At 64.7% G+C, this 107,440-nt stretch carries 122 protein-coding genes and 1 other RNA gene (2 of these 123 cut by a window edge); 56 read left to right on the top strand and 67 right to left on the bottom strand.

Features of this window, described 5'->3' with window-relative positions; genetic code table 11:
* The 5 genes in view from FCT00_RS16580 to FCT00_RS16560 are tightly spaced (at most 54 nt apart) and all read left to right on the top strand, a layout consistent with a single transcriptional unit that may run on beyond the window.
* On the top strand, positions 1 to 754 hold the 3' portion of the coding sequence (locus FCT00_RS16580; RefSeq protein WP_235889125.1) for an HlyD family type I secretion periplasmic adaptor subunit. The gene continues 632 nt to the left of window position 1, outside the view; 754 of the gene's 1,386 nt are visible here — the last part of the coding sequence; its start codon lies off the left edge, out of view; it ends in the stop codon at positions 752 to 754.
* Positions 755 to 808: 54 nt separating this feature from the next.
* The gene (locus FCT00_RS16575) at positions 809 to 1,270 is read left to right on the top strand and encodes a RidA family protein (protein ID WP_008331353.1); all 462 of its coding nucleotides are present in this window, start codon (positions 809 to 811) and stop codon (positions 1,268 to 1,270) included.
* Entirely contained in the window at positions 1,267 to 2,034 is a 768-nt protein-coding gene (locus tag FCT00_RS16570) for a glycerophosphodiester phosphodiesterase family protein (RefSeq protein WP_138423895.1), read from the top strand. Before FCT00_RS16575 ends, FCT00_RS16570 begins: the two co-directional genes overlap by 4 nt.
* A 31-nt stretch (positions 2,035 to 2,065) precedes the next feature.
* The gene (locus tag FCT00_RS16565; protein WP_138423894.1) at positions 2,066 to 3,229 is read left to right on the top strand and encodes a GNAT family N-acetyltransferase; all 1,164 of its coding nucleotides are present in this window, start codon (positions 2,066 to 2,068) and stop codon (positions 3,227 to 3,229) included.
* A 50-nt stretch (positions 3,230 to 3,279) separates the two neighbouring features.
* Positions 3,280 to 3,666: a DUF302 domain-containing protein gene (locus FCT00_RS16560; protein ID WP_138423893.1), complete on the top strand. Its 387-nt coding sequence runs from the start codon at positions 3,280 to 3,282 to the stop codon at positions 3,664 to 3,666.
* A 123-nt stretch (positions 3,667 to 3,789) separates the two neighbouring features.
* On the opposite strand, the gene FCT00_RS16555 is transcribed toward FCT00_RS16560, so the two are convergent.
* Positions 3,790 to 4,278 (bottom strand): peroxiredoxin, encoded by a 489-nt coding sequence (locus FCT00_RS16555; protein ID WP_040884726.1) that lies wholly within the window; start codon positions 4,276 to 4,278, stop codon positions 3,790 to 3,792.
* Positions 4,279 to 4,355: 77 nt separating this feature from the next.
* Between FCT00_RS16555 and FCT00_RS16550 the strand changes: the two genes are divergently transcribed.
* The 3 genes from FCT00_RS16550 to FCT00_RS16540 are packed head-to-tail and all read left to right on the top strand — an operon-like array spanning position 4,356 to position 6,786.
* Entirely contained in the window at positions 4,356 to 5,579 is a 1,224-nt protein-coding gene (locus FCT00_RS16550; RefSeq protein ID WP_138423892.1) for an NAD(P)/FAD-dependent oxidoreductase, read from the top strand.
* Positions 5,576 to 6,139: a 16S rRNA (guanine(966)-N(2))-methyltransferase RsmD gene (gene rsmD, locus FCT00_RS16545; RefSeq protein ID WP_138423891.1), complete on the top strand. Its 564-nt coding sequence runs from the start codon at positions 5,576 to 5,578 to the stop codon at positions 6,137 to 6,139. The genes FCT00_RS16550 and rsmD overlap by 4 nt, the downstream gene beginning before the upstream one ends.
* A complete protein-coding gene (locus FCT00_RS16540; protein WP_138423890.1) occupies positions 6,136 to 6,786 on the top strand; it encodes an HAD family hydrolase in 651 nt (216 codons plus the stop codon). The genes rsmD and FCT00_RS16540 overlap by 4 nt, the downstream gene beginning before the upstream one ends.
* 1 nt (position 6,787) lies before the next feature.
* On the opposite strand, the gene FCT00_RS16535 is transcribed toward FCT00_RS16540, so the two are convergent.
* A complete protein-coding gene (locus tag FCT00_RS16535) occupies positions 6,788 to 7,702 on the bottom strand; it encodes an oxygenase MpaB family protein (RefSeq protein WP_138423889.1) in 915 nt (304 codons plus the stop codon).
* A 131-nt stretch (positions 7,703 to 7,833) separates the two neighbouring features.
* On the opposite strand from FCT00_RS16535, the gene FCT00_RS16530 reads away from it, so the two are divergent.
* Both FCT00_RS16530 and FCT00_RS16525 read left to right on the top strand, forming a co-directional pair.
* A complete protein-coding gene (locus tag FCT00_RS16530) occupies positions 7,834 to 8,166 on the top strand; it encodes an ADP-ribosylglycohydrolase (protein ID WP_138423888.1) in 333 nt (110 codons plus the stop codon).
* A gap of 135 nt (positions 8,167 to 8,301) precedes the next feature.
* Positions 8,302 to 9,177: a DUF2189 domain-containing protein gene (locus tag FCT00_RS16525; protein ID WP_138423887.1), complete on the top strand. Its 876-nt coding sequence runs from the start codon at positions 8,302 to 8,304 to the stop codon at positions 9,175 to 9,177.
* Here the strand turns inward: FCT00_RS16525 and map are convergent.
* Complete coding sequence (map, locus tag FCT00_RS16520; RefSeq protein ID WP_008331338.1) at positions 9,168 to 9,986, bottom strand: type I methionyl aminopeptidase; 819 nt, start codon at positions 9,984 to 9,986, stop codon at positions 9,168 to 9,170. The genes FCT00_RS16525 and map overlap by 10 nt on opposite strands.
* A gap of 123 nt (positions 9,987 to 10,109) precedes the next feature.
* On the opposite strand from map, the gene FCT00_RS16515 reads away from it, so the two are divergent.
* Positions 10,110 to 10,745: a hypothetical protein gene (locus FCT00_RS16515; RefSeq protein WP_138423886.1), complete on the top strand. Its 636-nt coding sequence runs from the start codon at positions 10,110 to 10,112 to the stop codon at positions 10,743 to 10,745.
* A 6-nt stretch (positions 10,746 to 10,751) separates the two neighbouring features.
* On the opposite strand, the gene sfsA is transcribed toward FCT00_RS16515, so the two are convergent.
* The 4 genes from sfsA to FCT00_RS16495 form a co-directional block, all read right to left on the bottom strand.
* Positions 10,752 to 11,459: a DNA/RNA nuclease SfsA gene (gene sfsA, locus FCT00_RS16510; RefSeq protein WP_138423885.1), complete on the bottom strand. Its 708-nt coding sequence runs from the start codon at positions 11,457 to 11,459 to the stop codon at positions 10,752 to 10,754.
* A gap of 179 nt (positions 11,460 to 11,638) precedes the next feature.
* Positions 11,639 to 11,998 (bottom strand): hypothetical protein, encoded by a 360-nt coding sequence (locus tag FCT00_RS16505; RefSeq protein WP_138423884.1) that lies wholly within the window; start codon positions 11,996 to 11,998, stop codon positions 11,639 to 11,641.
* Positions 11,976 to 12,575 carry a thymidine kinase gene (locus FCT00_RS16500; protein ID WP_138423883.1) on the bottom strand — a complete coding sequence of 200 codons (600 nt, stop codon included), beginning with the start codon at positions 12,573 to 12,575 and terminating at the stop codon, positions 11,976 to 11,978. Before FCT00_RS16500 ends, FCT00_RS16505 begins: the two co-directional genes overlap by 23 nt.
* A gap of 41 nt (positions 12,576 to 12,616) precedes the next feature.
* Entirely contained in the window at positions 12,617 to 12,877 is a 261-nt protein-coding gene (locus FCT00_RS16495; protein WP_040884722.1) for a DUF6455 family protein, read from the bottom strand.
* A 102-nt stretch (positions 12,878 to 12,979) separates the two neighbouring features.
* Between FCT00_RS16495 and FCT00_RS16490 the strand changes: the two genes are divergently transcribed.
* Positions 12,980 to 13,237, top strand: coding sequence for a hypothetical protein (locus FCT00_RS16490; RefSeq protein ID WP_008331330.1), 258 nt, complete (start codon positions 12,980 to 12,982; stop codon positions 13,235 to 13,237).
* Between the two features lie 15 nt (positions 13,238 to 13,252).
* Here FCT00_RS16490 and FCT00_RS16485 read toward each other — a convergent pair whose 3' ends face one another.
* Positions 13,253 to 13,510 carry a DUF167 domain-containing protein gene (locus tag FCT00_RS16485; RefSeq protein ID WP_138423882.1) on the bottom strand — a complete coding sequence of 86 codons (258 nt, stop codon included), beginning with the start codon at positions 13,508 to 13,510 and terminating at the stop codon, positions 13,253 to 13,255.
* Between the two features lie 109 nt (positions 13,511 to 13,619).
* Between FCT00_RS16485 and FCT00_RS16480 the strand changes: the two genes are divergently transcribed.
* The 3 genes from FCT00_RS16480 to FCT00_RS16470 are packed head-to-tail and all read left to right on the top strand — an operon-like array spanning position 13,620 to position 15,648.
* On the top strand, positions 13,620 to 14,198 hold the full coding sequence (locus FCT00_RS16480) for a nitroreductase family protein (protein WP_138423881.1): 579 nt from the start codon (positions 13,620 to 13,622) through the stop codon (positions 14,196 to 14,198).
* The gene (locus FCT00_RS16475; RefSeq protein ID WP_008331324.1) at positions 14,195 to 14,893 is read left to right on the top strand and encodes an EI24 domain-containing protein; all 699 of its coding nucleotides are present in this window, start codon (positions 14,195 to 14,197) and stop codon (positions 14,891 to 14,893) included. Before FCT00_RS16480 ends, FCT00_RS16475 begins: the two co-directional genes overlap by 4 nt.
* A gap of 53 nt (positions 14,894 to 14,946) precedes the next feature.
* The gene (locus FCT00_RS16470; protein WP_138423880.1) at positions 14,947 to 15,648 is read left to right on the top strand and encodes a heme-dependent oxidative N-demethylase family protein; all 702 of its coding nucleotides are present in this window, start codon (positions 14,947 to 14,949) and stop codon (positions 15,646 to 15,648) included.
* Here FCT00_RS16470 and FCT00_RS16465 read toward each other — a convergent pair.
* Both FCT00_RS16465 and mce read right to left on the bottom strand, forming a co-directional pair.
* On the bottom strand, positions 15,645 to 15,926 hold the full coding sequence (locus tag FCT00_RS16465; RefSeq protein ID WP_138423879.1) for a DUF1467 family protein: 282 nt from the start codon (positions 15,924 to 15,926) through the stop codon (positions 15,645 to 15,647). The two genes, FCT00_RS16470 and FCT00_RS16465, sit on opposite strands and share 4 nt — an antisense overlap.
* Positions 15,926 to 16,330 (bottom strand): methylmalonyl-CoA epimerase, encoded by a 405-nt coding sequence (mce, locus tag FCT00_RS16460; protein WP_008331319.1) that lies wholly within the window; start codon positions 16,328 to 16,330, stop codon positions 15,926 to 15,928. The genes FCT00_RS16465 and mce overlap by 1 nt, the downstream gene beginning before the upstream one ends.
* A gap of 146 nt (positions 16,331 to 16,476) precedes the next feature.
* On the opposite strand from mce, the gene FCT00_RS16455 reads away from it, so the two are divergent.
* Entirely contained in the window at positions 16,477 to 17,160 is a 684-nt protein-coding gene (locus FCT00_RS16455; protein ID WP_138423878.1) for a response regulator, read from the top strand.
* On the opposite strand, the gene FCT00_RS16450 is transcribed toward FCT00_RS16455, so the two are convergent.
* Positions 17,161 to 17,880, bottom strand: a complete 720-nt coding sequence (locus FCT00_RS16450) for a GNAT family N-acetyltransferase (RefSeq protein WP_138423877.1) — start codon at positions 17,878 to 17,880, stop codon at positions 17,161 to 17,163.
* Positions 17,881 to 18,066: 186 nt separating this feature from the next.
* Here FCT00_RS16450 and FCT00_RS16445 point away from each other — a divergent pair, with 186 nt between their 5' ends.
* Together FCT00_RS16445 and FCT00_RS16440 are read left to right on the top strand one after the other, a co-directional pair.
* Positions 18,067 to 18,249 (top strand): hypothetical protein, encoded by a 183-nt coding sequence (locus FCT00_RS16445; RefSeq protein ID WP_138423876.1) that lies wholly within the window; start codon positions 18,067 to 18,069, stop codon positions 18,247 to 18,249.
* 140 nt (positions 18,250 to 18,389) lie between these two features.
* Positions 18,390 to 18,866, top strand: coding sequence for a hemerythrin domain-containing protein (locus FCT00_RS16440; protein WP_008331311.1), 477 nt, complete (start codon positions 18,390 to 18,392; stop codon positions 18,864 to 18,866).
* A 58-nt stretch (positions 18,867 to 18,924) separates the two neighbouring features.
* Here the strand turns inward: FCT00_RS16440 and FCT00_RS16435 are convergent, their stop codons facing one another.
* A complete protein-coding gene (locus FCT00_RS16435) occupies positions 18,925 to 19,434 on the bottom strand; it encodes a DUF1993 family protein (protein ID WP_008331310.1) in 510 nt (169 codons plus the stop codon).
* Position 19,435: 1 nt separating this feature from the next.
* A complete protein-coding gene (gene aspS / locus FCT00_RS16430) occupies positions 19,436 to 21,214 on the bottom strand; it encodes an aspartate--tRNA ligase (protein WP_138423875.1) in 1,779 nt (592 codons plus the stop codon).
* A 263-nt stretch (positions 21,215 to 21,477) separates the two neighbouring features.
* On the opposite strand from aspS, the gene FCT00_RS16425 reads away from it, so the two are divergent.
* The 6 genes from FCT00_RS16425 to lfb1 all read left to right on the top strand — a co-directional run bounded on the left by FCT00_RS16425 (position 21,478) and on the right by lfb1 (position 30,698).
* Complete coding sequence (locus FCT00_RS16425) at positions 21,478 to 22,713, top strand: SAM-dependent methyltransferase (protein ID WP_138423874.1); 1,236 nt, start codon at positions 21,478 to 21,480, stop codon at positions 22,711 to 22,713.
* A 102-nt stretch (positions 22,714 to 22,815) separates the two neighbouring features.
* Positions 22,816 to 23,988, top strand: a complete 1,173-nt coding sequence (locus FCT00_RS16420; protein WP_138423873.1) for an SAM-dependent methyltransferase — start codon at positions 22,816 to 22,818, stop codon at positions 23,986 to 23,988.
* Entirely contained in the window at positions 23,985 to 25,226 is a 1,242-nt protein-coding gene (locus FCT00_RS16415; RefSeq protein WP_138423872.1) for a glycosyltransferase family 87 protein, read from the top strand. Before FCT00_RS16420 ends, FCT00_RS16415 begins: the two co-directional genes overlap by 4 nt.
* 109 nt (positions 25,227 to 25,335) lie before the next feature.
* Positions 25,336 to 28,605 (top strand): carbamoyl-phosphate synthase large subunit, encoded by a 3,270-nt coding sequence (carB, locus tag FCT00_RS16410; RefSeq protein ID WP_138423871.1) that lies wholly within the window; start codon positions 25,336 to 25,338, stop codon positions 28,603 to 28,605.
* A 300-nt stretch (positions 28,606 to 28,905) separates the two neighbouring features.
* Entirely contained in the window at positions 28,906 to 30,309 is a 1,404-nt protein-coding gene (locus FCT00_RS16405) for an L-serine ammonia-lyase (RefSeq protein WP_138423870.1), read from the top strand.
* Positions 30,310 to 30,368: 59 nt separating this feature from the next.
* On the top strand, positions 30,369 to 30,698 hold the full coding sequence (gene lfb1, locus FCT00_RS16400; protein WP_138423869.1) for an LIC10280 family protein: 330 nt from the start codon (positions 30,369 to 30,371) through the stop codon (positions 30,696 to 30,698).
* Here the strand turns inward: lfb1 and FCT00_RS16395 are convergent, their stop codons facing one another.
* The 9 genes from FCT00_RS16395 to FCT00_RS16355 form a co-directional block, all read right to left on the bottom strand.
* Positions 30,699 to 31,337: a sulfotransferase family 2 domain-containing protein gene (locus FCT00_RS16395; RefSeq protein ID WP_138423868.1), complete on the bottom strand. Its 639-nt coding sequence runs from the start codon at positions 31,335 to 31,337 to the stop codon at positions 30,699 to 30,701.
* A 109-nt stretch (positions 31,338 to 31,446) separates the two neighbouring features.
* Positions 31,447 to 32,814: a 30S ribosomal protein S12 methylthiotransferase RimO gene (rimO, locus tag FCT00_RS16390; protein ID WP_008331295.1), complete on the bottom strand. Its 1,368-nt coding sequence runs from the start codon at positions 32,812 to 32,814 to the stop codon at positions 31,447 to 31,449.
* A gap of 88 nt (positions 32,815 to 32,902) precedes the next feature.
* On the bottom strand, positions 32,903 to 33,247 hold the full coding sequence (locus FCT00_RS16385) for a hypothetical protein (RefSeq protein WP_138423867.1): 345 nt from the start codon (positions 33,245 to 33,247) through the stop codon (positions 32,903 to 32,905).
* A gap of 49 nt (positions 33,248 to 33,296) precedes the next feature.
* The gene (locus tag FCT00_RS16380; RefSeq protein WP_138423866.1) at positions 33,297 to 33,554 is read right to left on the bottom strand and encodes a hypothetical protein; all 258 of its coding nucleotides are present in this window, start codon (positions 33,552 to 33,554) and stop codon (positions 33,297 to 33,299) included.
* 78 nt (positions 33,555 to 33,632) lie between these two features.
* The gene (locus FCT00_RS16375) at positions 33,633 to 33,920 is read right to left on the bottom strand and encodes a hypothetical protein (RefSeq protein ID WP_138423865.1); all 288 of its coding nucleotides are present in this window, start codon (positions 33,918 to 33,920) and stop codon (positions 33,633 to 33,635) included.
* A 153-nt stretch (positions 33,921 to 34,073) separates the two neighbouring features.
* Entirely contained in the window at positions 34,074 to 34,430 is a 357-nt protein-coding gene (locus FCT00_RS16370) for a hypothetical protein (protein WP_008331291.1), read from the bottom strand.
* 91 nt (positions 34,431 to 34,521) lie between these two features.
* Positions 34,522 to 34,905 carry a glyoxalase superfamily protein gene (locus tag FCT00_RS16365; RefSeq protein ID WP_235889123.1) on the bottom strand — a complete coding sequence of 128 codons (384 nt, stop codon included), beginning with the start codon at positions 34,903 to 34,905 and terminating at the stop codon, positions 34,522 to 34,524.
* Complete coding sequence (locus FCT00_RS16360) at positions 34,889 to 35,473, bottom strand: GcrA family cell cycle regulator (protein ID WP_008331288.1); 585 nt, start codon at positions 35,471 to 35,473, stop codon at positions 34,889 to 34,891. The genes FCT00_RS16365 and FCT00_RS16360 overlap by 17 nt, the downstream gene beginning before the upstream one ends.
* 96 nt (positions 35,474 to 35,569) lie before the next feature.
* Positions 35,570 to 36,451 (bottom strand): DMT family transporter, encoded by an 882-nt coding sequence (locus tag FCT00_RS16355; RefSeq protein WP_138423864.1) that lies wholly within the window; start codon positions 36,449 to 36,451, stop codon positions 35,570 to 35,572.
* Positions 36,452 to 36,701: 250 nt separating this feature from the next.
* Between FCT00_RS16355 and FCT00_RS16350 the strand changes: the two genes are divergently transcribed.
* From FCT00_RS16350 to FCT00_RS16335, 4 genes are all read left to right on the top strand, one after another.
* Positions 36,702 to 37,880 carry an aspartate aminotransferase family protein gene (locus tag FCT00_RS16350; protein ID WP_138423863.1) on the top strand — a complete coding sequence of 393 codons (1,179 nt, stop codon included), beginning with the start codon at positions 36,702 to 36,704 and terminating at the stop codon, positions 37,878 to 37,880.
* On the top strand, positions 37,877 to 38,803 hold the full coding sequence (gene argF, locus FCT00_RS16345; RefSeq protein ID WP_138423862.1) for an ornithine carbamoyltransferase: 927 nt from the start codon (positions 37,877 to 37,879) through the stop codon (positions 38,801 to 38,803). Before FCT00_RS16350 ends, argF begins: the two co-directional genes overlap by 4 nt.
* 63 nt (positions 38,804 to 38,866) lie before the next feature.
* Positions 38,867 to 39,103 carry an Lrp/AsnC ligand binding domain-containing protein gene (locus FCT00_RS16340; protein ID WP_008331284.1) on the top strand — a complete coding sequence of 79 codons (237 nt, stop codon included), beginning with the start codon at positions 38,867 to 38,869 and terminating at the stop codon, positions 39,101 to 39,103.
* Between the two features lie 184 nt (positions 39,104 to 39,287).
* Positions 39,288 to 39,785 carry an isochorismatase family protein gene (locus tag FCT00_RS16335; protein WP_138423861.1) on the top strand — a complete coding sequence of 166 codons (498 nt, stop codon included), beginning with the start codon at positions 39,288 to 39,290 and terminating at the stop codon, positions 39,783 to 39,785.
* Here the strand turns inward: FCT00_RS16335 and FCT00_RS16330 are convergent.
* Positions 39,782 to 40,600 (bottom strand): sulfotransferase family protein, encoded by an 819-nt coding sequence (locus tag FCT00_RS16330; RefSeq protein WP_138423860.1) that lies wholly within the window; start codon positions 40,598 to 40,600, stop codon positions 39,782 to 39,784. The two genes, FCT00_RS16335 and FCT00_RS16330, sit on opposite strands and share 4 nt — an antisense overlap.
* 143 nt (positions 40,601 to 40,743) lie before the next feature.
* Here FCT00_RS16330 and FCT00_RS16325 point away from each other — a divergent pair, with 143 nt between their 5' ends.
* Genes FCT00_RS16325 through polA form a run of 5 tightly spaced genes read left to right on the top strand, consistent with a single transcriptional unit; the run spans position 40,744 to position 46,160 of the window.
* Positions 40,744 to 42,321, top strand: coding sequence for a DUF5928 domain-containing protein (locus tag FCT00_RS16325; RefSeq protein WP_138423859.1), 1,578 nt, complete (start codon positions 40,744 to 40,746; stop codon positions 42,319 to 42,321).
* A gap of 10 nt (positions 42,322 to 42,331) precedes the next feature.
* A complete protein-coding gene (locus tag FCT00_RS16320; RefSeq protein WP_138423858.1) occupies positions 42,332 to 42,709 on the top strand; it encodes an HIT domain-containing protein in 378 nt (125 codons plus the stop codon).
* A 56-nt stretch (positions 42,710 to 42,765) separates the two neighbouring features.
* Positions 42,766 to 42,945 carry a zinc-finger domain-containing protein gene (locus FCT00_RS16315; protein ID WP_008331272.1) on the top strand — a complete coding sequence of 60 codons (180 nt, stop codon included), beginning with the start codon at positions 42,766 to 42,768 and terminating at the stop codon, positions 42,943 to 42,945.
* A gap of 15 nt (positions 42,946 to 42,960) precedes the next feature.
* Positions 42,961 to 43,341: a VOC family protein gene (locus tag FCT00_RS16310; RefSeq protein WP_138423857.1), complete on the top strand. Its 381-nt coding sequence runs from the start codon at positions 42,961 to 42,963 to the stop codon at positions 43,339 to 43,341.
* A 20-nt stretch (positions 43,342 to 43,361) separates the two neighbouring features.
* Positions 43,362 to 46,160: a DNA polymerase I gene (polA, locus tag FCT00_RS16305; protein WP_138423856.1), complete on the top strand. Its 2,799-nt coding sequence runs from the start codon at positions 43,362 to 43,364 to the stop codon at positions 46,158 to 46,160.
* Here polA and FCT00_RS16300 read toward each other — a convergent pair.
* On the bottom strand, positions 46,157 to 46,465 hold the full coding sequence (locus FCT00_RS16300; RefSeq protein ID WP_138423855.1) for an ArsR/SmtB family transcription factor: 309 nt from the start codon (positions 46,463 to 46,465) through the stop codon (positions 46,157 to 46,159). The genes polA and FCT00_RS16300 overlap by 4 nt on opposite strands.
* A 390-nt stretch (positions 46,466 to 46,855) precedes the next feature.
* On the opposite strand from FCT00_RS16300, the gene deoC reads away from it, so the two are divergent.
* Entirely contained in the window at positions 46,856 to 47,767 is a 912-nt protein-coding gene (gene deoC, locus FCT00_RS16295) for a deoxyribose-phosphate aldolase (protein WP_407943659.1), read from the top strand.
* Between the two features lie 73 nt (positions 47,768 to 47,840).
* Positions 47,841 to 50,192: an aldehyde dehydrogenase family protein gene (locus tag FCT00_RS16290; protein ID WP_138423853.1), complete on the top strand. Its 2,352-nt coding sequence runs from the start codon at positions 47,841 to 47,843 to the stop codon at positions 50,190 to 50,192.
* 242 nt (positions 50,193 to 50,434) lie between these two features.
* Here the strand turns inward: FCT00_RS16290 and FCT00_RS16285 are convergent, their stop codons facing one another.
* Positions 50,435 to 51,424 carry an adenosine kinase gene (locus FCT00_RS16285; RefSeq protein WP_138423852.1) on the bottom strand — a complete coding sequence of 330 codons (990 nt, stop codon included), beginning with the start codon at positions 51,422 to 51,424 and terminating at the stop codon, positions 50,435 to 50,437.
* Positions 51,421 to 52,065 (bottom strand): endonuclease III, encoded by a 645-nt coding sequence (nth, locus tag FCT00_RS16280; protein ID WP_138423851.1) that lies wholly within the window; start codon positions 52,063 to 52,065, stop codon positions 51,421 to 51,423. Before nth ends, FCT00_RS16285 begins: the two co-directional genes overlap by 4 nt.
* Positions 52,066 to 52,175: 110 nt before the next feature.
* Between nth and FCT00_RS16275 the strand changes: the two genes are divergently transcribed.
* From FCT00_RS16275 to FCT00_RS16250, 6 genes are all read left to right on the top strand, one after another.
* Complete coding sequence (locus FCT00_RS16275; RefSeq protein WP_138423850.1) at positions 52,176 to 52,823, top strand: Hint domain-containing protein; 648 nt, start codon at positions 52,176 to 52,178, stop codon at positions 52,821 to 52,823.
* Positions 52,824 to 52,907: 84 nt separating this feature from the next.
* Positions 52,908 to 53,777, top strand: coding sequence for a methylated-DNA--[protein]-cysteine S-methyltransferase (locus tag FCT00_RS16270; RefSeq protein WP_138423849.1), 870 nt, complete (start codon positions 52,908 to 52,910; stop codon positions 53,775 to 53,777).
* 109 nt (positions 53,778 to 53,886) lie between these two features.
* The gene (locus FCT00_RS16265; RefSeq protein ID WP_040884705.1) at positions 53,887 to 54,522 is read left to right on the top strand and encodes an OmpA family protein; all 636 of its coding nucleotides are present in this window, start codon (positions 53,887 to 53,889) and stop codon (positions 54,520 to 54,522) included.
* 109 nt (positions 54,523 to 54,631) lie between these two features.
* A complete protein-coding gene (locus tag FCT00_RS16260; RefSeq protein WP_138423848.1) occupies positions 54,632 to 55,396 on the top strand; it encodes a hydroxypyruvate isomerase family protein in 765 nt (254 codons plus the stop codon).
* 61 nt (positions 55,397 to 55,457) lie between these two features.
* Positions 55,458 to 55,820, top strand: a complete 363-nt coding sequence (locus tag FCT00_RS16255) for a VOC family protein (RefSeq protein WP_138423847.1) — start codon at positions 55,458 to 55,460, stop codon at positions 55,818 to 55,820.
* A complete protein-coding gene (locus tag FCT00_RS16250) occupies positions 55,820 to 56,509 on the top strand; it encodes a helix-turn-helix transcriptional regulator (RefSeq protein ID WP_138423846.1) in 690 nt (229 codons plus the stop codon). The genes FCT00_RS16255 and FCT00_RS16250 overlap by 1 nt, the downstream gene beginning before the upstream one ends.
* Here the strand turns inward: FCT00_RS16250 and FCT00_RS16245 are convergent.
* Positions 56,506 to 57,423 (bottom strand): cation diffusion facilitator family transporter, encoded by a 918-nt coding sequence (locus FCT00_RS16245; RefSeq protein ID WP_138423845.1) that lies wholly within the window; start codon positions 57,421 to 57,423, stop codon positions 56,506 to 56,508. The genes FCT00_RS16250 and FCT00_RS16245 overlap by 4 nt on opposite strands.
* A gap of 65 nt (positions 57,424 to 57,488) precedes the next feature.
* Between FCT00_RS16245 and FCT00_RS16240 the strand changes: the two genes are divergently transcribed.
* Positions 57,489 to 57,893: a MerR family transcriptional regulator gene (locus tag FCT00_RS16240; protein WP_008331241.1), complete on the top strand. Its 405-nt coding sequence runs from the start codon at positions 57,489 to 57,491 to the stop codon at positions 57,891 to 57,893.
* 153 nt (positions 57,894 to 58,046) lie between these two features.
* On the opposite strand, the gene FCT00_RS16235 is transcribed toward FCT00_RS16240, so the two are convergent.
* Together FCT00_RS16235 and FCT00_RS16230 are read right to left on the bottom strand one after the other, a co-directional pair.
* Complete coding sequence (locus tag FCT00_RS16235) at positions 58,047 to 58,820, bottom strand: SDR family NAD(P)-dependent oxidoreductase (protein WP_138423844.1); 774 nt, start codon at positions 58,818 to 58,820, stop codon at positions 58,047 to 58,049.
* Positions 58,820 to 59,857, bottom strand: a complete 1,038-nt coding sequence (locus FCT00_RS16230) for an NADP-dependent oxidoreductase (protein WP_138423843.1) — start codon at positions 59,855 to 59,857, stop codon at positions 58,820 to 58,822. Before FCT00_RS16230 ends, FCT00_RS16235 begins: the two co-directional genes overlap by 1 nt.
* Positions 59,858 to 59,984: 127 nt before the next feature.
* Between FCT00_RS16230 and FCT00_RS16225 the strand changes: the two genes are divergently transcribed.
* Positions 59,985 to 61,616 carry a long-chain fatty acid--CoA ligase gene (locus tag FCT00_RS16225; RefSeq protein ID WP_138423842.1) on the top strand — a complete coding sequence of 544 codons (1,632 nt, stop codon included), beginning with the start codon at positions 59,985 to 59,987 and terminating at the stop codon, positions 61,614 to 61,616.
* A 350-nt stretch (positions 61,617 to 61,966) separates the two neighbouring features.
* Here FCT00_RS16225 and FCT00_RS16220 read toward each other — a convergent pair whose 3' ends face one another.
* On the bottom strand, positions 61,967 to 62,317 hold the full coding sequence (locus FCT00_RS16220; protein WP_138423841.1) for a hypothetical protein: 351 nt from the start codon (positions 62,315 to 62,317) through the stop codon (positions 61,967 to 61,969).
* Positions 62,318 to 62,879: 562 nt separating this feature from the next.
* Between FCT00_RS16220 and FCT00_RS16215 the strand changes: the two genes are divergently transcribed.
* On the top strand, positions 62,880 to 63,347 hold the full coding sequence (locus FCT00_RS16215) for a GNAT family N-acetyltransferase (RefSeq protein WP_138423840.1): 468 nt from the start codon (positions 62,880 to 62,882) through the stop codon (positions 63,345 to 63,347).
* On the opposite strand, the gene FCT00_RS16210 is transcribed toward FCT00_RS16215, so the two are convergent.
* Entirely contained in the window at positions 63,344 to 63,823 is a 480-nt protein-coding gene (locus tag FCT00_RS16210; protein ID WP_138423839.1) for a MarR family winged helix-turn-helix transcriptional regulator, read from the bottom strand. The genes FCT00_RS16215 and FCT00_RS16210 overlap by 4 nt on opposite strands.
* Positions 63,824 to 63,896: 73 nt before the next feature.
* Here FCT00_RS16210 and FCT00_RS16205 point away from each other — a divergent pair, with 73 nt between their 5' ends.
* The gene (locus FCT00_RS16205) at positions 63,897 to 64,391 is read left to right on the top strand and encodes a PaaI family thioesterase (protein ID WP_008331217.1); all 495 of its coding nucleotides are present in this window, start codon (positions 63,897 to 63,899) and stop codon (positions 64,389 to 64,391) included.
* A 105-nt stretch (positions 64,392 to 64,496) separates the two neighbouring features.
* On the top strand, positions 64,497 to 65,234 hold the full coding sequence (locus FCT00_RS16200; protein ID WP_138423838.1) for a CPBP family glutamic-type intramembrane protease: 738 nt from the start codon (positions 64,497 to 64,499) through the stop codon (positions 65,232 to 65,234).
* Here the strand turns inward: FCT00_RS16200 and FCT00_RS16195 are convergent.
* The 4 genes from FCT00_RS16195 to FCT00_RS16180 are packed head-to-tail and all read right to left on the bottom strand — an operon-like array spanning position 65,231 to position 68,728.
* Positions 65,231 to 66,601, bottom strand: coding sequence for a glutamate--cysteine ligase (locus FCT00_RS16195; protein ID WP_138423837.1), 1,371 nt, complete (start codon positions 66,599 to 66,601; stop codon positions 65,231 to 65,233). The two genes, FCT00_RS16200 and FCT00_RS16195, sit on opposite strands and share 4 nt — an antisense overlap.
* A gap of 29 nt (positions 66,602 to 66,630) precedes the next feature.
* Positions 66,631 to 67,167 carry a hypothetical protein gene (locus FCT00_RS16190; RefSeq protein WP_138423836.1) on the bottom strand — a complete coding sequence of 179 codons (537 nt, stop codon included), beginning with the start codon at positions 67,165 to 67,167 and terminating at the stop codon, positions 66,631 to 66,633.
* Complete coding sequence (locus tag FCT00_RS16185) at positions 67,164 to 68,003, bottom strand: GNAT family N-acetyltransferase (protein WP_138423835.1); 840 nt, start codon at positions 68,001 to 68,003, stop codon at positions 67,164 to 67,166. The genes FCT00_RS16190 and FCT00_RS16185 overlap by 4 nt, the downstream gene beginning before the upstream one ends.
* On the bottom strand, positions 68,003 to 68,728 hold the full coding sequence (locus FCT00_RS16180) for a 16S rRNA (uracil(1498)-N(3))-methyltransferase (RefSeq protein ID WP_138423834.1): 726 nt from the start codon (positions 68,726 to 68,728) through the stop codon (positions 68,003 to 68,005). Before FCT00_RS16180 ends, FCT00_RS16185 begins: the two co-directional genes overlap by 1 nt.
* 11 nt (positions 68,729 to 68,739) lie before the next feature.
* On the opposite strand from FCT00_RS16180, the gene ubiA reads away from it, so the two are divergent.
* The 4 genes from ubiA (at position 68,740) to FCT00_RS21520 (ending at position 72,652) form a co-directional block, all read left to right on the top strand.
* Positions 68,740 to 69,717, top strand: a complete 978-nt coding sequence (gene ubiA / locus FCT00_RS16175; RefSeq protein ID WP_138423833.1) for a 4-hydroxybenzoate octaprenyltransferase — start codon at positions 68,740 to 68,742, stop codon at positions 69,715 to 69,717.
* A 65-nt stretch (positions 69,718 to 69,782) separates the two neighbouring features.
* The gene (locus FCT00_RS16170) at positions 69,783 to 72,176 is read left to right on the top strand and encodes an OmpA family protein (protein ID WP_138423832.1); all 2,394 of its coding nucleotides are present in this window, start codon (positions 69,783 to 69,785) and stop codon (positions 72,174 to 72,176) included.
* Between the two features lie 6 nt (positions 72,177 to 72,182).
* Positions 72,183 to 72,509, top strand: a complete 327-nt coding sequence (locus FCT00_RS16165) for a hypothetical protein (protein ID WP_008331196.1) — start codon at positions 72,183 to 72,185, stop codon at positions 72,507 to 72,509.
* On the top strand, positions 72,506 to 72,652 hold the full coding sequence (locus tag FCT00_RS21520) for a diacylglycerol kinase (protein WP_171043022.1): 147 nt from the start codon (positions 72,506 to 72,508) through the stop codon (positions 72,650 to 72,652). Before FCT00_RS16165 ends, FCT00_RS21520 begins: the two co-directional genes overlap by 4 nt.
* Here FCT00_RS21520 and FCT00_RS21855 read toward each other — a convergent pair.
* The 11 genes from FCT00_RS21855 to FCT00_RS16110 all read right to left on the bottom strand — a co-directional run bounded on the left by FCT00_RS21855 (position 72,635) and on the right by FCT00_RS16110 (position 81,974).
* Positions 72,635 to 73,576, bottom strand: a complete 942-nt coding sequence (locus FCT00_RS21855) for a hypothetical protein (protein WP_235889121.1) — start codon at positions 73,574 to 73,576, stop codon at positions 72,635 to 72,637. The genes FCT00_RS21520 and FCT00_RS21855 overlap by 18 nt on opposite strands.
* 42 nt (positions 73,577 to 73,618) lie before the next feature.
* Positions 73,619 to 74,059, bottom strand: a complete 441-nt coding sequence (locus FCT00_RS16150) for a molybdenum cofactor biosynthesis protein MoaE (protein WP_138423829.1) — start codon at positions 74,057 to 74,059, stop codon at positions 73,619 to 73,621.
* Between the two features lies 1 nt (position 74,060).
* Positions 74,061 to 74,309, bottom strand: a complete 249-nt coding sequence (gene moaD, locus FCT00_RS16145; RefSeq protein ID WP_138423828.1) for a molybdopterin converting factor subunit 1 — start codon at positions 74,307 to 74,309, stop codon at positions 74,061 to 74,063.
* Positions 74,302 to 74,973, bottom strand: coding sequence for a CDP-diacylglycerol--glycerol-3-phosphate 3-phosphatidyltransferase (gene pgsA / locus FCT00_RS16140; RefSeq protein WP_138423827.1), 672 nt, complete (start codon positions 74,971 to 74,973; stop codon positions 74,302 to 74,304). Before pgsA ends, moaD begins: the two co-directional genes overlap by 8 nt.
* Before the next feature lie 295 nt (positions 74,974 to 75,268).
* Positions 75,269 to 77,125 (bottom strand): excinuclease ABC subunit UvrC, encoded by a 1,857-nt coding sequence (gene uvrC / locus FCT00_RS16135; RefSeq protein ID WP_138423926.1) that lies wholly within the window; start codon positions 77,123 to 77,125, stop codon positions 75,269 to 75,271.
* A gap of 334 nt (positions 77,126 to 77,459) precedes the next feature.
* Entirely contained in the window at positions 77,460 to 78,236 is a 777-nt protein-coding gene (locus FCT00_RS16130) for an SDR family oxidoreductase (protein ID WP_138423826.1), read from the bottom strand.
* Complete coding sequence (locus tag FCT00_RS16125; protein WP_138423825.1) at positions 78,233 to 79,228, bottom strand: calcium/sodium antiporter; 996 nt, start codon at positions 79,226 to 79,228, stop codon at positions 78,233 to 78,235. Before FCT00_RS16125 ends, FCT00_RS16130 begins: the two co-directional genes overlap by 4 nt.
* Positions 79,225 to 79,383: a hypothetical protein gene (locus FCT00_RS21510; protein ID WP_008331187.1), complete on the bottom strand. Its 159-nt coding sequence runs from the start codon at positions 79,381 to 79,383 to the stop codon at positions 79,225 to 79,227. Before FCT00_RS21510 ends, FCT00_RS16125 begins: the two co-directional genes overlap by 4 nt.
* 1 nt (position 79,384) lies before the next feature.
* On the bottom strand, positions 79,385 to 80,179 hold the full coding sequence (locus FCT00_RS16120) for a S49 family peptidase (RefSeq protein ID WP_138423824.1): 795 nt from the start codon (positions 80,177 to 80,179) through the stop codon (positions 79,385 to 79,387).
* 86 nt (positions 80,180 to 80,265) lie between these two features.
* Positions 80,266 to 81,027, bottom strand: coding sequence for an ABC transporter permease (locus tag FCT00_RS16115; RefSeq protein WP_138423823.1), 762 nt, complete (start codon positions 81,025 to 81,027; stop codon positions 80,266 to 80,268).
* Positions 81,024 to 81,974 (bottom strand): ABC transporter ATP-binding protein, encoded by a 951-nt coding sequence (locus FCT00_RS16110; RefSeq protein ID WP_138423822.1) that lies wholly within the window; start codon positions 81,972 to 81,974, stop codon positions 81,024 to 81,026. The genes FCT00_RS16115 and FCT00_RS16110 overlap by 4 nt, the downstream gene beginning before the upstream one ends.
* Positions 81,975 to 82,111: 137 nt before the next feature.
* On the opposite strand from FCT00_RS16110, the gene FCT00_RS16105 reads away from it, so the two are divergent.
* The gene (locus tag FCT00_RS16105; protein WP_138423821.1) at positions 82,112 to 82,480 is read left to right on the top strand and encodes a nuclear transport factor 2 family protein; all 369 of its coding nucleotides are present in this window, start codon (positions 82,112 to 82,114) and stop codon (positions 82,478 to 82,480) included.
* Here FCT00_RS16105 and recR read toward each other — a convergent pair.
* The 9 genes from recR to clpS form a co-directional block, all read right to left on the bottom strand.
* Positions 82,477 to 83,073, bottom strand: a complete 597-nt coding sequence (gene recR, locus FCT00_RS16100) for a recombination mediator RecR (RefSeq protein WP_138423820.1) — start codon at positions 83,071 to 83,073, stop codon at positions 82,477 to 82,479. The two genes, FCT00_RS16105 and recR, sit on opposite strands and share 4 nt — an antisense overlap.
* Positions 83,074 to 83,080: 7 nt before the next feature.
* Positions 83,081 to 83,380: a YbaB/EbfC family nucleoid-associated protein gene (locus tag FCT00_RS16095; protein ID WP_407943660.1), complete on the bottom strand. Its 300-nt coding sequence runs from the start codon at positions 83,378 to 83,380 to the stop codon at positions 83,081 to 83,083.
* 164 nt (positions 83,381 to 83,544) lie between these two features.
* Positions 83,545 to 85,275, bottom strand: coding sequence for a DNA polymerase III subunit gamma/tau (locus tag FCT00_RS16090; protein WP_138423818.1), 1,731 nt, complete (start codon positions 85,273 to 85,275; stop codon positions 83,545 to 83,547).
* Positions 85,276 to 85,539: 264 nt separating this feature from the next.
* The gene (gene hemF / locus FCT00_RS16085; RefSeq protein ID WP_138423817.1) at positions 85,540 to 86,430 is read right to left on the bottom strand and encodes an oxygen-dependent coproporphyrinogen oxidase; all 891 of its coding nucleotides are present in this window, start codon (positions 86,428 to 86,430) and stop codon (positions 85,540 to 85,542) included.
* A gap of 57 nt (positions 86,431 to 86,487) precedes the next feature.
* Positions 86,488 to 87,135, bottom strand: coding sequence for a hypothetical protein (locus FCT00_RS16080; protein ID WP_138423816.1), 648 nt, complete (start codon positions 87,133 to 87,135; stop codon positions 86,488 to 86,490).
* 139 nt (positions 87,136 to 87,274) lie between these two features.
* Positions 87,275 to 87,985 carry a hypothetical protein gene (locus FCT00_RS16075; RefSeq protein WP_138423815.1) on the bottom strand — a complete coding sequence of 237 codons (711 nt, stop codon included), beginning with the start codon at positions 87,983 to 87,985 and terminating at the stop codon, positions 87,275 to 87,277.
* Between the two features lie 187 nt (positions 87,986 to 88,172).
* Positions 88,173 to 89,030: an SDR family NAD(P)-dependent oxidoreductase gene (locus FCT00_RS16070; protein WP_138423814.1), complete on the bottom strand. Its 858-nt coding sequence runs from the start codon at positions 89,028 to 89,030 to the stop codon at positions 88,173 to 88,175.
* Positions 89,031 to 89,069: 39 nt separating this feature from the next.
* Positions 89,070 to 90,041, bottom strand: a complete 972-nt coding sequence (locus FCT00_RS16065) for a methyltransferase (RefSeq protein WP_138423813.1) — start codon at positions 90,039 to 90,041, stop codon at positions 89,070 to 89,072.
* A gap of 6 nt (positions 90,042 to 90,047) precedes the next feature.
* A complete protein-coding gene (gene clpS, locus FCT00_RS16060) occupies positions 90,048 to 90,371 on the bottom strand; it encodes an ATP-dependent Clp protease adapter ClpS (protein ID WP_138423812.1) in 324 nt (107 codons plus the stop codon).
* A 118-nt stretch (positions 90,372 to 90,489) separates the two neighbouring features.
* Between clpS and FCT00_RS16055 the strand changes: the two genes are divergently transcribed.
* Positions 90,490 to 91,191 carry an HAD family hydrolase gene (locus FCT00_RS16055; protein WP_138423811.1) on the top strand — a complete coding sequence of 234 codons (702 nt, stop codon included), beginning with the start codon at positions 90,490 to 90,492 and terminating at the stop codon, positions 91,189 to 91,191.
* A gap of 333 nt (positions 91,192 to 91,524) precedes the next feature.
* The gene (locus FCT00_RS16050; RefSeq protein WP_235889117.1) at positions 91,525 to 93,192 is read left to right on the top strand and encodes a D-alanyl-D-alanine carboxypeptidase family protein; all 1,668 of its coding nucleotides are present in this window, start codon (positions 91,525 to 91,527) and stop codon (positions 93,190 to 93,192) included.
* Positions 93,193 to 93,219: 27 nt separating this feature from the next.
* Here the strand turns inward: FCT00_RS16050 and FCT00_RS16045 are convergent, their stop codons facing one another.
* The 5 genes from FCT00_RS16045 to FCT00_RS16025 form a co-directional block, all read right to left on the bottom strand.
* Complete coding sequence (locus FCT00_RS16045; RefSeq protein WP_138423810.1) at positions 93,220 to 94,827, bottom strand: ABC transporter ATP-binding protein; 1,608 nt, start codon at positions 94,825 to 94,827, stop codon at positions 93,220 to 93,222.
* Entirely contained in the window at positions 94,824 to 95,981 is a 1,158-nt protein-coding gene (locus FCT00_RS16040) for an ABC transporter permease (protein WP_235889138.1), read from the bottom strand. Before FCT00_RS16040 ends, FCT00_RS16045 begins: the two co-directional genes overlap by 4 nt.
* A gap of 17 nt (positions 95,982 to 95,998) precedes the next feature.
* Complete coding sequence (locus tag FCT00_RS16035) at positions 95,999 to 97,096, bottom strand: microcin C ABC transporter permease YejB (protein WP_008331147.1); 1,098 nt, start codon at positions 97,094 to 97,096, stop codon at positions 95,999 to 96,001.
* A 21-nt stretch (positions 97,097 to 97,117) separates the two neighbouring features.
* Positions 97,118 to 99,031, bottom strand: a complete 1,914-nt coding sequence (locus FCT00_RS16030) for an extracellular solute-binding protein (protein ID WP_138423809.1) — start codon at positions 99,029 to 99,031, stop codon at positions 97,118 to 97,120.
* Positions 99,032 to 99,205: 174 nt separating this feature from the next.
* Positions 99,206 to 99,733, bottom strand: coding sequence for a c-type cytochrome (locus FCT00_RS16025; protein ID WP_040885615.1), 528 nt, complete (start codon positions 99,731 to 99,733; stop codon positions 99,206 to 99,208).
* 130 nt (positions 99,734 to 99,863) lie between these two features.
* On the opposite strand from FCT00_RS16025, the gene FCT00_RS16020 reads away from it, so the two are divergent.
* Positions 99,864 to 100,697 (top strand): prephenate dehydratase, encoded by an 834-nt coding sequence (locus tag FCT00_RS16020; protein ID WP_040884694.1) that lies wholly within the window; start codon positions 99,864 to 99,866, stop codon positions 100,695 to 100,697.
* Positions 100,698 to 100,703: 6 nt separating this feature from the next.
* On the opposite strand, the gene FCT00_RS16015 is transcribed toward FCT00_RS16020, so the two are convergent.
* The 3 genes from FCT00_RS16015 to nudC all read right to left on the bottom strand — a co-directional run bounded on the left by FCT00_RS16015 (position 100,704) and on the right by nudC (position 103,119).
* Positions 100,704 to 101,438 carry an FkbM family methyltransferase gene (locus tag FCT00_RS16015; RefSeq protein ID WP_138423808.1) on the bottom strand — a complete coding sequence of 245 codons (735 nt, stop codon included), beginning with the start codon at positions 101,436 to 101,438 and terminating at the stop codon, positions 100,704 to 100,706.
* Positions 101,439 to 101,602: 164 nt separating this feature from the next.
* Positions 101,603 to 102,073: an SRPBCC family protein gene (locus FCT00_RS16010; protein ID WP_138423807.1), complete on the bottom strand. Its 471-nt coding sequence runs from the start codon at positions 102,071 to 102,073 to the stop codon at positions 101,603 to 101,605.
* A gap of 74 nt (positions 102,074 to 102,147) precedes the next feature.
* Entirely contained in the window at positions 102,148 to 103,119 is a 972-nt protein-coding gene (nudC, locus tag FCT00_RS16005; protein WP_138423806.1) for an NAD(+) diphosphatase, read from the bottom strand.
* Positions 103,120 to 103,229: 110 nt separating this feature from the next.
* Between nudC and ffs the strand changes: the two genes are divergently transcribed.
* Positions 103,230 to 103,328, top strand: an RNA gene (ffs, locus tag FCT00_RS16000) — signal recognition particle sRNA small type.
* A gap of 14 nt (positions 103,329 to 103,342) precedes the next feature.
* Here ffs and FCT00_RS15995 read toward each other — a convergent pair.
* Positions 103,343 to 104,107 carry a class I SAM-dependent methyltransferase gene (locus tag FCT00_RS15995; protein ID WP_138423805.1) on the bottom strand — a complete coding sequence of 255 codons (765 nt, stop codon included), beginning with the start codon at positions 104,105 to 104,107 and terminating at the stop codon, positions 103,343 to 103,345.
* A gap of 44 nt (positions 104,108 to 104,151) precedes the next feature.
* Entirely contained in the window at positions 104,152 to 105,180 is a 1,029-nt protein-coding gene (hemE, locus tag FCT00_RS15990; protein ID WP_138423804.1) for a uroporphyrinogen decarboxylase, read from the bottom strand.
* A 102-nt stretch (positions 105,181 to 105,282) separates the two neighbouring features.
* Here hemE and hemC point away from each other — a divergent pair, with 102 nt between their 5' ends.
* The gene (hemC, locus tag FCT00_RS15985) at positions 105,283 to 106,242 is read left to right on the top strand and encodes a hydroxymethylbilane synthase (RefSeq protein WP_138423803.1); all 960 of its coding nucleotides are present in this window, start codon (positions 105,283 to 105,285) and stop codon (positions 106,240 to 106,242) included.
* A 5-nt stretch (positions 106,243 to 106,247) separates the two neighbouring features.
* On the opposite strand, the gene FCT00_RS15980 is transcribed toward hemC, so the two are convergent.
* Entirely contained in the window at positions 106,248 to 106,745 is a 498-nt protein-coding gene (locus tag FCT00_RS15980) for a hypothetical protein (protein WP_138423802.1), read from the bottom strand.
* Between the two features lie 75 nt (positions 106,746 to 106,820).
* Positions 106,821 to 107,440: the end of an FAD-binding oxidoreductase gene (locus FCT00_RS15975; RefSeq protein ID WP_138423801.1), read on the bottom strand. The gene runs 754 nt beyond the window's last position; 620 of the gene's 1,374 nt are visible here — the last part of the coding sequence; the start codon falls outside the window, past its right edge; the stop codon is at positions 106,821 to 106,823.

The following is a 107,440-nucleotide window of genomic DNA, read 5'->3' as shown; positions in this document are numbered from 1 at the left end:
ACTCCGGCTGATTTCCGAAGAACTGGTCAACAAACGCTCGCTGCTCGAACGGAACCTCGTCCAGTCTTCGGTCGTGCTTGCGCTGGAACGCGACAAGGCCGCGCTCGAAGGGCAGAGCGGCGAACTTACCGCCGCCATCGCCCAGAACGAAGGGCGCATCACCGAGATCGAGATCGAGATTCTGAAACTGGGTCAGGCCCGGCGCGAACAGGCGATCGAGAACCTGCGCGACCTCGGTTATCAGGAGCTGGAACTGGCCGAACGACGCCGCGCCCTGATTGCCCAACTCGGTCGCCTCGACATTCGCGCACCGCTTTCGGGGGCCATCCATGCGATGCAGGTCTTCGCCGAACGCGAGGTGATCCGCTCGGCCCAGCCGCTGCTGTACATCGTGCCGCAGGATCAGGCGCTCGTCATCGGGGCGCAGGTCGACCCGATCCACATCGACGAAATCCACGTCGGGCAGGAGGTGACCCTGCGATTGGCCGCGCTTGACCGCCGCAACACGCCGGAACTGATCGGGCGGGTGATGACGATCTCGGCCGACGCGCTGACCGACGAGAACACCGGGCGCAGCTTCTACCGGGTGCGCATCGCGCTGGAGGATGGCGAGGTCGAGAAGCTGCCGGAGGGGACCGTGCTGGTGCCCGGTATGCCGGTCGAAAGTTACTTGCGGACGGCGGACCGCAGCCCGCTCGCCTATCTCGTCAAACCGCTGGCGGATTACTTCAACAAGGCGTTCCGCGAAAGCTGACCCTTCCACCCGGTCCCACCCCGCGCTAGCGTGCCGCCAACCAAGGAGGCCCGCATGAGCACTTACGAATCCCGACTGTCCGATCTCGGCGTCACCCTGCCCGACGCCCCGGCGCCCGCGGCGAATTACGTTCCGTGGCACGTCGTGGGCGACATCGTCTATGTCTCGGGCCAGGTTTCGATGCAGGACGGCACGCTCGTCACAGGCAAGCTGGGCGCGGACATGGCGACCGAAGACGGCGCGGCGGCGGCGCGCCTGTGTGCGATCAGCCTGCTCGCGCAGGTCAAGGCGGCCTGCGGCGGCGATCTCGACCGGCTTGTGCAGGTCGTGAAACTGACCGGGTTCGTCAATTCGACGCCGGATTTCGGCGACCAGCCCAAGGTCGTGAACGGCGCGTCCGACTTCCTTGTCGAGGCTCTGGGCGACGCCGGTCGTCACACCCGTTCGGCGGTTTCGGCGGCCTCCCTCCCGTTCGGCTGCGCGGTCGAGATCGAAGGCATCTTCCGCATCAAATGACCGCGCTTCCCGACGTCTTCCTGCGCGCACCACTGGCCCACCGCGCCTATCATGACGTATCGGCGGGCCGCCCCGAAAACTCCCGCGCCGCGATCCGTGCCGCCGTCGCGGCGGGCTACGGCATCGAATGCGATGTGCAACTCAGCAGCGATGGCGTCGCGATGGTGTTTCACGACTACGACCTCGGTCGGCTGACGGCGCAAAAAGGCCCCGTGGCGCAACAGACGGCGCGCGCGCTGGGCGCGATCCCGTTGCTCGGCGCGGACGACGGCATCCCGACCCTTGCCGAGGTACTGGGCATCGTGGCCGGTCAGGTGCCGCTCCTCATCGAGATCAAGGATCAGGACGGCGCGATGGGGGCCAACATCGGCCCACTGGAGGCTGCGGTGGCCGGTGCGCTCGCAGGATACACGGGGCCGGTCGCCGTGATGTCGTTCAATCCCCATTCCGTCAGCGAAATGGCCCGGCTGGCGCCGGAGACCCCGCGCGGCCTGACCACCTGCGCCTATGACGCCGACGATTGGCCGCTTCTGAACGCGACGACGCGCACGCTTCTTGCCCGTATCCCGGATTACGACCGCGTCGGGGCGTCGTTCATCAGCCATGATGCCCGCGATCTGACCTCGGGTGTGGTGGCCGATTTGAAAGCGAAAGGCACGCCCGTCCTGTGCTGGACGATCCGCTCGCCCGAGGCCGAGACAAAAGCGCGTGAGGTCGCCGATAACGTGACCTTCGAGGGCTACGCCGCCGCGCTCCCCGCTTGACCCTTACCGCACCGCCGCGTCACATCGGCCCATGGATCAACGCGCTATCGAAATCCGCACGCATGACAGTATCGACGGGATCGACCCGACCGACTGGGATGCCTGCGCCTGCCCCGAAGGTAGCCTGCGGCCCGACGACCCGTTCACGACCCACCGCTTCCTCGCCGCGCTGGAACGCTCGGGGTCTGTCGGACCCGGCACCGGCTGGCAACCGCTCTACCTGACCGCCCATGACGAGGCGGGAATGATCGGTGCCGCGCCGATGTATGCCAAGTCGCACAGCCAGGGCGAATACGTGTTCGATCACAGCTGGGCTCATGCCTATGAGCGGGCGGGGGGCCGCTATTACCCCAAGCTTCAGATCGCGGTGCCGTTCACGCCCGCGACCGGGCGGCGCTTTCTGGTCAAGCCGGGGGCCGAAACCGAAGCCACGGCGGCGCTGGTTCAGGGCGGGGTGCAGGTCGCGGCGGACAACGAGATATCCTCGCTCAACGTCACCTTCTGCACCGAGGCCGAGGCCATCGCGGGCAAAGCGATGGGGCTGATCCACAGGACGCACAGCCAGTATCATTGGTTTAACGACGATTTCACCGACTTCGACGCGTTCCTCGAAACGCTGTCATCGCGCAAGCGCAAGGCGATCCGAAAGGACCGGCGCACGGCGCAGGAGTTCGGGGGCGAGATCGTGGCGCTGACCGGCGACGATCTGACACCCGAGCACTGGGATGCGTTCTGGGTGTTCTATCAGGACACCGGGATGCGGAAATGGGGCTCGCCCTACCTGACGCGGGCCTTCTTCGACGACGTGCAGGCGACCATGCGCGACGACGTGTTGCTGGTGTTCGCCATGCGCGACGGGCACCCCGTCGCGGGCGCATTGAATTTCATCGGGCGCGACGTGCTTTATGGCCGCTACTGGGGCTGCACCGAGCACCATCCGAGCCTGCATTTCGAGCTCTGTTACTATCAGGCCATCGACTATGCCATCGCACACGGGCTGGGCCGGGTCGAAGCGGGCGCGCAGGGCGACCACAAGCTCGCCCGCGGCTACCTGCCGGTGACGACCCATTCGCTGCACTGGATCGGTGACCCCGGGTTCCGGCGCGCGGTCGCGGAGTTCTGCGAGCAGGAAGCGCGCGCGGTGGACGAGGATATCGAGATCCTGACCTCGATGGGACCGTTCAAGCGCGGTTGACGCGGCGCGGTCCGGCCCCCACATTCGAAATAACGAATATGGAGGACCGAATGGCCTATACCCTCGACCGCACCATCACCGACGCCGATTTCGAAACCGTCGATGCCCGCACCCGCAAGGCGCTGGGTGACGCGGGCTTCGGCGTGCTGACCGAAATCGACGTGAAAGCGACGATGAAGAAGAAGATCGACAAGGATATGGACGGCTACCGCATCCTCGGCGCCTGCAACCCGAACATGGCTTGGGAGGCGATCGGGATGGAGCCGAAAGTGGGCGCGATGCTGCCCTGCAACGTGATCCTGCGCGAGGTGGGCGGCGGCGTCGAAGTGTCGGCGGTCGATCCCGTGGCCTCGATGTCCGGCATCGACAACGCGGACCTCAAGGGCGTCGCAGGTCAGGTGCGCGACATGCTTCAGGGCGTGATCGCGGCGATCTGAGCAAAAGGTGCGGCGCAAGCGCCGCGCGTGATTTGCGCCGTCCCACCTTGCGGTGGGACAGCGCGGTGTGCGAGAGGGCCAGCCCTCTCGCGCTCTCCCGGGATATTTGCGACCGGAAAGAGGTCAGATGGCCTCGACCATCGCTTCGCCGCCCGACATATCGCAGACGCCGGGGTTTTCTTCGGCTTGAAAGACCTTCACGACCCCGTTGTCCGCCATCAGCGCGTAGCGTTTGGAGCGGGCGATGAGACCCACGGGCGGGGCGTCGAACCTGAGGCCCATCGCTTCGGTCAATTTGCACTCCGCGTCGCCCAGCATGGTGATGCCGGCGTCGTTGGCGCCGGTCGATGCACCCCAGGCCCCCATCACGAAGGGATCGTTGACGGAGACGCAGACAACCTCGTCCACGCCCTTGTTCTTGAGCGCGTCCATGTTGCGGATGAAGCTGGGCACATGCGCCGTGGTGCATGTGCCGGTAAAGGCGCCGGGCAGGCCGAAGATCACCACCTTGCGTCCCGAGGTCAGGGCGGAAAGCTCGACCGGTTCCGGTCCCTTTTCCCCGAGTTTCATCAAAGTGGCCTCGGGTAGCGTGTCACCCACTGCAATCGTCATAACGTCCTCCTGTTCGCGTTGCCATTTGATTACGGCTGGCGATATGGTCCGGACCAAAGTGGGAGAGGCAAGTAAAAATGTCGGATATCGTCGTAATAGGGGCCGGGCAGGCCGGGGCAGCACTGGTGGCCAAGCTGCGGCACCTGAAATTCGAGGGCAGCATCACCTTGATCGGGGAAGAGCCTGTGCCGCCCTACCAGCGTCCGCCCCTGTCCAAGGCATATCTTCTGGGCGAGATGGAGCTGTCGCGGCTCTACCTCCGCCCCGAAAGCTTCTACCCCGAGCACGACATCGACCTGAAGACCGGCACGCGGGTCGAGCGGATCGATCCGGCCGCCAAGACGGTGACCTTTGAGAATGGCGAAACGCTGGATTACGGCCAGCTTGCGTTGACCACCGGATCGCTGCCCAACCGGCTGCCGGCGGCCATCGGTGGCGATCTGGGCGGTGTCTATACCGTGCGCACGCTCGCCGATGTTGATGCCATGTCGCATGAATTCGCCGAGGGGCGTCGCGTGCTGGTGATCGGCGGCGGCTACATCGGGCTCGAGGCCGCCGCGGTCGCCGCCAAGAAAGGGATGCAGGTGACCATCGTCGAAATGGCGCAACGCATTCTGCAACGTGTGGCGGCCCCCGAGACCTCGGACTATTTCCGCGCGTTGCACAAGGCGCACGGCGCGACCATTCTGGAAGAGGTCGGCTTGTCGAAACTGACGGGCGAGGGGCATGTCTCTGGCGCCGAACTCACCGACGGGTCGACCATCGACGTCGATTTCGTCGTGGTCGGCGTGGGGATCAAGCCGGACGTGGCCCTGGCAGAGGCCGCCGGGCTTGCCATCGACAACGGGATCAAGACCGACGCGCAAGGCCGCACCTCGGACCCGTCGATCTTTGCCGCGGGCGATTGCGCGTCGTTTCCCTACAAGGGCAAGCGTATCCGGCTGGAAAGCGTGGGCAATGCCATCGATCAGGCGGAAGTGGTGGCCCAGAACATGCTTGGCGCGGGCAAGGATTACATCGCGAAGCCGTGGTTCTGGTCGGACCAGTACGACACGAAGCTTCAGATCGCCGGGCTGAACACCGGCTATGACCGGGTCGTCACCCGCGATGACGGGACCGAGGACGGCAAGACTTCGGTCAGTTACTGGTATTACGCGGGCGACACGCTGGTCGCGGTCGATGCGATGAACGACCCGCGCGCCTATATGGTCGGCAAACGGCTGATCGAAGGCGGCAAGAGCCCGGACCCGGAGGCCGTGGGCAACCCCGAGACCGACCTCAAGGCTCTGCTCAAGGCGTGAGGATCATTGCGGGGCAGCATCGCGGGCTGGCGCTGGCCAGTGTCGGCAAGGGCGATGCCGCCGCGCATCTGCGCCCCACGACCGACCGCGTGCGCGAGAGCCTGTTTTCGATGCTGACGGGCGGGCGCTTTGGCGATCCGGTGACGGATGCGGTGGTGCTCGACCTGTTCGCGGGCACCGGCGCGCTGGGGTTGGAGGCGCTGTCGCGTGGCGCCGCGCAGGTCACCTTCGTCGATGACGGGCGCGTGGCGCAGAAGCTGATCCGCGAGAATATCGTCAAGTGCCGGGCCGAGGGTCAGGCGAGGCTGGTCGCGCGCAACGCCACTCGGCTCGGCCCCGCGACCGAGACGCCCGCCACGCTGGTGTTCCTAGACCCGCCCTATGGCAAGGGGCTGGGGGATAAGGCGCTTTCCGCCGCGATGGAGGGCGGCTGGATCGCGCCGGGTGCCTGCGTGGTGTGGGAGGAAAGCGTGCCGGTCACGCCGCCCGCCGGCATGCAACTCATCGACAGCCGCCGGTATGGCGACACGACCATCAGCATCTGCACGGTGGCGGAATGACACGCCCGGCTGCCGTCCTCTTCGACTGCGATGGGGTGCTGGTCGACAGTGAGCCAGCGGGATTCGACCTGTTGGAGGCTGAATTCGCCGCCCACGGCCTGCCGCTCGACCGCGATGAGATGGAGCGGCTGTTCGTCGGCTCCACCATCGCGGCGCTGGCGGATGAGGCGCGGCGGATGGGCGCGGGGTTTCCGCCCGATTGGGTCGATGGGTTCTACGAGAAACTCTATGCCCGGCTGGCCGAAGGCACGGAGCTGTTTCCCGGCGTCGAAGATCTGCTCGACCGGCTGGATGCGGCGGGCATTCCCTATGCGGTCGGCTCGAACGGGACCACGCGCAAGATGCGCACCACGCTGGGCCAGCATCCGGGCGTCTGGACGCGGCTGAAGGATCATCTGTATTCGGGGCAGGAGATCGGTGCGCCCAAACCCGCGCCCGACCTTTACCTCATGGCCGCCGAGGCTCTGGGCGTCGCGCCCGAGGGCTGCGTCGTGATCGACGACAGCGCCACGGGGTGCCGGGGCGGGCTGGCCGCAGGAATGCGCGTGATCGGTTTCGCGCCGGGCCATATCCCCGACACGCTCGCCGCACTCGGGGTCGAAATCGCGACGAACATGGAAGATGTTGCGCGGCGTCTGGGCCTTTGACCTACTGGGCCGACACCGGGGCCTGACCGCGTTCCGCGAGAATACGCGCCTTGGCCGCCGGGCTTTTCCACGCGTAATTATCCGGCAGGCCCAGACGCCGCGCGGCGCCCACGGCGGGGCTGTTCTTGGCGGGCACGGTGTTGGCCAGTTTGGCCGCCAGCCGCAGCGACACCCGTTGGGGGAGCGTCAGATCGAACTCGGCCCCCAACGCCAGCCGCTGCCGAACCTCGCCCGGCAACAGCCCGACCGCCGCGTTGGCGATGGCCACGTGAAGCCCCTTGGGCACACCGCGTGCGGCCTTGCCGGACTTGATGATCTCCAGAAAGTCGCGGTTGATCTGGTGCGGCTCGAACCGGGGGAGGAGCGACCGGCACATCGCCTCGAAATCCTCGGGCGTGCGGATCGGCGACCTGACGCCGTAGAGCGTCACGACCGGCACGCTTTCCTCGTAGAACCGGCACTTGTCGGCGTAGCTCAGGGGCGTCACGTAGCGGTCATAGGCCATCATGAACCCATAGGCGGCGGTGGCGCTGACCCAGTCGAGAAGCTCCACATCGGTCGCCGCATAGGCCTCGCCCGTCGGCGTCTTGCCCGACACGCGGGCATGCATGTTGTTCACGCCCTTGATGACCCGGCGCGCGGCGCTTTCGGGGCCGTAGATCCCGACCATCGCGGCAAGGCCGGTGCGGCGCGAGCGGCCCAGCGGGTCGATGGGGTAGACGGAATGATCCCAGACGCCGGACCTGATCCGGGCGTCCGCGAATTCAAGCAGAACGGCCGCCACCCCGCCAATGGCGAGCGAAATGGGGTTCTTGTAGACGGTCCAAGATATCGAGTCCGGCGCGCACAGCGCGGGCTCGCCCTTGGGTTCGGTGAAATCGAGATTCCAGCCGAGGTATGACTTCACAGGTTCCATAGGCCGCGTCCTCCGTTGTCGGCCATCGGTCCTTCCTCACCCGCCAGCATCGGGGCAAGCGCCCCCACCGATCAAGGGTGACCCGAGGGCAGGCGCTGGACAGGCGCGGATTTGCAGCGTTGGATGATGCCATGACGATGCCCGATCATTTCTGTCCCGGCTGCGGCGCGCGGCTCAGGGCCTTCGCACGATACCCTTGGCATTTCTGTAACGAATGCCGGGCGCGCGCGGTGGACGGACGGGGGCAACCGCTTGAATTCGCGAACGAAAGCCTGTCGGGCGGGTTCATGTTCCGACGCGCGGGCGAAGAGGATTGGACCGTTTGCGGCAGCGTGATCGCCCGCATCGACGGGCGCCGTGTGAAGGTGCACGAAGCGCGGTTCGGCGGCGTGGTCGCGGAGCCTTCGACCGAGGATATCCCGGGCCTCGCCCCCTATCGACAGATCGACCTGACCCGCCCTTAACCTGTTTCCCCTAATCGTGAGAGCGGCCGCGACCGCCGCGTGCTATCATGGTGGCATGGACCGGAGCCCGACGCGGGACGGTCATACCATCGCGCCGCCTTCGGTCCGCTCGTGCACGGACTTGAGGAGGAAGCCATGCCAAAGACCATCGGAAATCCACTGTCCTTCGGGATCGGGGCACTTGGGCAGGGGGCGCGCAGCGTCGAACACGGGATCGAGACCATCGGCAGTCACGATCTGACCATGCCCGTGGTCCGCAAGATCACGCTCGCCGACCTGCGCATCGCGCTCAGGCGTGGGGTGGCCGACTTCGCGGCGTTTCGTACCGACGTCATGTTCCTCGTCATCGCCTATCCCATCGTCGGTCTGCTGATCGCCGGGTTCGCCTTCAACGCCGCGCTCGCCCCGCTTCTGTTCCCCATGGCCGCCGGGTTCGCGATCCTCGGCCCCGTGGCCTGTGTCGGGCTTTACGAGATGTCGAAGCGGCGCGAGATGGGGTTGGCCGTGACATGGGGTGATGCCTTCTATGCCGCGCGCAGCCATGTGGTCGGGCCGATGCTGACACTGGCGCTTTACCTCGTGCTGCTGTTCACCGTCTGGGTGTTCTTCGCGGACATGATCCACGAGGCGACGATGGGGGCGGCGGTTCCGGCGAGCCTGACCGCCTTCGCGACCGATGTGTTCACCACCTCCGGTGGCTGGCAGATGATCGTGATCGGTATGGCGGTAGGCTTCGTCTTCGCGCTCGTCACGCTGGTCACGACCTTCGTCGCCGCGCCCATGCTGGCCGACCGCCCGGTCGGAATGCCTGTGGCCATCGCTACCTCGATCCGTGCGGCCCGTGAAAACCCGGTGCCCGTGCTGGTCTGGGGTCTGATCGTCGCCGTGCTACTGGCGCTGGGGTCGATCCCGCTGTTTCTGGGTCTCGTCGTCGTGCTGCCGATCCTGGGCCACGCGACATGGCACCTTTACCAGCGGCTCGTCTTCTGGCCGGGTGAGGCTCAGGCGTAAGTCGGGTGGAATTTCCCTGCGGGCGAGAGCGTGAAGATCTCGCACCCGTCCGCGGTGATCCCGATGGAATGCTCGAACTGCGCCGACAGGCTCTTGTCGCGCGTCACCGCCGTCCAATCGTCGGCGAGCACCTTGGTTTCGGGGCGGCCCAGATTCACCATCGGCTCGATGGTGAAGAACATGCCTTCCTGAAGGATCGGCCCGGTGCCGGGGCGACCGTAATGCAGCACGTTGGGCGGCGCATGGAACACCTGACCCAGCCCGTGACCGCAGAAATCGCGCACCACCGACATGCGGTTCTTCTCGACGAAACTCTGAATGGCGAAGCCGATGTCACCGAAGGTATTGCCCGGCTTGGCCGCTTCGATGCCCAGCATCAGCGCCTCATGCGTCACGTCCACGAGCCGCTCGGCCTTGCGCGGCATCTTGCCCGCGACGAACATGCGCGAGGTGTCCCCGAACCAACCGTCCACGATCACGGTGACGTCGATGTTCAGGATGTCGCCATCCTTGAGCTTCTTGTCCGACGGAATACCGTGGCAGACCACATGGTTGATCGAAATGCAGGAGGCGTGTTCATAGCCCTTGTACCCGATCGTGGCCGAGGTCGCGCCGGCTTCGTTCACCATCGCCTCGATCGCCGCGTCCAACTCGCCCGTCGTCACACCCGGCTCCACCAGCGGAATGACCCGGTCGAGGATCTCCGCCGCCAGTTTTCCCGCCTTGTGCATCCCCGCGAAATCCTCGGGTTCGTACAGGCGGATGCCCTCTCGGGTGATGCGGGTCTTGGTATCCAAAGGATGCTCCATGCGTGGTTTGGCCTCTAAATAGGCAGAAACGGCGCGGGACACAACGGATGCGGCGCCTTGCGCGACGCCGGGCCGCCACTTAGGCTCGTTGTATTCGTATCCACGGCATTTCAGAGGACTCCCATGCGCATTTTCCTGCTTTCGCCCGTCTTGCTGGCCGCGACGCCGCTTTTGGCCGATGCCTGTCTGCACGAGGTAAAGGCGATGTATCTCGACGATGGCGGGGTTTTCGACCCGGCCTTCGACATCCAGCATCAGGAAGTGACGTTCAACCGGATGCCGGACGGCACCGAACAGATCGTCGTCACCGCGCGGTGGCAGGCCCCCGATCAGGTGATTTCCGCGTTTCCGGATGGCCGGTTCATGCTGCTCTGGGGGCAGGATTTCTACGACGGCTCGTCGTGGGACGGGCCGTGGACCGATACAGGGTCGGACAATCCCTATGACGCGATGGAATTCGCCCGCGACATGAACGCATCCTCCGCCGCCAGCATCACCGAGGCGACATGCGACGGTGAGGTCGACGTCGAGGGACGAACACTCCTGCGCTATGCCTATCGCGTGCGCACCGAAACGGCGGGCGGTCAGTCGTGGTGGGAAAGCGATCAGGTGCTTTATATCGACCCGGAAACCGGGCGAATGGCCATCACCGAAGAACACAACCTCATGGAAAGCTGGGCGCCGGAGCCGAAGGACTATGTCAGGGTGACGACTGCGGACTACGGCGCCGACTTCGCCATCGCCGCGCCGGAGGGCTGATCGGCGCTAGGCCCAAGGCGGCGTGAACGGGAGCCGTTTTCCAAGCGCGACACCGTCGGGCGTGATCCGACAGGCATAGGCGAGCGGCTCGACCCCGGCCTCCAGCGCGGACCGCACGGCGTCGGCATAGGTCGGGTCGATGTCCCCCGCGATCGTCACCGCACGCGCGTCGGTGCGCTGGACGAGGTAAAAGATCACCGCCCGGTGCCCGGAGCGCGCCATCTCGGCCAGATCCGCCATGTGTCTGGCGCCACGCGCCGTCACGCTGTCGGGAAACTCCGCGATCCCCGGTTCCCGCGACAGGGTGACGGATTTGACCTCGACATAAGTATCGGGCCCCGCGCCGGTCAGCAGGAAATCGACCCGGCTGTTCTGCCCGTATTTCACCTCGGCCCGCACCATCGGCGCGACCAGTTCCGGCACGTCCCCCGCCATCAGCGCGGCCTTCAGCATCCGGTTGGGGAGCGACGTATCGACCCCGGTGAAATCGCCCGTATCGTGCTCCACCAGCCGCCAGCCGTATTTCAGCTTCTTCTTCGGGTCGTCGTTGGGTTCCAGCCAGATCCGGCTGCCCGGCGTGGCCAGCCCCATCATCGAGCCGGGATTGGCGCAATGGGCCGTTACCTCGGTCCCGTCCGCGAGTTGGCAATCCGCGAGAAACCGTTTGTAGCGTCTGACGAGCGTGGCGGGGATCAGGGGCGTCGGAAAATCCATGCGGTCTTTCTCTACGGATGAGGGCACCTAGACAAGGTTGGGGGAATAGAACTGACTTCTAATCTTCTCTGGTCCGCAATTACCTTGGGGGTCGCCATTGTTGCGCCATTGGTCCGAGCGACAATGGCGACGGGGCAGAGCCCCCAACCGGATCGCCGGGCCCAGCCCGGCGAAACCCCTCAACCGCCGCAATCCACCGCGATCTGACAGCCGTTCCCGTCGAACCCGACAAGAAACCCCGGCGCACCCCGCCGCCACGGCGTTGCGGCATCGGGGATCAGGCGCAGGCCGTCGACGGCGCCGCACGCGCCGTTCGCCTCGCGCACCTGCCAGCCCTGTGCCATAGCGATGTCGATGACCGCATCGCGCCGGGTGCAGCCGCCCAGCGTCGCCGCCGCGTGGTATTCGGACAATTCCCGGTAATACTCCAACCGCAACTCGGCGCGTTCCTTGTCGAGCCAGGATTTTGCGCCGATCAGCCCGACGACGCCCATCGCGCCGAGACCGACGAGGCGCCTAACGAGGGCGAGAGGGTTCACGGTCGCCCACCGCCTCGCGCCAGTGCTTGCGACACAGGCTGACGTAGCTTTCATTGCCGCCGATCTGCACCTGTGCGCCCGCGGTCAGCACATTGCCCTCGCCATCCTGACGTATGACCATCGTCGCCTTCTTCCCGCAGTGGCAAATCGTGCGCACTTCGCGCATCTCGTCGGCAAGGGCGAGAAGGGCGGCGGAGCCGGGAAAGAGGTTGCCCTGAAAATCGACGCGCAGGCCGTAGCACATGATGGGCACGCGCAGATCATCGACCACGCGGGCCAGTTGCCAGACCTGATCTTCCGACAGGAACTGCGCTTCATCGATGAACACGCAGGCAACGTGGCCCTGCGCCAGTCGTGCCTCGATCTTGGCGAACAGATCCTCGCCCGTCTCGAACGTGTCCGCCTCGGAGCCGATCCCGATGCGCGACCCGATCTGGCCTTCGCCCGCCCGATTGTCGAAACGCGCGGTGATAAGGTAGGTGTCCATCCCCCGTTCGCGGTAATTGTGCGACGCCTGCAAGAGCAGCGTCGATTTCCCCGCGTTCATCGTGGAGTAGTGGAAGTAAAGCTTCGCCATGGGACCGGATTAGCCCGCAGGCCACCGGCGTTCAAGCGCGCTTACCAGCCCCCGCGCATATGGTCGAAGAGCGGCTTGTTCGGGCACAGGTTCGGAGCTTCGCGGGCACCGCCGGAATGGTCGTCCAGCCACATCGCGCAGCCGTCCGGATCGTTGCAGGACTTGCACCGCTCGACCGCACGGTCAAGCTGGCGGCGGGTCACGATATGCGCGTCGTATTCGACCCCAAGGTCGAGGCTCAGAGTTTCGGCCATGCGGGCCATTGCGCTGGGTGTGCGGGGGCGGTCCAGATAATCTCTCATAACAATGTCCTCCACCGCCGATCATGCGGATTCGCCACTCACTAACCTTGATCCATGACAAATCGGGCTGGCAAATCCCGGCAAGGGGCGTAGGCTGAAGCCATGTTTACAATCGAACACGACTTCGACGCGACCGTCATCACCCTCGTGGACGAGGGCGAAGAGGGCGTCTCGCATCTGAAAGAAGACGTCACGATCAACGCCTTCGAGGATTGCGTCACGATCGAACAGCTCGAACCGACGACGGACCGGGTGCAGGTCGTCACGCTGTCCATGGCGCAGTTGCAGGATCTCGCGGCCGCGCTCGACCTGCCCGAAGGCGTCTATCGGCTGGCCCGGACCGAGGACGTTCAACGCTAGGTGTGCGCCCGACGTTCAGTCGATCCGAAACGCCTTGTCGCGTGACGTGGCGCCGCGCACCAGCGTCAGATCCGACTTGGCCACGCCGAGCGCATGGGCCAGCAGCTTCACCACCGCCGCCGTCGCCTTGCCGTCCTCCGGCACCGTTGTCACGCTGACCTTCAGGTGCCCGTCCTCATCCACCGACACGGCGTTGCGCGACGCTTTCGGTGTCACGCGCACGGCCAGTTCGGACCCCGGCACCGCCAGATAAGCCAGTTCACCCTTCTTCATGCCGTCTCATCCCCGATCCGAGGATGCGGGACAACAGCCCATTTTCGCCCCTGCTGTTGACGTGGACGTGAAAAGTGCCGACATGCACCGGGACGGACAGGAGACCTTCATGCCAGACAAGAACCCGGCGGCGCTCGATTTTCTGCTGACGCGCCGCTCCCGCCCGGCCAAAACGCTGACCGGCCCCGTGCCGGATCGCGAAGAGCTCATGCCGATTCTGACCGCCGCCGCCCGGACGCCCGATCACGGCAAGCTGGAGCCTTGGCGTTTCATCGTGCTGGGCAAGCCCGCGCTGACCCGTCTTGCCGATGCGGTCGGCCCGCGCGGGGCGGCGCTGGGCATCGAGCCCGAGAAGATCGAGAAATCCTATCGCCAGTTCGCCGATGCCGATCTGGCCGTCGCCGTCGTCTTTTCCCCGGTCGAAAGCCCCAAGGTGCCCGAGGTCGAGCAACGCTATTCCGCGGGCGCCGTCTGCCTGTCGCTGCTGAACGCCGCTTTGGCCGCCGGTTGGGGCGCCAACTGGCTTTCCGGCTGGCCCAGCCACGATGCCGCGTTCGTTCAATCTGGCCTCGGCCTCGCCGCGCATGAAAGCATCGCGGGCTTCATCCATATCGGCACGGAGACCAGCGCGCCGCCGGATCGCCCGCGCCCGGACCTGTCCAACATCGTGGCTTGGGTGGACGCATGATCCTAGACGATTTCTTCAAGGCGCTGGGCCAGCTTGGCGACCGCCGTTTCCGTAAAGTCCTGCTGCTGGGTATCGGCCTGACCATCGCGCTCCTCGCGGTCATCACCGTCGCGCTCGTCTGGGTGGCGGGGCTTTTCCTGCCCGAAGTCGTCACACTTCCCTTCGTGGGCGAGGTCGCTTGGCTCGACTCGGTGGCAAGCTGGGCCATCGTGGGCCTTATGGTGATCCTGTCGCCCTTCCTGATGACGCCCGTGTCCATCGCGTTCATGGGCATCTTCCTCGACGAGGTGGCGGATGCGGTCGAACAGCGACACTATCCGAACCTGCCGCCCGCCCATGACGTGACCATCCTCGACGGGTTGCGCGATGCGGCGAGCCTGATCCTCGTCACCATTCTGCTCGGCATCCTCGCCTTCGGGCTGTCGTTCTTCATCGGCCCGCTCGCGCCGGTTCTGTTCTGGGTGGTGAACGGCTATCTGCTCGGTCGCGAATATTTCCAACTCGCCGCCATGCGGCGTGAGGGCCGGGCCGGGGCCAACCAGTTGCGCCGCAAGTTCAACGGTCAGGTCTGGCTCGCCGGTATCCTCATGGCGATCCCACTCACCGTGCCGATCCTGAACCTTCTGATCCCGGTCATGGGGGCCGCGACCTTCACGCACCTGTATCACCGTGTGACGGGCCGCGCGGCTGGCTGAATTTTGGCTTTACGCCCCGTTGCATCCGGTTCCGAAGCGCCCAAACTGCCGGTATGAGCGAAATCCTCCACGACTCGATGCCCGCAGACGCGGTATCGCACCCGTTGCCCGGAACCCGGCCCCTTGCCGCGGGCGACTGGCTGCGCCGCGACGAACGCTTCGCCGAGCAGATGGCCTTACGCGATGACTTGGTCCTGCACCGGCGGGAGGACGTGATCGCCCTGCGCCCGGAAGGGGAGGCGCCAGCGCGCGAGGTGCTGGAGGTCGTGTGCCGTGAACTCGGGATCAATGCCGACACCTACGACCGTCCCGATGGCGTGACCGTCGCCATCGACAAGACCGACCCGCTCGCCACCCTCGGGCGGCTCTGTCAGGAGGATTTCGCGATCATGGTCGCGGGCGAGGTCGAACACTGGCTCGCAGGCGGGGTGATCTGCTTTCCCTCACGCTGGACGCTGGCCCAAAAGATCGGGCGACCCCTCACCGCCATTCACACGCCGGTCGAAGCCTATGATGACGGAATGGCGAAACGGGTCCAGCGGCTGTTCGACTGCGTGCGGGTGGGTCAGCCGCTCGTGCGCTGGAACAACCTGTCCTACCTTTTCGGTGACCTGCACAACCCCAAGCCGGAGTTCACGCCGGAACCTCCCGGCGAGCCGCGCCTATTCCGTCGCCGCGAACGACAGGTCCTCGTGCGTCTGCCCGAAACCGATGCGGTGGTGTTTTCGATTCACACCTATCTGGTGCGGGCCTAGTTCGGCACCCGCTCGCCCAGGTAGTTGTTCCAGTCGAGCATATCGACGGTCACGATTCCCGACAGGATGATCGCCACGACGCCGATCCAGATCGGAACGGCGAAAAGCGTGGTCATCAGCATCGTGCGTCCGAGGCGGAAGTTCGACGGCGCACCCTCATGCGTGCCGGGCACCACGTCGCCATCCTCGGCCTGCGTGCGCATGATGATCGGCAGGACGATGAACAGGGTCATGAACCAGATCACGACGAGAAGGACGGCACCGCCGGTGATGGACATCAGACCTGCTCCAGCTCGATCAGGCAGCCGTTGAAGTCTTTGGGATGCAGGAACAGCACCGGCTTGCCGTGGGCGCCGATCTTGGGTTCGCCGCTGCCAAGCACGCGCGCGCCGTCGGCTTTCAGCTTGTCGCGGGCGGCAAGGATATCGTCCACCTCGTAGCACATGTGATGGATGCCGCCCGACGGGTTCTTTTCCAAAAACCCCTTGATCGGGCTGTCTTCGCCCAACGGGTAGAGCAATTCGATCTTGGTGTTCGGCAGTTCGATGAACACGACCGTCACGCCGTGGTCCGGCTCGTCCTGCGGATCGCGCACGGTCGCGCCCAGCGTGCCGCGATACTGCGCCGCGGCGGCGTCCAGATCCGGCACGGCGATGGCCACGTGATTCAGGCGTCCGATCATGTCTCTCTCCCTCGTAAGCGTCGTTTCCGCTTATGCCCAAGGGCCGCAGGGCACGCAAGGCTCCGGCGAAAACGTCGCATCAGACCTTCGTGTTAACCGCCTGTTCACCGAATCAATGCGTGACTGTCGGGTGTAAGGAGGGCGCCATGCTCGATGATCTGTTTCCCGTTCAGCCGAAACCCACGGCCGCCAAACCGTTGTCGGGAATGACCGTGCTCGTGGTCGAGGACAGCCGTTTCGCGTCCGAGGCTTTGCGCCTGCTCTGCGTTCATTCCGGGGCGCGGGTGCGCCGGGCCGATTGCCTGACCTCGGCACGTCGCCACCTCAAGGTCTACCGCCCGAGTGTCGTGATCGTGGACCTCGGCCTGCCCGATGGGTCGGGCGAAGATCTGATCCGCGAACTCGACACCGCCCTGCCGCGTGTTCCGGTGATCCTCGGCCTGTCCGGCGAACCGGATGGCGAAGACACGGCCCGTGCCGCCGGTGCCGACGGATTTCTTGCCAAGCCGGTCGAGGGTCTCGGGGCGTTCCAGATCGCCGTTGTGAACGCGCTGCCCGAGGCGGACCGCCCGACGGGCTTGCGCATGGTGCCGTCGGGCGAGGTGCACCCGGACCATGCCGTGCTAGACGAGGACATTCTGAACGCCTGTGACCTGCTCGCGGCCGCGCGGTCGCGCGAAGACTACGACTATCTCGCGCATTTCCTGCATGGGCTGGCCCTGTCGGCCCATGACGGGGAACTGACCGCAGCGGTCGAAGCGATCCGAGAGGACCGGATCGACGAGGTCGAGGCGCTGCTGCGCAGACGTCTTGGCGTGGCCGAGGGCTGATCAGCGCCTGAGGGCCGGGTCGGAGGCAACCCGAACCAGCGCGGTCAGATCGGCCAGACGTTCCTTCTGCCGCCCGTCGCGGTCGAAATTGGCCGGGTTCAACCAGACACCGAACGCCTCTTTCAAGGCGGGCCATTCGCTGTCGATCACCGCGAACCACGCCGTGTCGCGATTGCGCCCCTTCACCACCATGTGCTGCCGGAACACGCCCTCGTAGCTGAACCCGAGCCGCTGGGCGGCACGGCGCGAGGCGAGGTTCAGCGCGTTGCACTTCCATTCATAGCGCCGATAACCGGCCTCGAACGCCCATTGCATCAGCAGGAACATGGTTTCGGTCGCGGCGGGCGTGCGTTGAAGCTCCGGCGAGAAGGTGATGAACCCGACTTCGATCGACCCGGCCTCGGGCGATATTCGCAAGAGTGAGCAGAACCCGACCCACTTGCCGCGCTGAACGTCGCGGATCGCGAAGAAATACGGATCGTTCTGCGCGGTCGCGTCGCGCATCCACCGATGGAAGGACGACGACGAGGCGAAGGGGCCGACGGGCATGTAGTCCCACAACTCATCATGGCCGTCGAAGACCCGAAACAGGTCGGCGGCGTGTTTGGCCGCGTCCAGAGGTTCGAGCGACACGAACCGCCCGTTCAGTGTCAGCCCGTCCGGGCGGGGCGGTGCGGTCCATCCGGTGACCTCGCGCCCCAAGTTCTTTTCGTCAGCCATGAAACCCTTGGAATATTAACCATTTTCTAAGGGGTATTGTGGAATGACTGCCCCTGTAAATCCCCCAAAGCGTGCCAATTGCGGCACCGGGGTTGCGCATTTCTGCCCCAATCGGGCGGCAGGTTGACGATACAGACGGACAAGGTGGTTCACAGGCACCTCGTCCGCCATGGTCAGGAGAGAATGATGCAAAACGTGTTCGAACGCTTCACCAACCAGAAAGACGGCAACGCCCTTGTGGACTGGGCCGTTCTGTTCACGGGTCTGGCGCTGATGGTCACGTCGATTGCACTGACGCTGTCGCATGGCCCCGACACGGTTTCGTCCGAAGCGGACGTCCCGGTGATCGTGGACCAGATGGCCGGCTGACAGCACGAAAATTCGAGGGACGGCGGCGCGGCTTGAAAAAGGTCGCGCCGTTTTTCGTTTCGTAACGTCGCAATCGGGAACCCGCCTGCGCGCCATCGCGTTATCCGCCCAACGACGATCAGCCACGTAAAGGACGAGCCATGCCCTCGATCTACGACGCCATCATCGCGGACCATGAAAAGCACCGCGACCTGCTGGATAAAATCGCCAATACCGAAGGCGACAGCCCGGAACGCCGCAAGGCGTGGAATGCGTTCTACTGCGACATCAAAAGCCACTCCGCTGCCGAAGAGGAAGAGTTCTACTCCAAGCTCATGGCCGAGACCTGGGGGCAGGACGCCGCCCGCCACTCGGTCGCGGAACATCACGAGATGGACGAAATCGTGGAAGAGCTGAACGAGATGGACATGTCGTCGCCCGGCTGGCTGACCCGCTTCAAGACGCTCAAGCACGACTACGAACATCACATGGAAGAGGAAGAAGACGAGGTCTTCACCCGCGCGAAAAAGGTCGTCGGCGAAGAAGATAACGACGCCTACGGCCAGCGTTTCCTTGATCGCAAGGAAAAGGAACTCGGGCTGGTCCAGAAGAAAAAAGAGGACCACCTCGAGGATTGAGGTCTAAAGGTGCACTTCAATCGGAAACGCCCGCGCATTGCCGCGGGCGTTTCTCGTTTCAGAACCGGAACCCCGGCGGATAGTCGTGCAGCCCGTCGAAATCGGCCTTGCCGATGTCCATGCCGCCCTGCCTGAGCACCGCGAACCCGATCGACAGGTGGAACATGAAATTGGGTATCGCGAACAGGTTCAGGTAATCCGCCCCGCGCTGGTCGAGATCCGCGAACCCTGCAAGGTGCCTGATGCGCCGCGCTTCGGCCCCCTCGAACGCGGCCGGGTCCATCGTCACCAGCCGTTCATGCGCGAAATCGATCCGGGTCAGAATGCCCTCACGATCCATTGCCGCGCTCGGGAACTCCGGCACCGGCTCACCGATCAGCGGAAAGGTCCCGCGCAGCGAAAAGCCAGCCGCCGTCGCGAATTGCTGGGCCGCCGAAAACATATCCGGGGCGAGCTTGCCCTCAAGCAGCTCCGGTCGCCCGCGACAGGCGGACACCAGCCCGCGCGCCTGTTCGAGGTAGTGCAGGAAAACCGGCACCGAAGCCTGATAAAGCGCCGGTGCCGCCATGTCAGTCTTTCGGCTGCTCGATGACGCGCAGCGACAATTCGCGAAGCTGCTCGTTCGTCGGCTCCGACGGCGCGTCCATCATCAGGTCTTCGGCGCGCTGGTTCATCGGGAACATCATGACCTCACGGATGTTCGCCTCGTCGGCGAGCAGCATGACGATCCGGTCGATCCCGGCGGCACAACCCCCGTGCGGCGGAGCGCCGTACTGGAACGCGGTGGCGAGACCGCCGAAGCGTTTCAGCACCTCGTCCTGCCCGTAACCCGCTTTCTCGAACACGCGGAACATGACCTCGCGCTTGTGGTTGCGGATCGCACCCGAAATCAGCTCATAGCCGTTGCAGGCGAGGTCGTATTGATAGCCGAGCACCGCCAGCGGATCGCCGTCGAGATCGTCGAGGTTCTGCGGCATCGAGAACGGGTTGTGCGAGAAGTCGATATCGCCGGTTTCCTCGTCCTTCTCATACATCGGGAAGTCGACGATCCACGCAAAGGCGAAACGGTCCATGTCGGTGAGGCCAAGCTCTTCACCGATCACGGTCCGCGCCTTGCCCGCCACACGCTCAAAGCTTTCCGGCTTGCCGCCGAGGAAGAACGCCGCATCGCCGACGCCGAGGCCAAGCTGCTCGCGGATCGCCTCGGTGCGCTCCGGGCCGATGTTCTTGGCGAGGGGGCCTGCGGCTTCCATGCCGTTGTCGCCGTCACGCCAGAAGATATAGCCCATCCCCGGCAGGCCCTCTTTCTGGGCGAACGCGTTCATCCGGTCGCAGAATTTGCGGCTGCCGCCACCGGGCGCCGGGATCGCGCGGATTTCGGTGCCGTCTTGTTCAAGCAGTTTCGCGAAGATCGCGAAACCCGACCCTGCGAAATGTTCGCTGACGACCTGCATCTTGATCGGGTTGCGAAGGTCCGGCTTGTCGGTGCCATACCACAGCGCCGAGTCGGCGTAGCTGATCTGTTCCCACGTCGTATCGACCTTGCGGCCACCGCCGAACTCTTCGAACACGCCCTGAATGACCGGCTGGATTGTGTCGAAAATGTCCTGCTGCTCGACGAAGCTCATTTCGAGGTCGAGCTGGTAGAAATCGGTGGGCGAGCGGTCGGCGCGCGGGTCTTCGTCGCGGAAGCACGGCGCGATCTGGAAATACTTGTCGAAGCCCGACACCATAATGAGCTGCTTGAACAGCTGCGGGGCCTGCGGCAGGGCATAGAACTTGCCGGGGTGCAGGCGCGAGGGCACGAGGAAGTCGCGCGCGCCTTCGGGCGAAGAGGCCGTGATGATCGGCGTCTGATATTCGCGGAACCCCTGATCCCACATCCGCTTGCGCATCGACGCGATCACGTCCGAGCGCAGCGTGATATTGCGCTGCATCTCTTCGCGGCGCAGGTCGAGGTAGCGATAACGCAGGCGGGTTTCTTCGGGATATTCCTGATCGCCGAACACCATGAGCGGCAGTTCCTGCGCGGCCCCCAGCACTTCCATGTCCTGAATGAACACTTCGATCTCGCCGGTGGGCAGCTTCGGGTTCACCAGGCTCTCGTCACGCGCCAGAACCTTGCCGTCGATGCGGATGCAGTATTCCGAGCGGAGTTTCTCGACCTCGGCAAACACCGGGCTGTCCTCGTCCGCCAGAATCTGCGTCACGCCGTAATGGTCGCGCAGGTCGATGAACAGGACGCCGCCGTGGTCGCGCACGCGATGCACCCAGCCTGACAGGCGGATGGTATCGCCCACGTTGGCCTTGGTCAGATCGGCACAGGTGTGGCTGCGATAGGCGTGCATGATGGTCCCTCGGGGTCGATTTCAGTCCGGGCCGATACACCTTGCGGCGGGGGTGAAGTCAAGCCCGACAGGGGGAAATGCACCGGAGTGGGAACCTTTGTGCGCAAAGGAACCTTTACAGAACAGACATTTTTGCCAAACATTAACGTGTGAGGCGGCGTTTCGGGTGGGATCTTTCCCGACGACGGAACCGTTGCGGGAAAGAGCAGACACGCGATTTGGGAAGCCGGCGGGAAAGGCGCCGGCCAATCAGGGAGCCTGCTATGTGGACTGCTTTGCTTGACGTCATGCTGAAACATTTTTTCCGGCATGGCACACTTCACGTCACCATGCCCGACGGCACGTCGCACCGATACGGGTCGGGTTCGCCGGAAACGCATGTGCGGGTCCGCGACAAAGGCATCATCAAGGACTTGGTGTTGAACCCCGAGCTTGCCATTGGCGAAGGCTATATGGATGGCCGGATCGAAATCGACGATCTGCGCGGGTTCTTCGCCGTTGCGATCCCAGCGATCTACAAGGCCGAGCGGCCTTGGTTCCAGAAGCCTCTCGATCTCACCAAACAGACGTTCCGCAAACTCGCGCAGTCCAACAGCCTGCTCAAGTCGCGCTCGAACGTGTCGCATCACTATGACCTGTCGGGTGAGCTTTACGATCTCTTCCTCGATGCCGACCGGCAATATAGCTGCGCCTATTTCGCCCGACCCGACATGACGCTGGACGAGGCGCAGGAGGCGAAGAAGCATCACATCGCGCACAAGCTGCGGATCGAACCGGGCATGAAGGTGCTCGACATCGGCTGCGGCTGGGGCGGCATGGCGCTGACGCTCGCGCGCGACTATGGCGCGCACGTGGTCGGTGTGACGCTGTCGAAGGAACAGCACGCCATCGCGGTGAAACGCGCCCAAGACGCGGGGCTGTCCGACCGGATCGATATCCGGCTTCAGGATTACCGCGACGTGACCGAGTCGTTCGACCGGATCGTGTCGGTCGGCATGTTCGAGCATGTGGGCGTCCCCTATTACGACCAGTATTTCGGCAAGGTGAAGGACCTGCTCAAGGATGACGGCCTCGCGCTGATCCACACCATCGGGCATGTGGGGCCGCCGAATTACTCCGACCCGTGGATGGTGAAATACATCTTCCCCGGCGGCTATTCTCCGGCCCTGTCCGAAATGGTCGCGCCCATCGACAAGCACTACCTCGTCCTTCAGGATATCGAGGTGCTGCGCACGCATTATTCCAAGACGCTCGGTCACTGGCACGACCGTTTCATGGAAAAAGCCGACAAGGCCCGCGCGCTATACGACGACCGCTTCGTGCGGATGTGGCGTTACTACCTGCTGGCGATGGAGGCGGCGTTCCGCGACGGATCGCTCCTCGTCTATCAGGTGCAGATCGGGAAGACCTTCACCGCGGCCCCGGTCACGCGCGATTATCTGTATCCTTACGAGGGCGAGGTGTCGGACAAGGACGCTTACGCGAAGGCGGCTGAATAACCGTCCGTTAACCGCTTTTACCTGTGCCCACTCGCGTCTAAGGTGCACGCCGACAGACAGACGCGAGCGGGACAATCAATGTTTGCAGGTATGCTCAGGCGCATGGTTCAGCGCCTCGTCACCGACGGTGACCTGACGATTTCATGGCCCGATGGGGTGCGCGAACGCTACGGCGACGCCATCGGCACGCCCGTCCATCTGCGCATCACCGATGCCGGGCTCATGAAGCGCCTGATGCAGAACCCAGAACTCGCGCTGGGCGAGGGGTATATGGAAGGTGGGCTGACCGTCGACGACGACGATCTCACCGGCTTTCTGCGCCTCATTTCGCGCAACGTCCGCAAGAACGGGTCGGGCCGGTTCTCGGCCGCGGCGGCGGGCGCGCGCACCGGGTTGCGCCGGATCGCCCAGCACAACCCGCTTTCGGTCGCCCGGCGCAACGTCGAGGTGCATTACGACCTGCCGACCGAACTTTACAAACTCTTCCTCGATCAGAACCTGCAATATACCTGCGGCTATTTCCGCGAACCCGATATGGATATCGACGCGGCCCAGATCGCCAAGATGGATCACATCGGGAAGAAGCTGCTGATCGAGCCGGGGATGCGCGTGCTGGACATAGGGTCCGGCTGGGGCGGGCTGTCGATCCACTTGGCCAAGACCTTCGGCGCGCAGGTCACGGGGGTGACGCTGTCGAAAGAGCAGCTAGCCGAAGCCGAAAGGCGGGCCGAGGCCGCAGGGGTCGCGGACAAGACCGATTTCCGCCTGATGGATTACCGTCATCTCGACGAGACCTTCGACCGCGTCGTGGTGGTCGGCATGATGGAGCATGTGGGCCAGCCGCAATACCCCGTCTTCATGAATCAGATTTCCAACGTGCTCGCCCCCGATGGCGTCGCGCTGGTTCACACCATCGGGCGCACCACGCCGCCCGGCCAAACCTCGCCCTTCATTCACAAGTATATTTTCCCCGGCGGCTATATACCGGCCATGTCCGAAGTCATGTCGGTCGTCGAGAAAACCGACCTGCTGCCCACGGATATCGAGGTATGGCGCGACCACTACATCCGCACCATGCAGGCGTGGAAGGCACTGTTCGAGGAACACGTGGACACGGTGCGCGAGATGTTCGACGACAGGTTCGTCCGCATGTGGCGCTATTACCTGACGGCCTCCGAGATGAGTTTCTCGGAGCTTGGGCTTGTCATCTTCCAGTTCCAACTGGCACATAATCAGCACGCCGTTCCGACCAATCGCGAGTATCTTTATCCATGACCCGTGACGCCCTGATTGCCGCGCTGATCGCCGGGGTCTGGGCCGTCGCCATCGTCATGCTGAACTGGGGGTCGTGGAAGATCGACCTGTCCGCGATCTACTATGCCGCGCGCTCGTTCGGAGAAGGCCTACCCGCGCTGGTCTATGACGCGGGGCCGCGCCCCTTCCTGACCGACCCGCCGGTCGAGTGGATAAACTGGGCGCAGGGGGAGGGGTTCTCGGCCCCGCAGTTCACCCCCTATCTCTACCCTCCGCTCTGGGCCGCCGCACTTGCGCCTGCCGCCACCTCGGTCGGCGCTCAGGTCTTTTTCGACGTTTCTCTGGTGCTGAACGCCGCCGCCACCGTCTGGATGGTGTGGCTCGCTTGGCGGCTGATGCGCCCGATCCAGATCGGCCCGGTGGGCTGGGCGCTCCTGTCCTTCGCGCTGATGATCGCGACCGCACCGGGATACATGGCGTTCTGGTTCGGTCAGCCGCAGGTGATCGTCTCGGCCTTCATCCTCGCCTCGTTCGTGGCGCTGGCCGAGAAACGCGACATCCTTGCAGGTGGGTTCCTCGCGCTGGCGGCGATGGCCAAAATCTCGCCCGTGCTGCTGGCGCTCATCTTCATCATGGAGAAGCGGTGGACGGCGCTCGCCAGCTTCGCTGTTTTCATGGCCGTCCTGTTCCTCGCCTCCATCGGCACCGCCGGATGGGCGCTGCACCCCGAACTCGTCGCCAAACTGGCCGCAATCGAGGCGCAGATTCTCATCAGCCCGCTCAACGTGTCGCTCGAACAGGCGTTTTACTATGCCCGCTACATGCTGACGGGCGAGGGCGACCTGACCGTGCGGCCCCACATGGTGCCGGAAACCGCGTGGATCGCCTGGCTGACCCGTGGCTTTCTGATCGCGGCCACGGCGGCGCTCTGGTGGGGCACCCGCAATCTCGCCCTTCGGCTCAGGCTCTGGACCCGGCTCATGGGCCTCGTCCTCATTACGTTGCTCGCCAATCCGCTGGGCTGGGTCCACTACCTGATCCTGCCGCTGATCCTGTTGCCGGGCCTGATCGAAGTCCTCCCGCGGCGCATCGCGATCCTCGGAATCGCCCTGATCGCGCTGCCCCTCAGCCTGCCGGTGTTCATCTATTTCGGCGATACGCGCGGCATTGGACTGCTCCCCGTCCTGCTCAACACCGGCGCGACGCTCGTCATGCTGGGCTTCGTGGTGCTTGCGGCCCGGCGCGAAGCGAACCCATAGGGGATTTTCAAGAAACCCCCCTTGCCCCCGAACGCCTCGTGTCTATAACCCACGACAATTTGCGGACCGGGCCACCCGGGCGCCGCTGGCCCTTTGCCGAGGTGACGTCATGCCGAAAAGAACCGACATCCAGTCCATCATGATTATCGGCGCGGGCCCCATCATTATCGGGCAAGCCTGCGAATTCGATTACTCCGGGGCGCAAGCCTGCAAGGCGCTGCGCGAAGAGGGTTATCGCGTCATCCTCGTGAATTCGAACCCGGCGACGATCATGACCGATCCGGGTCTGGCCGACGCCACCTACATCGAACCGATCACGCCCGAGATCGTCGCCAAGATCATCGCCAAGGAAAAGCCCGACGCGCTTCTGCCGACGATGGGCGGGCAGACCGGGCTGAACACCGCACTGGCGCTTGCCGACATGGGCGTGCTCGAAGAACACGGCGTCGAACTGATCGGCGCCAAACGCGAAGCCATTGAAATGGCGGAAGATCGCAAGCTCTTCCGCGAGGCGATGGATCGTCTGGGCATCGAGAACCCGCGCGCCACCATCGTCACCGCGCCCAAGAAAGCCGACGGCAAGGCCGACCTCGAAAAGGGCGTTCAGATCGCGCTCGAAACGCTCGAGGAAATCGGCCTGCCCGCGATCATCCGCCCTGCCTTTACCTTGGGCGGCACCGGGGGCGGCATCGCCTATAACCGCGAGGAATACATCTATTACTGCCGCTCGGGGATGGATGCCTCGCCGGTGAACCAGATCCTCGTCGACGAGTCGCTCCTCGGCTGGAAAGAGTTCGAGATGGAGGTCGTGCGCGACAAGGCCGACAATGCCATCATCGTCTGCGCCATCGAAAACGTGGACCCGATGGGCGTTCACACCGGCGATTCCATCACCGTCGCGCCCGCGCTGACGCTGACCGACAAGGAATACCAGATCATGCGCACGCACTCGATCAACGTGCTGCGCGAGATCGGGGTGGAAACCGGCGGCTCCAACGTCCAATGGGCGGTGAACCCCGAAAACGGCCGGATGGTCGTGATCGAGATGAACCCGCGCGTGTCGCGCTCGTCCGCGCTGGCGTCGAAGGCCACGGGCTTTCCTATCGCCAAGATCGCCGCGAAACTGGCCGTCGGCTATACGCTGGACGAGTTGGACAACGACATCACCAAGGTCACGCCGGCCTCGTTCGAGCCGACCATCGACTATGTCGTCACCAAGATCCCGAAATTCGCCTTCGAGAAATTCCCCGGCTCCGAGCCGGCGCTGACCACCGCGATGAAATCGGTGGGCGAGGCGATGGCGATCGGCCGCACGATCCACGAATCGCTGCAAAAGGCGCTCGCTTCGATGGAATCGGGCCTCACCGGTTTCGACGAGGTCGCAATCGAGGGCGCGCCGGACAAGGCCGCCGTCATCGCGGCGCTGTCGAAAAAGACCCCGGACCGGATGCGCACCATCGCGCAGGCGATGCGCCACGGGCTGTCGGATGACGAGATTTTCGGCGTCACCCAGTTCGACCCGTGGTTCCTGGCCCGTATCCGCGAAATCGTCGAGGCCGAGGATCGTGTGCGGCACGACGGCCTCCCGGTGACGGAAGAGGGGCTGCGCGAGCTCAAGATGATGGGCTTCTCCGACGCCCGCCTCGCGATCCTCACGGGCCGCGACGAAGGTCAGGTGCGCCGCGCGCGCCAGAACCTTGGCGTGAACGCCGTGTTCAAGCGGATTGACACCTGCGCCGCCGAATTCGAAGCGCAGACGCCCTATATGTATTCCACCTACGAAGTCCCGATGATGGGCGAGGTGGAATGCGAGGCCCGACCCTCGGACCGCAAGAAGGTCGTCATCCTCGGCGGTGGTCCGAACCGGATCGGGCAGGGGATCGAGTTCGATTACTGCTGCTGTCACGCCTGTTTCAGCCTGACCGACGCGGGATACGAGACCATCATGGTCAACTGTAACCCCGAGACGGTTTCGACCGACTACGACACGTCGGACCGCCTGTATTTCGAGCCGCTCACCTTCGAGCACGTCATGGAAATCCTGCGCGTCGAGCAGGAGGCGGGCACGCTTCACGGTGTCATCGTTCAGTTCGGCGGCCAGACCCCGCTGAAACTCGCGAACGACCTGTCGGCGGCGGGTATCCCGATCCTCGGCACCTCGCCCGACGCCATCGACCGCGCCGAAGACCGCGAGCGGTTCCAGGACCTCGTGAACAAGCTGGACCTGAAGCAGCCGAAGAACGGCATCGCCCATTCGGACGAGGAAGCCCTTGAGATCGCCGAAAGCATCGGCTTCCCGCTGGTGATCCGCCCGTCCTACGTTCTGGGTGGTCGCGCCATGGAAATCGTGCGCGATATGGACGGGCTCAAGCGGTATATCCGTGACGCCGTGGTCGTGTCCGGTGACAGCCCCGTGCTGCTCGACAGCTACCTGTCCGGCGCGGTGGAGATCGACGTAGATGCGCTTTGCGACGGCAAGACCGTGCATGTCGCGGGCATCATGCAGCATATCGAAGAGGCGGGCGTCCACTCCGGCGACAGCGCCTGTTCGCTACCGCCCTATTCGCTGTCCGACGGGATCATCGACGGCCTCAAGGCTCAGTCCGAGGCGCTCGCGCTGGAGCTTGGCGTCGTCGGCCTGATGAACGTCCAGTTCGCGGTGAAGGATGGCGAGATCTACCTGATCGAAGTGAACCCCCGCGCCTCGCGGACCGTGCCTTTCGTGGCGAAAGCCGTGAATTCGCCCATCGCCTCGATCGCGGCACGCGTGATGGCGGGTGAGACGCTGGACACCTTCGATCTGATCGACCCGCTGATCGACAAATACGCGGTGAAAGAAGCGGTCCTGCCCTTCGCCCGGTTCCCCGGCGTCGACACGCTGCTCGGGCCCGAAATGCGCTCGACCGGCGAGGTCATGGGGTCTGACAAGAGCTTTGCGCGGGCTTTCCTCAAGGCGCAGCTTGGCGCGGGCACGATGCTGCCCACCGAGGGCACCGTGTTCTTTTCGATCAAGGACGCCGACAAGACCGACGAAATGGTCGAGACCGCCCAAATCCTGCGCGACATGGGCTTCACCATCATGGCCACCTCCGGCACCGCCAAGTTCCTGAACGACGCGGGTATCGAAACCGAAGTCGTGCGCAAGCAATACGAAGGTGGGCGCACCATCGTCGACATCATGAAGGATGGCCTCGTCCAGCTTGTGATGAACACCACCGAGGGCGCGCAGGCGGTCGAGGACAGCCGCACGATGCGCTCGGTCGCGCTTTACGACAAGATCCCCTACTTCACCACGGCGGCTGCCAGCCACGCGGCAGCCCGCGCGATGCAATCACGGCTCGAGGGCGAGTTGGAGGTGGAGGCGCTGCAAAGCGCCTGACGCCGATCAAGTCGGGAAAACGCAAAAGGGGCGGCCTTGAACGGGCTGCCCTTTTTTCGTGCCTGAATGCGCGGCGTTAACGAATTCGCGGTCGGAGAGTGACTCAAGTCATTGAAAGAAAAAGGTTTCATTTGCACTAGGATACTAGAATCCTAGTATTCTGGTATCCTGAACCAAACCATCCGCACCCCCACGCCGGGCCACCGCGCCCCCCACGCCGCCAGCCTATTATGTCGGTTTATCCTGAGCGGATGTCGCGCCGCTCCTGTCACGCCGCGCCCGTCCCGTTATGCTTGCCCCATGTTCATTTCGGTATTCGACATCTTCAAACGCGGCATCGGCCCCTCGTCTTCTCACACGATGGGCCCGATGGTGGCCGCTGTCCGCTTTCTCGACGCCCTGCGAAGCGACGAACGCATCCCGGGCGCGGGTGACATGGCCGGTCTTCGTGTCAGCCTGCACGGCTCGCTCGCCTGGACGGGCAAGGGGCACCATACGGACCGGGCGGTGATCCTGGGCCTGCTCGGCGAGCGGCCCGAGACGATGGACCCGGACCGGGGCGAGGCACTGATTGCGCAACTCGCCAAGTCGCGCAGCCTCACGCCCGAGGGCCTGCCGCCGCTCAGGTTCGACCCTGAAACCGACGTCGAATTCGACTTCGGCCCGCCGCTCGAACACCACGCCAACGGCATGATCTTCCGAGCCTTCGACGGGGCGGGAAACCCTTACATGACCACCGCCTATTTCTCGGTCGGCGGCGGTTTCGTCATGACCGAGGCCGAGCTCACCGCCGAACACTCCACCTCGCTGTCCGATCAGAAACGTGCGCTGGGCTATCCCTATCCCTTCGGTTCCGCCGCCCAGATGCTCGCCATGGGCAAGCGCGCGGGGCTGACGATCGCCCAGATGAAGCGCGCCAACGAAGAGGCGAACGGGATCGCCGATCTCGATGCGGGCCTCGACGCGCTGGCGGACGCTATGATGGACTGCATCGACCGGGGCTTCGCGAACGAGGGCATTCTGCCGGGCGGTCTGAACGTAAAACGCCGGGCGAAGAAGCTTCACGACGAACTGACCGCGACGAGATTCTCCAACCGCAACGCCCCGCATGTGGTGAACGACTGGATTTCGGCCTACGCCATGGCGGTGAACGAGGAAAACGCCGCCGGGGGCCGGGTCGTGACCTCGCCCACCAACGGCGCTGCGGGCACGCTCCCGGCCGTTCTGCGCTACTGGCGCGATCACATGGCGGACGAGGTGACGGAGGAAAAGCGGCGTGACTTCCTGCTGACCGCCGCCGCCATCGGGGGGCTTATCAAGGCCAACGCTTCGATTTCAGGGGCCGAGGTCGGCTGTCAGGGTGAGGTCGGGTCGGCCTCCGCCATGGCCGCCGCCGGTCTGTGTGCGGCCCTTGGTGGCACGAACGAACAGATTGAAAACGCGGCTGAAATCGCGCTGGAACATCACCTCGGCATGACCTGCGACCCGGCCAAGGGCCTTGTTCAGGTGCCGTGCATCGAACGCAATGCGATGGGCGCGATCAAAGCGGTGTCCGCGGCTTCCCTCGCCCTGCGCTCGGACGGCGAACACATCCTGCCGCTCGACAATTGCATCCGCGTGATGATGGAGACGGGCCGCGACATGGATGTGCGCTACAAGGAAACCTCGCAGGGCGGTATCGCGGTCAACCTGCCGGAGTGCTGAGGCTTGCCAGACTCCGGTGCGCTGCTACCCTTGGGCACGTATTTCCAAGGAGCCACGCCATGATCCCCCGACTTGTTCTCGCCGCGCCCTTCGCGCTGATCGCCAGCCTCGCTGCCGCCGACGTCACTGGCACTTACACCGCCCAAGGGCGCAACCCGGATGGCAGCGCCTATTCCGGTGCGGCCGAACTGGTGCAGGAGGATGGGTTCGTTTCGATCCGCTGGACCATCGGGGGGCAGACCTACACCGGGCAGGGGCCGTTGAACGGCGATGTCGTGACGATCGACTGGGGCAGTTCGGCCCCGCTCGTCTACGTGATCATGCCTGATGGCGAGTTGCACGGGACATGGGCGGACGGCACCGCGCTCGACAAGCTCATCCCGCGCTGACTACGCGGCGACGAGAAACCCCGAGAACGCCTCGTAATCCGCCGCCGCCTCGGCCCGGATGATGGCGCGCGTCTCGGGCTTGAGATCGCGCATCTTGAGCGGCTCGTGCGACACGACCTGCGCGGGCGGCGGGAGCGTGATGCGCCGCCCGGTCATGCAGGACAGATCGGACACGACCTCGCCCAGCCGGCCTGCATCGTAGATGTGGTCATAGGCACCAAGGTCGGGTCCGGTGAAGACCATCTGTTTCATCGCGTGATGCTTGATCGCGAAGGAGGCCGCGCGATAGCGGTCGAGGTTCTGGAAGAAAAAGTCCGGTTCGGGCCGCGTCGGCATGTCGATCCGGCCCCGCCGCACATCGGCGGCATAGGCGAGCACGTCACGCCCGAGGATCAGGTCCGTATAGACGGCAAGCAGGCGCTCGATCGGGTCGCGGATGACTGTGAACCGCCAGAAGTCGGCCGAGCGGGCGAAGGTCTCGGAATTGAACCGCCGGGTCGGCATGTGATTGTGGACCCAGGCCGGATCGTCGGCCTCGGGCAGGGTCTTGCCAAGCGTCGCCAGAGCGGTCTTGACCACTGTGCTGCCCGCTTTCGGCACCGGCGCATAGGCCAGCTCGAACTCCTCGAAATCCACCATCGGATGATCCTCGTCTTTCCCTTGGCAAACAGGGTTAAGCGGGGATTAAGGCGCGTTCTGGACTAAATCGGACAGAAATCGGGGTATTGTTTCAGGACGTGGGGCTGGCTCAGGCCAGCCGTCCCCACAGATCGTATTCGCCCGCCTCGTCCACGACGACCGAAACGATCTGACCCGGTTTCAGGTCCTCGTGGCCTTCGTCGATGAACAGGCAGCCGTCGATCTCCGGCGCGTCGGCCTTGGTGCGGCAGGTGGCGGCGTCTTCCTCGACCTCGTCCACGATGACCTCGATGGTCTTGCCCACCTTGGCGGCGAGCTTCGCCTCGGAAATCGCCTGCGCCTTCTCCATGAACCGATGCCAACGCTCTTCCTTCACCTCGTCCGGCACATGGTCCGGCAGGGCGTTCGACCTCGCGCCATCGACGTTTTCGTACTGGAAACACCCGACCCGGTCGAGTTGCGCCTCGTCCATCCAGTCGAGCAGCACCTGAAACTCGTCCTCGGTTTCGCCGGGATAACCGACGATGAAGGTGGAGCGGAGCGAAATGTCGGGGCAGATCTCGCGCCACGCCGCGATCTCGTCCAGCGTGCGCGCCGCCGCCGCAGGCCGTGCCATGCGTTTCAAGACGCCCGTGTCGGCATGTTGGAACGGAATGTCGAGATAGGGCAGGATCAGCCCTTCGGCCATCAGCGGGATCAGCTCGCGCACATGCGGGTAGGGGTAGACATAGTGCAGCCGCACCCAAGCTCCGAGCGACCCCAGATCGCGGGCAAGGTCGGTGATATGGGCGCGGTGTCCCCGCTCTTCGGCGTATTTCAGGTCGAGCCCGTAGGCCGATGTATCCTGCGATATGACGAGGAGTTCCTTGACCCCCGCCTCGACCAGCTTTTCGGCCTCGCGCACGATCGCATGGGCCGGGCGCGATTGGAGTTTGCCGCGCATGTCCGGGATGATGCAGAACTTGCAGGCGTGGTTGCAGCCCTCGGAAATCTTCAGATAGCTGTAGTGGCGCGGGGTCAGTGTCACCCCGGTCGCGGGCAGCAGATCGACGAAAGGGTCAGGCTGGGGCGGGACGGCCTTGTGCACCGCATCCAGAACCTGCTCGTACTGATGCGGGCCGGTGACCGCCAGAACGCTCGGGTGCGCGCCGGTGATATACTCCGGGTCCGCGCCCAGACAGCCGGTGACCAGCACCCGCCCGTTCCGGTTCAGCGCCTCGCCAATCGCCTCGAGGCTTTCGGCCTTGGCGCTGTCGAGAAATCCGCAGGTGTTCACGATGACCGCATCCGCGCCCGCGTAATCCGGGCTGATCGCATAGCCCTCGGCCCGCAGGCGGGTCAGGATGCGTTCGCTGTCCACCAGCGCCTTGGGGCAGCCAAGGCTGACCATGCCGATTTTGGGCTGGCCGGGGCGCGAGTCTTCGCGCAGCACGGCACGGGCGAGGTCGGGGCGAAGATCGGGCGGGTTCGTGGACATCAGCGGGATATACGCGCTGCCGTGGCTTGTGGAAAGGGGCACGATCCCGCGCCGCGTCGGCCTCGGCGCCGGGCCGCTGGCAAGGTGTCTATTCCGAAACGTCCTCGAGCCGGGGCGAGGTCGCCGCCGCGCTTTCGACCACCTGACCGGCACGTGCCGTGGCATTGGCCAGATACCGTTGCACCGTCTGGGGGCATCCGCCTTCGCACGGCACGAACTCGCTGCCGATCTTCACTTCCTGACCGGCCGGCACCCAGCTTTCCACGACATTTCCCGACACCCGGACAAGCTCCACTCTCTGCATTTCCCAGATGTCGAATTTCTGGCCGTTCACGGTGACGGTGTTGCCGGTCCGATAGGTCCGCGTTTCGCCGAGGTCGCAGGCCGCGAGGGCCATGAGTGCGCCGAGGGCAAGAATGGAAATTGGCTTCAATATCGCCTCCTGAAATGAACAGTGCCCGAACATGGGCCGAAGAAACCGATCACTTCACCAGTTCGCGAAAGACCGCTTTTCCGCAGTCCGGTTCGCATTGCAGGAACTTGTCGCCGACCCGAACGACCTCGGCCGTAGTGACCTTGGGCAAGCCGCCATAGGTGTTGGTCACTTCGGCCTTCAACGCGTAGATGTTGTAGGGGACACCATCGTGGATGACGGCGCGGCCAGTCTTTTCATAGGTCCAGCTGTCGGTGCAGCCGACCAGTGTCACGGCGAATGCGGCGAGCGCGGCCAGTCGTATCATGCGCGATCCTCCCCCGGTGCAGGTGAACCTTAAACGGCGAAGAGATTCGGCGCAAACTTGGGGCCGGGTCGGGGCCGCCTAGGGTTGGCGCGTATAGGGACCGGCGAACCGGATGAGCAGGTCGGGGTCCGGCTTCGCCGCATAGCGTAGGATGGCCGCACCGCATGACGGGGCGCAGGCCACATACCCGCCGTCGACGCGCACGACGATCTCCGCTGCCTCCTGCCCCGCAGCGCGGGCGTCCTGTGCGATGGCGACCGGATAGGCGTTGCCGCCCTGCACCACGACATGACCCGTCGGAATGATCGCGCGAGGGGTGTCGCAACCGATCAGGAAGAAGCAGGGGATGAGGGCCAGACGACGCATGTGGTCGAGCAAGGCAGATGGTTACGACTTCGTAAACGGGGGATCGTGTGCCGTGGTAAACGACGGCGCCTAATTGTTTCCGATGTGGAAGCAAATGCCATCAGCCGGGCGCCTCGCCCGGCAAATGTCGCGCAATTGATCGGTCTGTCCGACCTAGCGGACGATGTAGGTATCCTCGGACGACGGCAGACCCGGCACGCCGTAGTGGCGTGCGACGGTGCCCTGACAATCGGATTGCGGGCAATCCATCATCTCGCCCTCGATCATCACGTAATGGCGCGTGTCGATCACGGTGCCGGTGTCGGTATCGACCTGATGTTCGGTATAGGTTTCGTAATCGCTACCGTCGAATGTGGTGGCGCCACCGACGACCATCATGCCGCCCTTGGTGCTCGCCACAGCGATCTGATTGCCGCCGGTCTCGTGCAAGGTGATGGCGTGATCCTTGGGCGCGAACAGTGCGCAGCCGCCCAATACGAAGGCGACGGGTAATGCCAGAATGACTTTCATGAACCTGCTCCCTGAAATGGATGGTTAATGAAAGGATACGGTCGGGATCGGATTCGAAGCAACGCCGGATTTGGAAACAATCGGCGCGGGCCTAGTCCTTGGACTCCCAGAAGATGATGCGATTTCCGAACGGGTCGTTCAGCATGACTTCGCTGGCCCCCCAGCTTTGGTGCTGGATTCCGGGGCGCAGACGCTTGTGGCCGCGTTCCGTGATCTCGGCATGGAACGCTTCGATGTCGGCGACCTCGATCCGAACCGCGCTGCCGGGTGCGGCGTCGCCGTGATGCTCGGACAGGTGCAACTCGCAGTCGCCGCGCTTGACGCTCATGTAAAGCGGCAGATCGGGGGCGAAGCGGTGCTCGAACACCACCTCGAAACCCAGGTAACGCAGGTAGAAATCCCGCGCCTCGGCCTCGGAGAACGAGCGCAGGATCGGAACCGCCGCGCCCGCCTTCATATCAGCGTTTCCGGTCACGACGCGAGGACATGGGCTGGAACGCCACGCCCACATGCGCCTCGCAATAAGGCTTGCCCTGCTGGACCGGCAGGCCGCAGAACCAGAAATCCTCGGTCGCGGGGTCGCCAACGGGCCATTTGCAGGTCCGCTCGGTCAGTTCCAGAAGCGACAGCTTCTTGGCCGACTTCTCGATCTCGGACACCTTTTTCAGCGCCTCCGGGCTGATCTCGTTCGCGCTGGGCTGCGGCGGCAGCGGCTGACCGGCGGGGATGATCTGCTTGCGCGCAGGCGTCACCGGCTTGGCGGCGGGTGCGGCCTCGGCGGCGGCAGGCTCGGCCTTCGGCTCCGCCGCTTTCGCGGTCGCGGGCTTTTTCGCGGCGGGCTTGGCTGCCGGTTTTTCCTTGGCCGGGGCCTTGGCGGTCGTCGCCGGGCTGCCGCCCGCGCGGTTGGACAGACCAAGCCGATGCACCTTGCCGATCACGGCATTGCGGGTCACGCCGCCCAGTTCCTTGGCGATCTGGCTGGCCGACTGGCCCTCGGACCACATCTTTTTCAGGGTTTCGACTCGTTCGTCTGTCCAGGACATCGCGTTTCCTCGTGGGCCTGATCGGGCCGTATCTAGCGTCAGGCGCGTATTCTAGCCACCGGGGCCGGGGTTACAAGGTGAAGGCCGCTATATGGATCAACCGGGCGCACGTTTCAACCGTCCCTCGCGCCACGCCAGCAGTGCGCCGCCCGCCACGATGACGCCCGCGCCAAGCGCGCTGGTCGCGGTGGGCCATGTGCCGAAAACGATCCCGTCGTAAAGCGCGGCGAATACGAGCGTCGCGTAGAAGAACGGCGAGGCGAAGCTGGCATCCGCCCGGCGCATCGCCTGAATGAAACAGGTCTGGGCCAGCGCCATGACGAACCCGATCCCGGCTAGCACCGCCCAGACCCGCGCATCGGGCATCTGCCACACCCACAGGGCCGAGGCGGCGATGGTCGCGATGGTCAGACCCATGCCGTTGTTGATGAGCAGGATCTGAAGCGGTCGCTCGCGGTCGCTGAGAAACTTGATGAGCGTGATCTCGAACGCCATGAACCCCGCCGCCGCCAGTGCCAAGAGCGCACCGGGCTCGATCGTGCCTGTGCCGGGACGAAGCAGGATTGCGCCGCCGGTGAGGGTGATCGCCGCCGCCGTCCAGCGCCACGGCCCGATCCGCTCGCCCAAGATCGGGATGGCGAGGAACATGGCGAAGACCGGATTTAGGAACGAGATCGCCGTCGCATCGCCCAATGGGATGATCTGCACCGCTGCGAAGGTCAGCGAAATCCCGGCCCAGCCCGAGAACGAGCGCCCGGCATGAACCGCCCACTTGGGGCGGGTGTAGCGCGGGCGCAGGATCAGGTTGGCCGCCGCGATCCCCAGAAAGGCGAACAGGAACCGCCCGTGACTGACCTGAAGCGGATGCAGCCCGGCCTCGCCCGCGACCTTGGCCAAAAGCGTCGTTCCCGCCACCAGCGCGGCGGCGAGCAGCATGAAGCCCACGGCGGCGAGCGGTTGTTGCGGGGTCGGGGTCATGCGGGGCCACATCGAAATCGTAAAGGGTCATCGCCCCATACGCCCGGTTCGTGGCCGAGGAAAGAGATGGACTTTCGCCCCGGACCGAAGTATCGCCGCACCCATGAACGCACGGACCCATACCGCTGATTGCCGACGCCGCCGCACCCGCGCCTGACGTCCGCTTCCGTTCGCCCCTAAAACCCTCTTAAATCGTTGACACCGGCCCGCCCTTGCGGCACCCAAAGGCCTCTTTTTGAAGGATGACGCCATGATCCCGTCCGTTCTGCCGACCTATGCGCGCGCGAAACTGAACTTCGTCAAAGGCGAAGGCAGCTGGCTGATCGAGGAAGGGGGGGACCGATACCTCGATCTGGGCGCGGGCATCGCGGTGAACGCGCTGGGCCACGCGAACCCCGACCTGATCGGCGCGTTGACCGCGCAGGCCCACAAGCTCTGGCACGTCTCGAACCTTTACGAGATTCCGGGGCAGAAGGTGCTGGCCGACAAGCTGGTCGAAGCCTCTTTCGCGGACACGGTGTTCTTCACCAACTCTGGCACCGAGGCCGCCGAACTCGCCATCAAGATGGCGCGCAAGTACCACTATGACCGCGGAGACACCGACCGGGTCGAGATCATCACCTTCTCCGGCTGCTTCCACGGCCGCTCCACCGGCGCCATCGCGGCCTCGGGGGCCGAGAAGATGGTGAAGGGCTTCGGGCCGCTCATGCCCGGCTTCGTCCATCTCGAATTCGGTGACCACGATGCCCTGCGCGCCGCCGTGACCGAGAAGACCGCCGCGATCCTGATCGAGCCGGTGCAGGGCGAGGGCGGCATCCGCCCGGTGCCCGATCAGTGCCTCAAGGGTCTGCGCGACCTGTGCGACGAGACCGGGACGCTCCTGATCTTCGACGAGGTGCAGTGCGGCGTCGGCCGGACCGGCAAGTTCTTTGCCCACGAATGGGCCGGCGTCACGCCCGACATCTGCATGTCCGCCAAGGGCATCGGCGGGGGCTTCCCGCTGGGTGCGGTTCTTGCGACCGAAGATGCGGCCTCGGGCATGGTCGTCGGCACGCATGGCTCGACCTACGGCGGCAACCCGCTGGCCATGGCCGTGGGGATCAAGATGGTCGATGTCGTGACCGGCAACGGCTTTCTCGACGACGTGAACCGCAAGGCCGGGCTCCTGCGTCAAAAGCTCGAAGGGTTGATCGACGCGCATCCCGACATCTTCGACAGCGTGCGCGGCGTGGGCCTGATGCTTGGCCTCAAGTGCAAGGTCGCGCCTGCCGATCTGGTGGCCGCTGGCTATGACGCCCAAGTCATCACCGTGCCCGCCGCCGACAACGTGGTGCGCCTCCTGCCGCCGCTCAACATCACCGACGAAGACATCGCCGAGGGCGTGGCGCGGCTCGACGCCGCTGCAACGGCGCAGGAGGCCAAGGCATGAGACATTTCCTCGACATCAACGCCACCGACCCGGCGGACCTGCGCACCATGCTCGACGAAGCCCACCGGATCAAAGCCGGGCGCGCCGATGCGGCCAAGGGTGTGCCGGACGACGAACAGGCATTGGCCGGAAAGGTCGTCGCGCTGATCTTTGAAAAACCCTCGACCCGGACGCGGGTTTCCTTCGACGTGGGCGTGCGCCAGATGGGCGGTGAAACGCTGGTCCTGTCGGGGTCGGAAATGCAGCTTGGTCACGGCGAGTCGATCCCCGACACCGCCCGCGTTCTGTCGCGTTACGTCGACCTCATCATGATCCGCACGTTCGAGGAATCCGCGCTGCAAGAGCTGGCCGAGTTCGCGACCGTCCCGGTCATCAATGGCCTGACGAACCGCACCCATCCCTGTCAGATCATGGCCGACATCCTGACGTATGAGGAACATCGCGGCCCGATCGCCGGGAAAAAGGTGGTCTGGACCGGCGACGGCAACAACGTCTGCGCGTCCTTCATCCACGCCGCCGGGCAGCTTGGCTTCGATTTGACCTACACCGGCCCCGAGCGGCTCGACCCCGACCGCGAGTTCGTCGAGGAAGCGCGCGCCAAGGGCGTGAAGATCGAGATCGAGCGCGACCCACATGCCGCCGTCAAGGGGGCTGACCTCGTGGTGACGGACACGTGGGTTTCGATGCACGACGCGCCCTCGACCCGCGAACGCCGGCATAACCTCCTGCGGGCCTATCAGGTGGACGACCGGCTCATGGCGGGCGCCAACCCCGACGCGCTGTTCATGCACTGCCTGCCCGCCCACCGGAACGAAGAGGTCACCGACGCCGTCATGGACGGCCCGCAATCGGTGGTGTTCGACGAGGCCGAGAACCGCTTGCACGCCCAGAAAGCGATCATGCGCTGGTGCCTGGGCGTCTGAGTTGCCAACCGGGCGGCTTTGACCCAAGGTGCCCGCAAGGCCGCCTGACCGAAGGATACGAGAATGAGCGCCATCTTCATCCAGATCCGCTGCAAGCCGGGGTCGACCTATCGCGTGGCCGAGGAAATCGTGCTGCGCGAACTGCACTCCGAGCTTTACTCGACCAGCGGCGACTATGACCTTCTGCTCAAGCTCTACGTGCCGGACGGGCAGGACGTGGGCCGATACGTGAACGAGCAACTGCTCGACGTGCCGGGGATCGAGCGATCCCATACGATCATGACGTTCAACGCGTTCTGAGCCGAACCCGCCCTTTTCAGTCCTGCCTTCGGATTGCGCGCCCCGCCCGGAAAATGATCGGGTTCATGGGGATCGCCCCGCGACCTGCAAGGGTCACGTATCCCGTAGTGTCTGGCGCCCCCGGAATATGGGAGTGTTACGCTCAACTGTCAGAGCCGTTTCACGGCGTATCTAGGGGTGGGGTATGACCGCAGCACTGGTGGTCATCGATATGCAGGTCAGCCTGATCGAGGACGAAACGCCGAACACCGATGAAATCATGTCGGCGGTGTTTCGTCTGGTCGAGCGGGCACGGGGCGATGGCGTGCCCGTGGTCTGGGTGCTCGACACCGGCGTCACGCCGGACCCGTCGCTGCACCCCGTATTCAAGCCCAAACCCGGAGAGGCGGTGGTGCGCAAGGACGTGTGCAACGCTTTTGTCGGCACGACGCTCGCGGGCGAGTTGGGCGGGCGCGGGGTCGACCGGATCGTGGTCTGCGGGATGCAATCGGACGCCTGCATCGACGAAACCGTCCACGCCGCCCCGAACTACGGTTTTGCCGTGACACTGGTCGGCGATGCGCACACGACCCACGATTTCCACAAGCGCGACTTTCGCGACGTGATCGCGACGGTGAACGCGAACCTCGCCAAGCTGAAGGATGTCGAGGTCGTGGGTCTGACGGAGGTCAAGCTGGTCTAGCTGCCCAGCTTCTTGTGCACTTCGTGCAGGTCGATGTCCCCGATGGGCAGCTTGTTCCCCGGATTGTCGAAGTCGTATTTGAACAACTCGAAATCCTTGCGGTAGATCTCCCACATCAGATGCATCGACAGGTCGTCGAAATAATCCTCGACCGGGTGCGCGCGTTCCGGCCCGTGGCCCGCGCTTTCGTTGAAGCGGGGAATGGTCTTGAGGTTCACCTTCTGCGGCGTCTTCACGTTGTCGAGCACCTTCTTCATCCCGACATTGAAGTTCTCGGTCCAGAAGATGTGGTCGTAGGTGCCGCCGTTGTGGATGAAGGTCGAGACATGGCCGGACATGGCCGACCAGTGAATGTCAGGGTCCATCGGGCGGCGGAACTTGATGGTGTCGCGGGTGAACAGCAGGAACCGTCGGAACGACTTGATCTGGTCGAAGTCGAAATTGTCCTCGGGGCTTCCCACCTCGATCCCGTATTTCTGGATCAGAAGCGGGACGAGGTTACCGCGATAGCGTTTGCCGTTGCGCTGGATGCCGCAGATCTTGTCGAAGAACGATGACAGGATCCGCGTGTAGGGATTGCGCACGCAGGTGAAGGCGAAACTCTTGTGCGTCTTCACGTTGCGTTCGATCTTTTTCTGGTTCTCTTCCTGCGCCCATTTGATGATGCCGTCCTGCGCATCGTGAATGTCGCCGTCGAAGAATTCGCCGTGATCGGAGTAATACATGATCTGACCGATGGTCGAGCAGGCGCATTTCGGAACGACCCGATACACCATGCTTTCCGTTTCGGTCATCCAGGTTCCGGGGAAACCCATGCTTGCTGCCCGCCTTATTGTGACCCGCTCGCCCGAGGTCGGATTGTTTTGACAGAAAAAAGCAAACAAACACTGTCATTTCAATGCTTCGTTACGTTAAGCCTGTCAACAATCCGCCCCGAACCGCCCCTCTTGGAGCCTGAATGGCCAAGATTGCCTTCATCCTTCTGTGCCACAAAGACCCCAAGGCCATCATCGATCAGGCACAGCGCCTGACGGCGGCGGGCGACTATATCTCGATCCATTTCGACGCCCGCAGCCCGCGCTCGGATTACGAGATGATACAGGCCGCACTGGCCGAAAACGGCTCGGTCACCTTCGCCAAGAAGCGGGTGAAATGCGGCTGGGGGGAATGGTCGCTGGTCCAAGGCACGCTTCACGCGGTCGAGGCGGCGGTGGAGGCGTTTCCGCGCGCCACCCATTTCTACATGGTCTCCGGCGACTGCATGGCGATCAAGTCGGCGGAATATGCCCACGAGTTCCTCGATGACGACGACAAGGACCATATCGAAAGCTTCGATTTCTTCGAAAGCGACTGGATCAAGACGGGGATCAAGGAAGACCGTCTGATCTGGCGGCACTACTTCAACGAACGCACCCAGAAGGGGCTGTTCTACGCCGCGATGAACCTGCAAAAGCGGCTGGGCCTCAAACGCGATGTCCCGGCCGACATCCAGATCATGATCGGGTCGCAGTGGTGGTGCCTCCGGCGCCGCACGATCGAATGGATACTGGACTTCACCCGCAAACGCCGCGACGTGATGCGGTTCTTTTCGACAACGTGGATTCCGGACGAGACGTTCTTTCAGACCCTCGTGCGCCACCTCGTCCCGCATGAAGAGATCGAGACGCGCACGCTGACCTTTTTGATGTTCACCGACTATGGGATGCCGGTGACCTTCTACAACGACCACTACGACATGCTCCTGTCGCAGGACTACCTGTTCGCCCGCAAGATCAGCCCGGACGCGCATGAGTTGAAGCGGCGGCTGGGTGCGCTTTATGCCTCGGACACGACCGATTTCAAAATCTCGAACGAAGGGCGCAGCCTGTTCAAATTCCTCACGGGCCGGGGCCGGATCGGGCAACGCTTCGGAGAACGGTTCTGGGAAAGCGAAACGACGCTGGGGCGCGACCGCGAATTGCTCATCATCGTCTCGAAGAAGTGGCACATCGGCAAACGGATGCTTCAGCTGCTGCGCGACAAGACCAACATCCCGGCCATCGACTATCTCTTCGACGAAGAAGAGACGGTGCTGCCCGATCTTGGCGGCATTCAGGCGACCATCGAAAAGCGCACGCGCCATCGCCGCGCCCTGATGCGGATGCTGTTCGATTACTATAAAACCGACAGGCTCGCCATCGGGATGGACCCGGGCGATATCGAATTGATGAAAGATTTCTATACGGATCGCTCGAAAACCCGGCTGTTGGAGATCGAAACGGACTATTCCGACGAGTGGATTCTCGGCCACGCCATGCGCGTCGGGCTGGCGGGCGAACGCACCCCGCAAGAGGCGCTCGACCGCCTGATCCCCACGATCCGGCAGGATTTCTTCTATGAATCCGACCGTATCCGCGACGAGGGGTTCCTCGACATGCACATCCTTCGCGAAAACGGCACCTCCGAGGAAAACGCCGAGGCCCTTGCCAAGTTCCTGACGATCCCGGAAGAAAGGGCCCTGGAACTTGCGCAAACCGACGGCTTCTTCAGCGACTGAGACGGGACATATGGCCTACGACTACGATACCCAGAACATCTTTGCGAAAATCCTGCGCGGTGAGATTCCGAACGACACGGTGCTGGAGACCGAGCACAGCCTCGCCTTCAACGACATCCAGCCGCAGGCCCCTGTGCACGTGCTGGTGATCCCGAAAGGCGCCTATGTGACATGGGACCATTTCGCGGCCGAGGCGTCGGATGCGGAACTGGCGGATTATTCTCGCGCCATTCAGGCGGTGATCGACAAGCTCGCCATCGCGCCCGGCGCGGGCGGTGAGGGCTATCGCCTGATCGTGAACGGCGGCAAGGCGGGCATTCAGGAAGTGCCGCATCTGCACACCCACATTCTGTCCGGCAAAGTGCTGGGCCGGATGCTGCCGGGCTGACTTGTGACCGGCCGCGTGGCTGGTATTCTGAGACAAAGCGACAAACGAGGCGCGAAATGACGATGGACGCACCGGAAACCAAGGTGGTGGACAAGAAAAAGGTCGCCTGTGACGGCGGCGGGCCGGCCACGGGCCACCCGCGTGTCTGGCTGACCATCCCCGACGACACGGGCTATGTGGAATGCGGGTATTGCGACGCGAAATACGTCTACAAGGATTTCGCCGACAAGGCGTGATCCTGCGGGGGCGGCATGAAAATCGACCGGCTGGATCACCTCGTCCTGACTGTGACCTCGCTCGACGCGACCTGCGACTTCTACACCCGCGTTCTTGGCATGACGGTCGTGACCTTCGGATCGGGGCGCCGGGCATTGCAGTTCGGCCGGCAGAAGATCAACCTTCACGAAGCGGGCCATGAATTCGAGCCGAAAGCGCACCGGCCGACACCCGGTAGCGCCGATCTGTGTTTCATCGCGGCGGGCAGCATGGCAGAAGTGGTGGACCATATCCGGGCCTGCGGCGTTTCTATCGTCGAAGGCCCGGTTGCACGCACCGGAGCGGTCGGGCCGATCAATTCGGTCTATCTGCGCGACCCGGACGAAAACCTGATCGAAGTGTCGGTCTACGAGTGACGACCTAGCGGGAGACGAGCATGACATTCGGCAAAGGGTGCCATCTGCACCTCATCGACGGCTCGGCCTATATCTTCCGCGCCTACCACGCTCTGCCGCCGCTGACGCGCAAGTCCGACGGGCTGCCCATCGGGGCGGTCAGCGGATTCTGCAACATGCTCCAACGGTATGTCGAGGATAACACCGGGCCGGACGCGCCGACGCATGTGGCGGTGGTGTTCGACAAGGGCAGCCACACGTTCCGCAACGATATGTACGACCAGTACAAGGCGAACCGGGACGAGATGCCCGAAGATCTGCGCCCACAGATCCCGCTGACGCGCGAAGCGACCATCGCCTTCAACATCGCCTGCAAGGAGATGGAAGGCTACGAGGCCGACGACATCATCGCGACGCTGGCCTGCATGGGGCGCGAAGCCGGGGGGCGGGTCACCATCCTGTCCTCGGACAAAGACCTGATGCAGCTTGTGGGCGACGGTGTCGAAATGCTCGACCCGATGAAGAATAAGCGGATCGACCGCGAGGGTGTGATCGAGAAATTCGGCGTCGGGCCGGAACGGGTGGTGGACGTGCAGGCGCTCGCGGGCGACAGCGTCGACAATGTGCCGGGCGCGCCGGGGATCGGGATCAAGACCGCCGCGCTTCTTATCAACGAATACGGCGATCTGGAAACGCTGCTCGACCGGGCCGAAGAGATCAAGCAGCCGAAGCGGCGCGAGACCCTGACCCAGAAACGCGAACAGATCGAATTGTCGAAGCGGCTCGTCCAACTCGACTGCGAAACGCCTATCGACTTCACCCTCGACGACCTCGAAGTGCAGGACCCCGATCCCGACAAGCTGATGCCGTTCCTCGCCAAGATGGAATTCCGCACGCTGACCCGCCGGATCGCGGACAAGCTGGGGGTGGAGCCGCTGGCGATCCCCGAGCCGGAAGTGAAGGACGCGCCCGAAGGCGATGCGCCGGACGCGCCCGAAATCGACCCTGAAAAATACGAGTGGGTCAAGGACATCGAGGCGCTCGATCGTTGGATCGCGTTGATCCGCGATCATGGCTATGTGGCGGTCGATACCGAGACCACGTCGCTGAACGAAATGCAGGCGGAGTTCGCGGGCATCTGCCTTGCCGTCGTGCCGGGGGAGGCGTGCTATATCCCGGTCGGTCACAAGACGGGCGACGGAGAGGGGCTCTTTGCCGACGACAAGCTGGCGGAGGGACAACTGCCGCTCGACGACGTGCTCGACGCACTGAAGCCGGTGCTGGAAGATCCCGCGATCCTCAAGATTTTCCAGAACGCCAAATACGACACCAAGATTTTCAGCCGCCACGGGCTGAACGTCGCGCCCATCGACGACACGATGCTGATGTCCTACGCGATGTTCTCGGGTCTCCACAATCACGGCATGGACACGCTGTCCGAACACTACCTCGGCCACACCCCGATCTCGATCAAGACCCTGCTCGGGACAGGCAAGAGCGCGATCACCTTCGACAAGGTGAAGATCGAAGATGCGGTAAAATACGCAGCCGAAGACGCCGATGTGACCCTCAGATTGTGGCAATTGTTCAAGCCGCGCCTGCACCGCGAAAAGGTGACGACGGTGTATGAGACGCTCGAACGCCCGCTGGTGCCGGTGCTCGCCCAGATGGAAATGCACGGCGTTCAGGTCGACCGCGATACCCTGTCGCGCATGTCCAACGCCTTCGCGCAGAAAATGGCGGGGCTGGAGGCCGAGATTCACGAGCTTGCGGGCCAGTCGTTCAATGTCGGCTCGCCCAAGCAGCTTGGTGAAATCCTGTTCGACAAGCTGGGACTGGAAGGCGGGAAGAAGGGCAAGACCGGGGCCTATGCCACCGGCGCCGACGTTCTCGAGGACCTCGCGGCCCAGCACGACCTGCCTGCCCGCGTGCTCGACTGGCGGCAGCTGTCCAAGCTCAAATCGACCTACACGGATGCGCTTCAGACCCACATCGACCCGGACACGGGCCGGGTGCATACGTCCTACCTGCAAACGGGCGCGTCGACGGGCCGGCTGGCCTCGACCGACCCGAACCTTCAGAACATACCGATCCGCACGGAAGAAGGGCGGCGCATCCGCGAAGCCTTCGTCGCGCCGGAGGGCAAGGTTCTGGTCTCGCTCGACTACAGTCAGATCGAATTGCGTATTCTGGCCCATGTCGCCGGGATCGAGTCGATGAAACAGGCGTTCCGCGACGGCGAAGACATCCACGCCGCGACGGCATCGGAAATGTTCGACGTCCCGTTGGACGAGATGACGCCGGACGTGCGGCGCCAAGCCAAGGCGATCAATTTCGGCGTGATCTACGGCATTTCCGGTTTCGGCCTTGCCCGCAACCTGCGGATCGCGCGGGGCGAGGCGCAGGGGTTCATCGACCGCTATTTCGAGAAATATCCCGGCATCAAGGAATACATGGACGACACCGTGGCCTTCGCCAAGGAACACGGCCATGTGGCGACCCTGTTCGGCCGCAAGATCCACACGCCCGATATCAACGCCAAGGGCCCGCACGCCGGTTTCGCCCGCCGCGCCGCGATCAACGCCCCGATCCAGGGGTCGGCGGCGGACATCATCCGCCGCGCCATGATCCGCATGCCGGACGCGATCTCCGGCCTGCCTGTGAAGATGCTGCTACAGGTGCACGATGAACTGATCTTCGAGGTCGAAGAGGGCGGCGTGGACAAGGCCGTGTCGGTCATCCGCGACGTGATGGAGGGCGCGGCCGATCCGGCGGTGAAGCTCGACATCCCGCTGGTGGTCGATGCCGGGCAGGGCGCGAACTGGGCCGAGGCGCACTAAGCCGCCTTCGGGTGCAGCCGCGCATCCACCGCCATCGTGTGAGCGAGGGCGATCGTGCGGCAGAATTCCGTGCTTTCGAGCAGATAGCTGACCTCGGGCCCGCGCCGCTTGCGCCGGATGAGGCCCGAAGCCTCCATCACCCGGACATGGTGGATGAGCACGGCGTTGCTCAACCCCGTTGCGGCACGCAGCGCGGCGTAGGTCTGCCCGTTGCGCGAGTCGTCCACGAGCAAGCGAAAGATCTTTGCGCGTCTGGGATGGGCGAGGGCGTTGAACATCAGGGCGATTGTGTCGTCAGCGGTCATGGGTCGGTTCCTTCGGTGGTGGGGTTCGGTCCACACAGAATGACGAGAGAGTGTTGAAGGCCCGTTAACGAAAGTCTTAATTTCCTCCAAGAAAGCTGTTCAATGCCAGTGGCTTGCCGATACCAGAATACTAGGATCCTAGTATTCTATCCTTCCGGCCCGCCCAAAACCGCCCCCGCCAACCAGCGAAACGCCGCCCGCCACCCACTCTCCCGACCTCTTAATTTGACCAAAAGGAAAAATATTGCCATGTGCGTGCGCAGGTGCGAGGCTCGCAGCAACACATCGGAGTTCAACGTGCAGACCGAAACACACACAGCGAAGGCCCAACTAGGGGCGGCGCAGCTTCCCGACGTTGTCGACCAACGCAATCCGGGCCTCCCGCTCGACATGGATTGGGTGCGTGCGGTGCAGGTCAACACCTCCGCCGTCGAACGCCGCGCGGGCACCATCGGCGCGCGCCGGTCGGTCAAGAAGGACTATCAGGCCGCGTGGCTCCTCAAGGCGATCACCCTCATCGACCTGACCACGCTCGCCGGGGACGACACCGAAAACCGCGTCCGCCGCCTCTGCGCCAAGGCCCGTCAGCCGGTGCGCCAGGACCTGCTCGACGCGCTGGGTGTCGACGGCCTCACCACCGGCGCGGTCTGCGTCTACCACGACATGATCGAAGCCGCCGTCGACGCGCTCCATGGCACCAACATCCCGGTCGCGGCCGTCTCCACCGGCTTCCCGGCGGGCCTCTCACCCTTCCACCTGCGCGTCGCCGAGATCGGCGAGAGCGTCAACGCCGGCGCGCAGGAGATCGATATCGTCATCTCCCGCCGCAAGGTCCTGACCGGCGACTGGCAGGGTCTCTACGACGAGATGCGCACATTCCGTGAGGCCTGCGGCGATGCCCATGTCAAAGCGATCCTCGCGACCGGCGAACTCGGCACCCTGCGCAACGTCGCGCGGGCCTCGCTCGTCTGCATGATGGCGGGCGCCGACTTCATCAAGACTTCGACCGGTAAGGAGGGCGTCAACGCGACCCTGCCCGTGAGCCTCGTGATGATGCGCGCGATCCGTGACTACTACGACCGGACCGGCATCAAGGTCGGCTACAAACCGGCGGGCGGCATCTCGAAAGCCAAGGATTCGCTCACCTACTTGGCGCTGGTGAAAGAGGAACTGGGCGACGACTGGCTCGACCCTCACCTGTTCCGCTTCGGGGCTTCGTCTCTCTTGGGCGACATCGAACGGCAGCTCGAACATCACGTGACCGGGCATTATTCGGCGGGTTACCGCCATGCGATGGGGTGATGTGCCCTGACTTCGCTCCGGGCGGAGCGAAGTCGGCATCCAACGGGCACAGCCCCGGAAAGAGGATCAGAAAGTGACCATCAAGGAAATCTTCGACAGCATGGATTACGGCACCGCTCCCGAAAGCGCGTCCGAGGCGATGGCCTGGATCGGCGACCACGGCGCGCGTTTCGGCCTGTTCATCGACGGCGCCTGGACAAAGCCGGGCGACACGTTCGAAACGAAGAACCCGGCCACGGGCGAGGTGCTGGCCAAGATCACCCAGGCCGGGGCCGATGACGTCGACGCCGCCGTGCGCGCGGCGCGAAAGGCGCAGCCGGGCTGGGCGAAACTCTCGGGCCACCAGCGCGCGCGCAAACTCTATGCGCTGGCCCGCCTCGTCCAGAAACACGCCCGCCTCTTCGCGGTGCTGGAAACCCTCGACAACGGCAAGCCGATCCGCGAAAGCCGCGACATCGACATTCCGCTCGTCGCCCGCCATTTCTACTACCACGCAGGGATGGCACAACTGCAGGACGCGGAACTCCCCGACCGCGAGGCGCTGGGCGTCGCCGGTCAGATCATCCCGTGGAACTTCCCGCTCCTGATGCTCGCGTGGAAGATCGCGCCCGCCATCGCGATGGGCAACACCGTGGTGCTGAAACCCGCCGAATACACCTCCCTCACCGCGCTCCTTTTCGCGCAGATCTGCGACGAGGCGGGGTTGCCAAAGGGCGTCGTGAACATCGTCACCGGCGACGGCGCGGTGGGCGAGGCGATCACGGCCCACGAAGGCGTCGACAAGATCGCCTTCACCGGCTCGACCGATGTGGGCCGGATCATCCGCAAGGCGACGGCAGGTACGGGCAAATCGCTCACGCTCGAACTCGGCGGCAAGTCGCCCTACATTGTCTTCGACGACGCCGATCTCGACAGCGCGGTCGAGGGGCTGGTGGATGCGATCTGGTTCAACCAGGGGCAGGTCTGCTGCGCTGGCTCGCGTCTCCTGGTCCACGAACCCGTGGCCGAGCGGTTCTATACCAAACTCAAGGCGCGCATGGCGAAACTGCGTGTGGGCGATCCGCTCGACAAATCCATCGACGTGGGCGCGCTGGTCGATCCCGTCCAGCACGACCGCGTGTCCAAACTGGTCGAAGCGGGCGCGGCAGAAGGCGACGTTTTCCAGGCCCCGGCCGAGATGCCCGCGACGGGGTGCTATTACCCGCCCACCCTCATCACCGGCATGTCGCCCGCAGCCTCGCTGATGCAGGAGGAAATCTTTGGCCCCGTTCTGGTCGCCACCACCTTCCGCACACCGGACGAGGCGGTCGCCATCGCCAACAACACCCGCTACGGCCTCGCCGCGACGCTCTGGTCCGAGAACGTGAACCTCGCCCTCGACATCGCCCCCAAGATGGCCGCGGGCGTGGTCTGGGTGAACGGCACCAATATGTTCGACGCAGCGGCGGGCTTCGGCGGCGTGCGTGAAAGCGGTTTCGGGCGCGAAGGCGGATGGGAAGGGCTTCTGGCCTATACCAAGCCCAAACGGAAACCCGCGACCCTGAAGCCGATCCCGGCCGTGGCCGCCCCCAAGGGAGCCAAGGTCGACGAACTCGACCGCACGGCCAAACTCTACATCGGCGGCAAACAAGCGCGGCCCGATGGCGGCTATTCCAAACCGGTCTGGTCCAAGTCCGGCGCGCTTCTGGGCCACGTGAGCCTCGCCAACGGCAAGGATGTGCGCAACGCCGTCGAAGCCGCCACGGGTGCTGCGGGCTGGGCCAGGACGACGGGCCACGCGCGCGCGCAGATCCTTTATTACATCGGCGAAAACCTCTCGGCCCGGGCCGATGAATTCGCCAGCCGGATCAATGCCCTGACCGGTGGTCGCAGCGGCAGGGCCGAGGTCGAGCGGTCCATCGATCGGCTTTTCACCTATGCCGCCTGGGCCGACAAGTACGACGGCGCGGCCAAACCCGTGCCGCTGCGCGGCGTCGCGCTCGCCATGAACGAGCCGGTTGGGGTGATCGGCCAGTTCTGCCCCGACGACCACCCGCTTCTGGGCCTGGTCAGCCTCGTCGTGCCCGCCATTGCGATGGGCAACCGGGTCGTGGCGGTCGCCTCCGAACCCTTCCCGCTCGCCGCGACGGATTTCTATCAGGTGCTCGAGACCTCGGATCTGCCGGGTGGGGTCGTCAACATCCTCACCGGATCGCACGCCGAACTCGCCAAACCGCTCGCCGGTCACCTCGGCGTCGATGCGGTCTGGAGCGCCTCCGGCGCCGACCTGTCGAGCCTGATCGAATATGAGAGCGCCGGGAACCTGAAGCGAACCTGGGTGAACAACGCGCGCGACCGTGACTGGACGGGCGCGGACGGCGAGGGGCGTGAATTCCTCGCTCAAGCGACGGAGGTCAAAACCGTCTGGGTGCCCTACGGCGAATAAGAGGTTGCGCCGGGCTTCGCCCGTCGCGGTGGCCGCCTATTATCGGCCTTTGATCTCATTGGAAAACGAAGCAGGGGGGCCTCGGCCCCCCTCGCGCTGCGCGCTCACCCCCTGAAGGTTTCTGGAAACAGAGAAGGAGGAAGCGTGTGTTTCCTCTTCTTCGTTTCAGAAAACCTCGGGGAGGTCTGGAGGGGCTGGCCCCTCCAGCGGATCGTGGCGGGCGCAAGCCCGCCGCAAAACTCCTAAAGCGCGATGCCGTTTTTGCGGAACAGGTCTTTCAGGTCGGCTTCTGGGCGCGGACCGATGTGGCTGATGACCTCGCCCGCCGCGATGACGCCCATGCGACCGCAGGTCTCGAGGTCATGGCCCTGCGCGTAGCCCGCGAGGAAGCCCGCGGCGAACTGGTCGCCTGCGCCGGTTGTGTCCACTGGATCGACGCGGTTCACCGGGACGACCGCCTCTTTCTCGCCCTGCATCAGCACGACGTCGGCGCCGGACCGGGTGCAGACGGCCAGACCACATTCGGCGGCGGCCAGTTCCAGCGCCGCCGACAGGTCGGTCTGGTAGAGCGACTGCCATTCGTGCTCGTTCCCGATCACGAAATCCATTTCTTTCACGAAGCGGCGGAAATCGTCGCGGTGGCGTTCCACGCAGAACGGGTCGGAGAGCGAAATGCCCACCTTGCCGCCGGCCTTGTGCGTGATCTCGGCGGCGCGGTTGAAGGCCGCTTTGCCCTTGTCCTTGTCGTAGAGATAGCCCTCGAGGAACATGACCTCGGTATCGCGCGCGGCTTCTTCCGGCACGTCGGCTTCGGAGATTTCCGACGAGATGCCGAGATAGGTGTTCATCGACCGCTCGCCATCGGGCGTGACGAAGATCATACAGCGCGAGGTCGGCAGTTCCCCGTCTTTAACCGGCGCGTTGACGAACACGGTCCCGTCCTCGGCCATCTCATGCGCGTAGAAACGCCCCAGCGAATCGTCGCGCACGCGTCCGAGGAAGCCGGTCGACAGGCCCAGATTCCCGAGCCCGGCGAGCGTGTTGGCGACCGACCCGCCCGGCGCCTGCACCCTGTTCTCCATCGCGCCGTAGAGCGTTTCGCCGCGTTCCTTTTCGACGAGCTGCATGATGCCCTTTTCGATCCCCATGTGTTCGAGGAAGTCGTCGGTGTTCTGGGTGATGACGTCGACGATGGCGTTGCCGATGCCGACGACCTGGAAGCGTTTGGTCAAAGGTTCTTCTCCTCGAATTGGCAGAGATCGCGGATCAGGCAGGTGCCGCACAGGGGCTTGCGTGCCTTGCAAGTGTAGCGCCCGTGCAGGATCAGCCAGTGATGGGCGTGCTGCTGGTAATCCGCCGGGACATTGTCTTCGATGGCGCGTTCGACGGCGACGACGTCTTTGCCCGGGCAGATGCCCGTCCGGTTGCCGACGCGAAAGATGTGGGTGTCCACCGCCTGCGCCGGATAATGCCACCACATGTTCAGGACCACGTTCGCGGTCTTGCGGCCCACACCGGGCAGCGATTGCAGGGCGGCGCGGCTGTTGGGCACCTCGCCGCCGTAGTGATCGACGAGGATCTGCGAGAGCTTGATGACGTTCTTGGCCTTCTGGCGAAAGAGGCCAATGGTCTTGATATGCTCGGTCAGGCCTGCTTCGCCCAGCGCCAGCATCTTGGCGGGCGTATCCGCGATCTTGAACAGCTCGCGCGTGGCCTTGTTCACGCCAGCGTCCGTCGCCTGCGCCGACAGCGCCACGGCGACGACGAGCGTATAGGCGTTGACGTGCTCCAGCTCGCCCTTCGGCTCCGGCTCGGCCTCGTGGAACCGGCGGAACACCTCGCGGATCGTCATATAGTCCATTTGTTTGGCCATCGGTCCCCGTATCGGGGGTTTCGGCGGGGGGCGCAAGTTGGTGTGCGGGTCTTAACCTCGTGTTTCGCTTTTTCTGGTCTGGTGATGCGCAAAGGTCCAAGGATCGGGGCATGACAGCCAGAATGCACAGCCAGATCGCGACGATGCCGGGGTTCGGTCCCGGAACGCATGTGATGACGACCGACGGCGAATTGCCCGTCGAATGGCTGGCGACCGGCGACCGTGTGCTCACGCGCGACCACGGGGTTCAGCCCGTTCTTTGGGTCGGGCGCATTCGCGTATTTCCGGGTGATGCCGCCCTGCAACCGGACCTCGCCCTGGTCGAGATCGCCGAGGGTGCATTGGGGGATGGCGGCCCGACCCACCCGACCTGGCTCGCGCCCGCGCACCGGGTTCTTTTGTCGGGCGCGGCGGTGGAGTTGCATCTGGGGGTGGATGAAGCCCTTGCGCCAATCGCGCACCTTGCCGATGAGGTGCGCGTGCGCAGCGCCCCGATGGGGGCGAGCTGTCTGACCCAACTCCTCCTCCCCGTGCATGACCTTGTGCAGGCCAACGGGTTGTGGGCGGAATCGCTCCTGCTCGATCCGGCGACGCTGGGTGTCATCGGGCGTGACCTGCCCGCGCACCTGCTGGCGACACCATCGCTCAGGCTCAGTCATGCCCGCGCGGCCCGGCTCTGCCTGACGGAGTGGGAGGTGCGGGCGTTGCGCGGCACGGATCGGGATCAGATCCCGCGGATGATCCGACAGGTGGCGTGATGCGCGGCGTCCCACGCTAAACCGCAGGAAACGGGTCGCCCGACGGGCGCGCCCCGCCTAAATTGGGTGTCGAAGGAGACGCCCATGACCGCGCTTGATCTGAAAACGCCCGAGACCGAGGCCGAAGGAGCCTATCACTACCATGTCATGCGTCGGGCCATCGACGCCATCGACGCGGCGGGCGGCACGCCCCTGACGCTCGATGCGCTGGCGGGCGAGGTGAACATGAGCCCCGCGCATTTTCAGCGGGTTTTCTCGAAATGGGTTGGCGTCAGCCCCAAACGGTATCAGCAATACCTGACCATCGACCACGCCCGCGCGCTGCTGCGCGACAAGTTCACCATGTTGGAGGCAGCCAATTCGCTGGGTCTGTCCGGGACCGGGCGGCTTCACGACCTGTTCCTGACGTGGGAGGCGATGAGCCCCGGCGACTACGCCAAGGGCGGCGAGGGACTGACGATCCTCTGGGGCTGGTTCGATTCGCCCTTCGACCTCGCCCTCGTCATGGCGACGGACCGGGGTATCTGCGGACTGGCCTTCGCCGCCGAAACCGGGGCCGAAGCGGCGATGGCCGATATGCTGTCGCGCTGGCCCAAGGCGACGTTCGTCGAAGACCCCATGGCGATCCGGCCCGATGTCACGGCGGCTTTCGATCAGACCGGCGAGGCGCGGCTTCACATGATCGGCGCGCCCTTCCAGATCAAGGTGTGGGAGGCTCTGATCGCGATCCCCTCGGGCCACGTCACCACCTATTCCGAAATCGCGGGCGCGGTCGGCCACCCCAAAGCGGTCCGCGCCGTCGGCACCGCCGTGGGGCGAAACCCGGTAAGCTGGATCATCCCGTGCCACCGGGCGCTGCGCAAATCGGGGGGCCTTGGCGGCTATCACTGGGGATTGCCGGTCAAACGCGCGCTTCTCGCGTGGGAGTCCGCGCGCGACGAGGCCATCGGGTAGGCGGCGGTTTGCTGCCCGCCGCGAAACCCGGGCCGAACGGGCCTTTCCCCTTGCGGGGCCGGGGCTTATGCTGCCCGCGAAGATCGGATTCCCACTGAAAGGTCCACGAATGACTACCCTGAAACCCCTGTTCGTCCTGCCGCTGGTGTCGGTTCTGGCGCTGACCGGCTGCTCGACCGTGGGTCAGCGCGAAGGCGCGGGCATCGCGACCGGCGCGGCTGTCGGCGGCCTTGTCGGCGCGGCGATCCCCGGCAACCGTGCAGCCACCGCGGCGGCCGGCGCCATCGGCGGTGCCATCGTCGGCGGTCTGGTCGGCAACCAGCTCGACAAACAGGCGGGCGACCTGCGCTCGAGCCTGTCGAACTCGTCGATCCAGGTCATCAACACCGGCAGCTATCTGAAGGTCGTGATGCCGCAGGGCATCCTGTTCCCGACCGACAGCGCCGATGTTTCGCCCGCCCTTTACCCCGATCTGCGCGCGCTGGCCGAAAACCTGCGCGAGTATCCGAATTCGTCGGTTCAGGTCGTGGGCCATACCGACAACACCGGGCAGGCGAGCTACAACCTCACCCTGTCGCAGCGCCGCGCGCAGGCCGTGCTCGGCGTGATTCAGTCGAACGGCGTCGGCGCCGCGCGGCTTCAGGCGGTGGGCAAGGGCGACAGCGAGCCGGTCGCGACCAACCTGACGCCCGAGGGGCGGGCCCAGAACCGTCGCGTCGAGGTGCTCATCATCCCGCGGGGCTGAGACCGCGCCAAAGGTTAACGAAGGGGCCGGACCAGCGTCCGGCCCTTTTTCGTGTCCGATGCACCGTTGCGGCTAGTCGAAACATGGATTGACCGCTAGGGAAGACGACATGCCGAAGTTCGCCGCCAATATCTCGCTCCTGTTCAAAGAGCTTCCGTTCCTCGACCGTTTTGCCGCTGCCGCCGACCACGGCTTCACCGGGGTCGAGGCGTTGTTTCCCTATGACGACGCGGTGACCCAAATGACCCGGCGGCTCGCCATGAATGGCCTCCAGATGGTGCTCATCAATTGCCCGCCGCCCAACTGGGCCGGGGGCGAGCGCGGGTTTGCGGCCGTGCCGGGCCTGACCGAACGCTTCCGTCACGATTTCAAACGCGCGGTCCGCTTCGCCGAGGCGCTGGGCGCGCAGCACATGCACGTCATGGCGGGCAAGGCGAACGGTCTGGTCGCTCGAACCACATTCGTCGAAAACCTGCGCTGGGCCTCGTCTGAGGCGCCTAGGATGAGCCTGACCATCGAGCCGCTCAACGGCACCGATATGCCGGGGTATTTCCTAAACGACTTCGATCAGGCGGCCGAGATACTGGACGAGGTGAAGGCGAAGAACGTGAACCTTCAGTTCGATATGTATCACGCACAGATGCTCACCGGCGACGGCATGGCGGTGTGGGAGGCGCATGGACACCGCGCGGCTCACGTCCAGATCGCAAGTGCGCCGGGCCGGCGGGCACCCGAGAAGGGCGAGGTCGACTTTCCCGCCTTCTTCGCCGCGCTGGATGACAGCGGCTACAAGGGCTGGGTCTCGGCCGAATACATGCCCGAGGGCGACACGCGAAAAACGCTCGGCTGGCTGGACGCGGTGAAAGGCTCCTGACAGGATGCTGTCAGTTGGGGAGTGTTAATCAGGGTCCGTCAGAACACGAAGGAGACCTGATATGACCACGCAACCCATTGTCGTCTGGGCGGAAATTCCAGTGAAAGACCTGAAGACCTCGATCTCGTTCTACGATTCCGTCTTCGGTTATCGGACGGAAATTGACAGCAGTGCCCCTTTCGCGGTGCTCAACGGCTCGACCGCCGGCGTCGGCGCGAACCTGTTTCAGTCCGACGACACCGGCACCCGCGGCAACGTCATCCACTTCGCCGTCGATGGCAGCTGCGAGGCGGCTGCCGACCGCGTGCGCTCCGCCGGGGGGCAGGTGCTGGGCGAGGCTGTCGAGATTCCGGCGGGCCGCTTCATCATGGCGCTCGACCTCGACGGCAACCAGATCGGCCTGTTCCAGCCGCACGCCGCCTGATGCGACGGGCCGACCGCCTGTTCCAGATCGTTCAGTATCTGCGCGGCGGTCGGCTGACCACGGCCCGCAGCCTCGCCGAACGGCTGGAGGTGAGCGAGCGGACGATCTACCGCGACATCGCCGATCTCATCGGCTCCGGCGTCCCCATCGAAGGCGAAGCCGGGGTCGGCTACATCATGCGCGCGGGCTACGACGTTCCGCCGCTCATGTTCACGCAGGCGGAGGTGACGGCGCTCGTCGCAGGTGCGCGCATGGCCCGTGCCTGGGGCGGTCTGGAAATGGCCCGCGCCGCCGAAGAGGCGCTGGTCAAGATCGAAGCGGTGCTGCCGCAGAGCCTTAAGGATCGCGCCGCGCGGGTGCCGATCGAAGCGATGGACTTCCTCTCCGCCGACCCCGTCGACCGCGCCCGGCTCGACCAGTTGGAACATGCCGCTCATGCCCGCCTGCGCGTGCGTTTTCCCTATGAGGACGAGGGCGGGCGGGCGACGACCCGCACGGTGCGCCCGCTTGCGCTGCTCTACTGGGGCAAGGTCTGGACACTGGCGAGCTGGTGCGAGCTTCGTCAGGATTTCCGCATGTTCCGCGTCGACCGTATGGGCGAGGTGAGCGAGGGCGATGTGTTGCCGCTGGAGGCCGACAAGAACCTGAAGGCGTTCTACGACTGCCACCGGGGCCGGCCGCTCGCCTAACTCCCGATCCGCGCCGGATGGGCACAGGCCAGTTCCGGCGTTTCGGCGTCCAGCGTCACATGGGTGATCTCGAACCGGGTGTGGAGCATATCCCGTAGGCGGCCCTTCACACGCGCGATCTGCGGCAACGTCTCGGCGTCGGTCACCAGATGCGCCTCCAGCGACACGACCCGTTCGCTGATCTGCCAGATGTGCAGGTGATGAACACTTGCGACACCTTCGACGGTTTCCATTGCTGCCAAGACCTCATCCGGTTCGATGCCCGGCGGGGTGCCCAGCATGAGGGTGCGGATCACGCCCCGGATTTCGCCGACCGCCATCCACAGGATGTAGCCCGCGATCAGAAGCGTGGCGAGCGGGTCTGCCCAGCTCCACCCGAACGACACGATGAGCAGCCCCGTGACGATGACCCCGACCGAACCCAACGCGTCCGCCACGTTGTGCAGGAACGCCGCGCGGATGTTCACGCTTTCCTTGGACAGCCGATAGGTCAGCCAGGCTGTCACCGCATCGACGATCAGCGCGAAGACCGACACCCAGATCATCAGCCAGCCGCTCACCTCGACGGGTGCGAAGAACCGCTGCACCGCTTCGTAGATCAGGTAAAGGCCGATCACGATCAGGGTCGTCAGGTTGATGAGCGCGGCGACGAGTTCCGCCCGTTTGTAGCCGAAGGTCATGGTCGCGTCGGTCGGTCGCCGCCCGATCCGCCGCGCGAACCACGCGATGCCAAGGCTCGCCGCATCGGACAGGTTGTGCACCGCATCCGCGATCAGCGCGACCGAACCGGACAGGAGCCCCCCGACGATCTCGGCCACGGTCAGCGCGACGTTGACGCCGACCGCCGCCGCGACGGCGCGGTCGCCCGCGTCGGGGTCTACGTGATGGTGGCCGTGGGCGTGATCGTGGGGCATGGCATTCTCCGTTTGCCCACCCTAAATAATTCCTCTAGCGACTAGAGGTTCAAGAGGTAATTTTCATGTATTCGATTGGTGAACTCAGCCATGCCACCGGGGTCAAGGTGCCGACGATCCGGTATTACGAGGGCGTCGGGCTGATCGAGGCCGACGAGCGGACCGAGGGGAACCAGCGCAGGTATTCCCGCGCCGGGCTGGAGCGTCTGGGGTTCATCCGCCACGCGCGCGACCTGGGCCTGTCGCTCGATGCGATCCGGGCCTTGGTCGCGCTGGACCCTGCCAATCATGCCGAGACTCACGACATTGCCGAGACCCACCTGTCGGACATCCGCGCCCGGATCGCGCGTCTCAGGCGGCTGGAGGCGGAACTTCTGCGGATCGTCGAGGCCTGCGACGGAGGGCCGGGGCACGACTGCAATATCCTCGAAGCGTTCGGGGATCATCGGCAGTGCGATCACGAGCATTGAAAGGTTAACGGTCGGGTGCGCCGGCGGATTGGTATCGGGTTAAGGTGCGGAAATCGCGGCAAAAATTGACGCGCTAAGGATACTAGAATCCTAGTATTCTAGTATCCTGACGCCACGCGAAACCCGGGCGACCACAACGCCACCCGCGCCCTCTCAGCTTTCCTCGATCGACCAGCCCCCGTCGATGATAAGCGTTTGCCCCGTCGTCCACGCCCCCGCGCGGGAGGAAAAGAACAGCGCCGCCCCCGCGATATCGTCCGGCTCGCCCAGCCGTTTCAGCGCATAGGAGGCCGACACCTGTTTCTCGCGCTCCGGGTCCTCGTAAAGCGCGCGGGCAAAGTCGGTCTTCACCACCGCCGGTGCGATCCCGTTCACCCGGATGTTGTCGGGGCCGTATGCGCTCGCCAGATTGCGCACGATCTGGGTGTCGGCGGCCTTGGTCACCGCGTAGATACCCAGCATCTTCGACCCCTTGAAGGCCGCGATGGACGACACGATCACGATCGCGCCGCCGCCCTTGGCCTGCATCCCCGGCACCACGCGCTTGGCAAGCTGCATGTTCGCCCGGATATTCACCGCGATGGTCTTGTCGAACGCATCGTCGGGCGTGTCGAGGAACGGGCCCATATAGGGGTTCACCGCCGCGTTCAGCACCAGAATATCCGCCGGTCCCAACTGCGCTTCGGTCTCGGCCACCAGCCTGTCGAGGTCTTCGTCCTTCGACACGTTGGCCGGGATCGCCACCGCTTTCCCGCCGCCCCGCGCGTTCACCTCAGCCGCGACCGCGTCGCAAACATCGGCCTTGCGGGACGAGATCACTACGTTCGCCCCGGCCTCGGCCAGGGCGAAGGCGATGGCCTTGCCGATCCCCTTGGTCGACCCCGTGACGATGGCGGTCTGGCCCGTCAGATCGAACAGCGAATGCATCACGCGATCTTCACGATCTGCTTGCCGAAATTGCCGCCCTTCAGCATCGACATGAACGCCTCCGGCGCGTTCTCCAGCCCCTCGGCCACGTCCTCGGTGAATTTGATGGTGCCGTTCGCGACAAGTGGCGCAACCTCGCCCAGAAACTCGTTCAGCCGGTGCCAGCCGTCGGTGATGATGAAGCCCTCGACCTTCAGCCGGTTCACCAGAATGGTGCGCCACGCGCGCGGCAACTGGTCCTTGCCGGGACCATCGCCCATCCCCAGACCGCCCAGATCGTACCACGCGATCATGCCGCAGACGGGGATGCGCCCGAAGGTGTTCATGTTGGGCAGCACGCCCTCGAGCACCTTGCCGCCCACGTTCTCGAAATAGATGTCGACCCCGTCCGGGCAGGCCTCTGCAATCGCCTTGCGCATCTCTTTCCCGTCGGCATAGGCGCGGTGATCCAGACACTCGTCGAACCCGAAATGCTCGACGGCATGGCGGCATTTGTCCGGGCCGCCCGCGACGCCCACGGCGCGCAGACCCAGATGCTTGGCGTATTGCCCGACCATCGACCCCACGGGTCCGGTGGCGGCGGCGACCACGACCGTTTCGCCCGCCTTGGGTTTGCCGATATCGGTCAGCCCGTGCCAGCCGGTGAACCCCGGCATCCCCAGAACGCCCAGCGCGGCGGTCGGCGGCACACCCTGCGGCACTTTGGTCAAAGCCTTGGCGCTCATCACCGCGTGGTCGCACCATCCGGTCATGCCGAAGACCACGTCGCCCTCGGCGAACCCGTCGGCGTTCGAGGCGATGACCTCGCCCACCGTGCCGCCCTCCATGACCGCGTCGACCTCGACCGGGGCGGCATAGCTTTTCGCATCGTCCATCCGTCCCCGCATGTAGGGGTCGAGCGACAGGGCGGTCACCCGCACCACCACCTCGCCCGCCTTGGGGTCGGGGACTTCGTAATCTTCGAGCCGGAAGTTCTCCGGCGTGACTTCGCCCTTCGGCCTTTTGGCCAGAACGATCCGTTTTGCGGTGACAGACATTTGTGCTTTCCTTCCTCCCGAGTCTTGCGGATACTTGGCTTTGAAACAGAGTTTCGCAAGGTAAAACGCCACGTAAACCAAGGTGCCGCACGAGCGCCGGGCGTGGCAACCGAAAGGGAGGAGCCTCATGCAAGGCATGATGATGAATCGGCCGTTGTCGATCATTTCTATTCTGGATTACGCCGCCGAAGCGCATCCCGACGCCGGAATGGTGTCGGTGCGGACCGAAGGCGACACGCACCGCGCCACATACCGGGAAACCTACAAAAGGGTCGGCCAGCTTGCCCACGCCCTTCATGCGCTGGGAATCGAACAGGGCGACCGCGTCGCGACGCTCGCATGGAACGGCCACCGTCATTTCGAACTTTACTATGCGATCTCGGGCATGGGGGCGGTCTGCCACACGATCAACCCGCGCCTCTCGGCCGAGCAGATGATCTACATCGTGAATCATGCCGAGGATAAGGTGATCTTCGTCGATACCACCTTCCTCCCGATCATCGCGGCGTTGCGCGACCAGCTTCCGAAGGATCTGCGCGTCGTGGTGATGACCGACCACGATCACATGCCCGACACGCCGCTCGACGTTCTGATCTACGAGAACCTGATCGACGGACAGAAAACCACCTACGACTGGCCGGAGCTTGATGAGAACACCGCCGCCGCGCTCTGTTACACCTCCGGGACGACCGGCAACCCCAAGGGCGCGCTCTATTCACATCGCTCGACCGTGCTGCACGCGCTAATGGTCGCCGCCGTCATGGGCGGTGCGCTGGGGCAGGGGACGAATGTCCTGCCCGTGGTGCCGCTTTTCCACGTCAACGCTTGGGGTCTGCCCTATGCCGGGCCGATCCTCGGCATCAACCTTATCATGCCCGGCCCCGGTCTGGACGGGCCGAGCGTGTTCAAGCTGATGGATCAGGAAAAGGTCTACTCCGCCTGGGGTGTGCCGACGGTCTGGATGGGCCTGCTGGGCGAGATCGAGAAGCTAGGCCGCGCGCCCGAAGGGTTCGGCGACGTGGTGATCGGCGGGTCCGCCGCCCCGCGCCCGATGATCGAGAAATTCGAAAAGCTGGGGATCAACGTCAACCACGCTTGGGGCATGACCGAAATGTCGCCCATCGGCACGCATGGGGTCCAGCCGCCCAAGGTCCGCGACCTGCCATTCGACGAGATGATCGACGTGAAATCCCGGCAGGGCCGCCGGGTCTATGGCGTGGAACTCAAGATCGTGGACGAGGACGGCAACCGTCAGCCCCACGACGGCAAGGCCATCGGCGAGCTTTACGTGCGCGGCAATGCCATCGTCGCGGGCTACTTCAAGAACGAGGAAGCCAGCGCCAAGGCCATCGACGCCGAGGGTTGGTTCGGCACCGGCGACGTGGCCAGCATCGACGACAACGGCTACCTGACCATTCAGGACCGCGCCAAGGACCTCATCAAATCGGGCGGCGAGTGGATTTCCTCCATCGACCTCGAAAGCGCCGCGCTTTCCCACCCCGGCATCGCCAACTGCGCAGCCATCGGCGTGGCCCACCCGAAATGGGACGAACGCCCGGTGCTGGTCGCCGTGGCGGCACGGGATGAGCGCCCGTCGCTGGACGAGATCCGGGATACGATGGAGCCGCACTTCGCCAAATGGCAACTCCCCGACGACGTGATCTGGGTCGAAGAACTCCCGCTCACCGCGACCGGCAAAGTGTCGAAGCTGAACCTGCGCAAGCAGCTGGCGGATTATAAGCACCCCGAGGTGGCCTGAGGGGCGGCGGACGCCCTCGCGGGGGACTGCGGGGGCGGGGTTTTGGTTTCTGATGTCGGAAGTGCTTGAATCATTTGCCCTTCGACGCACCTGCTCATTCATCGCTGAGACTGCGAGAACGCTTCGCAGAAGAACGCGGAGCGGACGTTCGCAGCGGCTTCAACGTACGTCCGCTCTTGGCCGGGACAGGTCATGCTTGGCGCTAAGTTCGAGTTGTGGCCATTAGCCGGGAGTGTCGAGTGACTGTCGATCGGACTCTGCTAATAAAAGAGATCACCGTCTGCGCAATTCTTGCGTATTTCGCAAAAAACATAGGCCAGCAAGGGAGGTGCCATTGCGCCCCCCTCTTTTCAGGCTGCACTCATGACCTGATCTTCGACGCGAACCTCGATCAAGCCATTTGCGCACTCAGCGTCAATAGCTTGAATGAACGCATGGACCCGTTTGCTTTTTACCGGGAAGGCTAGGGTGTGCCATACGCCGCAACGCATCTTCGCTTTGGTGAAGCCAGAGGCCAAAGAAAACCCACCCATTTCGTCTATGAAGGCCCGTGTCACTGCGTAAACCCGGGTTTCGGTCTCTTGGCGGCCCCGGGTTAGCGGCGGAAAGCGTATTGCGATTGTGTAATGTGATTGGCGGGGGACTTGTAGTTTTCCACCCGGCTTGCGGCGATAGGTTCTAAATTGAACTACTTTGGCCATAGATCGGCTCCGTTAAGAAGAGCCACATCACCCGCCGGAACTTAAAAAATAGGCCGACACTCCACCAAGGTGGGTAATGCGGCCCGGGTTGCATCCGAGGTTCCTGTTCGAGGCATCAAACACGGTTTGGTACCAAGGGGAATTATGATGGTGGAGTTTGCCACCGCCCATTGGTCGACCATATCAAAACACACGGGGCACCACAAGCCGCGGCTTGAGCGCTCGGTTTTAGGGTTTTAAGACTTCCAAGCATGTGGGTAACCGGGGTAGCGGACTGCCGGCTCTACGTGTTGCCGGCGTTGCTCCAGTAGGCATTGCTGGCCCGTTCGCCAGCGACCGGTTTGAAGAAGCCGTGCCAATGCTAAAGTGATCCTCTCGAGGTCAGCTTCGGGCCGATCGCGACGACCGCAACAATGCTGAAACTGCTCAGCTTCGTAGGACCATTGCAGCCACTTTTGGCCCCCCAAACGCCCCCCGGTTGACCCACCCCACCGCCCTATGCCACCCACACCCCTTTCACCAAGCCCCCGGCCCGCGCCGGGCCAAGCCGAAGGAAGGACACATGCCTCTCACCCTGCGCCGCAACCGCGCCCGCGATCTCGCCCCTCTGGAACAGATGCTGCCCGACGCGGATATCCCGCTCCTCAATCCCAATGCGAAAGTCCCGTTCGACGAGATGGAGTGGCAGCGCAAATGGCTGGGCGAGGGGCAGGACGTGTCGTTCTATCTCGAGGATGACGCGGGCCGGGACGTCGGCTTTTTCGCCCTGCGCGAAGGGATCGGGCCTGAAGTGCGCCACCTCACTTACGTCTATCTGGTGGAAGAGGCGCGCGGCGGGGCGGCGGCGGAACTGAACGAACGGGTCGAACAGGCGGCGCTGGACCTTGGCGCGCTGACCCTGACGCTGAAGGTCGAGTTGGACAACGCGCCCGCGCTCAACGCCTATCTGTCCGCCGGGTACGAGGAACTGTCGCGCCGTCACGGCATGGCGACCATGCGGCTCGACCTCGAAGGGCGCCACCCCACCTAGCCCGGCGTTTCGTCCGCCTTCTGCGCCAGCGCGTTCACCTCACCGATGAACGACGCAAGCCCGCCCATCGGCGTCATCTCGGCCTCCACCTGCCGTTGCGCCGTGGCCCAAGCGGCGGCACCCGCGGCCAGCCGCGCCTCGCCGTCCTCCGTCAGTGCCAGCACCGACTTGCGCTTGTCGCGCGGGTGGGGCGCGCTGGCGATCAGACCGTCGCGCTCCAGCGGTTTGATCCCGCGTGACGCGGCGGACTGGTCCATCTCCATGTAATCCGCGATCTTCTGCACGGTCGGGGTCCGCAGCCCTTTGACCCATGCGAGCATGGCGAGTTGCGAGATCGTCAGACCCCGCTCGGCCAGCGCCGCATCGTACAGCCGGACCATCCGGCGCGAGGCGCGGCGCACGGCAAGGCAATAGCAGTTCCCGGTCAAAAGCTCCGCCAGTTCCGGCGTCATGTCCTCGGACAGGTCTGTGCTCATGCCGTTACGTCCTCATTGACTCGATGCATATGCATGTGATCCGATGCATATGCATCTATTTGGAGATTAGGCCATGTTCGACGAAGTGCCAAGACCCGACATCAACGCTGGCCCCGCCGACATGGGCAAGCTCATCGGTATGTCCGGGCTCGACATCATGCGCGCCACGATGGCGGGCGAGATCGCCGCGCCGACCATCGCGGAGACGATGAATTTCTGGATCCATCAGGCGGACGAAGGCATGGCCGAGTTCCGGGGCGAACCCACGACCGCCCATATGAACCCGCTCGGCACCGTGCACGGCGGCTGGGCGATGGCGCTGCTCGACAGTGTTCTGGGCTGCGCCGTCCACACGACCTGCGCGCCGGGCGAGGGGTTCGTGTCGATGGACACCTGCGTCAAATTCGTGCGGCCCATGATGCCCGGCACCGGGCAGGTCCGCGCCATCGCCACCGTGCAGACGCGCGGCAAACGGGTCGCGAATGTCGAGGGGCGGGTGGAAAGCCGCGACGGCAAGGTCATCGCGCTCGGCACCTCCACCTGTTTCATCCAACCGATCGGCGGCTAGGCCCCCTTCTCCTTCCCTTGAGGGGAGCCTGTCCACCGGAGGGCGGCGCTCGTGCGCGCCGCCCTTTCGGTTGCGCCCCCGCGCGTGGCGGGGCAGGGTCGCGCCATGTGGTTTCAGAAGCCCTTTTTTGCGTGGATCGCCATTGGCGCGATGGGTCTGCTGGCACTCGCCGCCAGTGTCGACCTGAGCTTCATCAAGGCTTTGCCTGAGGCCCCGGCGCTCCCCGACTCGATCCTGCGCCTTCTGATGGTCACGCAACCCTTCGTGCTCATGGCCGCAGGCACCGCTTTGGGCGTGCTCCTGTCGGACAAGGTGGGCCTGACCTCATGGCTGACCGCCCGGTTGCGCGGCGAACCCGCGCGCTTTCCGTCGCGGGTCCTGCCTGTCGTGTCGGGCCTCGTCGGCGGCATCCTGATCGCGCTGGCGGATCGGTGGTTCTACCATGTCTACAGCGGCGGCGAGACGCCGGGCACGGCTCTGCCGACCCTGATGCAAGGGCTGGCGGCGATCACCTATGGCGGGATCGTCGAGGAACTGATGCTGCGATACGGGCTGCTGACGCTCATGTTCTGGGCCGCGTGGAAACTGTCGGGCCGTGTGCCCGGTTCGGTCCTTGGCACCATGCTCGTCATCGTCGTGGCCCTGCTCTTCGGCCTCGGCCATCTGCCCGCGATGGCCGCGACGGCCCCGCTGGATGCCGCCATCGCGATCCGCACCATCCTGCTCAACGCCGTGCTCGGTGTGCTTTACGGCCTGTTCTACTGGAAACGCGGGCTCGAGGCCGGGATGATGGCGCACATGGCCTCCCACCCCGGTCTGTGGACCGGTCTCAGCCTGTTCTAATAGGAATAGGCGCCGTAGATCTTCGACAAATCGCCATTCCAGTCGCCATGGTAATGCGCCAGCAACTCGTCCGCCGGCGTGCGCCCATCCTCGACACTGTCTTCGAGCGTATTGAGGAAATGCCGCTCGTCGGGGATCATCCCGCCCGACGCGGGCCGCGCGCGTGCTTTCAGGCCCGCGCGTGAAATCTCCAGCGCCTGCGCCGCAAGATCCTTCATCCTGATCGACCCGACGACGGCATCCAGCGCGTCCTCCGATGCGGCCACCCTAAGCGCCTCACGGGTCTCCGCATCCCAGCCCTTGACCAGATCCCACGCCGCATCCAGCGCCGACTGGTCGTACATCAGCCCGGTCCAGAACGCGGGCAGTGCACAGATCCGCCGCCACGGGCCACCGTCGGCCCCGCGCATCTCCATGAACTTCTTGATCCGCGCCTCGGGGAAAATCGTCGTCAGATGATCGGCCCAGTCCGAAAGCGTCGGTACTTCGCCCGGCAGGGCAGGCAGCTCACCCTTCAGGAAATCGCGGAACGACTGACCTAGGGCGTCGATATACTTTCCATCGCGGTAGACGAAATACATCGGCACATCGAGCGCATAGTCCACGTAGCGTTCGAACCCCATGCCGTCCTCGAACACGAAAGGCAGCATCCCGGTGCGCGCATCGTCCAGCCCGCGCCAGACCCGCGAGCGCCAGCTTTTGTGACCGTTGGGCTTGCCGTCGAAGAAGGGCGAATTGGCGAACAGCGCCGTCGCGACCGGCTGCAACGCCAGCGCCACCCGGAACTTCTGCACCATGTCGGCCTCGGACGCGAAGTCGAGGTTCACCTGAACCGTGCAGGTCCGGTACATCATCTGCGTGCCGTGGGTGCCGACGCGGCCCATGTAGTCGGTCATCAGCCGGTAACGCCCCTTGGGCATCATCGGCATGTCTTCGTGCGACCATTCGGGCGCGGCGCCCAGACCGATGAATCCGGCCCCGATGCGGTCGGCAATGTCCTGAACCTCGCGCAGGTGCTCGTTCACCTCGTCGCAGGTCTGGTGGATCGTCTCAAGCGGCGCGCCGGAAAGCTCCAACTGCCCGCCCGGCTCCAGCGACACGTTCGCGCCGTCCTTCTCCAGCCCGATCAGGTTGCCGCCCTCTTCGACCGGCGCCCAGCCATAGGTGTCGCGCAGACCCTCCAGCATCGCACGGATCGACCGTTCCCCGTCGTAGGGAAGGGGTTTGAGCGTGTCCTTGCAATAGCCGAACTTCTCGTGCTCGGTGCCGATCCGCCAGTCGTCCTTGGGCTTGCACCCCGCCTCGAGATAGCCCGCGAGCTGGGATTGGTCGGTGATCGGCCCGCCGCCGGACTGGGGAATGGACATGAAACGCTGCCTCTGAACTGTCTCGGAGTTTACGAGTGTTCGATTGCGCGGGGGGTGTCAACGCCCGCCGGGCCCTTTCGCCAGATCGTGACGGGGGTCTCGGGCGGTTGGTTCAGCGCGCGGATGGCGGTTTCGATCCGGGCGCCGGGCAGCGCGGTGAGCACGTCGAACACCGCGCGCGCCCCTTCTGCGGCGGCGGGAACGGACAGCCGTTCGCCGGCCATGTCGAAGCGCCAGAACGCGCCGCCCGCACGGCTCGCCACCACCGACACCTGTGTCAGCGCGTCGAGCGCCGCGATGCCCCCGCCGACCGGGGCGAGGTAGGTGATCTGGCGCTCGTCCACCTCGACCACGCCAAGCCCGCCCGATCCCGTGCGAAACCGGGCGCGCTGAAAGCCGGTCCACAGAAACACGGCCCCCAGCAGCATGACGGCGCCGCCGATCCACGGCATCAGCCCGACGCCCGCCAGCACCCAGCGCAGCCCGGCCAGCGCCACCGCCGCACCGATCAGAACATCACGCCAGCGCGCCAATCCGTTCAGGGCTTCGGGCCGCAGGAAACTCATGCCGCCACCTTCAGCGCGGTGCGCAGGATGACGAGCGTATAGACCCCGATGCGCTGAAACCCGATGGCCTCGTAGGCGCGGCAGGCCGCCTCGCCCGAGGCGAACAGGATCGCCTCGCGCACGCCCGCTTGGCGCACCTCGATCAGATGCCGCCCGACGGCGGTCCGGGCATATCCCCGTCCGCGCAACTCGGGCGGTGTATAGACCCCGCCGATCTGCACCATGTCCGGCAGTTCCGCGTTGAAGGCGGTCATCGCGACGGGCCTGTCGCCCTCCATCAGGATGCGGCCATAACCCTCGGCGATCATGCGTTCCGTCCGCGCCACCGCTTCGGCGGCATTGTCCGGCCCGTCGTCAGCGCCCAGCGTTTCGATGGTATAGGCCGCTTTCCAGCGGGTCAGGAGCGACAGGTCCGCCGACACCGTCGGGCGAAGGGTCTGGGGGCCGAGGGCGCCCTCGTCCAGCCTGTCCAGCGACAGCCGAAAATGCGGCTCGTCCCGGTCGAGCGCGAAATCCGCGCCCGCGAAATCGAACACCGCCCGCGCGGCCTCGACCTGATCCTTGGCACCATTCAGCCCGATCACCTCGCGCCCCGCGATAGCGCGGGCGAATCCCCGCCAGTCGCGGCCTTGCCCCATCACGAACCCGGCGTTCGAAATGCCGAACACCCCGGTCACCGCCTCCTCGCCTTCGACGTAATAGGCGGTGCCGTGCGGATGCGTCCGGTTCATCAGGCCGTGGCGCGCAAGATTCGCGCGCAGGAACATCGTCGTCGCCGCGTGATCGGACAGGAACGCCTCGATTGCGGGAATATCGGTGGCGAGGGCGGGCCGCATCACCAGTCCCCCAACGCGCTTTGCCAAAGGGTCATCGCCGCCACCGCCGCCGTATCGGCACGCAGGATGCGCGGGCCGAGGCTGACGGGCACCGCACTTTCCATGCCGTGCAGGCGTTTGCGCTCGGCATCCGAAAACCCGCCTTCCGGCCCGATCAGGATCGCCCAGGGCGCGCCGGCCTCGCCGCTCAGGGGCTTGTTCTCACCCACAAGCGCCTCGTCACAAAACATCAGGCGCCGCGCCCCGTCCCAGTCGGCCAGCAAGCGGTCCAGCTTTTCCGGCTCCGCCACTTCCGGCACGAACGTCCCGCCGCATTGCTCGGCGGCCTCGACCGCATGGGCCTGCAACCGATCCACCCGCACCCGCTCGGAGTTCGTGAAGTCCGTCAGCACCGGCACGATCCGCGAGGCCCCCATCTCGGCGGCCTTTTCCACGATGAAATCCGTGCGCGCCTTCTTGATCGGCGCGAACATCAGCCAAAGGTCGGGCGGGTCCAGCTGCAGCGCGGCCTGACCCAGACAGGTCAGCACCCCGTTTCGCTTGCCCGCGTGGCTGACCTCGGCGGTCCACTCGCCATCGCGCCCGTTGAACAGCGCCACGCGGTCGCCCACCGCCTGCCGCATCACGCCGAACAGGTAATGCGCCTTGTCGCGTTCGAGGGGAATGGTTTGCCCTTCGCGCAGGGGCTCGTCTACAAAGAGCCGGATTTTGGCACGCTCGATCATGGGGGCACGTTATGGCGACAGGCAACGGGACGCCAGAGGCAGCGAACGGCAGCGGCACGGTCGCCGACGCCTATACCGGCAACTGGGTCGACAGGTATGCGCCCGCACCCCTGCGCCCCTATTTCCGCCTCAGCCGTCTGGACCGACCGATCGGCACATGGCTCTTGCTGCTGCCGTGCTGGTGGGGGCTGCTCTTGGGCATGGGCTTCGACGGGCGTGTGAGCTGGCATGACCTCTGGATCGCCGTGGGCTGCGCCATCGGGGCCACGCTCATGCGCGGCGCGGGCTGCACCTGGAACGACATCACCGACCGCCACATCGACGGCTCGGTCGCGCGCACCCGGTCCCGCCCGATTCCCTCGGGCGCGGTGAGCGTGCCTCAGGCGCTGGCGTGGCTCGTGGTGCAGGCGCTGATCGCCTTCTTCATCCTCATCACCTTCGACACGGCGGCCATCATCCTCGGCATCGTCGCGCTCGCCCCGGTGGCGATCTACCCCTTCGCCAAACGGTTTACGTGGTGGCCGCAGATCTTCTTGGGCATCGCCTTCAATTGGGGCGCCCTCCTTGCGTTCGCCGCACACACCGGCACGCTCGCCTGGCCCGCCGTCGCGCTCTATCTCGCCGGCATGGCATGGACGCTGTTTTACGACACGATCTATGCCCATCAGGACAAAGAGGACGACGCGCTGATCGGGGTGAAATCCACCGCACGGCTCTTCGGCGACAATACGCCGCGCTGGCTGCTTGCCTTTCTGGTGGGCTGCGTCGCGCTGATGACGCTGGCCATCATCACCGCTTATCTGCCCGGTCAAAGCCCGCTGGCGCTGGTCGTGGCGCTTGCCGCGCCCTGGGCGATGGGTTGGCACCTGTCCTGGCAGATGCGCAAACTCGAGATGGACGACCCCGACACCTGCCTCATGCTTTTCCGCTCGAATAGGAATGCCGGGCTGATCCCTGTGCCGTTTCTTGCCGTCGCACTTTTCCTTTGATTGCACCTCGCGGGAAACAGCCCTAATGAAGCCTGCAACGTCATAACGGATACCATCCTGCCGGCATGAAATTCTCCAAAGTCCTGATCATTCCCGGGGTTTTCCTTTTCGCGGCCCTGCTTGCGCTGGTGGCGGCGTTCAGTTCCGTGAACGTGATCGAGCGGGTGTCCAAGGCTGCGGTCGAACAGGCCCTGATCCTCGGCGGGCAGGACTGGGCGAATGTCCATACCGACGGTCTGCAACTCGTGCTGTCGGGCATGGCCCCCACCGAATCCGACCGGTTCCGCGCGATCTCCATCGCCGGGGGTGAGGTCGATTCCAGCCGCGTTATCGACCAGATGGAGGTGCCGAACGCCGCCGGGATCGAACCGCCGCGCTTTTCGGTCGAGATCCTGCGCAACGATGGCGGCATTTCGATGATCGGGCTCATTCCGAACGCCACCGACCGCGAGGCGCTGAATGCCCGCGTGCGCCGGATCGCGCCGGAAAAGAACGTGGCCGACCTTCTCGAAACCGCCGATTACGACGTGCCCGAGAACTGGTCCTCGGCGCTCGACTTCGCGCTCGTCGCGCTCGAACGTCTGCCGCGCGCCAAGATTTCGATGGATGCCTCGCGCGTGACGATCGAGGCGATTGCCGACAGCGCCGAACAGCGCACGACATGGGAACGCGATCTTGCACGCGCCGCACCGGGCGGTCTGCGGGTGGCGATGAACATCTCGGCCCCTCGGCCCGTCATCACGCCCTTCACGACCCGGTTCGTCATCGACGATCAGGGCGCGCGCTTCGATGCCTGCACGGCCGGGACCGAGGCGGGGCGGGTCAAGATCGTCGCCGCCGGGATCGCATCGGGCGTCAAGGGGCGCCCGACCTGCACCATCGGCCTTGGCGTGCCCTCGCCCGACTGGCCGGACGCGGTGTCGCGCGGCGTGCGCGCCGTGCGTGAACTGGGCGCGGGAACGATCACCTTCTCGGACGCCGACGTGACCCTGGTCGCGCCCGCGAGTGTCGAGCAGCAGAATTTCGACCGCGTGGTGGGAGAGCTCGAAGCCGATCTGCCCGATGTCTTTTCGCTCCACTCCACCAAGACACAGGCCGAATCCACCGAAGGTGAGGGGCGGCCCGAATTTTCCGCAACCCTCAGCCCGGAAGGGCAGGTCCAGCTTCGCGGTCGTCTTGGCGACGAACAGCAACGCACGATCACCGAAAGCGTCGCCCGCGCGCGCTTCGGGATGGACAAGGTCTATATGGCGGCGCGTCTGGACGAGAACCTGCCGCGCGGCTGGTCCGTGCGCGTCCTCGCCGCGGTCGAGGCGCTGTCTTACCTCGACAACGGGGTGGCCATCGTCCAGCCCGAACTGGTGGAACTGCGCGGCAAGACCGGCGACCCGAATGCCAACGCCGAGATTTCGCGCCTGCTCTCGGAAAAGCTGGGCGAGGCGCAGGATTACCGCGTGAACGTCAGCTATGACGAGGCGCTCGACCCCATCGCATCGCTGCCTTCGCCCGAGGAATGCGTCGCCATGATTAACGAGACCATCGCGGGCTCCAAGATCACCTTCGCGCCCGGGTCGGTCGAGATCGAAGCTTCGGCGGCTGCGACCATCGACAAGATCGCCGATGTTCTGCGCGACTGTGCCGAGGTGCCGATGGAGATCGGCGGTCACACCGACAGCCAAGGCTCGGAAGAACTCAACAAGGCCCTGTCGCAGCAGCGCGCGAATTCGGTTCTGAACGCGCTGCTCGCCCGTCGCATCCTCACCTCCAACATCGTCGCCCACGGCTATGGCGAAGAGGTGCCGATTGCCGACAACGACACCGAAGCGGGGCGCGAGGCCAACCGCCGCATCGAATTCCGGCTCATCTCACAGCGCGAGCTCGATGGCGAACCGCTGATCGAAGGCACGCCCTATGACGGGCCGCTGGGCGACATTCGCCCCCGCCCGCGCCCGACCGCCGCCGACGCGGAGGACACCGCAGAGGCCGACGAGACCGGCGACGAAGGCGTGCCGCCGGAGGACGAGGAATACGTCGCCGGCGACGACGGGCCGCCCGAAGGCATGGATGCCGAAACGGCGGCCGCCCTTGCGCCCGAGGACGACGTCGAAGACGCGGCAGCCGAGGGAGCGGCGGAGCCGACGGGCGACGAGGAACCCGCCCCCGAAACCGCCGAAACCGAGCCGGGCACGGATGAAACGGACGACGGCGCGACGCAGGCGGAAGAAGTGGCCGAGACCACCGAGGGCGAAGACCCTGACGCGGCGGACGAGGCCGCATCGGCGGACGAAGAAACCACGAACGAGACCGCGGCCAACGCGGCGGACGAGACTCCCGGGGAAGGGGTTGACGAAACCACAGAGACTGAGACAGTCAGCGAAGAAGCGTTGTCGCCACCGACCGTGGTGCACCCGGAGCTGGAAGGGGTCCGCGCCCCGCCCAGACCGGAGCGCGAGGGATAGGGACACATGAACAGAGCCGAGTTCATCATCGTCACGGCGATCATTCTTTTCATAGCATTTGCGCTCGGGTGGTTCGCCCATTGGCTCATCCACAGATTCACGCGGGTCTCCGGCGCCGAGATGGGCGAACTCGACCGCATGGCACAGGCGCTTCATGACGCCGAAGAGACGCGGGATCAGGCGATCACCTACCTCCAGCAACGCGAAGCGGAACTGTCGAACCAGCAGCACCAGACCGAGGCCGAGCTGCGCGCGGCGATGGACGGTCTGCGCGCCGCCCGGCAGGAGGCCGAGGAGCTGCGCGCCTATATCGAGCGGATGAACGCGGGATGAGATCCCGCCTCGCGAGCTTTGCACATGCGCTCGCGGGTCTGGCTCACATCATGATGCGCGAACCCAACGCGCGGATTCACCTGCTGGCCACCGCCATTGCCCTGGGGGCGGCGATTTGGCTGGGCCTAGACGGCGACGACTGACGCTGGATCGTCGCCATGATCGCGCTGGTCTGGATCGCCGGGATTCTGAACACCGCGCTCGAAACCCTTGCCGACACCCTGCACCCCGCGCAGGCCGAAGGGATCCGCATTGCGAAAGATCTGGCGGCGGGGGCGGTCCTCGTGGCTGCGATCACGGCGGTCTTTGTCGGCCTCCTCACCTTTTGGCCGTATCTGTTCCAATAGCGCCTTCGTTGGGTCGCGCCTGAAACGCGCGAAAGCTTGGGTCACGAAATGCTCTGCGATGCCCGGCGCACAGGCCGCCCGCGCGACGGTGCCGAACGCCCGCGTCGGCGGCAGCGCATCGGTGACCGGGTGGCCCGCGCCCGGCATCGGCACCAGTCGCGGCGCGACGAAGCCCCGGGCGACCTCGGCAGCATGGCGCGCGTCGAACGGCAGGGTCGGGTCGAACAGAACCACGCAGGCCGCATCCGACGGCGGGGTGTGGCGGATGACATGATCCGCCTCGCAGGCGAAGACCGGGTCGGCCAGATCCTGCGGGAACCGACGATCCCCGATGGCATGATCCAGCGGCAGGTCGGGGCGGCAGGTGGTTTGCGGAGACACGAACAAAGCCTGCGTCAGCGGCACCGCCCGCGATACGGCGAAAAGCCCGAAGCCGCCCATCGAAAACCCAAGCCCGGCCCGCACCGGAAAATGCGCGGCGACCCCCGCGAGCGTCGTCAGAAGCGGGGCTAGGTCGGGCGCGAGGAACCAATCGTTCCGGGCCGTCGAGACGTGGATGTGCGTGAACCCCCGCGTGGTGAACGGCGCGCCGGAGGGCGGCGGGGCCATGCCGCGCCGATCACGCCGCCAATGGTCGAAGGTGAACATGACGCGCTCGGACGATTGCCCGGTCATCGTGGCACGCAATGCCCCGGAGGAATAAACTATTCGCGTCGACATGGGCGCCATGATTGCGCCACAGAGCTTGAGATTCGGTGAACGTCACCAGCGCGACAGCGCGTCCTCGTCCTCGTCCTTGGCGGCGACCCATTCGGCGCCGTCAGGCCCGAACTCTTTTTTCCAGAACGGCGCGCGGGACTTGAGGTAATCCATCAGGAACTCCGCCGCCTCAAACGCCGCGACCCGGTGGCGGCTGGCCGTGGCGACCATCATGATCCGTTCGCCGGGGGCGAGGCTGCCGTAGCGGTGGATCACCAGCGCATCGTCCAGCGACCAGCGCTCCATCGCCTGATTTACGATGCCCGAAATCGCCTTCTCGGTCATGCCGGGATAATGCTCGATCTCCATCCGGGTCATGCCGCCGGTGTCGCGCACGATGCCGGTGAAGGTCACGACCGCGCCCGTGTCGGTGCGCCCCTTGGCGAAACGCTCGGCCTCGTCACCCAGTGAGAACGGCTCGGACTGCACCCGGATCATCGGCATGTCAGCCGCCCGTCATCGGAGGGAAAAACGCCACCTCGCGCACGCCCGCAAGCGGCGCGTCGAAATCGGAGAGCTCCTGATCCAGTGCCACGCGCAGGGCGGACAGGTCGGCGAAGGCCGCCTCGTATCGCGGTTCGCGGGCCTTCAATTCCTCGACCAGCTCGGCCACGGTCGCGGCCTCGGTCGCCACTGTTTCGCGCGGCTCGCCGATCCGCTCACGGACCCAAGCGAAATACATCACGTCAAGCATCGTCAGCCTCCTTCAGGAACGGCCAGGCCTTGCGGAAGTAGTCCCAGCCGGAAATCGCGGTGAGCAGCGCGGCGATCCACAAGAGAATGACGCCCGCGTTGCCCGACCAGATCATCCCGGTCGTCTTCCAGCCAAGGCCAAGGTGATCGGTCACCTCGCCGTCGAGGATCTGATCGAACAACTCGTCATCCATGCCGAAGCTCTGCATCCCCACGTAATGCTCGAACACGCCTTTGGCGAAGAGGAGCGTGAGCGCGACCATCTGAACCGTTGTCTTCCACTTGCCGATCTGCGTGACCTTGAGCGCGCGGGCCTTGTCCCCCAGCGCCTCGCGAAGGCCCGAGACGAAGACCTCGCGGAAGATGATGATGCCCGAGGGCAGCACGATCCAGACGGCGAGGCCGGAGTAGGCGGCGATGACGAGTAGCGCGGTAAGGACGAGCGCCTTGTCCGCGATCGGGTCCATCGTCGCACCGAACTTCGATTCCTGGCTCCACGCGCGGGCGAGGTAGCCGTCGACGTAATCCGTGACGGCGGCCACGATGAACACGATCAGCGCGTACCAGTCCGCCCAGGGGCGGGCGAAGAACAGGAACATGATCGGCAGGAGCGGAACCGCGATCAGGCGTCCGATGGTGAGGATATTGGGGATCGTCCATCTCATGATGGAAGGTGTATCGCGGGGCAGGGCCGGGGGGAAGGAGGCTTTCGTCCCGGGCTTGCGCCCGGGCCGACCCGTGCGAGGGGCGCTGCCCCTCGCGCTCCCCGAAGTATTTTTGAAACAGAGAAGGGGAAAGGGCACCCGAAGGGGCGGACAAATGACGCAGCAGTGGCGACCTCCACGGATGTATGTTCGGCCAGATGGGGCCAATGTGATCGCGGGCCGCGCGGCGCCGGAACGCGCGACGCATTAAGTCGTTGTTAATATGGAAAAAACCTTACCCATGGGGAAGGTTCCGTCATCCATTCTCATGAAAATGCCCGTAGATCGTTTCCGCCAGCGAGGCGGAGATTCCCTTGACGGCCCTAAGGTCCGAAAGCGACGCGGTCGTGACGGCCTTGGCCGAGCCGAAATGTGCGAGCAGCGCCTTTTTCCGGCCCGCGCCGACGCCGGGCACGTCGTCCAGCGGGTTGGCGCTGATCGCCTTGGTCCGTTTGGCGCGGTGGGTGCCGATGGCGAAGCGGTGCGCCTCGTCCCGCATCCGTTGCACGAAATAGAGCACGGGGTCGTTGCGTTTGAGCGCGAAGGGGCGCTGTTTGGGCCTGTGGAATTCCTCTTTCCCGTGGTCGCGGTCCACACCTTTGGCGACGCCGATCATCGCGATGTCCTCGACCCCCAGATCCTCCATGATCTCGTTCACCGCCGAGACCTGCCCCGCACCGCCGTCGATCAGCAGCAGATCGGGCCAGGCGTCGCTTTCGCGGTCCGGGTCTTCCTTGAGCAGGCGCTTGAAGCGGCGGGTCAGAACCTCTTTCATCATGCCGAAGTCGTCGCCGGGCGTCAGGTCTTCGCCCTTGATGTTGAACTTGCGGTACTGGCTTTTCATGAAGCCCTCGGGCCCGGCGACGATCATCCCGCCGACCGCGTGCGCGCCTTGAATGTGGGAGTTGTCGTAGACCTCGATCCGTTTCGGCGCTTCGTCCAGATCGAACGCTTCGGCGAGGCCCGCGAGCAGTTTCGCCTGCGTCGCCGTTTCCGCCATCTTGCGCCCGAGCGACTCGCGGGCGTTGCGGGCGGCATTGGACACCAGTTCCATCTTTTCGCCCCGCTGCGGCACTTCGATCGCGACCTTGCGGCCCAGCTTCTCGGCCAGCGCCTCGGACATCAGCTCGCGCTCTTCGATGTCGTGCGAGAGCAGGAGAAGGCGCGCGGGCTCCTTCTGATCGTAGAACTGGCCGATGAAGCCGCGCAGCACCTCGGCCTCGTCCGCGCCCGCGCCGGTGCGGGGGTAAAAGTCGCGGTTGCCCCAGTTCTGGTTCGCGCGGATGAAGAACACCTGCACGCAGGCCTGCCCCCCTTCCATGTGGAGCGCGATCACGTCGGCCTCGGTCACGCCGCGCGGGTTGATGCCTTGCGACGACTGCACCTTGGTCAGCGCCGCGATCCGGTCGCGCAGAACGGCCGCGCGTTCGAACTCCATCGCCTCAGAAGCTTCCTGCATCTCGGCGGCCAGTTCCGACTGCACCTTCGTGGTCTTGCCCGACAGGAACCGTTCGGCGTCGCCCACCAGTTCGCCGTAGCCCTCTTCCGAGATCTTGCCGACGCAGGGACCGGCACAGCGTTTGATCTGGTAAAGCAGGCAGGGCCGGGTGCGGCTTTCGAACATGCTGTCCGAGCAGTTGCGCAGGAGGAACACCTTTTGCAACTGGTTCAGCGTGCGGTTCACCGCGTCGGCGCTGGCGAAGGGGCCGTAATAGGCGCCCTTGGTCTTCTTCGCGCCGCGGTGCTTTCTGATCTGCGGGTAAGGATGGTCCTTGGTGACCAGAATGTTCGGAAAGGACTTGTCGTCGCGCAGGAGCACGTTGAAGTGCGGCTTCAATTGTTTGATTAGGTTCTGCTCGAGCAGCAGCGCCTCGGTCTCGGTCCGGGTGGTGAGGAACATCATGCTCGCCGTCTGCGAGATCATGCGCGCGATCCGGGCCGAGTGGCCGGTGCGGTTCGCATAGTTCGTGACGCGGTTCTTCAGGCTTTTGGCCTTGCCGACGTAAAGCACGCGCCCCGTCTCATCCAGCATCCGGTAGACGCCGGGGGAATTGTCGAGTTGCTTGACGTAACGTGCGATCAGGGCATGACCGCGAAGCCCGTCGATCCCCATTTCTGTTGGTGCTGACTCACTCATCCTGACTGCTCGCTGATTCCCGTTTTGGCTGCAATGATAGCGTGGCGGCGACAAGAGGAAACACGTCCACAGAATCTGGGGATAAGTCCGTGGAAGAAAACCTGTTCCGCGGAATATTTCCTTGTTTCACAGGTGTTACATTGGGCTGCCTAAAAAATAGGCACCATTTCAACCTACTGAAATTAAATAGAAAAATTGTTAAGAGAATGTAAATCCATGAAAACACACAATTTTCCATGTGTAATTTATGCAAGTCGACTCGCCCGTGCACAACTTCTCCGGGTCTCGTTTCCGGGGGCCTTGATCGAAGTCAATCGCGGCCCTGAATCTCGGGTGTTTTCCAGCCCAGATGTTGCCCGCCATCTACCGCGATCATCTGCCCGCTGACCGCCGGGGCGTCGAGGAAATACCCAAGCGCGCCAGTGATATCGGAGGGGTTCGCACCGCGTTCGAGAACCGTGTTCGCGCGCTGATGGGCGAAGGCCTCGTCGCTCTGGTTCGCACCCTGAAGCGTGGGGCCGGGGCCGATGCCGTTCACGCGGATGCGCGGGGCAAGGGCGCGGGCGGCGGTCTGGGTGAAGGCCCACAGGCCCATCTTGGCGATGGTGTAGGTCATGAAGTAGGGGGTGAGCTTTTTCACCCTCTGGTCGATCATGTTCACGACGAGGCCGGTGGCGATCGGTTCGCCATTCTCGTCGGTGCCCGCGTCGGGGGCCTGCGCGGCAAACGCCTGCGTCAGGAAGAAGGGCGCGCGCAGGTTCGATCCGATGTGCTTGTCCCAGCTTTCCGCCGTTGCGGTTTCGATGTCGTCGTCTTCGAAGATCGACGCGTTGTTCACGAGCACCGTCAGTTGTCCGATCGCGCGGGCTGCGGCAGGGACGAGCGTCTCGACCTCTTCCGGGTTCAGAAGGTCGGCCTGAACGACCTCGGCGCGCACGCCCAGCGCACGGCAGGCTTCGGCCGTCTCCTGCGCGCCCTCTTGAGAGCCTGCGTAGTGCACGGCGACATCATAGCCGCGTTCGGCAAGGTAGATCGCCATGGCACGCCCCAGACGAGTGCCTGCACCTGTCACCAACGCCCCGCTCATGCGCCCAGCACCACGAAGACGTAGAGCGCGTAGAGCACGCAGAAGGCGGCGCCCCAGACGCGGCCCATGTGCCAGCCCCGGAAGACGAAGGGCGCGATCAGGATCGACGCGGCGAGCATCACCCAGATGTCGAAGCGCAGCATCTCGGGATCGACCGGGATCTTGCCGACCAGCGCCGCGACGCCGATGATGCCCAGAAGGTTGAACATGTTCGAGCCGATGACGTTGCCCAGCGCCACGTCCGCCTGACGGCGATAGGCGGCCATCACGGTGGTGGCGAGTTCAGGCAGCGATGTGCCGACCGCCACCAGCGTCAGCCCGATCACGGTTTCCGACACGCCGATGGACAGCGCGATGTTTGTCGAGCTTTCGACAAGCAGGTCCGCGCCCAAGGGCAGACCGATCAGGCCGAGGATCAGGTAAAGCGCGATCTTCCACTTGGGCAGGTCGGGGTCGGCGCCCTCGAGCTCCTCGTCGTCCTCGAGCTGGTTCTCGTCGATCTCCTTGCCCTTGGCGGCAGCGGCGGCGACCACCTCGCGCCGGTGCTTCATCGCGGCGCGCCCGGCATGGATCAGCATGAAGGCAAGACCGGCGAGCAGGATCAGACCCTGCCACCAGCCGAATTGCCCGCTCGTGGCCAGCGCCATGAACAGCACCGTCCCCGCGAGCATCATCACGTAGTTATGGCGGCTGTCGCAATCCTTGGTCGCAAGGCCCGTGAGCAGGGCGGGGACGCCGAGGACGAGCAGGATGTTGGCCGTGTTCGACCCCACGACGTTGCCGAGGGCAAGGCCCGGCACGCCTTCGAGGATGGCCTGCACCGAGATCAGAAGCTCCGGCGCCGAGGTGCCGAAGGCGACAACGGTGAGCGACACGATCAGGGCGGGAATACCAAGCCTGAGGGCAAGGTTCACCGCGCCTTTGACGAGGCTGTCACCGGCGAGAAGCAGGATGACCAGACCAAGGGCCGCATACAGAAAATCGACGATCATGAATGACCACACTCGCAAGGGCCCTTGCCCAGACGTGGCCTGCCGCACTTCGGACATTTGGCCCGCGTCAGCTTGTCGGCCCCCGGAATGCGCAGGCGCCCGAACATGGCGAGCACGAGCATCAGGATCAGGAAGAGCGAGACGATCTTGATCATGTCAGAGACCGAACCGCGCCCATGCCGCCCGATCCTCGACCGAGGCGATGGCGTCTTCGGCGATCTGCGCGCCGAACCGTTTGAACAGCGATTTCTTCGGGCCGAGGACGGCGAACTTCACGTCCTTGCCGAACTTTTCCTTCATGAACGGGACGAGGTGGCCGATACCATCGGCAAGGCCAAGGTCGACAGCCTTTTGCCCGACCCAGAATTCCCCGGTGAAAAGCGACGGATCGTCGGCCAGCTTGTCTTTGCGGGCGGTTTTGACATGTTCGATGAACGCCTCGTGAATTTCGCTGCCCACCGCCTTGATGCGCTCGACGTCCTTGGGGTCTTCCGGCTTGAACGGGTCGAGTTGCGACTTCGACTCGCCCGAGGTGTAGACCCGGCGTTCGATGCCGTGCTTGGCGATGAACTCATGCGCGCCGAAGCTGGCCATGATGACGCCGATGGAGCCGAGGATCGAGGACCGGTCGGCATAGATCTCATCCGCCGCACAGGCGAGCCAGTAGCCGCCCGAGGCCGCCGCATCCTCGACGAAGGCGTAGACCGGCACCTCTTTCTCGTCCGCGAGCCGCCGGATGCGGGCCGCGATGAGCGAGGATTGCACGGGGCTGCCGCCGGGGGAGTTGATCGACAGCGCCACCGCCTTGGGTTTGCGGCGGAACGCCCGTTCGATCGGTCCGGCCATCGCGACATCGTTCAACTGACCACGCGTGCCTGTGGAAATGGACCCATGGAGGCGGATCACCGCGACCGTGGGGTCGGGCGTCATGAAAGGAATAAAGCGCTTCATAGGGGTCGATGTAGAGGCGCGACAGGGGGGCTACAAGGCCAGCGGGCGATGATTGTCGCCCCCCTGTGGCAATGACGTCGGGTTCGTCAGGTCCGCAGTTTCCAGCCGGTGCGGAAGATCGCGGTGATGACCGCAAGACAGGCGACCAGCACGACCCCGATGGCGACCAGCGAGATGCCGACGGGAACGTCGGACATGGCGAAGAACGACCAGCGGAAACCCGAGACGAGGTAGACCACGGGGTTGAACAGCGCCACCGTCTGCCATGCCTCCGGCAACATCGAGATCGAGTAGAAGGCGCCGCCAAGGAAGACGAGCGGGGTGATGACCAGCATCGGGATCAGGTTCACCTGTTCGAAGTTGTCCGCCCAGATGCCGATGATGAACCCGAAGAGCGAGAAGGTCACGCAGGTCAGGATCATGAAGGCGAGCATCGCAAGCGGATGCGCGATCTGAAGGTCCACGAAGAAGGACGCCGTGCCCAAGATGATGAGCCCGATCATCAAGGCCTTGGTCGCCGCCGCCCCGACATAGCCCATGACGATTTCGGGGACCGAGACGGGGGCCGAAAGCACTTCGTATATCGTGCCGACGAACTTCGGGAAGTAGATGCCGAGCGCGGCGTTCGACACCGACTGCATGAGCATCTGAAGCATCATCAGACCCGGCACGATGAAGGCGCCATAGGCGATGCCTTCGACCGTGTCGATCCGGCTGCCGATGGCGGTGCCGAAGACGACGAAGTAAAGCGAGGTCGAAACGACCGGGCTGATGACCGACTGACCGATGGAGCGGAACGTCCGCGCCATTTCGAACCGGTAGATTGCTGCGACCGCGTGCCAGTTCATGCCGCGTCCTCCGTTTCTTCTTCTTTCTGCTTGGCGACGAGATCGACGAAGATGTCTTCGAGCGAGCTTTGACGGGTGGACAGGTCGGACATGGTCAGCCCGGCCTTGCGCACCTCGGCCAGCAGATCGGTGATCCCGGTCTTCTCGGCGGCGGTGTCGTAGGAATAGTAAAGCGTGCGGCCGTCCTCGCCCAAGGTCACGCCGCGATCCACGAGTGCCGGGGGAATGGCGTCGACGGGCTTGTCGAGTTCGATCTCCAACATCTTTTTCCCGAAGGATTTCATCAGCGTCTCGGTCTCTTCGACCAGCAGAAGCTCACCTTTCGAGATGACGCCGACGCGATCCGCCATCGCCTCGGCCTCTTCGATGTAATGGGTGGTGAGGATGATCGTGACGCCGGATTTCTTGAGTTCCGACATGACCGCCCACATCTCTTTGCGCAGTTCGACATCCACGCCGGCGGTCGGCTCGTCGAGGAACAGGATGCGCGGCTCGTGGCTGAGCGCCTTGGCGATCATCACCCGGCGTTTCATGCCGCCCGACAGCTCGCGGATGCGGTTGTCCTTCTTGTCCCACAGCGTCAGATCCCTGAGGATCTGCTCGACATAGGCATCGTTCTTGCCCTTGCCGAACAGGCGGCGCGAATGCTTCACGTTCGGCTCGACCTTCTCGAAGATCTCGATCGACATTTCCTGCGGGACCAGACCGATCAGCTTGCGGGCCTCGCGGAAGTCCTTGGAAATGTCGTGGCCGCCGACCGTGACCGAGCCGCCGGTGGCGCGCGCCAGTCCGCAGATGATGGAAATCAGCGTGGTCTTGCCCGCGCCGTTCGGGCCGAGCAGGGCCAGAACCTCGCCCTCCTGGATATCCAGATCGACGCCCTTGAGCGCCTGAAATCCGTTGTCATATGTTTTTTGCAGGTTCTTGACGGAAATGATCGGTGCCATTGGGCCCCTCCTGTTTGCGCTCACGGAACCTATGTCGTTTGGCGGCCGCTCGCCACCCCCGGTGATGCACAGGCCCGACTTACGTTACGCACCGATCACCTCTCGGAACGATGCTGCGTCAGCAGCGTTACGTTTGCATGACTTCACTGGATGACACGCCCGCCACCGAAAGCCTTTGGGCCGAAGAGGAAAATTTCTGGCTCGAAGGCCCTGATTTCTACCGCGCGCACATGGTGCCCGACGCGGTGATGGACTTCCCCGAGCCGACCGGACTGCTGAAAGGCGAGCAGGTTTTGAACGCGCTGGAAAATGCGCCGCGCTGGGATAGCGTGTCGTTCTTCGATCGTGATGTCGAGAAACTGGGGAACAAGGCGCGCCTGACCTATCGCGCCGAAGGCAAACGCGACGGCGTGGCCGCGTATGTGGCGAAATGCGAAAGCGTTTATGTGAAATGCGCGGGCGACTGGCTGCTGACCTGCCACAAGCAGGTTCCGCTGGAGCGTTAGACCCGCTTGCGCGCCCTGAGCGCCGCGGTGATGGTGCCGTCGTCGAGATAGTCGAGTTCACCGCCGATGGGCACACCTTGGGCAAGCGAGGTGACGTCACAGCGCCCCTCCAACTCTTCCGCGATGTAATGCGCCGTGGTCTGGCCATCGACCGTGGCGTTTAACGCAAGGATCACTTCGGTGATGTTCTCGTCGCCCACGCGGCTGACCAGCTTGGGGATGCGCAACTCGTCCGGACCGATGGCATCGAGCGCGGACAGCGTGCCGCCCAGCACGTGATAGCGGCCCTTGAAGACGCCCGCGCGTTCCATCGCCCAAAGGTCCGCCACATCCTCGACCACGCACAACTCGCCCGTCGCCCGCTTTTCCGAGGAGCAGATGTCGCAGACCTCGGTCGTGCCGACATTGCCGCAGGTGATGCACTCGCGGGCCGAAACGGCGACGGCATGCATCGCGTCGGCAAGGGGGGCCAGAAGCAGCCCGCGCTTGCGGATCAGGTGCAGCACGGCGCGACGGGCCGAGCGCGGGCCGAGGCCCGGCAGCTTGGCCATCAACTCGATCAGGTTCTCGATGTCGCGCGGCGCTTCGCTCAAGGTTCCGTCAGCCGCCCATGCCGCCGAAGGGGTTGCCCATGCCCGCGGGCAGGCCGAGTTCCTCGGTGATCTTCTGCATTTCCTGGCTGGAGCGTTCCGAGGCTTTCACCTGCGCGTCCTTGATCGCGGCGAGGATCAGGTCCTCGACCACTTCTTTATCGTTCGGGTCGAAGATCGACGGGTCGATGTCCAGCCCCACCAGTTCGCCCTTGGCCGTGGAGGTCGCCTTGACCAGCCCCGCGCCGCTTTCGCCGACCACGGTGATGGTGTCGAGACGTTCCTGCATCTCGCCCATCTTGGTTTGCATTTCCTGTGCGGCCTTCATCATCTTGGTCATATCGCCAAGACCGCCAAGTCCTTTGAGCATGGGTGTCTCCCTCTTGTTCGGGTGTCGGTCTCTATATCGCAATGGCCGGGCGGGGCCACAAGGCTGGACGCCAAGAATGTCTGAGAGGGTGAGGTGCAGGCACCTCACCCATCCTCAAACGGATCCCATTCGTCCTCGACCTCGGGCAGCGCCTCGACCTGCGCCTCGGCCTCCAACTCGTCCGGGGTGCGGATTTCGGTGATGCGCGCCTTGGGAAAGGCGGCGAGGACGGCCTGCACCAACGGGTGCTCGGTCGCCTTGGCCTTGATCTCGTTCTCCTCGGCATCGCGGGTCTCGGCGATGGTCGGCACCTCGGCGTCGTTGACGAGCGAGACGCCCCAGCGCGCGCCGGTCCAGCCCTGAAGCCGCTGCGCCAGACGCGCGGCGAGGTCGCGGGGGGCGTCGGGCGTCGGCGTGAATTCGATCCGGCCGGGCTGGTAGGCGGCAAGCCGGATGCAGGTCTCGACCTCGACCAAGAGCTTCACATCGCGGTTCGCGCGGATCAGCCGCACGACGCTCTCGAAGGTCGGATAACGGGCCAGCGCGTTCTCGGACTGCGGGGCGAGCGCGGTCACGGTGCCGCCGCCACCCGAGGGCGCGCGGCTGGTCGCATAGCCGTTGGTCGAACCGCCGCCGGGCGCCGGGCCACCTGCGGGCGCGGTGGGGGGCGGGGGCGGCGTGTCCTGAAGCTTTTTCAGGAGTTCCTCGGGCGAAGGAAGGTCCGACACATGGGTCAGACGGATCACCGCCATTTCGGCGGCCATCATGGCGTTGGGGGCCATGCCGACCTCTTCGATCGCCTTCAGAAGCATCTGCCACATGCGCGCGAGCACCCGCTGTGACAGCGCCTCGGCCATCGCCTGTCCGCGCGCGCGCTCATCGGGGGATACGGTCGGATCCTCGGCAGCCTCGGGCGTGATCTTGATGACGCTCACCCAATGCGTGACCTCGGCCAGATCGCGCAGCACGGCCATCGGGTCGGCCCCGTCAGCGTATTGCGCGGACAGTTCGGCGAGCGCCCCGGCGGCATCACCGCGCAGGATCATGTCGATCAGATCAAGCACGCGGCCCCGGTCCGCAAGACCCAACATGGCGCGGACCTGATCGGCGGTGGTTTCCCCCGCGCCGTGGCTGATCGCCTGATCGAGAAGCGAGGTGGCATCGCGCGCCGAGCCTTCCGCGGCCCGGGTGATGAGCGCGAGGGCGTCGTCTGCAATCTCGGCATTTTCCTTGGCGGCGATCTTGCGCAACAGGCCGATCATGTCCTCGGGCTCGATCCGGCGCAGGTCGAAGCGCTGGCAGCGCGACAACACCGTAACCGGCACCTTGCGGATCTCGGTGGTGGCGAAGATGAACTTCACATGCGCCGGCGGTTCCTCGAGCGTCTTCAGAAGCGCGTTGAACGCGCTCGTCGACAGCATGTGAACCTCGTCGATGATGTAGATCTTGTAGCGCGCAGAAGCCGCCCGGTAGTGAACGCTGTCGATGATCTCGCGAATGTCGCCCACACCCGTGCGCGAGGCCGCGTCCATTTCCATCACATCGACATGGCGCCCCTCGGCGATGGCCACGCAGTGTTCGCACTGGCCGCAGGGTTCGACCGTCGGCCCGCCGGTCCCGTCCGGCCCGATGCAGTTCATGCCCTTGGCGATGATCCGCGCCGTGGTCGTCTTGCCGATCCCCCGGATGCCGGTCATCACGAAGGCCTGCGCGATCCGGTCCGCCGCGAAGGCATTGCGCAGCGTGCGCACCATCGCCTCCTGCCCGATCAGGTCGGCGAAGGTCTCGGGCCGGTATTTGCGGGCGAGAACCTGATATTCGGTGCTGTCGGACATTTGGCCTCCGGGTGAGTCTGGTCGAATTTAGTGGCTGGCCGGACGGGCGTCTACCGGACCTTGCCGCCCGATCCCGCGCTTTCGCCGTCAGGGGGCGCTGCCCCCGTCGTCCAGCAAGCTGGCCGACTCCCCCGAGGTTTTTTGAAACAGAGAAGAGGGGACGGGCGCATTAAGGTTAACGGCCGCCCCTTCTCTGTTTCCGGAAACCTTCGGGGGGAACGGCGGCTTGCCGCCGTGGGGGGCAGACAGCCCCCCTCTGCCGTCTCACACCCACTTGGCGAGCGGGGGCAGGCTCATCAACACCGCGTCCGGGTCGTGGCTGGTGGCGAGGCCGAACTTGGTGCCGCGGTCGTAGACGAGGTTGTATTCGGCATAGAGGCCCCGGTGCACGAGTTGCGTGTCCTTGTCGGCCTTGTCCCAGGGCGTGTCGCGGCGTTTCTCCGTCACCGGCAGGAAGGCGGGGAGGAAGGCGCGCCCGACGTCTTTGGTGAAGGCGAAGTCGGCCTCCCAGTCGCCGGTGTTGTGGTCGTCGTAGAAGATGCCGCCCACGCCCCGCGCGCGGCGGCGGTGCGGGATGTAGAAATACTCGTCCGCCCAGGCCTTGTAGCGGTCGTAATAGGCCGGGTCGTGCGGGTCGCAGCCCGCCTTCATCGCGGCGTGGAAATGCGCCGTGTCCTCGTCGTATTCGATGCAGGGGTTCAGGTCGGCACCACCGCCGAACCACCATGCGCCGGGGGTCCAGAACATCCGCGTGTTCATATGCACCGCCGGGCTGTGGGGGTTTTGCATATGGGCGACGAGCGAAATGCCAGAGGCCCAGAAGCTCGGGTCCGCCTCGATCCCTGGCACGCCGCGCGCGGCCATGCTTTTCTGGGCCGCCTCGCCCAGCACGCCGTAGACGGTCGAGATGTTGACGCCGACCTTTTCGAACACGCGCCCGCCGCGCATGACCGACATCAGACCGCCGCCCGCGTCCGAGCCGTCGTCGGAGGTGCGGGTGGTCGATTTGACCTCGAACCGGCCCGGGGCGTTTTCGGCGAAGGGGCCGGTCGTCTGGCTGTCTTCGAGCGCCTCGAAGGCCGCGACGATCTGGTCGCGTAAGTCCCGGAACCACGCGCTTGCGCGAGCTTTCTGGTCGTCCATCATGTCGGTCATCGGCGGTCCTCCTGCAACGGGCCTTGCCTATGCCAAGCGTCCGCGCAGGTAAATGGACTACTGTGCCGCGACCACCGCAAGCGTTCCGGCGCGCAGCGCGTTGTTTTCGGTCAGCGTCATGTTCCCCGCACCCCCTGCGGTGCCCGTGACCTGAACGCCCGTCGCCCCGTCGCCCGAGAAATTGCCGGTGCCACGCCCGTCGAAATGCAGCGCGTCGCCCTCATGCGTGATCGTGCCGTCGATCGTCACCTCGAAATTGGCCCCGCTTGCGCCGGTGCTTTCGACCGCGATCTGGCCCGTCGCCTCGCTGTAATCGGCGAGGATGTCTTCGATGTCGCCCGCGTGCCCGTTCTGGATCGCGCTGAACAGTTCGGTCTGGTTCACCCCGGTCTTGCCGAGCATGTTGCCGACCGAGCCGTCGATCCGGGCCCCCGCCGCCGTGAAGGTCGCATCCAGCGCGGCGGTGCCGACGAGCTGACGCCCGATCTGATCGGTGATCGTTTCCTTGACGAAGGCGGTCGCGTAGCCGGTATAGGTCGCGCCGCCCGAGGTGGGCATGGTCGCGGGCGCCGCCCCGACGCCCGACAGGTCGGCGATGACGTCGGCGACGCTGCTTGCGATCACCTCGGGCGAAGCGTTGCTGCCGGACTGGGCGGCGCAGGCGGACAAAAGAAGGACGAAGGGCAGGGCGCGGGCACAGGACATGGCATCCCTTTCGGGTCGTTCGGCCCTCATCCCATGCGCTAGGCATGTATCCCCGCTACAACTCTAGGATGTTCAGGGGGATTTGTCCATCGTCCGCTGGCGTGGCCCCGATCCCAATCGCACCGGGGCCGTCGCCGGATCAGTTCGTTTCGACGAGCCGAATGCCGAAGTCGCCGAAACGGTCGACGCCGTTTTCCTTGATGGTCAGCCCTTCGTGCGTCTCCGCGTTCACGAACATGCCTTCTCCGTTGGCGCCGATGAAATAGCCGCGGGTGGTGCCGCCGAATTCGATGGCGTCGCCGTTGTGGGTGACCGTGCCCGATACGTTGGACGTGATGTTCTTGGTGGTGCCGACCGGCGTGTCGAGGCGACCGTTGGTGAAGGTCAGCTCGCCGCTGGTGCCGTCATAGGTTTCGAGAAGCGCCTGAACGTCGGCAGCCGTACCGGAGGTGAGGGCGATGTAGAACTCGTTCTGGTCGGTCTCGTCCTTGGCGAGGATGTTGCTGACCGTGCCCGAGAAGTCGACGTCGCTGGCCATGAATGCGACCTCGAAATTCGCGTCGCCGACCAGCATGCGCCCGATCTGGGTCGGGTTGCCGCCGGTGAACTGCGTGTCCTTCACGACACCCGCCATGAAGCCCGAATAATTCGCCTCACCGCTCGTCGGCAGCGTCGAATCCACGCTGGCCAAGGCGTTGAAATCGTCGCGGGTCTGGACCGCCAGGGCCGCGGTCGCCACCGGGTCGGCGGTGGACCCGCCCGGCCCGATACCGAAGAGCGCACAGCCCGACATGGACGTCGCTGCCGCGAGTGCGGCCGTCGCCGCGAGAATGCGTCTGGAATGATTCATGGAAACCCCCTTGGTGCTGTGCACCGCAGGCGGCGCATCGCCTTATGGATAGGGTTTCGCAGGGCGTTGAGACATCCCCCTGAACAGGGGGTTTGCCTGCCGGATGAACCGGCCGGAAAACCGGCGCTAGGCGCGGGTCCGACCGCTTTTGCAGGACGGCCCGAAGGCGCGGACCCGTTCGCCGGGGCTAGTGCCGGTCGCTGTCCACCACGTCGATCACCGTGCGCCCACCGTCGACCATCACCACCTGTCCGGTCATGAAGCGCGAGGCATCGGCGGCGAGGAAATGGACGGCTTCCGCCACCTCGCTCGCCTCGGCGATCCGGCCCAGCGGGGTGCCGTGGATGACCTCTTCGCGCAGGTTCGGATCGGCCGCGCAGGCTTCGCGCAGGCTCGTCGACATGACCGAACCGAAGCCGACCGCATTCACCCGGATCTTGTGCGGGGCGAGCGCGACGGCCATGGAGCGGGTCATCTGTTCCAGCGCGGCCGATGCGATGGAGAACCCCATCAGCGCGGGCCGGGTGCGTGTCGCGGCAATCGAGGTCAGGTTGACGATGGCGCCGATGGATTGCGGCGGCTCTTCGGCATCCTCGTCCTTCGCCTGCTGGATCATCCGCTTGGCGACGGCCTGACTGAGCTTGAGCGCGGTCATCAGGTTCTGGTCGATCAGGGTTTCGACGGTCTTGTCTTCGCTGTCCAGCGGGTCCATCGCGATCACCTGACGCGAGGCGTTGACGAGAATGTCGACCCGGTCGAAGGCGTCGATTGTGGCCGACAGCAGATTGGCGATGGTCAGCTTTTCGCGCAGGTCGCCCGCGAAGATGCGCACCTTCGAGGCCTCTTCCTCGACCGGGTCGGCCCCGGCGGCGGGCAGCACGTCCATATCGGGGTTGGAGCCGAATTCCTCGGCCAGCTTCACCTCGTCCATGTCGGCGCACATGACGTTGGCGCCGGACTCGGCCAGATGGCGGGCGATGGCGAGGCCGACGCCATTGGCGGCGCCCGTGACGATGACGGTCTTGCCCGTGATAGAAAAGGACATTCAGGTCTCCTGATTCACCGGGGTCGAGACTAGGGGCATTCAGGTCCGGCTGCGAAGGGGTTTCGACGCACGGATCACCTTGAAGCCCGGCGTGCCGCCGACCTCGTCCACCTCGCGGAACTGCGCGGTCAGCGCGTCCTCATAGGGCAAATGGCGGTTGGCGACCATCCAGAAAGTGCCGGTCGGGGCAAGCATGGCCGCGGCCGATGCGATGAAGGCGCGGCCAAGGCCGGGGTCGCCGGCGCGCCCGGTGTGAAACGGCGGGTTCGAGACGACGACATCGACAGGGGTGTCGGGCCGGTAATCCGTCGCATCGGCCCAATGGAACGACGCCCGCGGGTCGGTCACGTTCTCACGCGCGCAGTCGAGCGCGGTCAGATCGGCCTCGACCAGATCGAGCGCGGTCACCTTGTCCGAGGTCAGGATGTGGCGCGCGAGGAACCCCCAGCCTGCGCCAAGGTCGACCACCCGGCCCGAAAGCGCGGGAAGCGCGTCGACCAGCGCGCGCGAGCCTTTGTCGGGCCCGTCCGCCGAAAACACACCGGGGCGTGTGACGAAGCCCTCGACCGTGCGCGCCTGACCCGCCCACCCCGGAAAGTCCGGTGCGGCGAGCCAGAACAGTTTGCCGTGGGATTTCGAGGTGACACCGATCGTTCCGGCCACGGTCTTGACCGCTTTCAGGATCGAATCCACCCCGTCGGTCTTCTGCCCGTCCACGATCAGGAACCCGGCACAGCCCGATGCCTGCGCAAGAAGGGCGCGCGCGGCATCCTTGGCGCGGGGCAGGAATACCAGCGCGGTCGCATACGTGCCCTCGGGTGCCTGCAAGACCCCGTAGCCTAGCCCCTGCCAGTAGCGTGCATCGGGGAAAAACCGGCTCACGATGTCGACCCGGTCACGCTCCAGCGGCGACAGATCGGCGCCGATCGGCGGGCCGAAGACCGCGATGCGACCTTCGGGCAGCACGAGCGCGCCGGACTCCAGCGCGTGCGATAGTCTGGCGGATGACATGGCGGGCTATTCCCGCTCCATCGTGCATTGCAGGGGGTGCTGGTACTGACGGGCCATTTCCATCACCTGATTCACCTTGGTCTCGGCGATCTCGTAGGAGAACACGCCGACCACCGCGAGCCCCTTCTTGTGGACCGTCAGCATGATCTCGAACGCCTGCGCGTGGTTCATGCCGAAGAACCGCTCCAGCACCATGACGACGAATTCCATCGGGGTGAAATCGTCATTGATGAGCAGCACCTTGTAAAGCGGCGGGCGTTTGGACTTGGCCTTGGGCCGGACCGCAAGCTGGGTGTCCCCGCCCGGCGGGCCGTTCGGTTCGTCAGCCATGAGTTTGAGGTCGCTCGCCAATCCGCTCTCCATGTGATCGCAATTTGCCCGCATGAGGCCGACAATATAATGGGGTGGCCACGCAAATAAAGGGGGCCTTCGGCAGGGAGTGGTCACAATGGCAGGAAAAATAAAGACAATCGCATTCGATGCCGACGATACGCTCTGGCAGAACGAGCAATTTTTCCGCCTGACGCAGGAACGATTCGCGGACCTTCTGGCCGATCACGCCGAGCGCGGGCATCTGGAAGAGCGGCTCATGGCGGCCGAACGGCGCAACCTCGGGCACTACGGGTTCGGCATCAAGGGCTTCGTTCTGTCGATGATCGAGACCGCCATCGAAGTGACCGAGGCACGCGTGCCCGCGACGGTGATCGCCGAGATCATCGCGGCGGGGCAGGAGATGCTCTCGCACCCGATCGAGCTTTTGCCGGATGTCGAGGAGACGGTGGGCGCGCTGGCCGAAAGCCACCATATCCTGCTCATCACCAAGGGCGACCTTCTGGATCAGGAGCGCAAGCTGGCGCAATCCGGTCTTGGCGACCTGTTCGACGGGGTCGAGATCGTGTCGGACAAGACGCCCCCGGTCTATGCCGAGATTTTCCGGCGGCGCGAGGTGGTGCCGGACACCGCGATGATGGTCGGCAATTCGCTCAAATCCGACGTGCTTCCGGTGATCGAAGCGGGGGCCTGGGGCACCCATGTCCCGCATGACCTTACATGGTCCTTCGAACATGCCGAGCCCCCGACCGAGCACCCACGCTTTCGCGAAATCCCCCGGCTGGGTGCCCTCCCGGCCATCCTCGCAAGCCTCGACTGACCTCTTCTTCGTTTCGAAAATACTTCAGGGGAGCGCGAGGGGACTGGTCCCCTCGCCACCGCGACGGGCCGACGCAGTCGGCGCGGCGCAAATCCTGTGCGGGCGGCCCCGCCGCCCGCGCCTTTCAGGTCCGCCGGCCTGACACAATGTCGCCACATTCCAGCATTTGGCGGTGCACCAAATGGGACACGCTAGATGTTGAGCGCGGCATGATGTCTTTCGGCAAAGCAACTGAGACTTAACTGTTTTCTCGGCTCAGGGGCCGTGCTACGCTTGCCCCAAGCAGAAAAATCCGGACATCAAAAAAACAACCGTCCGGGGAATGAGGCAGTGATGGCAAGCGACGCTCTTCGTCGTGTCGGGCAGGCAGTCCGCACTTTTCTGGCATTCATCGTGGTGGCCCTGACGCTGGCCGGTGCGCCCGCGCTCGCCGCGCCCTACGCCGCGCTGGTGGTGGACGCGCGATCCGGGCAGGTGCTGCACGAACGCAACGCCGATGCGCGGCTGCACCCTGCTTCGCTCACCAAGATGATGACACTCTACATCGTGTTCGAGGCGGTCGAGCATGGCGAGATTTCCCTCGACAGCCTCGTGACGATCTCGCGCAATGCCTCGGCCGAGCCGCCGTCAAAAATCGGGTTCCGCGAAGGCTCGCAGGTGCGACTGCGCCACCTGATCCGCGCCGCCGCCGTCAAATCCGCGAACGACGCCGCCACGGCGCTGGGCGAAGCGATCTCGGGGTCGGAAGAGGCCTTCGCCGCCCGGATGAACCGCACCGCCAAGGCGCTGGGCATGACGCGCACGCATTTCGAGAATATGCACGGGCTGACCGCCGAAGGGCACCTGTCCACCGCGCGGGACATGACCACGTTGGGGCGGCACCTGTTCTACGACTACCCGCAGTATTACAACCTGTTCTCGCGCACCTCCGCCGATGTCGGCGTCAAGACGGTGCCCAGCACCAACCGCCGGTTCCTCACGACCTATGAGGGCGCGGACGGCATCAAGACCGGCTATACCCGCGCTTCGGGGTCGAACCTGACGGCCAGCGCGCATCGCGGCAACAAGCGCATCATCGCGACGATCTTCGGCGGCACGTCCGGCCCGTCGCGCGACGCGCAGATGGCCGAGCTTCTGGACATGGGTTTCAGACAGGCGGGCAACAACGTCGCCGTGCGACCGCCGTCGAAGCCGCCCTACATGGGCAACAGTGGACTTGGTGCTTCGGCGCCCTTGGTCGCGAACAACGAGCTCGACGAGCCGGGCGGGGCGGGCAAGACGATCCGCGTCGTCGGAGCGCCGGCCAAGTCGATCCGCCCCAGACCGCGCCCCGGCATGGCCTTCGACCCCGCGACATCGGAAGCGGTCGAAGACGTGATCGCAGGCATCCTCGCGGCGCCGGATGTGGCCGAGACGGACGCGGACACAGTGGCCGAAGCGGAAACGACGGAACCGACCGAGTCGGGCGAAGCGGTCGAGGTGGCGACGGTCGCAGACCCGGCCGAAACGCCGCAGCCCGACCCCGCGATGACGCCGCAGACCGCGCCGCAAGAGGTGGCCGAGGCGGGCGTGGCGGCCGAAACCCCGCCAATCGCGCAGGACGACGCGACGCCGATCATCAATGCCTCGCTCGCCGCGCCGGAGATCGCTCCGGTCCCGCCCGCGCGGCCCGACGACATGATCCTCGTCAGCGTGGAAAGCTCGGGCGCCGCCGCCCCGGCTGCACCGGAACTGGTGACGCGCATGTCCACCTCGGGCGGGCGTCACTGGGGCATCAACGTCGGCATCTACACGACCCAATACGAGGCCGAGAAAGTGCTCCTCAGGACCGCCCTGTCGGAACTCGCGACCTTGGGCGAGGCGCTTCGAAAGGTCGGCAAGTCGCGTCAGGGGTTCAACGCAAACTTCGTGGGCATGACCAAGGAAAGCGCCGAACTCGCCTGTCGGCGGCTCTCGGTGCGCGACACGTCCTGCACGGTGATCGAGGCCGGGGCGAGCTAGGCCCGGTCCGCACCGGACCCCGCCGCACTACATCGCAGCGCCGTCCGCCGCCTTGATCTCGAACGCCGCCGCCATGAGCGCCTTGGTGTAGTCGGTCTTGGGCGCGTCGAACACCTGATCCACGTCGCCCTGCTCCACCACGTCGCCGGACTTCATGACCAGCACCTTGTGGCTGAGGGCGCGAACGACCTTCAGGTCGTGGGAAATGAACAGATAGGCGAGCTTGTACTTTTCCTGCAAACGCCGCAGCAGATCGACGATCTGCACCTGCACCGTCATATCCAAAGCCGATGTCGGCTCGTCCAGCACGACAAGGCGGGGACGCAGGATCATGGCGCGGGCGATGGCGATGCGCTGGCGTTGGCCGCCGGAAAATTCGTGCGGGTAGCGGTGCATCATCTCGGGGTTCAGCCCGACCTCGGTCATGATCTCGGCCACCATCTCGCGCTTGTTGCGCCCCGGCTCCACCCCGTGAACGGCGAGGCCCTCGGCAATGATTTCCTCGCAGGTCATGCGGGGCGAAAGCGAGCCGTAGGGGTCCTGGAACACGATCTGCATATCGCGGCGCAGGCCGCGCAACTGCTTGGACTTCCACCCCTGAATGTCGTCGCCCAGGAACACCACCGGCCCCTGTGACGAGATAAGCCGCATGACGGCGAGCGCGAGCGTGGTCTTGCCGGAGCCGGATTCGCCCACGATCCCCACCGTCTCGCCCTCGCGCACCGAAAAGCTGGCGGCATTGACTGCCTTGATGTGCCCGACCGTCTTGCGCAACAGGCCGCGTTCGATCGGGAACCAGATCCGCAGATCCTTGGTGCTCGCGATCTCTTGCGCGCCTGCGGGAACAGGCAGCGGCTTGCCGGTCGCCTCGGCGGAGAGGAGTTTCTGGGTGTAGGGATGGCGCGGGTTGGCGAACAGCTCGTCGGTGCTCCCCGCTTCGACGATCTCGCCATCCTTCATCACGTTCACGCGGTCCGCGAACTTGCGGACGATGGACAGATCGTGCGTGATGAACAAAAGGCTCATCCCTTCGGACCTGATGAGGTCGGCCAGAAGGTCGAGGATCTGCGCTTGAATGGTCACGTCGAGCGCCGTGGTCGGCTCGTCCGCGATCAGCAGGTCCGGGCCGTTCGCCAGAGCCATCGCGATCATCACCCGCTGGCGTTGACCGCCCGACAACTGGTGCGGATAGCTCTTGAGCCGGCTTTCGGGGTCCGGAATGCCGACCTTGTCCAGAAGCTCGACGATCTTGTCGTGCAACGCCTGACCTTCGAGCCCCTGATGCAGCTGGATCGACTCGCGCAACTGCTTTTCCAGCGTGTGCAGCGGGTTGAGCGAGGTCATCGGTTCCTGAAAGATGAAGCTGATGTCGTTGCCGCGCGTGCGGCGCAACTCCTTCCACGTGGCCCCGACCATTTCGCGCCCGTCATACTTGATCGACCCTTCGATTTCGGCGCTCTCGGGCAGGAGCGACACGGTGGACAGCGCCGTGACCGACTTGCCGGACCCGGACTCCCCGACCAGCGCGACCGTCTCGCCCTTCATCACGTCGAAGGACACGCCTTTGACGGCGGGCAACAACTGCCCGTCCTGCCGGAACGCGATCTTGAGTTTGCGGACGTCGAGCAGCTTCATTGGAAGGTCTTCCGGGGATCGAATGCATCGCGCACGCCTTCGAAGATGAAGACGAGAAGCGACAGCAGCACCGTGAAGGTCACGAAGGAGGTGAACGCCAGCCACGGGGCCTGAAGGTTCTGTTTCGCCTGCCGTGTGAGTTCGCCCAGCGACGGCGCGGACGAGGGCAGGCCGTAACCGAGAAAATCGAGCGCGGCGAGCGTGCCGATGGTGCCGGTGATGATGAAGGGCAGCATGGTGAGCGTGGCGACCATCGCGTTGGGCAGCATATGGCGGAACATGATCGTCCGGTTCGACACGCCGAGCGCCTTGGCCGCACGGACGTATTCGAAGTTGCGCGCCCGCAGGAACTCGGCCCGCACGACGCCGACGAGCGCGGGCCAGCCGAACAGGATGGTGACGAAGACCAGAAGCCAGAAACTTCGCCCCAGAATGGCGAAGAGGATGATGATGACGTAAAGCGACGGGGTCGAGGCCCAGATTTCCAGAATGCGCTGGAACACGAGGTCAAGCCAGCCACCGAAATACCCCTGCACCGCACCCGCCGCGATCCCGATGAGAGAGGTGGCGAGGGTCACGATGATGGTGAAATAGACCGAAAGCCGGAAGCCGTAGATCACCCGCGCCAGCACGTCGCGCGCGGTGTCGTCGGTGCCGAGCCAATGGTCGCCGTCGGGGGCCGAGGGCGCCGCGGTGCCGATGTCGTTGATCGTGTCGTAGGAATAGGGGATCGGCGGCCAGAGCAGCCAGCCCTTGGTGATCTGCTCACCCGCGATCTCGCCATCTTCGGCATCCGCGATGGTGCCTTCGGGGTCGTCCCAGCACAGCTCGGACCCGGCGGCGACGATCAGGCATTCGACCTCGATATCGGCATAGACCGCTTCGGTGCGGAAATCGCCGCCGAACGCCGTCTCGGGATAGAACTTGAACACCGGCGCGTGAAGCTTGCCGTTATAGGACACGAGGATGGGTTTGTCGTTCGCGATGAATTCGGCAAAGAGCGATAGGCCGAAGACGATGGCGAAAATGATGAGCGACCAGAAGGCGCGACGATTGCGCTTGAAGTTGCGCCAGCGTCGCTGGTTCAGCGGGGACAGGAACGGGCGCTTGCGCGGGGCGACCGGGGCCGGGGCCGTTTGGGCCGGTTCACGCATGTTCGGGTCCGCGCTCATCACGCCTCCCGCTTTTCGAAGTCGATGCGTGGATCGACGAAGACGTACATGAGGTCCGACAGGATGCCGATGACCAGCCCGACGAGGCCGAAGACGAAGAGCGTGCCGAAGATCACCGGATAGTCACGCGCGACGGCGGCCTCGAATCCAAGGCGGCCAAGGCCGTCGAGCGAGAAGATCGTCTCGATGATGAGGGAGCCGCCGAAGAAGACCGAGATGAACAGGCCGGGAAAGCCCGCGATCACGATCAGCATCGCGTTGCGGAAGACGTGGCCGTAAAGCACCCGCCGTTCCGACACGCCCTTGGCGCGGGCGGTGATGACGTACTGCTTCTTGATCTCGTCCAGAAAGCTGTTCTTGGTCAAAAGCGTGAGCGTCGCGAAGCTGGCGATGGTCGAGGCGAAGACGGGCAGGGCGATGTGCCAGAAATAGTCGAGCACTTTGCCGATCAGGCTGAGGTCTTCGAAGTTGTCCGAGGTAAGGCCCCTGAGCGGGAAGATCTGCCAATAGGTGCCGCCCGCGAACAGGACCAGGAGCAGGATCGCGAACAGAAAGCCGGGGATGGCATAGGCCACGATGATAAGGCCCGAGGTCCATGTGTCGAAGGTCGATCCGTCATTCACCGCTTTGCGGATGCCCAGCGGGATCGACACGATATAGGCGATGAGCGTCGACCACAGGCCCAGCGTGATCGAGACCGGCAGTTTTTCGGCCACCAGTTCGAACACCCCGATGGATCGGAAGTAGCTCTCGCCGAAGTCGAGCCGCATGTAGTTCCAGATCATCGTGAAGAACCGTTCGACCGGCGGTTTGTCGAAGCCGAATTCGCGTTCGAGTTCCTCGATGAATTCCGGGGGCAGCCCGCGTGCGCCCGCGTATTCCGACGACCCTTGCGCCGAGCTTCGCGCGGTGTCGTTGGCGAATTCCCCCGCACCGCCCGATATGGCGCCGAACACGTCGCCCTCGCCGTCGATGCGCGCAATGATCTGTTCGATCGGCCCGCCGGGGACGAATTGGGTCAGGGTGAAGTTGATGACCATGATCCCGAAGAGCGTCGGGATGATGAGCAGCAACCTGCGGAGGATATAGGCGCCCATAGGGTGGTCTTGGTCCTTGCCTTAGCGCAGGACGCCCGCGTCTTTGAGCGCCTGATGTTTCTCGGCGTCGTACCACCAGAAATCCAGATAGCCCATATCGAGCGGCGGGATCGTCTCGGGTTTCCCATACATGTCGAAATAGGCGACGGTATGCACGGGCTTGTACCACTGCGGCACCATGAAGCCGATGGACCGCAGCGTCCGGTCGAGCGCATGGACCGAGGTTTCGAGCGCCTCAAGCGTCTCGGCATCGACCACGGTGGGAATGATGCGGTCCACCGCCTCGTTCCTGAGACGCATCAGGTTGCGCGAACTGTCGTCGGCCGTCTTGGAGGCGAACCATTGTTCCAGCCCGATGCCCGGCTCGAACCCCATCGAAAAGCTATGGCTGGTCATGTCGAAATCGCCCGCGCGGCGGTTCTCGACATATTGCGCCGTGTCCACGCGTTCCAGCTTGGCCTGAACGCCGAGCTGTTGGAGGTTCTCGATATAGGGGTTCAGGATGCGGTCGAAATTCGGGTCGTAGGACAGGATCTCGAGCGCCAGAACCTCGCCCGCTTCGTTGCGCCGCACGCCGTCGTCGCCGGGAATCCAGCCCGCCTCTTCCAGCAAGGCACCCGCGGCCCGGTAGGTCCCGCGCGAGGGGCGGTTGCCGTCCGCGCTGTTGACATGGGGCACCGCCGGTTCGTCGGTCAGGATCGAGGCATCCAGCAGACCTTCGTCGACGAGCGGCTGAAGGATTTCCACCTCGCCCTCGGACGGAACGCCCTCCGCCGCCAGGTCGGTGCCGGGCCAGAAGGAATAGACGCGGTCGTAAAGGCCATAGAACAGCGCCTCGTTCGACCATTCGAAGTTGAACATCATTCCGATCGCATCGCGCACGCGCTTGTCCTGCCAGACCTCGCGGTCGAGGTTGAAGATGAAGCTTTGGGCGGTGCCCACGGTGCCGTCGGGGATTTCTTCCTTGATGACGTAGCCGTCGTTCAGGTTCGGGAAGTCATAGCCGGTCGCCCAGATGAGCGAGGAATTCTCGACGCGGAAGGTGAAGGCCCCGGCCTTGAACGCCTCGAACGCGGCCTGACTATCGGCGAAATACTCGACCCGGATGCGGTCGAAGTTGTTGCGGCCGATCTGAAGCGGGTGATCCGCGCCCCAGTAATCGGGGTTCTTCGCATAGACGATCTGCCGGTTGAAGTCTTTCGATTCAAGCACATAGGCGCCCGTCGACATGAACGGCTCTTCCGAACTGTCGTCAAGCCGGGTGCCGGTTTCATCGAACCACGCCTTCGAGAAGACCGGGGTTCCGCCCGCAAAGCCGACCCGTTCGCGGATCGGCGCCTGATCGGTGAAGGTGAAGGTGATCGTGTGATCGTCCACGATCTCGACATCTTCGATGAAGCCCTCGACGATCCGGCGGTATTCGGTGATGCCCTGTTCGAGGAACAGGTTGAAGGAAAACAGCACGTCCTCGGCGGTCATCGGCGTGCCGTCGGCGAAGGTCACGTCATCGCGCAGGTTGAAGGTGATCCACTTCAGATCCTCGGGGTATTCCATCGTCGTGCAGAGGAAACAGTAGATGCCGTAGGGGTCGTCGGCGGTGGAGGTCAGGATCGATTCCGACCCGATCGTGGCGAGCGCGGCCGACACGCCCTTGCGCGAATAGTTGTTGAAGCTGTCGAAGGTGCCCATGGACGAGATCGAAATCTCGCCGCCCTTGGGCGCATCCGGGTTCACGTAGTCCAGATGCTCCATGTCCGGGCCATATTTGACCTCGCCGAAGTTCGAAAACGCGTGGGTCTCGATTGTGTCCTGACCGCGGGCGACGGTGGCCCCGCCAAGGATCGCGGCGCCCGACAGAAGGATCGCGGTCAGCGTCGGGAACGTCGGGGCTACAAGTCGGGCTTGGGTGGCGGCGCGCGCGGGGCGGGGCGTCATGGCGTCTCCTCTGGTCGCTCTGGACTGGTCCGGTAGAGAAAAGGCTAAGCCCGCATCGCCCTGACATTCAAGGCGAGAATTCGTGAGATAGATTGCGGGCACATTACACGGAAACAAGAAAAAGGCCGCCCCGGTTCCCCGAGGCGGCCCTTGAATTTCCGTGTCCTGCGCGGATCAGGGGTTCGCGGCGAGATACGCGATCACGTTCGCGCGGTCCTCGATATCCTTGAGACCCGAGAAGGTCATCTTGGTGCCGCTGATGTTGCTACGCGGGTTTTCGAGGAAGGCGTCGAGCGCCTCCGGGGTCCAGTCGCCACCGTGGCTCGCCATCGCGTCGGAGTAGCCGAAGCCGTCGACACCGGCGACGGCACGACCCACGACGCCGTCCAGATGCGGGCCGGTGCCGTTGGAACCGTCAAGCTTGTGGCAGGACTGGCACTTGTTGAACACGCGCTCACCCGCACCGGCATCGGCGGACGCATAGACCTCTTCGAAGCTGACTTCGGCTTCTTCTTCGCCGCCCTCGCTCGATTCCTCGAGGTTCGCGATCACGTAGCCTTGGCTGTGCTCTTCGCCCTCTTCCCCGTGGCCGCCCTCGGAGGTGGCATAGAGCGCATCGGCACCCCAGCTTGCGAAAAGGAAAATCAGCAGCGCGGCGCAAACGGCGGCGCCGGCCTTGGTAAGGGTCATTGTGTCGAACATGTCGCGTTCCATCTGATGCCTGGTCTCGCGGGTGTCTACACGCTTTAACCCCGGCGTTTCAAGCGGTATGAGGCGCGACGAAATGCGACATGGTGTCTGCCGCGTCGCACGTCATGGGAAGGGGATGGGCATGACCGGCATCATAGCGTTTCAAGGCGAACCGGGCGCATATTCGCACGAGGCCTGCCAACAGGCGCGTCCCGACATGGAGGCCTTGCCCTGCGCGACCTTCGAGGATGTGATCGCCGCCGTGCGCGAAGGCCGGGCCGAGCAGGCGATGCTGCCGGTCGAAAACTCGACCTATGGCCGGGTTGCCGACATCCACCGGCTGCTGCCTGAAAGCGGGCTTCACATTCTCGACGAGGCCTTCGTCCGGGTGCGGATTTCACTGATGGGCCTGCCAGGCGCCCGGCTGCAAGACATTACGGACGTTCGGGCGCATCTGGTGCTGTTGCCGCAATCGGCGGCGTTTCTGAAGGCGCACGGCATCCGGGGGCACGCGGCGGCCGACAGCGCCGGGGCGGCGGCGGAACTGGCCGAACGCAAGGTGAAGGGCGAAGGCGTGCTCGCCTCGACCCTCGCCGCCGAGATATATGGGCTCGACGTTCTGGCCCGCGATATCGAGGACCACGGGCACAACACCACGCGCTTCGTCATCATGGGGCGCGAACCCGATCTTACCCGGCGCGGCGACAAGATGATGACCACCTTCGTCTTCGAAGTGCGCAACATCCCGGCCGCGCTTTACAAGGCGATGGGCGGCTTCGCGACCAACGGCGTCAACATGACCAAGCTGGAAAGCTACATGATCGACGGCTCGTTCACCGCGACCCGGTTCTATTCGGATATCGAAGGCCACCCGGAAGACGAGAACGTGAAACTCGCCCTCGAAGAGCTGGAGTATTTCACCCGCAACCTCGACGTTCTGGGCGTCTATCCCGCGGACCCGCGCCGGGACGGGTAAGCGCGCCTAGCGGCGACCGAAAGGCCACTTGCGCCGTCCGAGAATGCGGGGGAACGGCTTTTGCTTGCGGAACGTGATGACCGGCCCGGAACTGTTGGGCGCGTCATAGACGAAATCGTTGTCGTCGAGGATGCGGAACACTTCGCGCACGCCTTCGGGGCCGAAAACGCGCGGATGCACTTCGATGATGATCTTGCGGATGGGACCGAAGTCGAGATGGCGGAAAAGGTCCAACTCGCCCCCTTCGATGTCGGACACCAGCACGTTGATCTTTTTCTCACGGATGAACCGTGACGCATCCTGAACGTCGACCCGGACGGTCGTGACGTTGTTGTCCCCGGCCTTGTTGATGCCGGAACCCCAGAACACGCTCGTCACGCCGAATTCCACATGCCCGCGATCAAGCGTGTCGCGATCCGCGACGAAAGCCGCGTTGATGACCTCGACCCCCGTGACGCCGTTCTTCTCATGCGTCCGCCGGATATGCGGAATCAGCCGCGCGTCGGCTTCGACCGCCGCGAAATAGGCGGGCTTTTTCGACCCGCAGACCACGGTCGAGACGAATCCGAGCCCGGCCCCAAGCTCGAGAACGCGATCCCCGTCCTGAATGATGCTGCGCGCGAACTTCATCTCGCGGTCTTCGTAGGTGCCCTGTTCGATCTCGGAAATCACACGGGGCGACGTAATGTCATCCGCAACGCTCAGGTCTATGTTTGCGCCGCCATGTGTCACGAAATCCATGTTTTTCCACCAGTTTTGTTTTCAATGTCGAAGCGAATACCCATCGCGGACCGTAACGAAGCGATCGGGTCAAATCGAATGTCGCGTGCACTCCCTTGCATGCCACGCTGGTGCAATTCGGGGATTGATGCAAATTCATCACGGAGGGTGAAGGCGCGGGTCGCTCAGAACCCGCGCGACTGGCACCGCTCTTCGAGGTCGGCGCAGAATTCGGCGATCCGGCGGCGATAGCGGTTCCGGATGTTGGTCTTGGCAAGCTTGGCGGACTGGATCATCAGGCGGGCCGGGATCGTGCGCGGCGTCGCCTCCATCGTGATGTTCATCCGGGTCCGGGTCCGCGACATGGCGACCAGTTCGATGACCGCTTCCACGTCCAGCCCGGCGGCGCGCATCACCAGCGTCATGCCCTCGGGCGGGTCGTATTGGGTCAGGTCGATATCCGCCTTGCGCTCGCGCCCGCGATACTCGAATTCCGCGTGCCACGACATGCCGACGCCCGGTGCCTGAAGCGTATCGGTGCGTACGATCTCGGCACCGCGGCGCATCGCTGCCCGTTCGAACCAGCCGAAATCGGCGATATTGGCGAACACCGCCTCGATCGGCGCCGCGATATCCTCGCGCGTGGTGAGTTGCATGCCTGTCCCTTTTCCCGCTCTCGCCCCGTGGGGTTGGCCCCCTTTAGTAGTGGTTCGGGGCGATTCTGAGGCAGTCAGAGCGTTCCGGCAAGCCAGTTTTTCATCAGAACCTGAGCGATGGCGCCCCGGCGCGGTCTGCGGATCGTCGGGTGTGTGCCTGCGAAGATGTCCACAAGCGCCTCGCGGCTGACCCAGTGCGCGTCCTCGATCTCGGCCGGGTCCAGCGTTATTTCGGTGCGCGTGGCCTCGGCCCAGCAGCCGATCATCAGCGAGGCCGGAAACGGCCAGGGTTGCGTCGCGAGGATGCGGGACGGGCCGACGATGACCCCGGTCTCCTCCTGCACTTCGCGTGCGACGGCGGCGGAAACGGTTTCCCCCGGCTCCATGAAACCTGCGAGCAGCGAATACATGCCGTCGGGCCAGCCCGGCGAGCGGCCCAACAGGACCGAGTTGCCGTGGGTGACGAGCATGATGACCACCGGGTCGGTGCGCGGGAAGTGGAAGCGCCCGCAGGACGGACAGGACCGGCGCCAGCCGGCCTGATCCATGTTCGATTTCTCGCCGCAGGCCGCGCAATAGCCGTGCGAGCGGTGCCATTCGAGGATGCCGCGCGCGGTCGCGGCGAGTTCGCTTTCGAACGGGGTGAGGCCGGCGAGCGCGGCCCGCAGATCGGGAAAGCGCGCATCTTCGGGCAGGTCGCCCAGCGGCGGGGCGGGCATGTCCATACCGGGATCGCCGGGGCCGCCGTCGGCGGCATGGGAATAGGCGGGCATCGCGGATATGTCGGCGGCGAAAAGCGGGGTGCCGTCCTGCTGCCCGAGAAAGATCCACGCCGGGTCGTGCCCGGTGATGAGCGGATGGTCGGTCGCGAGCAGTTCGAGGTGCAGATCGCCGCCGGGACCGGAGACACCGGCCATCAGGGGCCTGCCACGCCAGATCGGAAGCGCGCGGGCGGTGCCGGAGGACAACAGCGCGTCGGCCTCGGCCCTGCGATGCGCGGCACGGTCAAGCCCGCCGCCCCCGAATGCCAGTTCGCTCAGGTCCATCCTGTCCTCCGTCCGTTGCGTGTGAAACGGGTATGCGGGGGGCCGCCGGGTGTCAAACCCCTGTGGTCCGAGGGCTTGATCCGTGGGGCCGAGTCACCTATATCGCCGGGTGAGAGGTTGGCGCGGGCAAGTGCCTCGCCAACCCGGTCAGGTCCGGAAGGAAGCAGCCGTAACGAGTCCCGCTTGGGTCGTTGTCCAGCCTCTCACCTTGTCCCCCATTTCGTCAGTACGCTTTCTGCGCGGTAAAGATCATCTGCCCCGCGTGCAGCACCTTGAGCACGTTGGCGCGGCGCCAGTCCATATCGCCGCGTTCGGCCAATGCGTCGATGGCGATGTTCAGGTTCGAGTTCTTGAACGGTCGGCCCTGCCGGGCATCGCGGTTGAAGTGCCAAAGGCCGAGCGACAGCGCGTCGATCCCGCTGGCGAGGAAGGTGACCTTCAGCCCCGCGTCCGCATTGATCGTTTTCCACCCGTGCGGCGAGAAGCAGAACATGCTCGCCATGTGAAACGGCTCCATGCAGGACACGCTGCCCACGAACACGCCGCCCGGTTTCAGCACGCGCCGGATGTCGCGCAGGAGCGGTTCGGGATGGCGGACGTGTTCGAAGACCTGCTTGCTGAACACCATATCGAAGGTGTTGCGGCGAAAGGGGATGCGCACGCCGTTGTATTTCCGCGATGCGCGGGCGAGGGGCCGGTCACGCCGGTCCCAGCGCCGCGCGATGTCGACGCCGTTCCATCTGAGGCCGGGGTTCAGGGTTTCGAACTGGGCCTTGGTCGTGCCGAAGCCGGAGCCGAGGTCGAGCACCCGGAATTCGCCCGTGCGCGGCACGAGGGTCGCGGCATGTTCGAACGCCTCCAACTGCGTAGTCGCGTGATCCGGCACGCAGTCCCCGATCGAGGCGACAAGCTCGTCGAGATGCGGGTTCTCGGCGGTCGGGAGGTTGTCCAGAAGCGGGGTGAGGAAGTCGTTGGGTCTGTCGTTCATCCCGCGCCGGTCCGTTCGCTGTTCTTGGTCGCCCCCGGCGCGCCCTAGGCGGTGCGCACCGCCTCGATCATTCGGGCGACGTTGTCGGGGTCGGCGTCGGGCGTGATGCCGTGGCCCAAGTTGAAGATGTGCGGGCCGCCGCGCAGGGCGCGGGTGATCGCCTGTGCCTCGTCCACCAGCGCCTGACCGCCCGTCACCATGTGGCTGGAGGCGAGGTTGCCCTGCACGCAGCCGTCGGGCTGGACATGCTTCGCGACCCAGTCTGCCGAGACCGAGTTGTCGACCGCCACGCAATCGGCCCCGGTGGCCTTGTGGAAACCGATGTAACGCTCGCCCGCTTCGCGCGGGAAGGCGATGATCGGCAGGCCGGGATGGCGCGCCTTGAGTTCCGCGATGATCCGTTTGGTGGGTTCGAGCGCGAAGTCGTCGAAGTCCCGCCCCTTGAGGGAACCTGCCCAGCTGTCGAAGATCTTGACCGTTTCCGCGCCCGCCTCGACCTGTTTCGACAGGTATTCGATGGTCGCGTCTGTGATCTTGTCGATGAGCCGGGTGAAGAGGTCGCGGTTCGTGTCCTTGAGCGCGTGGGCCGGGCCCTGATCCGGGGTGCCGCGCCCCGCCACCATGTAGGTCGCGACCGTCCACGGCGCGCCCGCGAAACCGATGAGCGCGGTTTCGGCGGGCAGTTCGCGCGACAGGATGCGCACGGTTTCGTAGACGGGGCCGAGCGTGTCGTGAATGTCGTCCTTGCCGCCAAGCTTGGCGAAATCCTCTTCACCTTCGATGATCGAAAGGCGCGGGCCTTCGCCGGTGACGAACCACAGGTCGGCACCAAGCGCCTGCGGCACCAGCAGGATGTCGGCAAACAGGATCGCGGCGTCGAAACCGAAGCGGCGGATCGGTTGCAGCGTCACCTCGGCGGCAAGCTCGGGGTTGTAGCACAGCGACAGGAAATCGCCCGCCTTCTCGCGCGTCGCGCGGTATTCCGGCAGGTAACGGCCCGCCTGACGCATCATCCAGATCGGGGGCGTCGGCAGGGTTTCGCCCGCCAGTGCGCGCATGAGAAGCTTGGTCATCGGTGATCCTTATCTACGGCCCCGCGTGGGTCCACCGTCTGCGGCCTCATGTCAAGCGGCGGGGGCATGGACAGGGCCATTTGCCGCGTCTAAACGAGGTCCATGACGCCAAAACTTCCCGACCCGACCAAACCGCTCAAGATCGGCACCCGTGGCTCGCCCCTGGCGCTGGCGCAGGCTTATGAAACCCGTGATCGGCTGGCGGCGGCCTTCGATCTGCCCGAGACCGCGTTCGAGATCGTGGTCATCAAGACGACCGGCGACGACCGGGCGATGATCGCGGCGGATCGGCCCTTGAAGGAGATCGGGAACAAAGGGCTTTTCACGCGCGAGATCGAGGATCAGCTTCTGAACGGCGGGATCGATCTGGCGGTCCATTCGATGAAGGACATGCCGACCGAACAGCCGCCGGGCCTGACGCTCGACTGCTACCTGCCGCGTGAAGACACGCGGGATGCGTTCATCTCGCTGGGCGGCGGCGGCATTCACGGGCTGGCCGAGGGGGCCGTGGTCGGCACCTCGTCCCTGCGGCGCAAGGCCCAGCTTCTGAACCGGCGACCTGACCTCAGGGTCGTGGAGTTCCGGGGCAACGTGCAGACCCGCCTGACCAAGTTGCGCGACGGGGTTGCCGAGGCCACGTTCCTCGCCATGGCCGGGATCACCCGGCTGGGGATGCTGGACGAGGTGCCGCATGACGCCATCGCGCCCGAGGATATGCTGCCCGCCATCGCGCAGGGTGCCATCGGCATCGAACGCCGTTCGCACGACACGAATGTCGCCGACATGCTCGAAGCGATTCACCATGGCGGGACCGAGCGGCGGCTGGCGGCGGAACGCAGTTTCCTCGCCACCCTCGACGGGTCTTGCGAAACGCCGATTGCAGGCCTGGCCGAGATCGACGGCGGCACGCTGCGCCTGCGCGGGGAAATCCTGCGCACGGACGGGTCCGAGGCGCTGGCGGACGAGATCAGCGGCGCGGTCGAAGACGGGCCGGACATGGGTCGGGCATTGGCACAGAAACTGCTGTCGCGCGCCGGGCCGAATTTCTTCGACTGGAAATAGCGCGGCTATTCGACCGGGCCGAGCACCACGTCGAATGTGCCGCTGACCGCGAGCGGATCGTTCAGGTCGATGTCCCGGCCATAATTCTCGCTGATCCCCATCTCGCCCGCAAAGCTGCCCGAGACGGTTAGTTCCTCGCCCGACACGCTTGCGGTGTCGGGGGTGATGGACAGCCCGCCAGCCTCATCGGTGGAATAGAGCTTCACCCGCTCGTCCCCGTCGATCCGCGTCAGGCTCGCCTCCGGCGCATTCGCGCTGCCGCCGGCCACTTCGAACCCAAGGGTGAGGATGCCGAAAGCTTCGCGCGTCGCGTCCGTCTCGGGCCGGGCGTAGATGTTGACGCTTGCGTAGGTTTCCGAGCCGGACCAGTCGCTCTGATCGGCCCAAAGTGTGAAGCTGTGGGTTTCACCGGCGATGTCGAGCGTCAGGGTGCCCGCCTCATCGGCGTGCACGGCACCGGCGGATGACGCGACCGCAAGCGCGCATAGAATTGTCCGAAACATGATCGCTCCCTGCAAAAGGTTCAGAGGTTCGCGATCATCCCTAACATATCTCGCGCGCCCGCGCGAAATCCGGGGTCAGGCCGGGATCACCTTGCCGGGGTTCAGGATGCCCTTGGGGTCCAGCGCGGACTTGATCGAGCGCATCACGTCGAGCGCCACCGGGTTCTTGTGCCGCTCCATCGACCCGAGCTTGTAAAGCCCGACGCCGTGTTCGGCGGAGAACGAGCCGCGCATGTCGGCGACAAGCCCCTCCATCGCTTCCGACAGACGGACCTTGAGGTCCGGGTCGTTGGCCTCGCTATAGGCGACGTAATGGATGTTCCCATCGCCCAGATGCGCGACACAGGTTTCCTGTGCCTTCGGTTCGATCTTGGACAGACGGTCGCGCATGGACGCGAAAAAGTCGCTCAGGCGATCCACGGGCAGGGCGATGTCGCCCATGAGCGCGGGGGTGGTTGCGAGCGTGACTTCGGCGGCGGCTTCGCGCCGCTCCCACATCGCGGCGCGCTGGGTGTCGTTCTGGGCGATCACGGCGTCCGCGATCAGGCCCTCTTCCAACGCCGCCCCCAGCACATCCTCGAAAAGCTCCGACAGCCCCGCATCGCCCGCAAGCTCGACCAGCACGTTCACCTCATGCGGCGCGTCGAAGGGCTCGCGCGCGCCCGCGATCTGGGCCAACTGCCGTTCGATATAGC

It is taken from the genome of Maritimibacter alexandrii, assembly GCF_005871115.1.
Classification (GTDB): domain Bacteria; phylum Pseudomonadota; class Alphaproteobacteria; order Rhodobacterales; family Rhodobacteraceae; genus Maritimibacter; species Maritimibacter alkaliphilus.
Note: the sequence above shows the minus strand (reverse complement) of the source record. Positions and strands in the feature narration are given on the sequence as shown.

What these genes read in the sequence shown, in the direction of transcription:
- FCT00_RS16080 (WP_138423816.1), bottom strand. Translation starts at nt 87,135, where the DNA reads ATGTCCTGTGCCCGCGCCCTGCCCTTCGTCCTTCTTTTGTCCGCCTGC.
- FCT00_RS16575 (WP_008331353.1), top strand. Translation starts at nt 809, where the DNA reads ATGAGCACTTACGAATCCCGACTGTCCGATCTCGGCGTCACCCTGCCC.
- FCT00_RS16455 (WP_138423878.1), top strand. Translation starts at nt 16,477, where the DNA reads ATGCTCGATGATCTGTTTCCCGTTCAGCCGAAACCCACGGCCGCCAAA.
- FCT00_RS16360 (WP_008331288.1), bottom strand. Translation starts at nt 35,473, where the DNA reads ATGTCCTGGACAGACGAACGAGTCGAAACCCTGAAAAAGATGTGGTCC.
- FCT00_RS21520 (WP_171043022.1), top strand. Translation starts at nt 72,506, where the DNA reads ATGAGATCCCGCCTCGCGAGCTTTGCACATGCGCTCGCGGGTCTGGCT.
- FCT00_RS16555 (WP_040884726.1), bottom strand. Translation starts at nt 4,278, where the DNA reads ATGACGATTGCAGTGGGTGACACGCTACCCGAGGCCACTTTGATGAAA.
- FCT00_RS16315 (WP_008331272.1), top strand. Translation starts at nt 42,766, where the DNA reads ATGACGATGGACGCACCGGAAACCAAGGTGGTGGACAAGAAAAAGGTC.
- FCT00_RS16325 (WP_138423859.1), top strand. Translation starts at nt 40,744, where the DNA reads ATGGCCAAGATTGCCTTCATCCTTCTGTGCCACAAAGACCCCAAGGCC.
- FCT00_RS16565 (WP_138423894.1), top strand. Translation starts at nt 2,066, where the DNA reads ATGGATCAACGCGCTATCGAAATCCGCACGCATGACAGTATCGACGGG.
- rimO (WP_008331295.1), bottom strand. Translation starts at nt 32,814, where the DNA reads ATGTCCACGAACCCGCCCGATCTTCGCCCCGACCTCGCCCGTGCCGTG.
- clpS (WP_138423812.1), bottom strand. Translation starts at nt 90,371, where the DNA reads ATGGCTGACGAACCGAACGGCCCGCCGGGCGGGGACACCCAGCTTGCG.
- FCT00_RS16515 (WP_138423886.1), top strand. Translation starts at nt 10,110, where the DNA reads ATGCGCATTTTCCTGCTTTCGCCCGTCTTGCTGGCCGCGACGCCGCTT.
- polA (WP_138423856.1), top strand. Translation starts at nt 43,362, where the DNA reads ATGACATTCGGCAAAGGGTGCCATCTGCACCTCATCGACGGCTCGGCC.
- map (WP_008331338.1), bottom strand. Translation starts at nt 9,986, where the DNA reads ATGGAGCATCCTTTGGATACCAAGACCCGCATCACCCGAGAGGGCATC.
- deoC (WP_407943659.1), top strand. Translation starts at nt 46,856, where the DNA reads ATGGATTGGGTGCGTGCGGTGCAGGTCAACACCTCCGCCGTCGAACGC.
- FCT00_RS16300 (WP_138423855.1), bottom strand. Translation starts at nt 46,465, where the DNA reads ATGACCGCTGACGACACAATCGCCCTGATGTTCAACGCCCTCGCCCAT.
- FCT00_RS16210 (WP_138423839.1), bottom strand. Translation starts at nt 63,823, where the DNA reads ATGAGCACAGACCTGTCCGAGGACATGACGCCGGAACTGGCGGAGCTT.
- hemE (WP_138423804.1), bottom strand. Translation starts at nt 105,180, where the DNA reads ATGACCAAGCTTCTCATGCGCGCACTGGCGGGCGAAACCCTGCCGACG.
- pgsA (WP_138423827.1), bottom strand. Translation starts at nt 74,973, where the DNA reads ATGAGATGGACGATCCCCAATATCCTCACCATCGGACGCCTGATCGCG.
- FCT00_RS16420 (WP_138423873.1), top strand. Translation starts at nt 22,816, where the DNA reads ATGGTTCAGCGCCTCGTCACCGACGGTGACCTGACGATTTCATGGCCC.
- FCT00_RS16405 (WP_138423870.1), top strand. Translation starts at nt 28,906, where the DNA reads ATGTTCATTTCGGTATTCGACATCTTCAAACGCGGCATCGGCCCCTCG.
- FCT00_RS16435 (WP_008331310.1), bottom strand. Translation starts at nt 19,434, where the DNA reads ATGGCGGCACCGGCGCTTTATCAGGCTTCGGTGCCGGTTTTCCTGCAC.
- FCT00_RS16330 (WP_138423860.1), bottom strand. Translation starts at nt 40,600, where the DNA reads ATGGGTTTCCCCGGAACCTGGATGACCGAAACGGAAAGCATGGTGTAT.
- FCT00_RS16020 (WP_040884694.1), top strand. Translation starts at nt 99,864, where the DNA reads ATGACCGGCATCATAGCGTTTCAAGGCGAACCGGGCGCATATTCGCAC.
- sfsA (WP_138423885.1), bottom strand. Translation starts at nt 11,459, where the DNA reads ATGGATTTTCCGACGCCCCTGATCCCCGCCACGCTCGTCAGACGCTAC.
- FCT00_RS16450 (WP_138423877.1), bottom strand. Translation starts at nt 17,880, where the DNA reads ATGGCTGACGAAAAGAACTTGGGGCGCGAGGTCACCGGATGGACCGCA.
- FCT00_RS16570 (WP_138423895.1), top strand. Translation starts at nt 1,267, where the DNA reads ATGACCGCGCTTCCCGACGTCTTCCTGCGCGCACCACTGGCCCACCGC.
- FCT00_RS16130 (WP_138423826.1), bottom strand. Translation starts at nt 78,236, where the DNA reads ATGAGCGGGGCGTTGGTGACAGGTGCAGGCACTCGTCTGGGGCGTGCC.
- FCT00_RS16255 (WP_138423847.1), top strand. Translation starts at nt 55,458, where the DNA reads ATGACCACGCAACCCATTGTCGTCTGGGCGGAAATTCCAGTGAAAGAC.
- mce (WP_008331319.1), bottom strand. Translation starts at nt 16,330, where the DNA reads ATGATCGGACGCCTGAATCACGTGGCCATCGCCGTGCCGGATCTGGAC.
- FCT00_RS16225 (WP_138423842.1), top strand. Translation starts at nt 59,985, where the DNA reads ATGCAAGGCATGATGATGAATCGGCCGTTGTCGATCATTTCTATTCTG.
- FCT00_RS16265 (WP_040884705.1), top strand. Translation starts at nt 53,887, where the DNA reads ATGACTACCCTGAAACCCCTGTTCGTCCTGCCGCTGGTGTCGGTTCTG.
- FCT00_RS16480 (WP_138423881.1), top strand. Translation starts at nt 13,620, where the DNA reads ATGCCAGACAAGAACCCGGCGGCGCTCGATTTTCTGCTGACGCGCCGC.
- FCT00_RS16270 (WP_138423849.1), top strand. Translation starts at nt 52,908, where the DNA reads ATGACCGCGCTTGATCTGAAAACGCCCGAGACCGAGGCCGAAGGAGCC.
- FCT00_RS16320 (WP_138423858.1), top strand. Translation starts at nt 42,332, where the DNA reads ATGGCCTACGACTACGATACCCAGAACATCTTTGCGAAAATCCTGCGC.
- FCT00_RS16370 (WP_008331291.1), bottom strand. Translation starts at nt 34,430, where the DNA reads ATGAAAGTCATTCTGGCATTACCCGTCGCCTTCGTATTGGGCGGCTGC.
- FCT00_RS16235 (WP_138423844.1), bottom strand. Translation starts at nt 58,820, where the DNA reads ATGCATTCGCTGTTCGATCTGACGGGCCAGACCGCCATCGTCACGGGG.
- FCT00_RS16465 (WP_138423879.1), bottom strand. Translation starts at nt 15,926, where the DNA reads ATGTCCATCACCGGCGGTGCCGTCCTTCTCGTCGTGATCTGGTTCATG.
- FCT00_RS16355 (WP_138423864.1), bottom strand. Translation starts at nt 36,451, where the DNA reads ATGACCCCGACCCCGCAACAACCGCTCGCCGCCGTGGGCTTCATGCTG.
- FCT00_RS16035 (WP_008331147.1), bottom strand. Translation starts at nt 97,096, where the DNA reads ATGGGCGCCTATATCCTCCGCAGGTTGCTGCTCATCATCCCGACGCTC.
- FCT00_RS16195 (WP_138423837.1), bottom strand. Translation starts at nt 66,601, where the DNA reads ATGTCCATTCCCCAGTCCGGCGGCGGGCCGATCACCGACCAATCCCAG.
- FCT00_RS16335 (WP_138423861.1), top strand. Translation starts at nt 39,288, where the DNA reads ATGACCGCAGCACTGGTGGTCATCGATATGCAGGTCAGCCTGATCGAG.
- FCT00_RS16075 (WP_138423815.1), bottom strand. Translation starts at nt 87,985, where the DNA reads ATGAATCATTCCAGACGCATTCTCGCGGCGACGGCCGCACTCGCGGCA.
- FCT00_RS16485 (WP_138423882.1), bottom strand. Translation starts at nt 13,510, where the DNA reads ATGAAGAAGGGTGAACTGGCTTATCTGGCGGTGCCGGGGTCCGAACTG.
- FCT00_RS16065 (WP_138423813.1), bottom strand. Translation starts at nt 90,041, where the DNA reads ATGTCATCCGCCAGACTATCGCACGCGCTGGAGTCCGGCGCGCTCGTG.
- FCT00_RS16440 (WP_008331311.1), top strand. Translation starts at nt 18,390, where the DNA reads ATGCCCTCGATCTACGACGCCATCATCGCGGACCATGAAAAGCACCGC.
- FCT00_RS16045 (WP_138423810.1), bottom strand. Translation starts at nt 94,827, where the DNA reads ATGAAGCTGCTCGACGTCCGCAAACTCAAGATCGCGTTCCGGCAGGAC.
- FCT00_RS16310 (WP_138423857.1), top strand. Translation starts at nt 42,961, where the DNA reads ATGAAAATCGACCGGCTGGATCACCTCGTCCTGACTGTGACCTCGCTC.
- FCT00_RS16125 (WP_138423825.1), bottom strand. Translation starts at nt 79,228, where the DNA reads ATGATCGTCGATTTTCTGTATGCGGCCCTTGGTCTGGTCATCCTGCTT.
- FCT00_RS16425 (WP_138423874.1), top strand. Translation starts at nt 21,478, where the DNA reads ATGTGGACTGCTTTGCTTGACGTCATGCTGAAACATTTTTTCCGGCAT.
- FCT00_RS16200 (WP_138423838.1), top strand. Translation starts at nt 64,497, where the DNA reads ATGTGGTTTCAGAAGCCCTTTTTTGCGTGGATCGCCATTGGCGCGATG.
- nudC (WP_138423806.1), bottom strand. Translation starts at nt 103,119, where the DNA reads ATGGACCTGAGCGAACTGGCATTCGGGGGCGGCGGGCTTGACCGTGCC.
- FCT00_RS16415 (WP_138423872.1), top strand. Translation starts at nt 23,985, where the DNA reads ATGACCCGTGACGCCCTGATTGCCGCGCTGATCGCCGGGGTCTGGGCC.
- FCT00_RS16475 (WP_008331324.1), top strand. Translation starts at nt 14,195, where the DNA reads ATGATCCTAGACGATTTCTTCAAGGCGCTGGGCCAGCTTGGCGACCGC.
- FCT00_RS21855 (WP_235889121.1), bottom strand. Translation starts at nt 73,576, where the DNA reads ATGTCGACGCGAATAGTTTATTCCTCCGGGGCATTGCGTGCCACGATG.
- FCT00_RS16220 (WP_138423841.1), bottom strand. Translation starts at nt 62,317, where the DNA reads ATGGCCAAAGTAGTTCAATTTAGAACCTATCGCCGCAAGCCGGGTGGA.
- FCT00_RS16230 (WP_138423843.1), bottom strand. Translation starts at nt 59,857, where the DNA reads ATGTCTGTCACCGCAAAACGGATCGTTCTGGCCAAAAGGCCGAAGGGC.
- FCT00_RS16540 (WP_138423890.1), top strand. Translation starts at nt 6,136, where the DNA reads ATGACACGCCCGGCTGCCGTCCTCTTCGACTGCGATGGGGTGCTGGTC.
- FCT00_RS16240 (WP_008331241.1), top strand. Translation starts at nt 57,489, where the DNA reads ATGTATTCGATTGGTGAACTCAGCCATGCCACCGGGGTCAAGGTGCCG.
- FCT00_RS16150 (WP_138423829.1), bottom strand. Translation starts at nt 74,059, where the DNA reads ATGCCGATGATCCGGGTGCAGTCCGAGCCGTTCTCACTGGGTGACGAG.
- carB (WP_138423871.1), top strand. Translation starts at nt 25,336, where the DNA reads ATGCCGAAAAGAACCGACATCCAGTCCATCATGATTATCGGCGCGGGC.
- FCT00_RS16190 (WP_138423836.1), bottom strand. Translation starts at nt 67,167, where the DNA reads ATGAGTTTCCTGCGGCCCGAAGCCCTGAACGGATTGGCGCGCTGGCGT.
- FCT00_RS16550 (WP_138423892.1), top strand. Translation starts at nt 4,356, where the DNA reads ATGTCGGATATCGTCGTAATAGGGGCCGGGCAGGCCGGGGCAGCACTG.
- FCT00_RS16105 (WP_138423821.1), top strand. Translation starts at nt 82,112, where the DNA reads ATGACTTCACTGGATGACACGCCCGCCACCGAAAGCCTTTGGGCCGAA.
- FCT00_RS16215 (WP_138423840.1), top strand. Translation starts at nt 62,880, where the DNA reads ATGCCTCTCACCCTGCGCCGCAACCGCGCCCGCGATCTCGCCCCTCTG.
- FCT00_RS15980 (WP_138423802.1), bottom strand. Translation starts at nt 106,745, where the DNA reads ATGTTTCGGACAATTCTATGCGCGCTTGCGGTCGCGTCATCCGCCGGT.
- FCT00_RS16260 (WP_138423848.1), top strand. Translation starts at nt 54,632, where the DNA reads ATGCCGAAGTTCGCCGCCAATATCTCGCTCCTGTTCAAAGAGCTTCCG.
- FCT00_RS16120 (WP_138423824.1), bottom strand. Translation starts at nt 80,179, where the DNA reads ATGAAGCGCTTTATTCCTTTCATGACGCCCGACCCCACGGTCGCGGTG.
- FCT00_RS16530 (WP_138423888.1), top strand. Translation starts at nt 7,834, where the DNA reads ATGACGATGCCCGATCATTTCTGTCCCGGCTGCGGCGCGCGGCTCAGG.
- FCT00_RS16380 (WP_138423866.1), bottom strand. Translation starts at nt 33,554, where the DNA reads ATGATACGACTGGCCGCGCTCGCCGCATTCGCCGTGACACTGGTCGGC.
- FCT00_RS16165 (WP_008331196.1), top strand. Translation starts at nt 72,183, where the DNA reads ATGAACAGAGCCGAGTTCATCATCGTCACGGCGATCATTCTTTTCATA.
- FCT00_RS16205 (WP_008331217.1), top strand. Translation starts at nt 63,897, where the DNA reads ATGTTCGACGAAGTGCCAAGACCCGACATCAACGCTGGCCCCGCCGAC.
- hemC (WP_138423803.1), top strand. Translation starts at nt 105,283, where the DNA reads ATGACGCCAAAACTTCCCGACCCGACCAAACCGCTCAAGATCGGCACC.
- hemF (WP_138423817.1), bottom strand. Translation starts at nt 86,430, where the DNA reads ATGACCGACATGATGGACGACCAGAAAGCTCGCGCAAGCGCGTGGTTC.
- FCT00_RS16040 (WP_235889138.1), bottom strand. Translation starts at nt 95,981, where the DNA reads ATGCGTGAACCGGCCCAAACGGCCCCGGCCCCGGTCGCCCCGCGCAAG.
- FCT00_RS16470 (WP_138423880.1), top strand. Translation starts at nt 14,947, where the DNA reads ATGAGCGAAATCCTCCACGACTCGATGCCCGCAGACGCGGTATCGCAC.
- FCT00_RS16170 (WP_138423832.1), top strand. Translation starts at nt 69,783, where the DNA reads ATGAAATTCTCCAAAGTCCTGATCATTCCCGGGGTTTTCCTTTTCGCG.
- ubiA (WP_138423833.1), top strand. Translation starts at nt 68,740, where the DNA reads ATGGCGACAGGCAACGGGACGCCAGAGGCAGCGAACGGCAGCGGCACG.
- argF (WP_138423862.1), top strand. Translation starts at nt 37,877, where the DNA reads ATGAGACATTTCCTCGACATCAACGCCACCGACCCGGCGGACCTGCGC.
- FCT00_RS15995 (WP_138423805.1), bottom strand. Translation starts at nt 104,107, where the DNA reads ATGAACGACAGACCCAACGACTTCCTCACCCCGCTTCTGGACAACCTC.
- aspS (WP_138423875.1), bottom strand. Translation starts at nt 21,214, where the DNA reads ATGCACGCCTATCGCAGCCACACCTGTGCCGATCTGACCAAGGCCAAC.
- FCT00_RS16250 (WP_138423846.1), top strand. Translation starts at nt 55,820, where the DNA reads ATGCGACGGGCCGACCGCCTGTTCCAGATCGTTCAGTATCTGCGCGGC.
- FCT00_RS21510 (WP_008331187.1), bottom strand. Translation starts at nt 79,383, where the DNA reads ATGATCAAGATCGTCTCGCTCTTCCTGATCCTGATGCTCGTGCTCGCC.
- FCT00_RS16095 (WP_407943660.1), bottom strand. Translation starts at nt 83,380, where the DNA reads ATGCAAACCAAGATGGGCGAGATGCAGGAACGTCTCGACACCATCACC.
- FCT00_RS16395 (WP_138423868.1), bottom strand. Translation starts at nt 31,337, where the DNA reads ATGGTGGATTTCGAGGAGTTCGAGCTGGCCTATGCGCCGGTGCCGAAA.
- FCT00_RS16560 (WP_138423893.1), top strand. Translation starts at nt 3,280, where the DNA reads ATGGCCTATACCCTCGACCGCACCATCACCGACGCCGATTTCGAAACC.
- FCT00_RS16350 (WP_138423863.1), top strand. Translation starts at nt 36,702, where the DNA reads ATGATCCCGTCCGTTCTGCCGACCTATGCGCGCGCGAAACTGAACTTC.
- FCT00_RS16070 (WP_138423814.1), bottom strand. Translation starts at nt 89,030, where the DNA reads ATGTCCTTTTCTATCACGGGCAAGACCGTCATCGTCACGGGCGCCGCC.
- FCT00_RS16030 (WP_138423809.1), bottom strand. Translation starts at nt 99,031, where the DNA reads ATGACGCCCCGCCCCGCGCGCGCCGCCACCCAAGCCCGACTTGTAGCC.
- FCT00_RS16025 (WP_040885615.1), bottom strand. Translation starts at nt 99,733, where the DNA reads ATGTTCGACACAATGACCCTTACCAAGGCCGGCGCCGCCGTTTGCGCC.
- FCT00_RS16180 (WP_138423834.1), bottom strand. Translation starts at nt 68,728, where the DNA reads ATGATCGAGCGTGCCAAAATCCGGCTCTTTGTAGACGAGCCCCTGCGC.
- FCT00_RS16110 (WP_138423822.1), bottom strand. Translation starts at nt 81,974, where the DNA reads ATGGCACCGATCATTTCCGTCAAGAACCTGCAAAAAACATATGACAAC.
- moaD (WP_138423828.1), bottom strand. Translation starts at nt 74,309, where the DNA reads ATGCTTGACGTGATGTATTTCGCTTGGGTCCGTGAGCGGATCGGCGAG.
- FCT00_RS16245 (WP_138423845.1), bottom strand. Translation starts at nt 57,423, where the DNA reads ATGCCCCACGATCACGCCCACGGCCACCATCACGTAGACCCCGACGCG.
- FCT00_RS16445 (WP_138423876.1), top strand. Translation starts at nt 18,067, where the DNA reads ATGCAAAACGTGTTCGAACGCTTCACCAACCAGAAAGACGGCAACGCC.
- lfb1 (WP_138423869.1), top strand. Translation starts at nt 30,369, where the DNA reads ATGATCCCCCGACTTGTTCTCGCCGCGCCCTTCGCGCTGATCGCCAGC.
- FCT00_RS16055 (WP_138423811.1), top strand. Translation starts at nt 90,490, where the DNA reads ATGGCAGGAAAAATAAAGACAATCGCATTCGATGCCGACGATACGCTC.
- FCT00_RS16495 (WP_040884722.1), bottom strand. Translation starts at nt 12,877, where the DNA reads ATGAGAGATTATCTGGACCGCCCCCGCACACCCAGCGCAATGGCCCGC.
- FCT00_RS16340 (WP_008331284.1), top strand. Translation starts at nt 38,867, where the DNA reads ATGAGCGCCATCTTCATCCAGATCCGCTGCAAGCCGGGGTCGACCTAT.
- FCT00_RS16185 (WP_138423835.1), bottom strand. Translation starts at nt 68,003, where the DNA reads ATGCGGCCCGCCCTCGCCACCGATATTCCCGCAATCGAGGCGTTCCTG.
- FCT00_RS16275 (WP_138423850.1), top strand. Translation starts at nt 52,176, where the DNA reads ATGACAGCCAGAATGCACAGCCAGATCGCGACGATGCCGGGGTTCGGT.
- uvrC (WP_138423926.1), bottom strand. Translation starts at nt 77,125, where the DNA reads ATGGGGATCGACGGGCTTCGCGGTCATGCCCTGATCGCACGTTACGTC.
- FCT00_RS16050 (WP_235889117.1), top strand. Translation starts at nt 91,525, where the DNA reads ATGGCAAGCGACGCTCTTCGTCGTGTCGGGCAGGCAGTCCGCACTTTT.
- FCT00_RS16090 (WP_138423818.1), bottom strand. Translation starts at nt 85,275, where the DNA reads ATGTCCGACAGCACCGAATATCAGGTTCTCGCCCGCAAATACCGGCCC.
- FCT00_RS16010 (WP_138423807.1), bottom strand. Translation starts at nt 102,073, where the DNA reads ATGCAACTCACCACGCGCGAGGATATCGCGGCGCCGATCGAGGCGGTG.
- FCT00_RS16525 (WP_138423887.1), top strand. Translation starts at nt 8,302, where the DNA reads ATGCCAAAGACCATCGGAAATCCACTGTCCTTCGGGATCGGGGCACTT.
- nth (WP_138423851.1), bottom strand. Translation starts at nt 52,065, where the DNA reads ATGGCCAAACAAATGGACTATATGACGATCCGCGAGGTGTTCCGCCGG.
- FCT00_RS16535 (WP_138423889.1), bottom strand. Translation starts at nt 7,702, where the DNA reads ATGGAACCTGTGAAGTCATACCTCGGCTGGAATCTCGATTTCACCGAA.
- FCT00_RS16490 (WP_008331330.1), top strand. Translation starts at nt 12,980, where the DNA reads ATGTTTACAATCGAACACGACTTCGACGCGACCGTCATCACCCTCGTG.
- FCT00_RS16500 (WP_138423883.1), bottom strand. Translation starts at nt 12,575, where the DNA reads ATGGCGAAGCTTTACTTCCACTACTCCACGATGAACGCGGGGAAATCG.
- FCT00_RS16375 (WP_138423865.1), bottom strand. Translation starts at nt 33,920, where the DNA reads ATGCGTCGTCTGGCCCTCATCCCCTGCTTCTTCCTGATCGGTTGCGAC.
- FCT00_RS16015 (WP_138423808.1), bottom strand. Translation starts at nt 101,438, where the DNA reads ATGGATTTCGTGACACATGGCGGCGCAAACATAGACCTGAGCGTTGCG.
- FCT00_RS16115 (WP_138423823.1), bottom strand. Translation starts at nt 81,027, where the DNA reads ATGAACTGGCACGCGGTCGCAGCAATCTACCGGTTCGAAATGGCGCGG.